This window comes from Winogradskyella jejuensis (genome assembly GCF_900129745.1).
Taxonomy (GTDB): Bacteria; Bacteroidota; Bacteroidia; order Flavobacteriales; family Flavobacteriaceae; genus Winogradskyella; species Winogradskyella jejuensis.
In genome coordinates, this window is record NZ_FQWS01000001.1 from 1 (window position 1) to 115,343 (window position 115,343).

114 protein-coding genes, 4 tRNA genes and 1 pseudogene (1 of these 119 running past the window's edge) are annotated in these 115,343 nt (G+C 33.8%); 71 read left to right on the forward strand and 48 right to left on the reverse strand.

All coding sequences use genetic code 11. The annotated features are described in order from the left end of the window. Nucleotides 1-509 precede the first annotated feature (509 nt). The 4 genes from thrS to rplT all read left to right on the forward strand — a co-directional run bounded on the left by thrS (nt 510) and on the right by rplT (nt 3,736). Entirely contained in the window at nt 510-2,450 is a 1,941-nt protein-coding gene (gene thrS / locus BUB95_RS00005; RefSeq protein WP_073081325.1) for a threonine--tRNA ligase, read from the forward strand. 27 nt (nt 2,451-2,477) lie between these two features. Then, nucleotides 2,478-3,029, forward strand: a complete 552-nt coding sequence (gene infC / locus BUB95_RS00010; protein WP_083573278.1) for a translation initiation factor IF-3 — start codon at nt 2,478-2,480, stop codon at nt 3,027-3,029. Nucleotides 3,030-3,092: 63 nt separating this feature from the next. Next, complete coding sequence (gene rpmI, locus BUB95_RS00015; RefSeq protein ID WP_019388182.1) at nt 3,093-3,290, forward strand: 50S ribosomal protein L35; 198 nt, start codon at nt 3,093-3,095, stop codon at nt 3,288-3,290. Between the two features lie 101 nt (nt 3,291-3,391). Further along, nucleotides 3,392-3,736, forward strand: coding sequence for a 50S ribosomal protein L20 (rplT, locus tag BUB95_RS00020; RefSeq protein ID WP_073081329.1), 345 nt, complete (start codon nt 3,392-3,394; stop codon nt 3,734-3,736). 69 nt (nt 3,737-3,805) lie between these two features. On the opposite strand, the gene BUB95_RS00025 is transcribed toward rplT, so the two are convergent. The 8 genes from BUB95_RS00025 to tgt form a co-directional block, all read right to left on the reverse strand. Beyond that, nucleotides 3,806-4,879, reverse strand: a complete 1,074-nt coding sequence (locus BUB95_RS00025) for an adenylate/guanylate cyclase domain-containing protein (RefSeq protein WP_073081331.1) — start codon at nt 4,877-4,879, stop codon at nt 3,806-3,808. Between the two features lie 10 nt (nt 4,880-4,889). After that, nucleotides 4,890-6,074 (reverse strand): asparagine synthetase B, encoded by a 1,185-nt coding sequence (locus BUB95_RS00030; protein ID WP_073084969.1) that lies wholly within the window; start codon nt 6,072-6,074, stop codon nt 4,890-4,892. Between the two features lie 169 nt (nt 6,075-6,243). Next, nucleotides 6,244-7,284: an AI-2E family transporter gene (locus BUB95_RS00035; RefSeq protein WP_073081333.1), complete on the reverse strand. Its 1,041-nt coding sequence runs from the start codon at nt 7,282-7,284 to the stop codon at nt 6,244-6,246. Between the two features lie 53 nt (nt 7,285-7,337). After that, nucleotides 7,338-8,867 carry a replicative DNA helicase gene (gene dnaB / locus BUB95_RS00040; protein WP_073081335.1) on the reverse strand — a complete coding sequence of 510 codons (1,530 nt, stop codon included), beginning with the start codon at nt 8,865-8,867 and terminating at the stop codon, nt 7,338-7,340. A gap of 257 nt (nt 8,868-9,124) precedes the next feature. After that, nucleotides 9,125-10,078, reverse strand: a complete 954-nt coding sequence (locus BUB95_RS00045; RefSeq protein ID WP_073081338.1) for an acetyl-CoA carboxylase carboxyltransferase subunit alpha — start codon at nt 10,076-10,078, stop codon at nt 9,125-9,127. 69 nt (nt 10,079-10,147) lie between these two features. Continuing rightward, nucleotides 10,148-11,056 (reverse strand): DMT family transporter, encoded by a 909-nt coding sequence (locus BUB95_RS00050; protein WP_073081340.1) that lies wholly within the window; start codon nt 11,054-11,056, stop codon nt 10,148-10,150. Continuing rightward, a complete protein-coding gene (locus BUB95_RS00055; protein ID WP_073081343.1) occupies nt 11,043-12,122 on the reverse strand; it encodes an LptF/LptG family permease in 1,080 nt (359 codons plus the stop codon). Before BUB95_RS00055 ends, BUB95_RS00050 begins: the two co-directional genes overlap by 14 nt. Nucleotides 12,123-12,125: 3 nt before the next feature. Beyond that, nucleotides 12,126-13,256: a tRNA guanosine(34) transglycosylase Tgt gene (gene tgt, locus BUB95_RS00060; RefSeq protein WP_073081346.1), complete on the reverse strand. Its 1,131-nt coding sequence runs from the start codon at nt 13,254-13,256 to the stop codon at nt 12,126-12,128. 169 nt (nt 13,257-13,425) lie between these two features. On the opposite strand from tgt, the gene BUB95_RS00065 reads away from it, so the two are divergent. The 4 genes and pseudogenes from BUB95_RS00065 to BUB95_RS14450 all read left to right on the forward strand — a co-directional run bounded on the left by BUB95_RS00065 (nt 13,426) and on the right by BUB95_RS14450 (nt 16,580). Beyond that, complete coding sequence (locus tag BUB95_RS00065; RefSeq protein ID WP_073081348.1) at nt 13,426-14,271, forward strand: transketolase; 846 nt, start codon at nt 13,426-13,428, stop codon at nt 14,269-14,271. 2 nt (nt 14,272-14,273) lie between these two features. After that, entirely contained in the window at nt 14,274-14,984 is a 711-nt protein-coding gene (locus BUB95_RS00070; RefSeq protein WP_073081351.1) for a hypothetical protein, read from the forward strand. Continuing rightward, the gene (locus BUB95_RS00075; RefSeq protein WP_073081354.1) at nt 14,981-15,934 is read left to right on the forward strand and encodes a transketolase family protein; all 954 of its coding nucleotides are present in this window, start codon (nt 14,981-14,983) and stop codon (nt 15,932-15,934) included. Before BUB95_RS00070 ends, BUB95_RS00075 begins: the two co-directional genes overlap by 4 nt. Before the next feature lie 53 nt (nt 15,935-15,987). After that, nucleotides 15,988-16,580: pseudogene (locus BUB95_RS14450) on the forward strand (porin family protein). Nucleotides 16,581-16,644: 64 nt separating this feature from the next. On the opposite strand, the gene BUB95_RS00085 reads toward BUB95_RS14450, so the two are convergent. After that, complete coding sequence (locus BUB95_RS00085) at nt 16,645-17,682, reverse strand: FKBP-type peptidyl-prolyl cis-trans isomerase (RefSeq protein ID WP_073081356.1); 1,038 nt, start codon at nt 17,680-17,682, stop codon at nt 16,645-16,647. Nucleotides 17,683-17,808: 126 nt separating this feature from the next. Between BUB95_RS00085 and BUB95_RS00090 the strand changes: the two genes are divergently transcribed. Further along, a complete protein-coding gene (locus BUB95_RS00090) occupies nt 17,809-18,180 on the forward strand; it encodes an RNA-binding S4 domain-containing protein (protein WP_073081359.1) in 372 nt (123 codons plus the stop codon). A gap of 61 nt (nt 18,181-18,241) precedes the next feature. Then, nucleotides 18,242-18,745: a phosphoribosyltransferase domain-containing protein gene (locus tag BUB95_RS00095; protein ID WP_073081362.1), complete on the forward strand. Its 504-nt coding sequence runs from the start codon at nt 18,242-18,244 to the stop codon at nt 18,743-18,745. Here BUB95_RS00095 and BUB95_RS00100 read toward each other — a convergent pair. Further along, nucleotides 18,737-19,258: a shikimate kinase gene (locus BUB95_RS00100; RefSeq protein ID WP_073081365.1), complete on the reverse strand. Its 522-nt coding sequence runs from the start codon at nt 19,256-19,258 to the stop codon at nt 18,737-18,739. The genes BUB95_RS00095 and BUB95_RS00100 overlap by 9 nt on opposite strands. Before the next feature lie 130 nt (nt 19,259-19,388). Here BUB95_RS00100 and BUB95_RS00105 point away from each other — a divergent pair. The 6 genes from BUB95_RS00105 (at nt 19,389) to BUB95_RS00130 (ending at nt 23,397) form a co-directional block, all read left to right on the forward strand. Beyond that, a tRNA-Lys gene (locus BUB95_RS00105) sits at nt 19,389-19,461 on the forward strand. A 52-nt stretch (nt 19,462-19,513) separates the two neighbouring features. After that, nucleotides 19,514-19,598: transfer RNA gene (locus BUB95_RS00110), tRNA-Leu, on the forward strand. Nucleotides 19,599-19,707: 109 nt separating this feature from the next. Next, the gene (locus BUB95_RS00115; protein ID WP_073081368.1) at nt 19,708-20,607 is read left to right on the forward strand and encodes a MerR family transcriptional regulator; all 900 of its coding nucleotides are present in this window, start codon (nt 19,708-19,710) and stop codon (nt 20,605-20,607) included. A 3-nt stretch (nt 20,608-20,610) separates the two neighbouring features. Further along, complete coding sequence (locus BUB95_RS00120) at nt 20,611-22,071, forward strand: phytoene desaturase family protein (RefSeq protein WP_073081371.1); 1,461 nt, start codon at nt 20,611-20,613, stop codon at nt 22,069-22,071. A gap of 24 nt (nt 22,072-22,095) precedes the next feature. Further along, nucleotides 22,096-22,935, forward strand: a complete 840-nt coding sequence (locus tag BUB95_RS00125; protein WP_073081373.1) for a phytoene/squalene synthase family protein — start codon at nt 22,096-22,098, stop codon at nt 22,933-22,935. A gap of 15 nt (nt 22,936-22,950) precedes the next feature. After that, nucleotides 22,951-23,397, forward strand: a complete 447-nt coding sequence (locus BUB95_RS00130) for a sterol desaturase family protein (protein ID WP_073081375.1) — start codon at nt 22,951-22,953, stop codon at nt 23,395-23,397. Here BUB95_RS00130 and BUB95_RS00135 read toward each other — a convergent pair. The 5 genes from BUB95_RS00135 to BUB95_RS00155 all read right to left on the reverse strand — a co-directional run bounded on the left by BUB95_RS00135 (nt 23,390) and on the right by BUB95_RS00155 (nt 28,239). Continuing rightward, nucleotides 23,390-23,956, reverse strand: a complete 567-nt coding sequence (locus BUB95_RS00135) for a TlpA family protein disulfide reductase (RefSeq protein ID WP_073081377.1) — start codon at nt 23,954-23,956, stop codon at nt 23,390-23,392. The genes BUB95_RS00130 and BUB95_RS00135 overlap by 8 nt on opposite strands. A 70-nt stretch (nt 23,957-24,026) precedes the next feature. Continuing rightward, on the reverse strand, nt 24,027-24,761 hold the full coding sequence (locus tag BUB95_RS00140) for a hypothetical protein (RefSeq protein WP_143185544.1): 735 nt from the start codon (nt 24,759-24,761) through the stop codon (nt 24,027-24,029). An 80-nt stretch (nt 24,762-24,841) separates the two neighbouring features. Next, entirely contained in the window at nt 24,842-25,513 is a 672-nt protein-coding gene (locus BUB95_RS00145) for a Crp/Fnr family transcriptional regulator (RefSeq protein WP_073081381.1), read from the reverse strand. Nucleotides 25,514-25,620: 107 nt separating this feature from the next. Next, nucleotides 25,621-27,141 (reverse strand): OmpP1/FadL family transporter, encoded by a 1,521-nt coding sequence (locus tag BUB95_RS00150; protein WP_073081383.1) that lies wholly within the window; start codon nt 27,139-27,141, stop codon nt 25,621-25,623. A gap of 33 nt (nt 27,142-27,174) precedes the next feature. Further along, nucleotides 27,175-28,239 (reverse strand): hypothetical protein, encoded by a 1,065-nt coding sequence (locus tag BUB95_RS00155; RefSeq protein WP_073081385.1) that lies wholly within the window; start codon nt 28,237-28,239, stop codon nt 27,175-27,177. Nucleotides 28,240-28,340: 101 nt separating this feature from the next. Between BUB95_RS00155 and proS the strand changes: the two genes are divergently transcribed. From proS to rpsT, 3 genes are all read left to right on the forward strand, one after another. Next, a complete protein-coding gene (gene proS / locus BUB95_RS00160) occupies nt 28,341-29,819 on the forward strand; it encodes a proline--tRNA ligase (protein ID WP_073081387.1) in 1,479 nt (492 codons plus the stop codon). A 143-nt stretch (nt 29,820-29,962) separates the two neighbouring features. Next, a tRNA-Glu gene (locus tag BUB95_RS00165) sits at nt 29,963-30,034 on the forward strand. Between the two features lie 26 nt (nt 30,035-30,060). Next, on the forward strand, nt 30,061-30,312 hold the full coding sequence (gene rpsT, locus BUB95_RS00170; RefSeq protein WP_073081388.1) for a 30S ribosomal protein S20: 252 nt from the start codon (nt 30,061-30,063) through the stop codon (nt 30,310-30,312). Between the two features lie 164 nt (nt 30,313-30,476). Here the strand turns inward: rpsT and BUB95_RS00175 are convergent, their stop codons facing one another. The 6 genes from BUB95_RS00175 to BUB95_RS00200 all read right to left on the reverse strand — a co-directional run bounded on the left by BUB95_RS00175 (nt 30,477) and on the right by BUB95_RS00200 (nt 39,246). Then, nucleotides 30,477-32,744, reverse strand: a complete 2,268-nt coding sequence (locus tag BUB95_RS00175; protein ID WP_073081390.1) for an aconitate hydratase — start codon at nt 32,742-32,744, stop codon at nt 30,477-30,479. Between the two features lie 215 nt (nt 32,745-32,959). Further along, a complete protein-coding gene (locus tag BUB95_RS00180) occupies nt 32,960-34,054 on the reverse strand; it encodes an acyltransferase family protein (protein WP_073081393.1) in 1,095 nt (364 codons plus the stop codon). A gap of 30 nt (nt 34,055-34,084) precedes the next feature. Further along, nucleotides 34,085-35,038 carry an AAA family ATPase gene (locus BUB95_RS00185; RefSeq protein WP_073081395.1) on the reverse strand — a complete coding sequence of 318 codons (954 nt, stop codon included), beginning with the start codon at nt 35,036-35,038 and terminating at the stop codon, nt 34,085-34,087. A gap of 4 nt (nt 35,039-35,042) precedes the next feature. Further along, entirely contained in the window at nt 35,043-36,500 is a 1,458-nt protein-coding gene (locus BUB95_RS00190; RefSeq protein ID WP_083573280.1) for a peptidylprolyl isomerase, read from the reverse strand. After that, the gene (locus tag BUB95_RS00195) at nt 36,448-37,302 is read right to left on the reverse strand and encodes a peptidylprolyl isomerase (RefSeq protein ID WP_073081398.1); all 855 of its coding nucleotides are present in this window, start codon (nt 37,300-37,302) and stop codon (nt 36,448-36,450) included. Before BUB95_RS00195 ends, BUB95_RS00190 begins: the two co-directional genes overlap by 53 nt. Next, the gene (locus BUB95_RS00200) at nt 37,303-39,246 is read right to left on the reverse strand and encodes a peptidylprolyl isomerase (RefSeq protein WP_073081401.1); all 1,944 of its coding nucleotides are present in this window, start codon (nt 39,244-39,246) and stop codon (nt 37,303-37,305) included. A 219-nt stretch (nt 39,247-39,465) separates the two neighbouring features. Between BUB95_RS00200 and BUB95_RS00205 the strand changes: the two genes are divergently transcribed. Both BUB95_RS00205 and BUB95_RS00210 read left to right on the forward strand, forming a co-directional pair. Beyond that, on the forward strand, nt 39,466-40,218 hold the full coding sequence (locus BUB95_RS00205) for a T9SS type A sorting domain-containing protein (RefSeq protein ID WP_073081404.1): 753 nt from the start codon (nt 39,466-39,468) through the stop codon (nt 40,216-40,218). A gap of 69 nt (nt 40,219-40,287) precedes the next feature. Further along, the gene (locus tag BUB95_RS00210; RefSeq protein ID WP_073081407.1) at nt 40,288-40,524 is read left to right on the forward strand and encodes a hypothetical protein; all 237 of its coding nucleotides are present in this window, start codon (nt 40,288-40,290) and stop codon (nt 40,522-40,524) included. On the opposite strand, the gene BUB95_RS00215 is transcribed toward BUB95_RS00210, so the two are convergent. The 3 genes from BUB95_RS00215 to crtD are packed head-to-tail and all read right to left on the reverse strand — an operon-like array spanning nt 40,521 to nt 43,766. Further along, on the reverse strand, nt 40,521-41,654 hold the full coding sequence (locus BUB95_RS00215; RefSeq protein WP_073081410.1) for a lycopene cyclase family protein: 1,134 nt from the start codon (nt 41,652-41,654) through the stop codon (nt 40,521-40,523). The genes BUB95_RS00210 and BUB95_RS00215 overlap by 4 nt on opposite strands. Nucleotide 41,655: 1 nt before the next feature. After that, nucleotides 41,656-42,291, reverse strand: a complete 636-nt coding sequence (locus BUB95_RS00220; protein WP_073081413.1) for a carotenoid biosynthesis protein — start codon at nt 42,289-42,291, stop codon at nt 41,656-41,658. After that, on the reverse strand, nt 42,291-43,766 hold the full coding sequence (crtD, locus tag BUB95_RS00225; protein WP_073081415.1) for a 1-hydroxycarotenoid 3,4-desaturase CrtD: 1,476 nt from the start codon (nt 43,764-43,766) through the stop codon (nt 42,291-42,293). Before crtD ends, BUB95_RS00220 begins: the two co-directional genes overlap by 1 nt. Before the next feature lie 231 nt (nt 43,767-43,997). Between crtD and BUB95_RS00230 the strand changes: the two genes are divergently transcribed. Beyond that, on the forward strand, nt 43,998-44,918 hold the full coding sequence (locus tag BUB95_RS00230) for a hypothetical protein (RefSeq protein WP_073081417.1): 921 nt from the start codon (nt 43,998-44,000) through the stop codon (nt 44,916-44,918). A 222-nt stretch (nt 44,919-45,140) separates the two neighbouring features. On the opposite strand, the gene guaB is transcribed toward BUB95_RS00230, so the two are convergent. Next, nucleotides 45,141-46,610 carry an IMP dehydrogenase gene (guaB, locus tag BUB95_RS00235; protein WP_073081419.1) on the reverse strand — a complete coding sequence of 490 codons (1,470 nt, stop codon included), beginning with the start codon at nt 46,608-46,610 and terminating at the stop codon, nt 45,141-45,143. Nucleotides 46,611-46,921: 311 nt separating this feature from the next. On the opposite strand from guaB, the gene BUB95_RS00240 reads away from it, so the two are divergent. Beyond that, nucleotides 46,922-49,150, forward strand: a complete 2,229-nt coding sequence (locus tag BUB95_RS00240) for a TonB-dependent receptor family protein (RefSeq protein WP_073081422.1) — start codon at nt 46,922-46,924, stop codon at nt 49,148-49,150. 47 nt (nt 49,151-49,197) lie between these two features. Here BUB95_RS00240 and BUB95_RS00245 read toward each other — a convergent pair whose 3' ends face one another. From BUB95_RS00245 to BUB95_RS00255, 3 genes are read right to left on the reverse strand one after another with little or no spacing between them, the layout of a single operon-like run. Beyond that, nucleotides 49,198-50,061: a hydroxymethylglutaryl-CoA lyase gene (locus BUB95_RS00245; RefSeq protein WP_073084974.1), complete on the reverse strand. Its 864-nt coding sequence runs from the start codon at nt 50,059-50,061 to the stop codon at nt 49,198-49,200. A gap of 46 nt (nt 50,062-50,107) precedes the next feature. Next, complete coding sequence (locus tag BUB95_RS00250) at nt 50,108-50,860, reverse strand: hypothetical protein (RefSeq protein WP_073081425.1); 753 nt, start codon at nt 50,858-50,860, stop codon at nt 50,108-50,110. Nucleotides 50,861-50,864: 4 nt separating this feature from the next. Beyond that, complete coding sequence (locus BUB95_RS00255) at nt 50,865-51,482, reverse strand: LysE family translocator (protein WP_073081428.1); 618 nt, start codon at nt 51,480-51,482, stop codon at nt 50,865-50,867. 158 nt (nt 51,483-51,640) lie between these two features. On the opposite strand from BUB95_RS00255, the gene BUB95_RS00260 reads away from it, so the two are divergent. After that, a complete protein-coding gene (locus BUB95_RS00260) occupies nt 51,641-53,389 on the forward strand; it encodes a T9SS type A sorting domain-containing protein (protein ID WP_073081431.1) in 1,749 nt (582 codons plus the stop codon). Between the two features lie 38 nt (nt 53,390-53,427). Here BUB95_RS00260 and BUB95_RS00265 read toward each other — a convergent pair whose 3' ends face one another. Next, entirely contained in the window at nt 53,428-54,462 is a 1,035-nt protein-coding gene (locus tag BUB95_RS00265) for a quinone-dependent dihydroorotate dehydrogenase (protein ID WP_073081434.1), read from the reverse strand. A gap of 112 nt (nt 54,463-54,574) precedes the next feature. On the opposite strand from BUB95_RS00265, the gene pepT reads away from it, so the two are divergent. From pepT to BUB95_RS00295, 6 genes are all read left to right on the forward strand, one after another. Beyond that, complete coding sequence (gene pepT, locus BUB95_RS00270) at nt 54,575-55,819, forward strand: peptidase T (RefSeq protein WP_073081437.1); 1,245 nt, start codon at nt 54,575-54,577, stop codon at nt 55,817-55,819. Between the two features lie 134 nt (nt 55,820-55,953). Further along, nucleotides 55,954-56,715 carry an MBL fold metallo-hydrolase gene (locus BUB95_RS00275; protein WP_073081440.1) on the forward strand — a complete coding sequence of 254 codons (762 nt, stop codon included), beginning with the start codon at nt 55,954-55,956 and terminating at the stop codon, nt 56,713-56,715. Continuing rightward, a complete protein-coding gene (locus tag BUB95_RS00280; RefSeq protein WP_073081443.1) occupies nt 56,712-57,206 on the forward strand; it encodes a GNAT family N-acetyltransferase in 495 nt (164 codons plus the stop codon). The genes BUB95_RS00275 and BUB95_RS00280 overlap by 4 nt, the downstream gene beginning before the upstream one ends. Then, nucleotides 57,203-57,730, forward strand: coding sequence for a DinB family protein (locus BUB95_RS00285; protein WP_073081446.1), 528 nt, complete (start codon nt 57,203-57,205; stop codon nt 57,728-57,730). Before BUB95_RS00280 ends, BUB95_RS00285 begins: the two co-directional genes overlap by 4 nt. Before the next feature lie 164 nt (nt 57,731-57,894). After that, nucleotides 57,895-58,494 (forward strand): YdeI/OmpD-associated family protein, encoded by a 600-nt coding sequence (locus tag BUB95_RS00290; protein ID WP_073081449.1) that lies wholly within the window; start codon nt 57,895-57,897, stop codon nt 58,492-58,494. A gap of 63 nt (nt 58,495-58,557) precedes the next feature. Continuing rightward, the gene (locus tag BUB95_RS00295; RefSeq protein ID WP_073081453.1) at nt 58,558-59,271 is read left to right on the forward strand and encodes a class I SAM-dependent methyltransferase; all 714 of its coding nucleotides are present in this window, start codon (nt 58,558-58,560) and stop codon (nt 59,269-59,271) included. Between the two features lie 55 nt (nt 59,272-59,326). Here BUB95_RS00295 and yajC read toward each other — a convergent pair whose 3' ends face one another. From yajC to BUB95_RS00315, 4 genes are all read right to left on the reverse strand, one after another. Beyond that, complete coding sequence (yajC, locus tag BUB95_RS00300) at nt 59,327-59,620, reverse strand: preprotein translocase subunit YajC (protein ID WP_073081456.1); 294 nt, start codon at nt 59,618-59,620, stop codon at nt 59,327-59,329. A gap of 9 nt (nt 59,621-59,629) precedes the next feature. Then, nucleotides 59,630-60,187 (reverse strand): DUF1573 domain-containing protein, encoded by a 558-nt coding sequence (locus BUB95_RS00305; protein ID WP_073081459.1) that lies wholly within the window; start codon nt 60,185-60,187, stop codon nt 59,630-59,632. A 124-nt stretch (nt 60,188-60,311) separates the two neighbouring features. Beyond that, nucleotides 60,312-61,223 carry a transcription antitermination factor NusB gene (gene nusB / locus BUB95_RS00310; protein WP_073081462.1) on the reverse strand — a complete coding sequence of 304 codons (912 nt, stop codon included), beginning with the start codon at nt 61,221-61,223 and terminating at the stop codon, nt 60,312-60,314. A 124-nt stretch (nt 61,224-61,347) separates the two neighbouring features. Then, nucleotides 61,348-62,451: a Glu/Leu/Phe/Val family dehydrogenase gene (locus BUB95_RS00315; protein WP_073081466.1), complete on the reverse strand. Its 1,104-nt coding sequence runs from the start codon at nt 62,449-62,451 to the stop codon at nt 61,348-61,350. 131 nt (nt 62,452-62,582) lie between these two features. On the opposite strand from BUB95_RS00315, the gene BUB95_RS00320 reads away from it, so the two are divergent. The 3 genes from BUB95_RS00320 to BUB95_RS00330 all read left to right on the forward strand — a co-directional run bounded on the left by BUB95_RS00320 (nt 62,583) and on the right by BUB95_RS00330 (nt 67,390). Beyond that, a complete protein-coding gene (locus BUB95_RS00320) occupies nt 62,583-64,337 on the forward strand; it encodes an ABC transporter ATP-binding protein (protein WP_073081468.1) in 1,755 nt (584 codons plus the stop codon). Between the two features lie 66 nt (nt 64,338-64,403). Next, the gene (locus BUB95_RS00325) at nt 64,404-64,793 is read left to right on the forward strand and encodes a PUR family DNA/RNA-binding protein (RefSeq protein ID WP_073084976.1); all 390 of its coding nucleotides are present in this window, start codon (nt 64,404-64,406) and stop codon (nt 64,791-64,793) included. A gap of 92 nt (nt 64,794-64,885) precedes the next feature. Further along, nucleotides 64,886-67,390, forward strand: coding sequence for a M14 family zinc carboxypeptidase (locus BUB95_RS00330; protein ID WP_073084978.1), 2,505 nt, complete (start codon nt 64,886-64,888; stop codon nt 67,388-67,390). Nucleotides 67,391-67,437: 47 nt separating this feature from the next. On the opposite strand, the gene BUB95_RS00335 is transcribed toward BUB95_RS00330, so the two are convergent. Further along, on the reverse strand, nt 67,438-67,773 hold the full coding sequence (locus BUB95_RS00335; protein WP_073081471.1) for a tRNA-binding protein: 336 nt from the start codon (nt 67,771-67,773) through the stop codon (nt 67,438-67,440). A 20-nt stretch (nt 67,774-67,793) separates the two neighbouring features. On the opposite strand from BUB95_RS00335, the gene BUB95_RS00340 reads away from it, so the two are divergent. Then, nucleotides 67,794-68,351: a thioredoxin family protein gene (locus BUB95_RS00340; protein WP_073081474.1), complete on the forward strand. Its 558-nt coding sequence runs from the start codon at nt 67,794-67,796 to the stop codon at nt 68,349-68,351. Between the two features lie 152 nt (nt 68,352-68,503). Here BUB95_RS00340 and BUB95_RS00345 read toward each other — a convergent pair whose 3' ends face one another. After that, the gene (locus BUB95_RS00345) at nt 68,504-69,229 is read right to left on the reverse strand and encodes an energy transducer TonB (RefSeq protein ID WP_073081476.1); all 726 of its coding nucleotides are present in this window, start codon (nt 69,227-69,229) and stop codon (nt 68,504-68,506) included. Nucleotides 69,230-69,318: 89 nt separating this feature from the next. Beyond that, nucleotides 69,319-71,469: a TonB-dependent receptor gene (locus BUB95_RS00350; RefSeq protein ID WP_073081479.1), complete on the reverse strand. Its 2,151-nt coding sequence runs from the start codon at nt 71,467-71,469 to the stop codon at nt 69,319-69,321. Between the two features lie 220 nt (nt 71,470-71,689). On the opposite strand from BUB95_RS00350, the gene BUB95_RS00355 reads away from it, so the two are divergent. Genes BUB95_RS00355 through BUB95_RS00365 form a run of 3 tightly spaced genes read left to right on the forward strand, consistent with a single transcriptional unit; the run spans nt 71,690 to nt 73,858 of the window. After that, nucleotides 71,690-72,184: an RNA polymerase sigma factor gene (locus tag BUB95_RS00355; RefSeq protein ID WP_073081482.1), complete on the forward strand. Its 495-nt coding sequence runs from the start codon at nt 71,690-71,692 to the stop codon at nt 72,182-72,184. A 4-nt stretch (nt 72,185-72,188) separates the two neighbouring features. Then, nucleotides 72,189-72,830 carry a hypothetical protein gene (locus BUB95_RS00360; RefSeq protein WP_073081500.1) on the forward strand — a complete coding sequence of 214 codons (642 nt, stop codon included), beginning with the start codon at nt 72,189-72,191 and terminating at the stop codon, nt 72,828-72,830. A gap of 11 nt (nt 72,831-72,841) precedes the next feature. After that, a complete protein-coding gene (locus tag BUB95_RS00365) occupies nt 72,842-73,858 on the forward strand; it encodes a hypothetical protein (protein WP_073081503.1) in 1,017 nt (338 codons plus the stop codon). Here BUB95_RS00365 and BUB95_RS00370 read toward each other — a convergent pair. Continuing rightward, a complete protein-coding gene (locus BUB95_RS00370) occupies nt 73,845-74,645 on the reverse strand; it encodes a lysophospholipid acyltransferase family protein (RefSeq protein WP_073081505.1) in 801 nt (266 codons plus the stop codon). The genes BUB95_RS00365 and BUB95_RS00370 overlap by 14 nt on opposite strands. A gap of 49 nt (nt 74,646-74,694) precedes the next feature. Then, nucleotides 74,695-75,336, reverse strand: coding sequence for an NUDIX hydrolase (locus BUB95_RS00375; protein WP_073081508.1), 642 nt, complete (start codon nt 75,334-75,336; stop codon nt 74,695-74,697). Nucleotides 75,337-75,338: 2 nt separating this feature from the next. Between BUB95_RS00375 and BUB95_RS00380 the strand changes: the two genes are divergently transcribed. After that, nucleotides 75,339-76,028, forward strand: a complete 690-nt coding sequence (locus BUB95_RS00380; RefSeq protein ID WP_073081511.1) for a peptidylprolyl isomerase — start codon at nt 75,339-75,341, stop codon at nt 76,026-76,028. Nucleotide 76,029: 1 nt separating this feature from the next. Here BUB95_RS00380 and BUB95_RS00385 read toward each other — a convergent pair whose 3' ends face one another. Together BUB95_RS00385 and BUB95_RS00390 are read right to left on the reverse strand one after the other, a co-directional pair. Further along, nucleotides 76,030-76,641, reverse strand: a complete 612-nt coding sequence (locus BUB95_RS00385) for a trimeric intracellular cation channel family protein (protein WP_073081513.1) — start codon at nt 76,639-76,641, stop codon at nt 76,030-76,032. Between the two features lie 210 nt (nt 76,642-76,851). After that, nucleotides 76,852-77,577 carry an RDD family protein gene (locus BUB95_RS00390; RefSeq protein WP_073081516.1) on the reverse strand — a complete coding sequence of 242 codons (726 nt, stop codon included), beginning with the start codon at nt 77,575-77,577 and terminating at the stop codon, nt 76,852-76,854. A gap of 37 nt (nt 77,578-77,614) precedes the next feature. Here BUB95_RS00390 and BUB95_RS00395 point away from each other — a divergent pair, with 37 nt between their 5' ends. The 8 genes from BUB95_RS00395 to BUB95_RS00430 all read left to right on the forward strand — a co-directional run bounded on the left by BUB95_RS00395 (nt 77,615) and on the right by BUB95_RS00430 (nt 85,411). Continuing rightward, the gene (locus BUB95_RS00395) at nt 77,615-78,598 is read left to right on the forward strand and encodes a stage II sporulation protein M (RefSeq protein ID WP_073081518.1); all 984 of its coding nucleotides are present in this window, start codon (nt 77,615-77,617) and stop codon (nt 78,596-78,598) included. Beyond that, nucleotides 78,595-79,515 (forward strand): stage II sporulation protein M, encoded by a 921-nt coding sequence (locus tag BUB95_RS00400; RefSeq protein ID WP_073081521.1) that lies wholly within the window; start codon nt 78,595-78,597, stop codon nt 79,513-79,515. The genes BUB95_RS00395 and BUB95_RS00400 overlap by 4 nt, the downstream gene beginning before the upstream one ends. Beyond that, the gene (locus BUB95_RS00405; RefSeq protein WP_073081523.1) at nt 79,508-80,224 is read left to right on the forward strand and encodes a hypothetical protein; all 717 of its coding nucleotides are present in this window, start codon (nt 79,508-79,510) and stop codon (nt 80,222-80,224) included. Before BUB95_RS00400 ends, BUB95_RS00405 begins: the two co-directional genes overlap by 8 nt. Beyond that, nucleotides 80,217-81,416, forward strand: coding sequence for a DUF4350 domain-containing protein (locus tag BUB95_RS00410; RefSeq protein ID WP_073081533.1), 1,200 nt, complete (start codon nt 80,217-80,219; stop codon nt 81,414-81,416). The genes BUB95_RS00405 and BUB95_RS00410 overlap by 8 nt, the downstream gene beginning before the upstream one ends. Next, the gene (locus tag BUB95_RS00415; RefSeq protein ID WP_073081535.1) at nt 81,416-82,477 is read left to right on the forward strand and encodes an AAA family ATPase; all 1,062 of its coding nucleotides are present in this window, start codon (nt 81,416-81,418) and stop codon (nt 82,475-82,477) included. The genes BUB95_RS00410 and BUB95_RS00415 overlap by 1 nt, the downstream gene beginning before the upstream one ends. Then, nucleotides 82,477-83,808, forward strand: a complete 1,332-nt coding sequence (locus BUB95_RS00420) for a DUF58 domain-containing protein (RefSeq protein ID WP_073081539.1) — start codon at nt 82,477-82,479, stop codon at nt 83,806-83,808. The genes BUB95_RS00415 and BUB95_RS00420 overlap by 1 nt, the downstream gene beginning before the upstream one ends. Before the next feature lie 124 nt (nt 83,809-83,932). Continuing rightward, entirely contained in the window at nt 83,933-84,346 is a 414-nt protein-coding gene (locus BUB95_RS00425) for a DUF2141 domain-containing protein (RefSeq protein ID WP_073081542.1), read from the forward strand. Between the two features lie 126 nt (nt 84,347-84,472). Further along, entirely contained in the window at nt 84,473-85,411 is a 939-nt protein-coding gene (locus BUB95_RS00430; protein ID WP_073081545.1) for a LysR substrate-binding domain-containing protein, read from the forward strand. A 27-nt stretch (nt 85,412-85,438) separates the two neighbouring features. Here the strand turns inward: BUB95_RS00430 and BUB95_RS14360 are convergent, their stop codons facing one another. The 3 genes from BUB95_RS14360 to BUB95_RS00445 all read right to left on the reverse strand — a co-directional run bounded on the left by BUB95_RS14360 (nt 85,439) and on the right by BUB95_RS00445 (nt 87,101). Further along, the gene (locus BUB95_RS14360) at nt 85,439-85,636 is read right to left on the reverse strand and encodes a hypothetical protein (protein ID WP_073081548.1); all 198 of its coding nucleotides are present in this window, start codon (nt 85,634-85,636) and stop codon (nt 85,439-85,441) included. Between the two features lie 153 nt (nt 85,637-85,789). After that, nucleotides 85,790-86,590 (reverse strand): TIGR00266 family protein, encoded by an 801-nt coding sequence (locus BUB95_RS00440; protein WP_073081551.1) that lies wholly within the window; start codon nt 86,588-86,590, stop codon nt 85,790-85,792. 55 nt (nt 86,591-86,645) lie between these two features. Next, complete coding sequence (locus BUB95_RS00445) at nt 86,646-87,101, reverse strand: DUF4442 domain-containing protein (protein WP_073081554.1); 456 nt, start codon at nt 87,099-87,101, stop codon at nt 86,646-86,648. Between the two features lie 146 nt (nt 87,102-87,247). On the opposite strand from BUB95_RS00445, the gene BUB95_RS00450 reads away from it, so the two are divergent. From BUB95_RS00450 to BUB95_RS00475, 6 genes are all read left to right on the forward strand, one after another. Next, nucleotides 87,248-87,694 (forward strand): DUF4870 domain-containing protein, encoded by a 447-nt coding sequence (locus BUB95_RS00450; protein ID WP_073081557.1) that lies wholly within the window; start codon nt 87,248-87,250, stop codon nt 87,692-87,694. A gap of 20 nt (nt 87,695-87,714) precedes the next feature. Continuing rightward, nucleotides 87,715-88,263, forward strand: coding sequence for a hypothetical protein (locus tag BUB95_RS00455; protein ID WP_073081560.1), 549 nt, complete (start codon nt 87,715-87,717; stop codon nt 88,261-88,263). A gap of 90 nt (nt 88,264-88,353) precedes the next feature. Next, on the forward strand, nt 88,354-88,695 hold the full coding sequence (locus BUB95_RS00460; protein ID WP_073081563.1) for a PadR family transcriptional regulator: 342 nt from the start codon (nt 88,354-88,356) through the stop codon (nt 88,693-88,695). Then, nucleotides 88,692-90,554: a PspC domain-containing protein gene (locus BUB95_RS00465; RefSeq protein WP_073081566.1), complete on the forward strand. Its 1,863-nt coding sequence runs from the start codon at nt 88,692-88,694 to the stop codon at nt 90,552-90,554. The genes BUB95_RS00460 and BUB95_RS00465 overlap by 4 nt, the downstream gene beginning before the upstream one ends. Before the next feature lie 164 nt (nt 90,555-90,718). Next, a complete protein-coding gene (locus BUB95_RS00470) occupies nt 90,719-91,453 on the forward strand; it encodes a head GIN domain-containing protein (RefSeq protein ID WP_073081568.1) in 735 nt (244 codons plus the stop codon). Nucleotides 91,454-91,637: 184 nt separating this feature from the next. Next, a complete protein-coding gene (locus tag BUB95_RS00475; RefSeq protein ID WP_083573281.1) occupies nt 91,638-92,477 on the forward strand; it encodes a GIN domain-containing protein in 840 nt (279 codons plus the stop codon). 48 nt (nt 92,478-92,525) lie between these two features. On the opposite strand, the gene trxB is transcribed toward BUB95_RS00475, so the two are convergent. Next, nucleotides 92,526-93,509, reverse strand: coding sequence for a thioredoxin-disulfide reductase (gene trxB, locus BUB95_RS00480; protein ID WP_073084982.1), 984 nt, complete (start codon nt 93,507-93,509; stop codon nt 92,526-92,528). 163 nt (nt 93,510-93,672) lie between these two features. Here trxB and BUB95_RS00485 point away from each other — a divergent pair, with 163 nt between their 5' ends. Further along, a complete protein-coding gene (locus BUB95_RS00485; protein WP_073081571.1) occupies nt 93,673-94,152 on the forward strand; it encodes a hypothetical protein in 480 nt (159 codons plus the stop codon). An 81-nt stretch (nt 94,153-94,233) separates the two neighbouring features. Beyond that, on the forward strand, nt 94,234-94,383 hold the full coding sequence (locus tag BUB95_RS14295) for a hypothetical protein (protein ID WP_200777193.1): 150 nt from the start codon (nt 94,234-94,236) through the stop codon (nt 94,381-94,383). A 55-nt stretch (nt 94,384-94,438) separates the two neighbouring features. Here the strand turns inward: BUB95_RS14295 and BUB95_RS00490 are convergent. Then, a tRNA-Pro gene (locus tag BUB95_RS00490) sits at nt 94,439-94,513 on the reverse strand. A gap of 253 nt (nt 94,514-94,766) precedes the next feature. On the opposite strand from BUB95_RS00490, the gene BUB95_RS00495 reads away from it, so the two are divergent. The 17 genes from BUB95_RS00495 (at nt 94,767) to BUB95_RS00575 (ending at nt 112,801) form a co-directional block, all read left to right on the forward strand. Further along, nucleotides 94,767-96,956, forward strand: coding sequence for a TonB-dependent receptor domain-containing protein (locus BUB95_RS00495; protein WP_234969221.1), 2,190 nt, complete (start codon nt 94,767-94,769; stop codon nt 96,954-96,956). A gap of 38 nt (nt 96,957-96,994) precedes the next feature. Further along, a complete protein-coding gene (locus BUB95_RS00500; RefSeq protein WP_073081576.1) occupies nt 96,995-98,176 on the forward strand; it encodes a PQQ-dependent sugar dehydrogenase in 1,182 nt (393 codons plus the stop codon). Between the two features lie 10 nt (nt 98,177-98,186). Beyond that, complete coding sequence (locus BUB95_RS00505; RefSeq protein WP_083573282.1) at nt 98,187-98,630, forward strand: c-type cytochrome; 444 nt, start codon at nt 98,187-98,189, stop codon at nt 98,628-98,630. A gap of 44 nt (nt 98,631-98,674) precedes the next feature. After that, a complete protein-coding gene (gene udk / locus BUB95_RS00510; protein ID WP_073081579.1) occupies nt 98,675-99,280 on the forward strand; it encodes a uridine kinase in 606 nt (201 codons plus the stop codon). A gap of 7 nt (nt 99,281-99,287) precedes the next feature. Further along, nucleotides 99,288-99,614, forward strand: a complete 327-nt coding sequence (locus BUB95_RS00515) for an FtsB family cell division protein (RefSeq protein ID WP_073081582.1) — start codon at nt 99,288-99,290, stop codon at nt 99,612-99,614. Next, nucleotides 99,607-100,965 carry a methylmalonyl-CoA mutase subunit beta gene (locus BUB95_RS00520; protein WP_073081586.1) on the forward strand — a complete coding sequence of 453 codons (1,359 nt, stop codon included), beginning with the start codon at nt 99,607-99,609 and terminating at the stop codon, nt 100,963-100,965. The genes BUB95_RS00515 and BUB95_RS00520 overlap by 8 nt, the downstream gene beginning before the upstream one ends. A gap of 3 nt (nt 100,966-100,968) precedes the next feature. Continuing rightward, nucleotides 100,969-101,610, forward strand: coding sequence for a hypothetical protein (locus tag BUB95_RS00525; RefSeq protein ID WP_073081589.1), 642 nt, complete (start codon nt 100,969-100,971; stop codon nt 101,608-101,610). After that, nucleotides 101,610-103,739 (forward strand): methylmalonyl-CoA mutase, encoded by a 2,130-nt coding sequence (gene scpA, locus BUB95_RS00530; RefSeq protein WP_073081591.1) that lies wholly within the window; start codon nt 101,610-101,612, stop codon nt 103,737-103,739. The genes BUB95_RS00525 and scpA overlap by 1 nt, the downstream gene beginning before the upstream one ends. A gap of 124 nt (nt 103,740-103,863) precedes the next feature. Further along, the gene (locus tag BUB95_RS00535; RefSeq protein ID WP_083573283.1) at nt 103,864-106,722 is read left to right on the forward strand and encodes a M16 family metallopeptidase; all 2,859 of its coding nucleotides are present in this window, start codon (nt 103,864-103,866) and stop codon (nt 106,720-106,722) included. A 132-nt stretch (nt 106,723-106,854) separates the two neighbouring features. After that, entirely contained in the window at nt 106,855-107,619 is a 765-nt protein-coding gene (locus tag BUB95_RS00540; protein WP_073081594.1) for a ParA family protein, read from the forward strand. Continuing rightward, nucleotides 107,619-108,521 carry a ParB/RepB/Spo0J family partition protein gene (locus BUB95_RS00545; RefSeq protein ID WP_073081597.1) on the forward strand — a complete coding sequence of 301 codons (903 nt, stop codon included), beginning with the start codon at nt 107,619-107,621 and terminating at the stop codon, nt 108,519-108,521. Before BUB95_RS00540 ends, BUB95_RS00545 begins: the two co-directional genes overlap by 1 nt. Next, on the forward strand, nt 108,511-109,113 hold the full coding sequence (locus BUB95_RS00550) for a DUF5683 domain-containing protein (protein ID WP_073081600.1): 603 nt from the start codon (nt 108,511-108,513) through the stop codon (nt 109,111-109,113). The genes BUB95_RS00545 and BUB95_RS00550 overlap by 11 nt, the downstream gene beginning before the upstream one ends. Nucleotides 109,114-109,122: 9 nt before the next feature. Further along, the gene (gene dapB / locus BUB95_RS00555; protein ID WP_073081603.1) at nt 109,123-109,833 is read left to right on the forward strand and encodes a 4-hydroxy-tetrahydrodipicolinate reductase; all 711 of its coding nucleotides are present in this window, start codon (nt 109,123-109,125) and stop codon (nt 109,831-109,833) included. Between the two features lie 13 nt (nt 109,834-109,846). Further along, a complete protein-coding gene (locus tag BUB95_RS00560) occupies nt 109,847-110,203 on the forward strand; it encodes a four helix bundle protein (protein ID WP_073081605.1) in 357 nt (118 codons plus the stop codon). 34 nt (nt 110,204-110,237) lie between these two features. After that, nucleotides 110,238-111,860, forward strand: coding sequence for a signal peptidase I (gene lepB, locus BUB95_RS00565; RefSeq protein ID WP_073081608.1), 1,623 nt, complete (start codon nt 110,238-110,240; stop codon nt 111,858-111,860). Between the two features lie 6 nt (nt 111,861-111,866). Then, nucleotides 111,867-112,487 carry a WbqC family protein gene (locus BUB95_RS00570; protein WP_143185545.1) on the forward strand — a complete coding sequence of 207 codons (621 nt, stop codon included), beginning with the start codon at nt 111,867-111,869 and terminating at the stop codon, nt 112,485-112,487. Beyond that, entirely contained in the window at nt 112,484-112,801 is a 318-nt protein-coding gene (locus tag BUB95_RS00575) for a DUF6122 family protein (protein ID WP_394333616.1), read from the forward strand. The genes BUB95_RS00570 and BUB95_RS00575 overlap by 4 nt, the downstream gene beginning before the upstream one ends. Here the strand turns inward: BUB95_RS00575 and BUB95_RS00580 are convergent. The 3 genes in view from BUB95_RS00580 to BUB95_RS00590 are tightly spaced (at most 7 nt apart) and all read right to left on the reverse strand, a layout consistent with a single transcriptional unit that may run on beyond the window. Continuing rightward, nucleotides 112,793-113,806, reverse strand: coding sequence for an endonuclease/exonuclease/phosphatase family protein (locus BUB95_RS00580; protein WP_073081613.1), 1,014 nt, complete (start codon nt 113,804-113,806; stop codon nt 112,793-112,795). The two genes, BUB95_RS00575 and BUB95_RS00580, sit on opposite strands and share 9 nt — an antisense overlap. Before the next feature lie 7 nt (nt 113,807-113,813). Continuing rightward, nucleotides 113,814-114,683, reverse strand: coding sequence for a rhomboid family intramembrane serine protease (locus BUB95_RS00585; RefSeq protein ID WP_073081616.1), 870 nt, complete (start codon nt 114,681-114,683; stop codon nt 113,814-113,816). Between the two features lie 2 nt (nt 114,684-114,685). Continuing rightward, nucleotides 114,686-115,343 carry the 3' portion of a rhomboid family intramembrane serine protease gene (locus BUB95_RS00590; RefSeq protein ID WP_073081619.1) on the reverse strand. 95 nt of this gene lie beyond the right edge of the window, so the window shows 658 of its 753 coding nt (coding positions 96-753); its start codon lies beyond the right edge, outside the window; it ends in the stop codon at nt 114,686-114,688.

Genomic DNA, 115,343 nt, shown 5'->3' on the forward strand with positions numbered 1-115,343 from the left:
GACTTTATTTTTTAACCCCAATTCAATACCTTTTTAAGAACTCCACAAAACAACTTTTCGCCGTTTCGAGCGTGCAAATATAAAACCCTTTTTTACTCTCACAATACTTTTTTGAAGTTTATTTTTAAACTATTTTTTTTGACTTCTTAAATAGCTTGTTGTCAGTGATTAAGACTAGTGAAAAAGTTGAAAATAATACTCGAAAATCTAATCCTATTATACCTTATTATATGTACTACTAAAATGAAACTTTGCTTTGTGTTAACTCATTGACCTAAACTTCCGTTTAATAAACTGATTAATGATTAAGCCCGCGTTAGGGATTGTAGTGGATAGCCCACAGTAAGTCTACAAAATACTTTTGGTGGACTTGCGAGGACTTGAAACGGAAAGCCCGACCCCTAAGGGAAACGCTATAAAAAGAATATTACACAGTTATTATCTCCTACACTTTGCTAGTTCCTGATATACCTATATATTTGTCAGTTGTTAAAAACTTATAAAATATAATGATACAAATTACTCTACCTGACGGTTCGGCGCGCACTTTTAATAAAGGTGTAACACCTCATGAAGTGGCTGTAGATATTAGCGAGGGTTTTGCCCGTAATGTTATATCTGCAAAATTCAATAATACAGTTATTGAAACCACCACTCCATTGACCAACGACGGTAGTCTTGTTTTATATACTTGGCGTGATGATGATGGTAAAAAAGCCTTTTGGCATTCTTCTGCTCACGTACTCGCACAAGCTCTAGAAGAACTATATCCTGGTGTGAAACTTTGGGTTGGACCAGCAATTGAAAATGGTTTTTATTACGATGTTGATTTAGGAGAAGGTTCAATTTCTGAAAAAGATTTTAAGCAGATTGAAAATAAGATGCTTGAAATTGCACGTGGCAAACACGATTTTAAGATGCGCTCTGTTTCTAAAGCTGATGCACTAGCCATGTACGAGGGTAAAAATGAGTACAAGGTTGATTTGATAGAAAATCTTGAAGATGGCACCATTAGTTTTTGTGACCACTCGACTTTTACAGACTTATGTCGTGGTGGACATATCCCTAATACAGGGCTCATTAAGGCTGTAAAGATATTAAGCGTTGCTGGAGCGTATTACAAAGGAAATGAAAATGAAAAACAACTGACACGTGTATATGGTATCTCTTTCCCTAAACAAAAGGAACTTACTGAATATTTACATTTATTAGAAGAGGCTAAAAAACGTGACCATAGAAAACTAGGAAAAGAACTCGAGCTTTTCACATTTTCTAGAAAAGTTGGTCAAGGTCTTCCGTTATGGTTACCAAAAGGCGCTGCTTTGAGAGAGCGCCTTGAAAATTTCTTAAAAGCTGCTCAGAAAAAAGCGGGTTACGAAATGGTTGTGACGCCACATATTGGACAAAAAGAACTATACGTTACTTCTGGTCACTATGCTAAATATGGAGAAGATAGCTTTCAGCCTATAAACACTCCTGCAGAAGGTGAAGAGTTTTTATTAAAACCTATGAACTGTCCTCACCATTGCGAGATATATAATACGCGACCTTTTTCTTATAAAGAGTTACCCAAACGCTATGCTGAGTTTGGCACTGTATACAGATACGAGCAAAGTGGAGAATTACATGGTTTAACTCGTGTAAGAGGTTTTACACAAGATGATGCGCATATTTTCTGTACACCAGACCAACTAGATAGAGAGTTTAAAGAAGTTATTGACCTAGTACTTTATGTGTTTGGTTCTTTAGGATTTGAAAACTTTACAGCTCAGGTTTCTATTAGAGACCCAAAAACTCCTGAGAAATATATAGGAAGCCTTGAGAATTGGGAAAAGGCCGAAAATGCTATTATTAATGCAGCAAATGATAAAGGTCTTAATTATGTTGTTGAAGAAGGTGAAGCTGCTTTCTATGGTCCTAAGTTAGATTTTATGGTAAAGGATGCTTTAGGTCGTCAATGGCAACTGGGTACTATTCAAGTAGATTATAACTTGCCTGAACGTTTTGATTTAACTTATAAAGGAAGTGATAATGAGTTGCATAGACCTGTAATGATTCACCGCGCACCTTTTGGTAGCATGGAGCGTTTTGTAGCTATTTTACTAGAGCATACAGGAGGTAATTTTCCGCTTTGGCTAATGCCTGAGCAAGCTATTGTCTTATCTATCAGTGAGAAATATGAAAAATACGCTGAAAAAGTTTTAAATTTGCTAGAAAATGACGAAATTCGCGCCCTCGCAGATAATAGAAACGAGACTGTAGGTAAGAAAATTCGTGAAGCTGAAATGCAAAAGTTTCCGTTTATGATTATCGTAGGCGAGCAAGAAGAGAAAGACAATACAATAACAGTAAGGGCTCACGGAGGTGAAGACCTTGGCACAATAAGTGTAGAAGCTTTTTCAGAAATTGTAAAAAAACAAGTAAACGAAAGTCTTAAGACTTTCAAATAAATAACGTTTAATTAAAATTTATAAGCCATAGCAATACGTAGAAGAAAAAATTTCAGCAGACGTGTAGTCCAAGAGGACAAGCACAGAATTAACGGAAAAATTAGAGCCGAAGAGGTAAGACTTGTAGGTGATAATGTGGAAATAGGTGTATACCCTACACGACAAGCCTTAGCCATAGCAGATGACCAAGGACTAGATTTAGTGGAGATTTCGCCTAACGCCAATCCGCCTGTCTGTAAAGTTATGGACTATAAAAAGTTTCTTTATGAGCAAAAGAAACGTGAGAAGGCTTTAAAGTCTAAAGCCACTAAAGTTGTAGTTAAGGAAATTAGATTTGGACCACAAACTGATGACCACGATTACGAATTTAAAAAGAAACACGCAGAGAAGTTCTTAAAGGATGGTGCAAAGCTTAAAGCTTTTGTATTCTTTAAAGGACGTTCTATTGTATTTAAAGAGCAAGGACAAATATTATTATTAAGACTTGCTCAAGATTTGGAAGAGTTTGGTAAAGTAGAACAAATGCCAAAACTAGAAGGTAAACGTATGATTATGTTTATCGCTCCAAAGAAAAAATAAGTAATGTACCGAAAGAGATTCGGAGTTAAGATAAAGCGAAACGTAATTAAATAATAGGAGAAAATGCCTAAAATGAAGACAAAATCGAGTGCTAAGAAACGTTTCAAACTAACTGGCACTGGTAAGATTAAAAGAAAGCATGCTTTTAAGAGTCATATATTGACAAAAAAATCTAAAAAGCGTAAGCTTGCGTTAACCCATGATACATTAGTACATAAGGCTGACGAAGACAACATTAAAACAATGTTACGTTTAAAGTAATACTGTTTTAATCGGTTAAAATTATTTTATAAACCCTGGAGTTAGGCAAAATTATTTAGCAAGTACCAAATTGGTCGCCTACTACAAAAACAATTAAAGAAATGCCAAGATCAGTAAATTCAGTTGCGAAAAGAGCTAGAAGAAAAAAGGTTCTAAAGCAAGCAAAAGGATACTGGGGAAGACGTAAAAACGTCTGGACAGTAGCAAAAAATGCGGTAGACAAAGCGATGCAATACTCGTACAGAGACCGCAGAAACAAAAAGAGAACATTCCGTGCGTTATGGATTATGCGTATTAATGCAGGTGCAAGACAACATGGAATGAGCTATTCAAAATTCATGGGGAAATTAAAAGCTAATAATATTGAATTGAATCGTAAGGTTCTTGCAGATTTAGCTATGAATCACCCTGAGGCTTTTGAAGCTATAGTAAACAAAGTTAAGTAAGGCTTTTAGCCAAATTAATAACAACATTTCGCTTAGAAAAGCCCGATTCGAAAGAATTGGGCTTTTTGTTTATCGTTGATTAATAGCATAAATTTTCAAACGTTCTTCTTTACCTTTCAACTCCATATCATGAGATAAGAGCTCGTAATGTGTATCTGAAATACTCAACCTCTCTATAACAGATTCTGAGACCAATAATAACTTATTGAATCTATTGCAGAGACTTTGAATTCGCGAAGCCGTATTAATGACATCGCCATGAAAAGCCAAATCTTTTTTTACTGCCCCAACTTCTGCTACCATTAACTTCCCAAAGTGTATTCCAGCTTTAAACTCTGGACTAACCCCATAGGTGTTGGTGTAATAATCTTCTCTTTTTTTAAGCTTTCTCTGAAACGTAAAAAAAAGATTTATACAATTATTCTTTCTGAATCCCTTTTTAATAGGCCATTGTATAACAGCCTCATCGCCTACATATTGATAGACTTCGGCTTCAAACTTGTAAAGCGCAGTGTTTAAATCTAAAAAACAGTCTTGTATAAATCTACTGTACTTATGATGCCCGAGATTTTCAGCAATTTTAGTAGAATCTTTTAAATCTAAGAACATTAATACATGCTCCTCTTCTTTAGGTTTTTTATAACTACCTAATAAGACTTGGATAAAATTACCACTACCTAATCTATCATTTGCAATACGAATCAAAGAAAAAACGATAGATGCAGAAACGAAATATATAACTGTTATCCAAAAAAACGGATCATCTCTCCACCAACCTCTTTCATTTGGTAAATCTCTGTCTATTTGCACTTCTAAAAGAAATGAAATACCACTCAATACTGCTACAACAAGTAAAAAATAAATTATTGACTTAAGAATTATCGTCAAACCGAGCACTAGCCGTCTACTTAATCTATCAAAAATAAATTCAATAAGTGCGTAAAAAAAACTAATAATCAGTCCAACAATTATAGCGTGCACATAGTAGGCACTTATGGGCAGGTATAGAATATCATCTGTAAATAAAGACAACTCTTCTTCAATACCATTGTACCTTATTGCAGTAAATAATACAAAAGCAAGCACCCAGAAAATGGTAGAAATAAGTAAAAGTCGAAAAAAAGATTTTACACTATTAAGCATCTAAGGTTGTTTAGGTCTTCTGCTTCTTCTTTTTTGCCGCTGGGAATAAGACGTTATTGAGTATTAATCTATACCCTGGAGATGTTGGGTGTAAATCTAATTCGGTTTTGGGGTCACCTACTCTGTGTGTATAATCTTCTGGGTCATGACCTCCATAAAAGGTAAAAAACCCTTTTCCTTTAATCCCATGAATATACTTTGCCTCACCATTAGTTTTATTTTCGCCCATAACCAATACATTAGACTTAATTTGATCTCTTGTAAAGGAGGTTGTTTGTCCCATAAAACCTTTTACCAGAGCTGTATGATTTTGAGTTAACATTGTTGGTATTGGGTCCCATTTGGCGGAATATTCCATTAATGAAAAGTAATCCGTAGATTTTGGTATTTTTCTTTTACGGGTCATATCTATTGAGGAAAACTCATAAATGTTAGGATTCCTTTCCAAAATGTAATCCTTGAAAGCAAAAGTTTTACTGAAGTCTATTTTGTTTTGATAACCTGGGTCACTACCATCACCATCAAACATAGGCTCACAAATATCAACACCTTCGGCAGATAATGCTATATCAAAACTATCTGTGGCTGAGCACATAGCAAACATAAAACCGCCACCAGCAACGTAATTTCTAATTTTAAGTGCTACATCTAATTTGGCATCGGAAACCTTACTGTAACCTAACCTTCTGGCTAAAGCTTCGGCTTCTTTTTTCTCTTTAATATACCAAGCTGCAGAACGGTAAGTCCTGTAAAACTTTCCGTATTGCCCTGTGAAATCTTCGTGATGAAGGTGCAACCAATCATATAGTAATAATTCGTCTTTTAAGACTTCTTCATCATAAATCGTTTCATAAGGAATCTCAGCATAAGTCAATACCATGGTTACAGCATCATCCCATGGCTGTTTGCCGTATGGAGTATAGACAGCAATTTTTGGTGCTTTTTCTAGTACAACTGCTTCTTGATTAACGGAAGGACTAGATATGCTCTCTAGAATTTGTTCAGCTTCACCATCTGAAACTACTTCAAAAGAAACACCTCGTATTTGGCATTCTCTTCTTATAATATCTGCATCAGGTAATAAAAAAGAACCACCACGATAATTGAGCAACCATTTTACTTTCAGACTTCGTTCTAGCGTCCAAAAGGTAACGCCGTATGCTTTTAGATGATTTTCTTGAGTTTCTGCATCCATAGGAATTAAGATATATGATGCATGTGATAGATAGCCAAATAAGGCCAATAGAATTAATAAAATGTACTTTTTCAATTTCATAAGATTTCAATTGAAAGATACTTAAAAAAAGTATTGCGTATCATCTCTTTATTATTCTTTTAAGAGATTTAGAGCTATTCAACAAATATTAGAATTTATCGAGCTTGGTTTGCTTTCCTGAAAGTAGACTGGCAAAAACCTTGGTTCCTTGAAACTGTTCTAAAATAATCTTAATAAATACTGTTATTGGTATAGCCATAATTAGACCAGGAATTCCCCATAGAAAACCCCAAAACATTAACATCACTAGAACTGCTATAATATTTATTGAAAAAGATTTTCCCATAAATATAGGTTCTAGTATTGCTCCAAAAACAACCTGTACTAAGGTAATCGATAAAATAAAAAATAATAAAGTGCTCGTTGTATCTAACTCAACAAATGCAAAAATTGAAAGTAGTATTACAGATACGAATGACCCTACCATTTGAACAAAATTGATAGCAAATGCAAATAAGCCCCAAAAGATTGGGAAGCTTACATCAAAGAAAACGCACATGAGACCCGTGAATAAACCTGTTAAAGCACTTACTAAGACCTTGACCTTAATAAACTTTATAAGGTCTTTTTCAATTTTCATAAACGCTTTAATAGAAGTATGTTTTTGCTTTAGAATTGTATTATTTAATAATTTATGTACATTAATAGACTCCGCTAACCAAAGAACTACAAAAAAAGCAGTCATTAAAAGCGTTGTTAAAAAGGTTCTTAAAAACCCAATTGTAGAGCCTAAATTTTCTTTCTGAAAAAATTGAGCGAATACATTTTTATTTGATACAACCTCAATACCAAAACTATCTGACAAATATGCTTTTAGACTTTCTACTTTTGGTTCTGCTTTACTCAAAAATTCTGTATTATTAGCTAAAATTTCTTTACTAGAAAGTTGTATGAGCTCAACGCCAATCTTTAATCCACCAGCTACTAGCAGTAAAACAATGATTATACTAATAAACTTAGGAATGTTCTTTCTTCCCAACCAACGCATTAATGGTAAAAACAATAATGCTATAAACATTGAGAAAATAAGTGGAATAAATATGAAGGATAGCACCTTGAGTAAATAAAACACTATAGGTACTGCGATAATGAGTAATAATATGTTTGTCGTACGTCTTTCGTTAAGCATAGGGCAAAGCTAACTCTAAAATTTTCTAAATTATCTGAAATAAATACTAAAACTTAGAATGGCACACCATCATCTTCAGGAGCATCAAATGCATCACTAGCTGATGGAAAATTGTCTGTCTTAAACGTATCGTCATTAGCAGCAGCATTCAATTTGGACTGAAACTCGAAAGGTGTGTCAAAATCATCAAGATTATCAAACTTACCTAGATGCCCGATAAATTTCAGTCTAATATTTTCTAATCCACCATTTCTATGCTTAGCGACAATGAATTCACCTTGACCCTCAGTTGGAGAACGTTCCTCATCATCCCACTCGTCTATTTTATAATATTCAGGACGATAGATAAACGAAACGATATCAGCATCTTGCTCAATAGCTCCAGATTCACGTAAATCGGATAATAAAGGGCGCTTACTACCACCACGAGTTTCTACCGCACGAGACAACTGCGATAAAGCAATTACAGGAACATTTAATTCTTTTGCTAAAGCTTTAAGGTTACGTGAAATCATGGAGATTTCTTGCTCACGATTCCCTCCTTTTTGGCTTCCGCCACCCGTCATTAATTGCAGATAATCAATAATAATCATCTTAATGCCATATTGAGACGAAAGTCGTCTTGCTTTTGCACGTAAATCGAAAATGGATAGCGATGGTGTGTCATCAATAAATAAAGGTGCTTTTTCTAATGTTTTTACCTTTACATTTAGTTGCTCCCATTCGTGTTTTTCTAACTTACCGGTTCTCAATTTTTCAGAAGACAGACCTGTTTCACTAGAAATTAGACGTGTAATTAATTGTACAGAAGACATTTCTAAAGAGAAAAACGCCACAGGAATATTACTATTTACAGCAATGTTACGGGCCATAGTTAAAGTTAGCGCAGTTTTACCCATACCTGGACGAGCCGCAACAATAATTAAATCTGATGGCTGCCACCCAGAAGTTAACTTATCTAACTTATCGAATCCTGAAGGTATTCCGCTAAGCCCTTCTTTATTAGAAATCTCTTCAATTTTTTTCTTGGCCTGTATTACTAAACTTTGAGCTGTCTCAGTAGACTTTTTTACGTTACCTTGAGTGACCTCATAAAGTTTTGCTTCTGCATTATCTAAAAGGTCAAAAACATCTTTACCCTCATCATAAGCCTCTTCAATAATTTCGTTTGAAATTTTTATAAGACTTCGTTGAATATATTTTTGAAGAATAATACGCGCATGAAACTCAATATGTGCAGACGAAGACACACGTTGCGTTAAAGAAATAAGGTAAAAATCACCTCCTATCATATCTAGCTTCCCGTCCTTACGTAATTGTGTTGAAACTGTTAATAAGTCAACAGGCTCACTATTTTCAAAGAGTTTGAATATAGCTTCAAAAATGTAGCGATGTGCTTCTTTATAAAAAGCATCTGGACTTAAAATATCAATAACCTCATCAACCCCTTTTTTATCAATCATCATGGCACCAAGTACGACCTCCTCCAAGTCTAATGCTTGAGGTGGAATCTTTCCTTTTTCCAAGCTAATTATGGAACTTTTATCGACTTTATAGCCTTGTACTGGATTTGGTTGCTTCATTCTAAAATGACTGATTTAAATGGATTAATCTTGAGTTTTGTAAGCGATTTCTTCATCATTTAAAAGATGAAAACGTTTCACTTTTTCAAGGCTTACGAAAGTAAATAAATCGTTAACAAAACATCAATCTAATCGTTTCCAATCATCAACAGTTGATTAACATTTTAACTGTTGATAACTTGAATTTATTGTTAATAGCGATAAAAAAACTGAAGTGTATCACTTCAGTCTTTCTAATATGCTATGTATTACTGAAATTATGATTTAAACACTCCCATGTTACTGTATTTTTCAATACGTTGATTTACTAATTCTTTTGGTGATAAGTTTTTAAGTTCATCATAAGATTTAATAATCGCATCTTTTACAGCTAAAAAAGTTTTTTCTCTATCCTTATGTGCGCCTCCTAAAGGTTCTTTAACGATTTGGTCTACAAGCTTCATACGCTTCATGTCTTTAGCAGTAAGCTTTAAAGCTTCAGCGGCTTGCTCTTTGTACTCCCAACTTCGCCAAAGGATAGATGAACATGATTCTGGAGATATTACAGAATACCATGTGTTTTCTAACATTAATACTTTATCACCAACTCCAATACCTAATGCTCCGCCAGATGCACCTTCACCTATAATTATAGTAATAATTGGTACTTTAAGTCTGGTCATCTCTAAGATGTTTCGAGCAATCGCTTCTCCTTGACCACGTTCTTCAGCTTCAAAACCAGGGTAAGCTCCAGGCGTATCTATTAAAGTCACTACAGGAATACCAAACTTCTCGGCAGATTTCATTAAGCGTAACGCTTTACGATAACCTTCTGGGTTAGACATTCCAAAATTTCTATACTGTCTCGTTTTTGTGTTATACCCTTTCTGCTGACCAATAAACATATAGGTTTGATCTCCAATTTTACCAAGACCACCAATCATAGCTTTATCGTCTTTTACATTTCTATCTCCGTGCAACTCTAAAAAGCTATCCCCACAAAGTGCTTTAATGTGGTCTAATGTATAAGGTCTGTCTGGATGTCTTGATAATTGAACACGTTGCCATGCAGAAAGATTTTTGTAAATCTCCTTTTTAGTTTCTTGGAGTTTCTTTTCAATTTGTTTACATGTTTCTGTAACATCCACATCACTTTCGTCTCCAATAACCTTACACTTCTGTAACTGGTCTTCTAATTCTTTTATAGGTAATTCAAACTCTAAATATTCCATACAATTTGAAATTCGTTTTTATTTAGTTAGATGACAAAAATATAAATTACTACTTAGCTAATTGCTATTTTAACCCGATAAATTAGGATTACGTTTCTTCTTTGTGCGGTAATTCTTAATTACTGCGTCTAAAACAACGGCGCTTATAACAATGATGGCTCCATAATAGAATTGAGAAGACATCTGCTCTTTTTCTGGAAAAAAGATGAGTGCCAAAATAATACCATACACAGGTTCAAGATTATAACTAAGAATAACAGTAAAAGGGGAAATGTACTTCATAACCTCTACTGCAGCTATAAAGGCATAAGCGGTACATATTGAAGCAAGAATAGCGATGTAAAGCCAGTCTTTATTGGTTAGAGTAAAAAACTCAAGATTGAATCCATCATAGAAAAATAATATTCCAATACTTATACAAACTACGCCACTCAAAAACTCATAAAACGAAATGACACTCGCTTTATGTTTTAAAATTAGTTTACCATTTATTACTGCAAATAAGGTAGAGAATAAGGCAGATGCTAATCCTAATAGAATTCCATTTATATATTTTAATTCGCCTTGAGTAATTAAAAAAACTCCAAAAATTACAATAACACCAAATAGAATTTCGTACCAAAGAATCTTTCTTTTAAATATAATGGGTTCAACAAAAGAGGCGAAAAATGCTCCTGAAGAAAACATTGCTAAAGTTATTGAAACATTGGATTGATTAATAGCTTCGAAAAACGTTATCCAATGTGCAGCTATAATGACTCCAGCTATACTTAATTGTATCGCTAGCCTTTTACTTATTCTTAAGTTTTTCTTTGTCAGTTTTATGTAAGCAAACATTAAAACACCCGCAATAAGCATCCTATACCATACTAAAGGAAAAGAACCAATTGAAATGACTTCGCCTAATATTGCAGTAAATCCAGCTATGAAAACTAAAAAATGTAAATGTAAATAATGCTTGTAGTTAGCGTTTGGCATTGTTTAGAAGATATAGTGCTAAAATACCAAAAACAACATTGGGAAACCACACAGCTACCAAAGGAGAAAAGTCGGATTGCTCGGCAAGTACTCCAAATATCTTATCGAAGAATACATAAACCATAGCTATAGTAATACCTATAGCCAAGTTTACTCCCATTCCTCCTCTTCGTTTTATTGAAGATACAGCAACTGCTATTATTGTGAGTATAAAAACAGAAACAGGCAAACTCCATTTCTTGTATTTTACGACTTCATAACGTCCAATATTTGGAGAACCACGCTTTTTTTCTTTGTCAATAAAATCTATTAGTTCACCGTAAGGTTTGGTTTCTGCAATATAGTTTACCGGTGTTAAATCATCTACATCAAAAGAGAACTCTACATTCTCATTTCGTTTCTCTTCAACTGTTACATTACCAATACTATCATATGTTCTTTTGTAATAATTGACTAATTGGTATATAGAATCTTCTTCTACATATTTTATGTTATTTGCAAATATTTTATACTCAAGCTTATTGTCTTTAAAATGTTCTAGAGTAAAATTTTGACCTCTCTTGCTCTTTGGGTCAAAAGAGCTAACGTAGATAATATCATTATCAGTAATCCGCCTAAAAACATCTTTTGTGTCTTGAATATTTTTCCCTCTTGAAAGGTATTTGTATTTAAATTCATTGAAACCTTGACTGGCTTTTGGAGCTAAAAACATACCGAGGAATAGTGCCATAATAGCAACAATAGTTGCTCCTATTATATAAGGTCTTAAAAATCTTGTAAAAGAAACACCCGAGCTTAAAAAAGCTACTATCTCTGTATTATTGGCCAATTTAGAGGTAAAAAATATTACAGATAAGAATAGAAATAACGGGAAAAGAAGATTTGCAAAGTATATGGTAAAGTTCAGTAAATACAGTGCAAGCTCATCAAAAGGAACATCATTACTTAAAATCTTACCAATTTTTTCAGCTAAATGCACCATGATTGCTATTGGTATAAATAGCAATAACATCATTAAAAAAGTAAACAGATAGCGTTTAAGTATGTACCAGTCTAATATCTTCATATGTTACAAACGCTTATCCATTTGTTTTACCATTTTGTCTTTCCATTCTCTAAAATCTCCAGCAATAATATGTTTTCTTGCCTCTCTTACTAACCATAAATAGAATCCTAAATTATGTATTGTGGCTATTTGTTTTCCTAATAATTCATTTACTGAAAATAAATGTTTTAAGTAAGCTTTACTATATTCGGTATCTACAAACGTAATTCCCATTTCATCAATTGGCGAAAAATCTTCAGCCCATTTCGCATTTTTGATATTAATGGTACCATGTGCTGTAAATAACATACCGTTGCGTGCATTACGCGTAGGCATGACACAATCAAACATATCTACACCTAACGCAATATTTTCTAAAATATTGATTGGCGTCCCTACACCCATTAAATAGCGTGGTTTGTCTTCTGGCAAAATTTCGCAAACCACATCGGTCATGGCGTACATTTCTTCAGCTGGCTCACCGACAGATAAACCGCCTATGGCATTTCCTTCTGCACCTGCATTAGCAATATACTCAGCAGATTGTCTTCTTAAATCTTTATACGTGCTTCCTTGTACAATAGGAAAAAATGTTTGCGCATAATCGTAGGTAAATGGTGTTTTGTCAAGATGATTTATACATCTATCTAGCCAACGATGCGTCATGTGCATAGAGCGCTTTGCATAATTATAATCGCAAGGATATGGCGTACATTCATCAAAAGCCATAATAATATCGGCACCGATAGAACGTTGAATTTCCATAACATTCTCAGGTGTAAACATGTGCGTGCTTCCGTCAATGTGCGATTTAAATTTCACACCTTCTTCCTTTATCTTTCTATTTGCAGAAAGTGAATACACTTGGTATCCACCAGAATCGGTGAGGATATTTCTATCCCAATTCATAAATTTATGTAAACCACCTGCTTGCTCTAAAATTTTGGTCTGTGGTTTCAGGTATAAATGGTAGGTATTACCAAGAATAATATCTGGATTTATATCGTTTTTTAGTTCACGTTGATGCACACCTTTAACGCTAGCAACCGTACCAACAGGCATAAAAATTGGAGTTTCAATTTTTCCGTGGTCAGTTGTTATTTCTCCTGCTCTAGCTTTACTTCCAGCGTCTGTGGCAATCTTTTTAAAATCCATGAAATTATTGTGAATGGGCAAATATAAATAACTCTTAAGCATAAGCTCTTAATTAAAATTAAAATTGTTAGCAAATCCATAAAATCGTTAATAAATGAACCTATTCTAACTTTGTGACAGTTTTCTAATCAACTATTTTTGGGGTACTAAATTCAAGTAAAAACACAACATGCCAAACATTAAAGAATTACAAGATTTAACTACACAAGTACGAAGAGATATTCTTCGTATGGTACACAAAGTAAATTCCGGTCATCCAGGAGGCTCTCTTGGTTGTGCAGAATTTTTTGTGGCGCTCTATCAAGACATTTTAGACCGTAAAGATACTTTTGAAATGGACGGAATTGGAGAAGACCTATTCTTCTTATCTAACGGACATATTTCGCCAGTTTATTATAGTGTTTTGGCACGTTCTGGATATTTTTCGGTGGATGAATTGAATACTTTTAGATTAATCGACTCCAGACTTCAAGGTCACCCAACAACTCACGAAGGTTTGGAAGGTATTCGCATTGCTTCAGGTTCTTTAGGTCAAGGAATGTCTGTTGCTATTGGCGCAGCTGAAGCAAAGAAATTAAATGGCGATTCACATTTAATTTATAGTCTTCATGGTGATGGCGAATTACAAGAAGGGCAAAACTGGGAAGCTATTATGTATGCCTCTGCTAAAAAAGTGGATAATCTAATTTCTACAATAGATTTAAACGGAAAACAAATTGACGGTGCAACTGATGATGTTTTACCAATGGGAAGTATACAAGCTAAATTTGAAGCTTTCGGCTGGATAGTCATTACAATTAAAGAAGGAAATAATATTGAAGCTATTCTAAAAGGAATGGCTGATGCAAAATCTCGTACTGGAAAAGGACAACCGGTTTGTGTACTTTTAGAAACCGAAATGGGTAACGGTGTGGATTTTATGATGCATACTCATGCATGGCATGGCAAAGCACCTAATGATGAACAACTCGAAGTAGCATTAGCTCAAAATGCTGAAACTTTAGGGGATTATTAATTATGAGAAATATATTTATACTTCTGTTATTACTCACGGTATCAATTAGTTTTTCTCAAGAGAAAATCATAGAAATTGATTATACCGTAGATTACGTCGTTCCAAATAAAAAAACACAGTCTATGGACACTATTTCTATAGGCTATAATAAAGAAGGAAAATTTCTTTGGACAAATTCAGATGCGCTAGCAAAAAAATTTACTGAGAATAATTTTATGTCTAAAGTAAATAGTAATAATGGTGCAAGTGTAGACCTAGTTTATGATGCTTTGGACAATAGATTCCTACTTTCTATGCTCATAGGTAACAGTGAATTTTTTGCTAACATGGATATAGAGTCAGTTGTTCCCATAGACGATAAAGATGGCTTTCACGAGAATATCTCTCTAATAACTACACCGATAAGTATCACTGAGTCTCTATTTGGCAAAGAGCTTAGCGTTTATGAGTTTTACCCTAGAGAAGAACCTAATGAAGGTTTAAGAATATTATTTGACGAAAGTCTTCCTTGCAAGAACAATACTTACGTGTCTGGAATAATAAATTTAATGCTAAACATGACTCAAAGTACTGGTAAAATAGATTTTGATTTACCAGAAGGTTTATTTTTAAAAGCTTATGATTTTGATGATAACTTATTGATTGAAGCCATTAATTTAGACACTAATAAAAAAACTTTATTTATCAACTACAATTTTCAAATAAAAGAATGAAAACATACGAAAACACAGGAAATAAAGACACACGTTCAGGATTTGGCGCAGGTTTAACTGAACTTGGAAAAACTAATGAAAATGTAGTTGCTCTATGCGCAGACCTTATTGGTTCTTTAAAAATGGACGAGTTTAAAGCTAACCACCCAGAGCGCTTTTTTCAAGTTGGTATTGCCGAAGCGAATATGATTGGTATTGCTGCTGGTTTAACAATTGGTGGAAAAATTCCGTTTACTGGAACATTTGCCAATTTCTCTACGGGTCGTGTTTATGACCAGATACGTCAAAGTGTAGCTTATTCTGGAAAGAATGTTAAGATTTGTGCATCTCACGCTGGTATCACTCTTGGAGAAGATGGAGCTACACATCAAATTTTAGAAGACATAGGTCTTATGAAAATGTTGCCAGGAATGACAGTGATAAACACCTGTGATTACAATCAAACTAAAGCTGCTACTTTAGCTATTGCTGAACATAACGGACCTGTTTATCTTCGTTTTGGAAGACCAAAAGTGGCGAACTTCACACCTGTAGACCAAAAGTTTGAAATTGGCAAAGCCGTTCAGCTTACTGAAGGTACAGACGTTACTATTATTGCAACTGGTCATTTAGTCTGGGAAGCATTAGAAGCTGCTAAAACGTTACATGCTGAAGGTATTTCCGCCGAAGTCATAAATATTCATACTATTAAACCTTTAGATAATGAGGCTATTTTAAAATCTGTTGCCAAAACTGGATGTGTAGTAACTGCCGAAGAGCACAACTATCTTGGTGGTTTAGGAGAAAGTGTTTCTAGAGTATTGGTTAAAAACAATCCTGCGCCGCAAGAGTTTGTTGCTACGAACGATACTTTTGGAGAATCTGGTACACCTGCACAACTTATGGAAAAGTATGGGTTAAACGCCAAAGCAATTGTAGAAGCGTCAAAAAAGGTGATTAAAAGAAAATAAGTTGAGTTTGGCAGCGTTTTTGTTTAAGTAATCTAAATCAAAAACGAATAATTATGAAGAATTTATTTTTAACTGCATTATGTATTGTAGGATTTTCAACAGCATTATTTGCTCAAAGCGGGAGCGGATTTGGTATTAAAGCTGGATTAAATTATGGTGGGAATGGAGATTATTTTCAATCGGCTCAAGATAATTTCCAAAGCCCTGATCAAAACATTGGTTATCACGTAGGAATTTTTGGGAAATTAGGCAATAAGATTTACTTAAGACCAGAATTGGTTTATACAAAATTAAAAAGTGACTACAATGCTGGTGATTTTGATATGCAAAAGTTAGATTTGCCTTTATTAGTTGCATTAAAGTATTAGGCCCTATAAATGTTTTTGCAGGTCCATCTTTACAGTATGTATTAGATACAGATTCTGGATTTAACAACCTTAGTGTAAATGAACTAGAGAATGACTTTAGTGTTGGTCTTAACTTTGGAATTGGTGTTAACCTTAATAAACTAGGTATAGACCTAAGATATGAAAGAGGCTTTAGTGATAATGAAGCTACTTTTATAGACAACAATAATATTATTTCTTTGGACCGTTTGGACACAAGACCAGAGCAATTAATTCTAAGCTTATCTTATAAGATTTAGTCATATATATTTATAATAAAAAAACCGCTAAAATTCTTTAGCGGTTTTTTTTGTATTGTAATAATTAATTATCCTCACTATAATCAGTTGTAGCATCTTCATCTAAATAATCTGGAATACTATTATTATTTGCATCAACTATTGTCCCTGTAGTAATAGTAATAATTCCCATACTTTCAGTACGTGTTAACTCAAATTCATTGATATTTAATACTGGTTCTTCTTCTCCAAGATTGGTATCAACTATATACTCTCTACGCTCAAGCTCATTAATAGTTAACACTCCATCTCCATCATCGTCTGGGTCTACGTAATTTACTATCGAGTTTTCATCCGTGTCGTGGTCAAAAACACTTAAGTTATTATTTAAGTCTTCGACATATGAGGGTATACCGTCATTATCGTGGTCATTCTCTTGTGTTTGAAATAAAGCAAATTTAAAAATCAAGTTTGAGTATGAAGGTATACCTATAAGTTGTCTAGAAAAGTAGGCCAACCCAGATGGTAAGAACATCACTCCTAGACCATAATCGTCATATGTTACATCAGAACCTGTCATAAAACTAGCAGCCGTATTAAACTCAGGAAAGACACGTTGCCATCCAGTGATAACTCCACCTGCATTTATGCCTCCCCCAACTAAGTTGAAATCGGTAGGACTAACTGCACTATCAAAAACTGAATCATCTGTACCTATTAAGCTACCCTCATATTCTACACGTACCTTATCTGTAAATTTTGGAGATTCTGTACCACCACCTTGATTAATTTTTAAAATATAATAAGTGTACTGAGTATCCTCAAACGTAGTGGTCCGAGTTAGTAAATTATCATCTGTAAATAATAAGGAATAGCCATCATCAGGAGTTCCTTCAAAAATTTTTAAAATAATATCACTAGGCTCAGGGTTAGTCATCATCGCCAACTCTGTCTTATTATAATAATAAGTCTGCAGATAATTCACAATACTATCGTTATCTGCTAACTGTTGTTCTCCTCTATCTCTATCCTCAACAGGGATGAAGTCTGGATCATCTGGCGAACACGCAAAAATAATTATTGTAAAAACGGTTATACTAGCTAGTAATGTTCTTAATTTCATAGGGACTTAAAAATACATGTTTACTTTACTGTAAACAAGGTTCAATATTGCTTAATTTTAGGACGCAAGATACAATAATATAATACTTTTGTACAAATTCATTAACGCAGTTTTTAGTTAAATTATATGCGCATAGATAAATATTTATGGTCTGTTAGATATTATAAGACCAGAAACCAAGCTTCTGTTGCTTGTAAAAAAGGACAAGTAAAGGTAAATGACAGTGTTGTAAAACCAAGTAGAGAGGTATATATTGGAGATGTAATTTTATTAAGAAAAAATCAAATTAATTATAAATTGAGAGTTAATGACATTCCTCCTAGTCGTGTCGGAGCAAAACTTGTTGATATTTATAGAACAGACTTAACACCTAAGTCTGAATTTGAAGCTCAAGAACTCCTTAAATACAGCAAAGATTATTATAGAAAGAAAGGTACTGGAAGACCAACAAAAAAAGATAGACGCTCTATCGAAAATTATAAAGATGAAGAAGAGTAAAATAAAAACTTGTTTAATTAAACAATAAATAACTCTTTTTATATTTGAAAAAACATTGTCAATGTCAGAAGAAAAAAACATAATCCTAAACCATCAAGAAATACAGCACAAAATAAAGCGTATTGCTTATCAAATATATGAGACTAATATTAATGAAAAGAATCTAATCATCGCTGGTGTGGATAAAAATGGTTTTCTTTTGGCAAAAAAGCTAAAATCTAGCCTTGATAAAATATCCGACATTAAAAGTACTTTATGTAATGTTAAGATAGATAAGAGCTCCCCACTAAACTCTATATCAACCTCTCTAAAACCTGAAGAGTATAAAAATAAGTCTATTGTTTTAGTAGATGACGTTCTAAACTCTGGCAGCACTTTAATATATGGTGTAAGACATTTTTTAGATGTACCCCTGAAGCAATTTAAAACTGCCGTACTGGTTAACAGAAATCATAAAAAATTCCCTGTAAAAGCTGATTTTAAAGGCATATCACTCTCCACATCATTAAAAGAACATATTAATGTAAACTTAAGTAAGCAGCCATACGAAGCGTACCTAGACTAAGCTTAGTACTATTTCTTCTACAATTTCCATTTTTGATTTCCCATCAGTAGTAATTGAAAAGTCTGATTGAGAATAAAATGGTGCTCTCTCAAATAAATGCTTACCTAAAAATTCTATAATCTCATCCTCACCTTGTAAGTGACTAATAAGTGGTCGCTTTTCCATCTCTGGTAATAGGCGCTTTTTTAATTCTTGCAAAGATGTTTTGAGATAAAAAGACTTAGTGTTTTTAGAGTCTTTAATTATGTTAAGATTTATCCCATAACATGGTGTGCCACCACCAAGAGATAAAACTGTATTTGAATCACTAGAAATCACTTCCTTTAAATATTCTGTCTCTTTTTTCCTAAAGTAAATTTCACCTTTAGTCTTAAAAATATCTGCAATGGATTTTGACTCCTTTTCAGTAATTAAATCATCTAAATCAATAAAATTATACTCTAAAATGTAAGCAAGTTTTTTTCCAACGGTAGATTTACCTGAGCCCATATAACCCATTAAAACAATAATCATAAGCGCTTATAAATTGATTGTGAAACACCTAGCTGGGTGCGTCACAAAAAAACAAAAAAATATATAAAAAAAGCATTGTTTTATTAATTAAACATTTTATATTTGCACCCTCGTTAGAGAAAAACATTTTGACTTGGTAGCTCAGTTGGTAGAGCATCTCCCTTTTAAGGAGAGGGTCCTGGGTTCGAGCCCCAGCCAAGTCACTTTTAGTTAAGCTTTTTGCTTAACTTTTTTTTTTATATTTATACTTCATTTGCGCACGTGGCGGAATTGGTAGACGCGCTGGCTTGAGGGGCCAGTGACCGTTTAGGTCGTGGAAGTTCGAGTCTTCTCGTGCGCACTTTCTTCAATTATTTTTACTTTTTGTCAAACCCACATATTAAATTTTGTTAAATACAATGGATTTTTAAGTTAAAAAGCTATTTTTGTTTAAACTTTTCTTAATATAAATGAACAATTTAAAAAATAATTTTAGTATTAAGGATTTAGAGAATCTAACTGGTATCAAAGCACATACTATCAGAATTTGGGAAAAAAGATATAACCTACTTTCTCCCAAAAGAACAGATACAAATATTAGATATTATGATTTAGCAAGTTTTCAAAAGCTGCTAAATGTAAGCTACCTTAACAACAATGGTTATAAAATATCAAAAATTGCAACTCTAAAACCAGAAGAAATACCTCAGCGTGTAAGGGAAATAGCACTCGAATCTAATCTAGAAAGTCATGCATTGAATTCTTTCAAGTTAGCCATGCTAAATTTTGATCAATCATTATTTTACAAAACCTACGATTCGCTTTTGAACGATATGTCCTTTGAAGATATTTTTTACGATATTTTCATTCCTTTACTAACGGAATTAGGATTACTTTGGCAGACAAATACCATAACTCCAGCACATGAGCATTTTTTAACTACACTTATACGCCAAAAAATATTAATTAATACAGAATTAATACAAGCAGAAACTAAGCCTGACTCCAAAAGAACTTATGTTCTGTTTCTACCTGATAATGAAATTCATGAACTTGGCCTAATGTTTTTAAATTATCAAATAGTAGCTCATAAAAAGTATAGTATTCTCCTAGGACAAAGTGTACCAATGGATAGTCTTAAAGATATTTTAGATTATTACGATGATATTGTATTTATATCATATTTCACTATAAAACCTCTAAAGGAAGAAATAGACAAATACATAACAGATTTTAATAAGCTATTACTTCAAAAGTCTAATGCAGAATTCTGGATTTTGGGCAAAATGTTAGATAGTATTGATTTAGACACGCTGCCTGAAAAGATAAAACCATTTAAATCTATCCAATCCGTAGTTGAACATCTTTAAAATATGAAAAACATAGCAATTATAGGTTCTGGATTTTCTTCTCTCTCTGCAGCATGTTATTTAACAAAAGAAGGTTATAACGTTTCGGTTTTCGAGAAAAACGATACTGTTGGAGGTCGTGCTCGACAGTTGAAAAAACAAGGTTTCACCTTTGATATTGGTCCTAGTTGGTATTGGATGCCTGATATCTTTGAAAAATTTTTTAACGACTTTGGTAAGTCTACAAAGGACTACTATGAGTTAGACAAGCTTAGCCCAGCTTACAAGATATTTTTCTCTGATGATGAGATAACTATCGGGGATACTATGGATAAAATTTGTGAAGAATTTGAGCGTATTGAAACCGGCAGCTCTAGACCTCTCAGAAAGTTTATATCTAAGGCTCAAGACAACTACGACATCGCAATAAATAAAATAGTATTAAAACCAGGTATATCACCACTAGAACTAGTTACAAAAGACACTGTTACTAGAGTGGACCAGTTTTTTAAAACTATAAGTAGTGAGGTGAGAAAAAAGTTTAAAAATCCGAAACTCATTTCAACATTAGAATTTCCTGTTTTGTTCCTAGGTGCTAAACCCAGCAATACACCTTCATTTTACAGCTTCATGAACTTTGCTGATTTTGGCTTAGGTACTTGGCATCCAAAAGGTGGTATGTATGAAGTTATAAAAGCTATGAAAGATTTAGCAGAAAGTTTAGGAGTAGAAATTAATACAAATGCCACAGTAGAAAAGATAAATGTTAAAAACGGAAAAGCCACAGGTTTAATTGTAAACGGAGAGATTATAGAATCTGATTATGTACTTAGCGGTGCCGACTATAGTCACTCTGAGACTTTATTAGATGACAATTACAGACAATACAGCGAAAAATATTGGGATAAAAAAATCTTCGCGCCTTCTTCCCTACTTTTTTATGTTGGTTTTGACAAAAAATTAAATAACGTAGAGCATCATAATCTATTTTTTGATACAGATTTTGAAACTCATGCAGAAGATATTTATGATAATCCTAAATGGCCAGAAGACCCCTTGTTTTATGTGAATTTTCCGTCAATAACAGACAATAGCATGGCTCCCGAAGGTTGTGAAACTGGTTTTTTTCTTATTCCAATAGCACCAGATTTAGAAGATACAGATGTCTTAAGACAACAATATTTTGACATTATTATTGACAGATTTGAGAAAAAGACCAACCAAGAGGTTAAAAATAATATTATCTTTAAAGAATCCTTCTGTGTAAAAGACTTTAAAAAAGAATACAATTCATACAAAGGAAACGCATATGGTATGGCAAATACGCTATCTCAGACTGCATTTTTAAGACCCAACCTGAAAAGTAAAAAAGTAAAGAATCTCTATTTTACTGGACAGTTAACAGTCCCTGGACCTGGTGTACCACCATCATTAATTTCAGGTAAGCTGGCAGCAGATTTAATAAATAAACATCACACAGACTAGATAGTCCTTAATACCTTAAGTAAAATGAAATCAATTTTTGATACCGTATCAAGACAATGTAGCAAGCTTGTAACAACATCTTACAGCACTTCATTCTCAATGGCCACAAAAATGCTTTCAGACAGCATAAGACAAGATATATACAATATTTACGGGTTCGTACGATTTGCTGACGAAATTGTAGATACTTTCCATGACTATGACAAGGCGTTACTCTTTGAGAAGTTTTCAAAAGATTTAGAAGATGCTCTAGAAATGAAAATTAGTCTTAATCCTATCTTAAATTCTTTTCAGGAAACCTATCATAAGTATAATATTGAAAAACATATGGTTGATGCATTTATGAAGAGTATGCGTCAAGATTTACACAAGCAAAACTACCTCACAGTTGATGAATACAAAGCGTACATCTATGGTTCAGCAGATGTCGTAGGCCTTATGTGCCTCAAAGTATTTGTAAAAGGAGATAATACAAAATACGAAGAACTAAAAGACTCCGCTATGAGTTTAGGTTCTGCTTTTCAGAAAGTTAACTTTTTAAGAGATTTAAAAGCTGATTTTGAAGATTTAAGCAGAACATATTTTCCTAATACAGATTTAAATCATTTAGACGAAGTTTCTAAACAAAAAATAATATCAGATATAGAATCTGATTTCGAGAAAGGATTAGCAGGTATTAAAAAATTACCTCTCGAAGCTCGTTTTGGTGTTTTTATGGCTTACAGATACTACAGTAAACTATTAGATAAACTAAAGAAAACACCTGCTTTAGAAATAAAGTCTACACGGATTAGAGTTCCAGACTATAAAAAGGTAGAACTCTTAACCCGCAGTTACGTAAAATATCAATTAAATTTGCTTTAAATCCTACTACTACAAATGCAAACATTTTTTTGGTTATTAATATTCTTTGCTACGTTTTTTATAATGGAGTTTAATGCTTGGTTTACGCACAAGTACATCATGCATGGTTTTTTATGGAGCCTTCACAAAGACCACCATCACAAAGACCATGATAGTTGGTTTGAGCGAAACGATGCCTTTTTTATATTTTATGCCGTAGTTAGCATGACCTGTTTTTACCTCTGGGGAGAACAAAACATGTGGTATTGCTTACCAATTGGCATAGGTATTATGGCTTATGGCTTAGCTTACTTTATTGTTCACGACATATTTATACACCAGCGCTTTAAATGGTTGCGTAATATTGACAATAAATACGCTCGCGGTGTAAGACGTGCCCATAAGATTCATCATAAGCATCTAGGAAAAGACAAAGGCGAAAACTTTGGAATGCTTATAGTTCCCCGGAAGTATTTTAAATAGGTGCTTTTAAAAGTAGTTCTATTTGTTGCTGAACTTTAGAATTAAACCAATCTACAGCACCAGATTTATCCATCACTATTTCTCCTTTTTTATTAATAATTAGAGTTCTCGGTATTGATTTGGTTGTCAATTGATTAGGTGGGTATGAATCAATTTGATAAACTGGAAACGTATAGTTATTTTTCGCTTTAAATGCTTCAATTTTTTCAATAGGGTCATTGGTTACAAACAAAAACTCCACTTTTCCTTCATATTTATCATATAACTTTTGAAGGCTTGGCATTTCAGCAATACATGGTGGACACCATGTTGCCCAAAAATTTATTAAAATAACTTTGCCCTTAAATTGATTAAGATTAATTGTTTCTCCTTCTTCTGTTATTAGCTGCCAGTTGTAATTATCTATTTTTACTCTTTCATTTTTTTCAATAGCACTTACAGGATTAATCAATGCTATTCCTTTATGAAGTAAAACTTGTATTGGAGTTCTTGTTTGCGGTAATATAAGTAATATGAGTATTACTATAAATATGATATTGCTTTTTTTGATTCTCTTCATTTTATAAAAATACAAAGCGCAGTTTCTTAGACGAAACTACGCTTTATGACTAACTAAATCGTTTTATACCCTAATTTCTATTTACAGTTATAGAATTAGATAGGTGAAACGTTCCTGTTAAGTTGTTTGCATTTGATACCGTAGCGATATTTGTGTCATTTTCGTAACGTAAATACCATATTAAACAAACACCTACTCCAGCACCGTCAAAGTTTACGCCTTCTACAGCAGTTAATGTTGGTGGCGTACCTAGAATCATCCCTGTATCATCTGTAATTACCCATGTAGCATTTGTACCTACACGATTATCCGGATTTTCAAAAGCAATACCACTAACCATATCTGCCATACCATCTACAGTAAAGTTGAAAGGCCCACCAGTAATTGCATCTGCATTTGGTCCACGTTCTACTCTAATAGAATTTGAGAGACTAAAAGAGCCTGTTAAGTCTGCGGCATTAGTCACAGTATCTATATTTGTATCATTTTCGTAACGCAGGTACCAAATTAAGCAAACACCTCGTCCTGCACCATCAAAATTAACACCCTCAAGAGCTTCTAGAGTTGGAGGTGTTCCTAAAATATTTAAATCTAAATCTGTAATAACAAAAGTTCTATTGGTACCTACAGCAGATACGTCTGTAGAAACTCCAGTTACCATATCTGGTTGACCATCAACTGTAAAAGAAAAAGGACCACCACTCAAGGTACCAGCATCTGGAATTATAACCACATCGTCATCGTCATCACACGAAGTAAACATTAAACCTAATGCCAATACTCCTAAAAACATTTTTTTAATCATTGTCTTATTTTTTAAGTTCATATAATTTAATAATGCTAAATTATATGTACCAAACAAGACAAAATGTTAGCTAGCTAACACTAAGCTGATTTTTTTAATATTCTTATTTCTTTTCTGTTGAAATCTATGATATTACCATCCTTTAAATCATTTAGTAATATGTTTAAAGTTGGTCTTGAGATACCTATTAATGAAGCAATATCTTTTTGAGTGTATGGATGCTTTACAACATGGTCTCCTGTTTTTTCACAGTCGTAACCATAATCTTGGCAAAGCTCATCAAGAAATTCTAGTAATCTTGTTTTGGCATCTTTGAACAAAAGTAATTGGAGTCGGCGTTCTAATTTCTTAAACTTAAAACCAATAAACTTGTATATCTTAAAACTAAAAGTTTGATTATCTCTCATCAACTCGTGCATAGTATTCACGCCAACAGGACATATGGAAGTATTATTGTCAATAGATTGAGCAAACTCGTCTCTAATATTTTCGCCTAGAATGGCTTTTTCGCCAAAAAGTTCACCTTTACGTAAAATAGCTTTTACGACTTCTGCCCCATCCTCATTGTAGTAGCCAATTTTTACTTTTCCATTTTCTATGAGATACACCTTGTTAGCTGCATCTTCTTCAAAATATATGTAATCACTTTTTTTGTAGGCATCAAAATCATGAGTATTCTTATATGATTTAAATTTATGCGGGCAAAGCAAACCAAAGAGGTTTACATCTTCAAAAAGCCAAATAGAATTCATTGTAGGTGAAATTGATGATTTTAGATAAAGTCGTAATCTAAAACAAATACTTACAAAAAATCCTCTAACATTTCTGCTAGAGGATTGTATATCATATTAATATCTTTCTAAATACCGAAAGACAACGTTAAAACAACGTCAGTAATTTTTGAATCTATACTCGCCGTTTCATTAAATGTAGGAGCGTCTGAATATAAAAACTCACTCTGTTCGCGTTGACTTTGAGAAAAGGCAACATCTATTGCAAAATCTCCTATTTTATAACCTAAGCCTAATGAATATGTCGTTAAGTCTCCTCCAAATATTTCGTCATTAAAAGGACTTTCTTCAAATCGATAACCACCTCTAAAACTAAATCCTCTATACCTGTATTCTCCACCCAATCTATATGTGTTAGAAACGCCTAAAAGATTAGAAATTTCATTATTCCTAAAGGCAAAAAAAGGGTCGTCTGTAGGTCGGAAAATGGATTCTCCAAAATCTTTTCTTGAATAGTCAAAACTTAATAATCCTTTATCTTCAAAAACATAAGCTAAGCTTCCTGTTACTTTTCCTGGTGTGCGCAGCTTATATTCTGGAAAAATGCTAATAATGTTGGGATTTATTACAATAGGGTCATCGAAACCATCTACTGTTGTTTGTAAAAACTGAGTTGTCTCATCGGTTACTCTAAACCATGTTGGCGAATTATAAGTAAAACCTACTCTAAACTCTTTAGTTAATTTGTATATAGACCCAATCTGGAAAGAAATTCCTGTTCCTGTTGTACGTAGCGTATTGTCAAAAGCTACTCGACTCACTGTAGAGCTTGCGTTAGAATTACTTTCATCAAAAATGGTTACTCTATTGTAATCTAAGAAATGTGCATTAATATTTAAGCCAATATTAAATTTTTCGTCATACTGCGCCGCAAAATTAAACGCCATTTTACCGTTGTAGCCTGAAGAGGCTAAAGAATAACGCTGACTGTAATTACCACCTACTACATTATTATTATACTGTGTATTATTATCTGTATCTATTTCCGGCTCTATTAGAAATGATTCATAACCCAAAAAACCTTGTTGGTGTTCAAAACCAGATACAGAACCAATGTCTATATACGCCTCATTTAGTGATTCACCAGGAAATGCAGAAATTTCGTCTAAAGGAAGACCCTGAGCATAACCTCTAAAATATTCTGCAATAGATGTATCAGGATTTACTCCATTTGCCACCCAATTATCATCAAAATTTCCTGTTCTGTCATAAGCTACACCTAGAGAAAATTTATTCCATTTTGTATTGGGATTATTACTGGCATACACAAATACGCCACCACCTTGAGATAAATTAAAATTATCTTCTGAAGTTGATTGTAGACCACCAAAATAATTAACATCATTATTTATGGTATTCAATCCTAGAGTAAAAGATGCTGTACTACTATTAAAAATAGCAGAACTTGCAGGATTAATACTCACCGCAGACAAATCACCACCAAGAGCTCCAAATGCACCACCCATGGCCTTAAATCGAGCAGTACCATCTATCTCATCTTTGGAAAAACGTAAGGCATCTGTAAAATCTTGTGCATTAACATTAGACATAAGAAAAGATGTTATGACAAGTAATATTGACTTTTTCATAGCGCAATTTAATTTCTAAAAAATTTTTGAGAATTAACCTCTTCTTCCTCCACCTCTTGAGCCTCCGCCTCTAGAACCTCCTGAAGATCTTGAGCTACCTCCTGACCTAACGCTTCCAGATGAACGCGAAGAACCTCTAGAAGATGATCTTGTGGTTGTTCCTCTTGAAGGTCTACTAACATTACCTCTCGAAGGCCGAGTTGTTGTACCACGAGATGGACGTGTCGTTGTTCCTCGTGATGGTCTAGTTACTGTCCCTCTAGATGGACGCGTCGTTGTACCTCTTGAAGGTCTAGTTACTGTTCCACGAGATGGACGTGTTGTGGTACCTCTCGAAGGTCTAGTTGATAAATTTCTACCTACTCTAGTCCTAGAAGAACTGTTTGTATTTCTAATTGAAGATCTTCTAGATAAAGAACTTGTTCCATCTCTTCTAGATAAACTATTTCTACCTGCATAAGCTAAAGACCTATTATTATAATAGCCTCTTCTACCTCTATTAAAGGCTACATTATTTCTATAGAAGCCGTTATTCCAACCCCAACCAAAGTTGTTCCAACCCCAGCCAAAACCTCCATTCCATAACCAAGGGTCATTCCAACCCCAGCCAAAACCAAAGCCTCCCCATCTGTTCCAGCGATTCCAGCCCCAACCCCAGTTGTTCCAACCCCAACCGAAGCCACCATTCCAGAGCCATGGGTCCCAACCCCAGCCCCAATTATTCCAACCGTTGTCATAATAATTAATAACTACTCTATCATTCACTTGTCCCCATCCACCGTAATCTTCAATGATTTCAACTTCTTCACCCTGTGTATTTCCACTAGTATAAGAATCAATATCTGTAAAAACTTCATTGGATTCTTCTTGTGCTAGTTGTGCATCAGTTACCTGTTCTGCAAAATAATTTGCATAATAATCGTTACTTGTTCTGTTTGTTGCTGCTTGTTCAACATCTACTACAACTTCGTCAGAACTATATATACCGTCATTGTCATAACCAACATATTGGTAAGAGCCACATGAAAAAAGCAATAAAATTGCTCCTAATATCATAAAAGGTCCCATTATTTTTTTGTGTGTAGAAGTAAATCGCATATCTCTAATGATTTAATTGTTGAACAATACAAAAATAGTTAGTTTTGCTCTACTATTTTTTCTTTTAACACAAGCACAACATTTGTGCCAAATTACAGATAATGAGCAAAAATCTTACAAAAAGGTCCGAAGATTATTCAAAATGGTATAATGAACTGGTTGTTAAAGCTGATTTAGCTGAAAACTCAGCAGTTAGAGGCTGTATGGTTATTAAACCCTACGGATACGCTATTTGGGAAAAAATGCAAGCTGAACTGGACCGAATGTTTAAAGTAACAGGTCATCAAAATGCTTATTTTCCTCTTTTTGTACCAAAAAGTTTATTTGAAGCAGAAGAAAAAAATGCTGAAGGTTTTGCCAAAGAATGTGCAGTTGTTACCCATTACAGGTTACAAAACGATCCAGACAACGAGGGTAAGCTTAGAGTAGACCCAGAAGCTAAACTAGAAGAAGAGTTGGTAGTAAGACCAACAAGTGAAGCAATTATATGGAACACCTACAAAGGATGGATTCAAAGTTACAGAGATTTACCAATACTAATTAACCAGTGGGCAAATGTTGTAAGATGGGAAATGCGTACACGTCTATTTTTAAGAACTGCAGAATTTTTATGGCAAGAAGGTCATACGGCACACGCTACCGAAGCAGAAGCTATTGCAGAAACTGAGCAAATGAATAGGGTCTATGCAGATTTTGCTGAAAATTTCATGGCTATTCCAGTAATAAAAGGTGTTAAAACAGAAAGCGAACGTTTTGCTGGAGCTATTGACACCCATTGTATTGAAGCTTTAATGCAAGATGGAAAAGCCTTACAAGCAGGAACATCGCACTTTCTGGGTCAGAATTTTGCAAAAGCATTTGATGTAAAGTTTACCAATAAAGAGGGTAAGCAAGATTATGTTTGGGCTACATCTTGGGGTGTATCAACGCGATTAATGGGGGCATTAATAATGACGCATAGTGATGACCAAGGTTTGGTATTACCTCCAAACTTAGCACCTTTTCAAGTTGTTATTGTTCCTATTTTTAAAAATGAAGAACAATTTGAAGCGATTAAACTAGTAGTTTCTAAAGTAAAGTCTTGTTTAGAGGCCAAAAATATTAGTGTGAAGTTTGATGATAGAGATACATATAGACCAGGAGCTAAATTTGCACAGCACGAACTACAAGGTGTCCCGTTACGAATTGCAATTGGACCAAAAGATTTAGAAAACGGAACAGTTGAATTGGCAAGACGCGACACTCTAAGTAAAGAAGTGGTTTCTATTGAAGGTATTGAGGATAAAATATCTAATTTACTAGAGACTATTCAGAATGATTTATACAATAAAGCACTAACTTTTAGAGAAGAGCATATTACAGAAGTTGACTCTTTTGAAGATTTCAAAACCGTTCTCGAGACAAAAACAGGATTTATCTCTGCTCACTGGGACGGTACAGAAGAGACTGAAAACAAAATAAAAGAGCTAACAAAAGCAACAATTAGATGTATCCCTTATGATAGTAAAATAGAGGAAGGACAATGTGTTTATACAGGTAATCCATCTAGACAACGTGTGCTTTTTGCCAAGGCTTATTAATTTTTTTTAAAAAATTTTAGTTAAGTGTTGCAACATTTAAAAATAGTTGTATTTTTGCATCCGCAATGGAAACATTGTTGTTCATTTAAATTTTAAATTGATTAGAAATCGAGTTGAACGATTGCTAATTCAAGTAAATAAATGGCCCGTTCGTCTATCGGCTAGGACGCCAGGTTTTCATCCTGGTAAGAGGGGTTCGATTCCCCTACGGGCTACAATTTTTTAATAATAACAAAGAAACATGGCAAATCATAAGTCAGCATTAAAAAGAATTAGAAGTAACGAAAAGAGACGCGTTCTGAATAGATACCAGCATAAAACGACTCGTAACGCTATAAAGAAGTTACGCGAGTTAACGGACGCTAAAGAAGCTCAGACTATGTTACCTTCTGTAGTGAGTATGATTGACAAACTTGCAAAAAAGAATGTTATACACTCTAACAAAGCGGGTAATTTAAAATCTCAATTGACTAAGCACGTTGCTGCATTATAGTAAGTTATTATACAACAATACTTTTAAAGCCTTTCATTTCTGAAAGGCTTTTTTATTTGAATAAAATTGAAATACATACGAAGATGAAGAGTTTATATTATTTCTCTTCAACAAAAAAGGCTTTGATTTTCATCAAAGCCTTTTTTGTTCTATAATATATATTATTAAGCGTTTTGCTTCTTAATTAAATTAAGTGCAGAGCCTTCTTTATACCACTCAATCTGAGCATCATTATACGTATGATTCAAAGCAATTACGTCTTTACTACCATCGGCATGAACGACTTCAACATTAAGTTGTTTATCTGGAGCAAACTCATTTAAATCTAAAAAGTTGAATGTATCATCTTCTTGAATTAAATCATAATCCGCTTCATTAGCGAATGTTAATCCTAACATCCCTTGCTTTTTAAGGTTGGTTTCGTGAATACGAGCAAAAGACTTTACAATTACAGCTGCAACACCTAAATGACGTGGTTGCATCGCTGCATGCTCTCTTGAAGAACCTTCACCATAATTATGGTCACCCACAACTACAGACCAAACACCAGCTTTTTTGTATTTGCGTTGAGTATCTGGTACTCCACCATACTCACCTGTTAATTGGCTCTTTACAAAGTTAGTCTTCTTATTAAATGCGTTTACAGCACCAATGAGCGTATTGTTAGCAATGTTATCTAAATGCCCTCTAAAACGCAACCATGGTCCAGCCATTGAAATATGGTCAGTTGTACATTTTCCGAAAGCTTTAATTAATAGTTTAGCTCCAGTTATTGTATCTCCAATTGGCGTAAAAGGTGTTAGTAACTGTAAGCGTTCAGATGTTTCGTTAACAGTTACCTCTACTCCACTACCATCTGCAACAGGCTCCAAATAACCGTTATCTTTTACATCGAAACCTTTTGGTGGTAATTCCCATCCTGTTGGCTCATCAAACATAACTTCTTCACCATTTTCATTGATTAACTTATCCGTTAAAGGATTAAAGTCTAAACGACCTGCAACAGCAATTGCAGCTGTTAATTCAGGAGAAGCAACAAAGGCATGTGTGTTTGGATTTCCATCGGCACGCTTTGCAAAGTTTCTATTAAATGAATGCACTATACTATTCTTAGGCGCATTTTTAGGGTCACTATATCTTGCCCATTGTCCAATACATGGGCCACAAGCATTGGTGAATATCTTAGCATCTAAGTTTTCGAAGATTCCTAGGATACCGTCACGCTCAGCTGTGTAACGTACTTGCTCAGAACCAGGATTGATACCTAGTTCCGCTTTCATTTTTAAACCTTTATCAATAGCTTGTTGTGCAATTGACGATGCTCTTGATAAATCCTCGTAAGAAGAGTTTGTACAAGACCCTATTAAACCCCATTCGACTTGTAATGGCCACTCATTGGCAGTAGCCTTTTCAGTCATCTCTTTACCAACATTTGTTGATAAATCCGGAGTAAAAGGCCCGTTTAATAATGGTCCAAGTTCTGAAAGATTGATTTCTATAACTTGGTCAAAATATTGTTCTGGATTTGAATACACTTCTGCGTCCGCCGTTAGATAATCCTTAATCTCATTTGCAGCGTCAGCCACATCTGCTCTATCAGTAGCGCGTAAATAACGCTCCATAGATTCATCGTAACCAAAAGTCGATGTAGTTGCACCTATTTCAGCACCCATGTTACAAATAGTACCTTTTCCTGTACAAGACATGGCCGTTGCTCCAGGGCCAAAATATTCTACAATAGCACCTGTTCCACCTTTTACAGTAAGAATTTCGGCAACTTTTAAAATTACATCTTTTGGTGCTGTCCAACCCGAAAGTTTTCCTGTTAACTTAACCCCAATTAATTTTGGAAATTTAAGCTCCCAAGCCATACCAGCCATTACATCAACAGCATCAGCTCCACCAACACCGATAGCTACCATTCCTAATCCACCTGCATTTACAGTATGAGAATCTGTTCCTATCATCATTCCGCCAGGGAAAGCATAATTTTCTAAAACAACTTGGTGAATTATACCAGCTCCAGGTTTCCAGAAACCAATACCATATTTATTAGATACTGATTCTAAGAAATTAAAAACCTCGCTACTCGTGCTATTTGCATTTTTTAAATCTGCAGCTGCACCATCTTTTGCTTGGATTAAGTGGTCACAGTGTACAGTAGTTGGCACTGCGACTTTAGGCTTTCCTGCTTGCATAAATTGAAGCAATGCCATTTGAGCTGTTGCATCTTGACAAGCTACGCGGTCTGGGGCGAAATCTACATAATCTTTACCACGAGTAAACGCAGTCGTTGGTTTCCCGTCCCACAAATGTGAGTACAATATTTTTTCTGAAAGGGTTAGTGGTTTACCAACAATATCTCTAGCAGCATCTACTCGCTCAGTCATATTGGCATAAACCTTTTTAATCATATCAATGTCAAAAGCCATATAGTATATTTAAAGGTTGATAATTTATTTTTAGCAGCACAAAATTACGAATTTTACTGCGTTTTTAAAAGTATGTAATAGAATTGAATAATCTTTAAATATAATTCATTAAAACCTTGTAATTACATGTATAAAATGAATATATACTAAAATTAAAGCTAATAATTTAATGAGTTAACAATTAATGACTTCTATAATTTCAAACGATTTCGTAATTACCTCGGGACTATTCGGCTTCTAAGTCTTAAAAACGGAATTTCGACACAACGGTACAATACTTCTGAAAGGATAATTGATATAGATAAGTATAGCAATAATGCTAAAATTGAAGGCTCAAAAAAATGCTCAATAGTCAATAGCACCAAAGAATAATTTACTAAATAAATTGAGTACGAACGTTTACTTATATAAGTCACTAGTTTTATTACTCTTCTTCTAGCTTTCAATTCTAAAAAGAACGGAAAGACTAAAGCAATACTTGAACTAATTAGTGGTAAATAACAGAGGGAATAAAACCATTTATAGTCTTGTGGCATCACATTGAACAAAACAATAATTAAATGTAACAGAACAAATAAAAACAGCCCAAATAGAAATAATAATTTTCGCTTTGACTCAAAAAATGAGTATTTTGAAACTAGATAGACCATTATAAATCCATAATAAATGGCATCTAATCGATATAAAACTACCTTTCTGAATTGAGAACTCCATTCTTTATACGTGTCAATTTCAGCATTAAAATAGAATTGAATTTTGAAAAAGAACAAAACTATAATTACAGAAAGTGTGGCATAAAAAAATACTTTAGTTGCTTTAATCCTCTTAAAAAAGAGCAATAAACTATAAATGACGAAAGGTAAAATAAGATAAGCATACTCCTCAATAGACAAACTCCAAGCTTCTGTGAAAAAGTCAGGATGTGGACTCAAGAAATTTTGAAGAAACGGAAAATAAAGCCAAACTTCATCTAATAGACTTTTACCTAAAAATAGTATTAATAATAAATTCAAACTTAGGACTACAAAATAATTAGGTAGTGTTCTTAGCCAACGACGTTTCCAAAAATGAAATAAATCTTTAAATCTTATTTTGTTAGACTTTAAGTGCTTTAACAAAATACCTCCAATAAGATAACCACTAAGTACAAAGAAAATATCTACACCTGTAGCTCCCAATAAACGAATACCATCAGTAATTATAGAATTAAATTCTGGAAGAATAAATGTGCAATGGGATAGCACCACCAATATTATAGCAGATGCTCTAATACAATCTAAACCAAAATTTCTATTGGGGTGATTCCACATAGTACAAATGTAATACTATGCTTTTATAAACTAGAATAAGCTTTTTATTACTGTTTCATCAGTAATTCCTTCGGCTTCTGCTTTGTAATTTCTAATAATTCTATGTCTAAGAATGGACGTAGCTACAGCTTGGATATCTTCTGCATCTGGAGAAAATTTACCTTTGGTCGCAGCGTAGGTTTTTGCTGCCAAGACTAAATTTTGAGATGCTCTCGGTCCTGCACCCCAATCTATATATTCTTTTACCAAATCAGCAGCCGCTTCACTATTTGGCCTGGTTTTACCAACCATAGTTACAGCATATTCTATAACATTATCAGCAACAGGAATACGTCTTATTACATTCTGAAAATCTATGATTTCCTGAGCTGTAAATAATGGATTTACAGTTTTTGTGATATCTGTAGTAGTGGCCTTAACAACCTCAACTTCCTCTTTAAAGGAAGGATATTCTAAATTAATAGCAAACATGAAACGGTCTAGTTGAGCTTCTGGCAAAGGATAAGTTCCTTCTTGTTCAATTGGGTTTTGTGTTGCTAAAACAAAATAAGGTAATGCTAATTTATACTGATGCCCCGCTACAGTAACTGCACGCTCTTGCATGGCTTCAAGTAAAGCTGCTTGGGTTTTTGGAGGCGTTCTGTTAATCTCATCTGCCAAAATAATATTGGCAAATATCGGTCCTTTTACAAACTTAAATCTACGGTCCTCGTCTAGGATTTCACTACCTAATATATCACTAGGCATTAAGTCTGGTGTAAACTGAATACGCTTAAAATCTAAACCTAAGGCCTGGGCTATGGTATTCACCATTAAAGTTTTTGCCAAACCAGGAACACCGATTAATAGAGAATGTCCTCCAGAAAATATTGAGATTAGTATTTGGTCTACTACATCTTCTTGTCCTACGATAACTTTTGCAATTTCTTCTTTAAGTCCTTTGTACTTTTTTACAAAGCTTTCGATAGCTGTTACGTCTGACATATATTTATTTATTTTTTAGCCAATTTCCACTAAACTCACAATCTCTATATTCTCCGTTAATTTTTATGTAAGTAGACTCTATTGTCTCTTTTTGCCATTTACCAATAGCATCAAAATGCTTATCCTGAAGTGCTAATCGCTTAATCTTTAAATAATCTCTAGAGAAATCAGCTTCGTGCTCATTAATGCGATTTGTAACCATCATGATTTTAAACTTAATAGGATTCTCTCTATCACCATCTTGAATAATCTCACTTACTTCTCCATCCTTTAAAGCTTGAACTTGCCCATAAATATCTGGATCCATCTTAGTTAGTTCAAAATTGAAATCTTGAGTGACAGGGTTAATCATTTGTCCACCTTCAAATTTAGTTTCTTTTTCATCGCTAAACTCTCTTGCCGCGTCTGCAAAGGATATGGAACCATCCAAGATTTTTGCTCTTACATCTTCAATTTTTTTCTGAGCTTCCTCTATAGCATCTGGGGTGATTTCTGGACGAATTAATATGTGTCTAACATCATACTCCTGACCTCTAATTTTTTCTAAAAGAATAATATGATAACCGTAAGGCGACTCAAAAGGCTCTGAAATTTCCCCTTCTTGTAATGAAAAAGCGACATCTCTAAATTCTTTTACCATTCTTGGACGCTTTCTATTCAATGTATACAGACCTCCGGTAGATTTAGACCCTGTATCTTCTGTAAAAAACAAAACCTTAGTAGTAAAACTAGCACCATTCTCTTCTACATCCTTTTTAAATCCCTTAAGTCTGTCAATGGCTTTTTGTTTAGATGCCTCTGTAACTTCTGGAATAACTACAATATTTGAGATTTGTAATTCTGTACCAAAGGTTGGTAGACCATCTTCCTTTAAATCGTTGTAGAATTGACGGACTTCTTCTGGTGTAATTTCTACTTCTTTTATGACTTTATCTCTCATTTGAGAAGCAAGCGATTGATTTTTATTTATTTCATAAATTTCTTCGCGAAGGGCATCCTCAGAATCCTTTTTATAAAATTCTAGCATACGGTCCATTGAGCCACCAAACTCTCCTAAAATCCCTTGAATTTGCTGGTCTATTTGAGAGCGTATTTGTAGTTCATTAACAACTATACTGTCTTGTATAGCTTGATGTGCATATAATTTTTCTTCAAGAATACTTCCAAAAAGTTCACATCTAGTAATGTTGCCTAAATCTCCTCCTGCAGCTTTTATTTGAGCTGTTCTTCGGTCAACATCAGAATCTAAAACAATAAAATCTCCTACAACTGCTGCAACGCCGTCTGCTTTAATACGTCCGCTTGTGTCTTTTACTCTTAATACGTCTGCCTTACGTTCTTCATCTTTAATAATCTCTTGTGAAAAACCAAGAGTCATAATTGCAGTAAAAATGACTGATAGTGTAAGTTTATTTATAAATTTCGAATTGTTTTGTTTTAATAGCATCTTTTGTAATTTCATTTTCTATCTCCTTGATGAGCTCTAGCTTACGCTTGTTAACAATGATTTGTTTTACCGTAGGTTTTACGTAATCTAGAGGCGCATAATCGTTGCGCAAAAGTACATCTTTAATTTGAATCAAATATAGGTTTAATGAGTCTTTGAGCTGTATAAAATTAGATTTTTTTAACAGTTGATTTTTATTGGATTGATTTGCAACTGGAATCTTCTCTAAAACCTGTGATGCGCGCACCCAAACAGAATCGTTCAAAGTATATGATTTAAACTGAACAGCAATAGAATCTAAGTAGATTTTATCTTCATTATCAAAGGCTCTAAACTTAGATTTTATATCTTCTAAATTTATTGCATTTTGAGGTAAGCTTAAATAGCGAAACTTCAACAGCTCATCATTCAACTTGAAGGATTCTTTATTGGTTTCGTATACCTTTAAAGCCTCCTCATCTGTAATCGAAGTATCAATGGAACGTTTGACTAAGGCTTCTAAATACGCTTTTGTGTATAAATCTGTTTCGTATTGCTTTATGAGACTATTGTAATTTTCTTGTTGGGTATCTGGCAAATTGAGTTTTGCTTTTTCTAATAAAAGGATACGACTCGCCCAATCATTTATATAACCATTTGCAAGTAATGTACTATCCGATTTTGATGCGCCTTCAGGAATTATTTTCTGAATATCCTCTTTGTAAAGGTAGACGTCATTAACTCTAGCTACTGCGTTTTTATCTGGGTCAGCACTAAACCTATCACAGCTATATAGCGCAACAAAAACAAATACTATCTTAAGAAATTTAGACTTCAATTACTGATTTAATTTAGATTTTAATTGTTTAAGAACCTTAGTATTGACACTTACCTTAAATCTATCTCGTAAAGATTTTAGCCATTGTTTCTCTATTTCATTTTGGTAATCATTTACAACACTACCTCTCGCTTCTTTTAAAGTTTTTGTACTTGCTGGTAAAACACTTATAATGTTGAATACATGAAAATTATCGTTGTGCTCATAAATCTCTGAAACACCTTCTATAAAGACTAAATCTGTAGGAAGTTTAGGGTTGGACTTCTCAAAACTACCAGAAGTAAAAATAACATTCTGTTGATTGTCTTTATTTAATATAGTCTTAATATCTTCTTGAGATTTGCCTTCTTTAATTAGCTTTTGTACAGAAGAAGCCATTTCTTTACTACTGCTTGTTGCTATTGTAGTTTCTATTCTATCTTCCCATTGGTACTTTGATGCGTTAGAATCATAGTAATTTTTCAATCCTGTACTATCTTTAGAAGCTTTGTTCCAAATCTCCTTTTCCATAAGGGCAAATAACAATAGACCATCTTTATATTCTTTAAGTACGTCTGCAAATTCTTGATTTTCGTTAACCAAATTATCTTCTCTAAATTTTAAAACAGACTGCTCATAGAATAAATGCAATTCTTTATCTAAGACTTTTTTTATGGTGGTCTTCTGACGCATATATTGTCTTTGTTTTGTTTTTAGAAATTGAAGAAAATCATCATTAGTGTATACCGAATCATTAACTTTAATAACGGATACATTGCCTTTATAGTCTTTTGGTAAATTAAACTTTCCAGAAAAATAGCCTTCTTCTAATATAGGTCTAAAATAGGCTTTTGTTTCAGGGTTCTTTGTAATGCTGTAACGCTTAGAGAGTTTTTTCACCATAGCACTATTGATTAATTTTGAACGCGCATCCCTCTTAACTTGGGCTTCTAAAGTTGGTTTTATATCTTCAAAAGAATTGATAGGCTCTTTTTTAATGAGCTTAATAATGTGCCAGCCATATTTTGTTTTTAATGGCTGAGTCATATCGCCTTTATTTTCTAAGTTGAACGCGGCGTCCTCAAAAACAGTTGATGATAATTGTCCACTCTTAAAAGGTCTGAGCTTTCCGCCATTACGTGCAGAACTTTTATCATCAGAAAATTGTTTAGCTAATGCATCAAAAGCTTCGCCTTGTTGTAGCTTTTTATAAATGTCATTAATACGTTCTTCGACATTAACTGTACTATCCTTTTGTTTTAAAGCTAACATTATGTGCGCCACTGTTGCTGTGCCGCGAGAAGGTCTCTTCTCATCTACTCGAACAATGTGGTAACCAAAATCAGTTCTAAAAGGCATAGAGACTTCACCTGGCTTGGTATTATAAGCCATAGACTCAAAATCGTAGACCATTTTGAAAGCTGAGAAATAGCCTAAATCTTCTACTAAAACAGTTTTTCCGTTATGGTATTTTCCTTTTGCCACTTCGTAACCCTCATCTTTCAATACTTTTCTATATTCTAGAAGCTTATTATAAGTTATCAATGTGTCTTCTACTTCAGGGTTGTCTAAAATTAAAATATGTGATGCTCTAATATCATACTTCATTCTGTCATAAGCCTCTAAAACCAATTCATCAGTCACCTTATTGTCTGATAAATAATTCTTTGTGAGTTGCTTCTTGTAGTTTTCGAATTCTCTTTTGTAATTCGCATCTTTATCTAGTCCAAGTCGCTGAGCTTCTTTTAATTTTAGCTTATAATCTATAAATAACTCGAGATAATTATCTAACTGTTTTTGTGATTCGTCTTTTACTAAGTCTAAGTTTTTGTTGTAAAGTTTTAAAAACTCTTCTGAAGATACTGATTCTCCTTCAATTGTAAGCAGGTTTTTTTGCTTCTGTGCAGAAGCAAAATTCACAGTAATTAAAACGAGTAAAAACGCAAGCAGTTTAGTTCGCATCATATACATTTTTTATAAAAAAATAAAATTCTTAAAGCCTTTCTAAGCCGAACAAAAATAATATAAAAGTAGTTCTTTACAATAGTAAACACTCAATTACAGTATTTGTTATTCAGAGGCATTAAAAATGAATAATTATTAACACGAAATCGTTTTCGTGAATTGAGTTTTATAAAAAATTGCCTCTAATGCAATATCTTTACTACACTAAAATTATTAATTATGATTAAAAAATTACTTACTTTATTTATCATCTTTTCGAATCTGAGTTTAGCTCAAAATGCTGGTATTTTTCAAACTTACGCAATTTTAGATAGTGGCTCTGGCAATACTTATTATGCTGGTGGATTTAATGCAGATGGTGCTCCAAATGTCTTTAATGGACAAAATTTTGGTGTTTTGACTACCTTAACCTTAAATGGTGGAGAAATAAAAACGTTTAAAAATGGTGGTGGAGATGTAACTGGAGCTGAAATAAATTATAGAGTTTACAGCCAAGGTGATACTCCTGGAGCGTTTACTACTATTAATCTACCTTTCGGTGCTAATCTCCCTAGTCCAGGAGATCAACGTTGGGAAGAAACTTCAGCAAACATTGATTTATTACAAAGTATTAGCACTAATGGAACCTATGTTGTCGAGGTATTTTGGAAAATATCCACCAATATTGGAGATATTTTCGACTCAAACTCTGGAGCAAATTATTCTGCTACCTTTGAAGTGACTACGCTTAGCAATTCCTCCAATGCTGATTTTAACCCTTCTATTAATGCTTACAATAGTTCTTTAAATGTTAATAGTAATCAAGATATCAGTTCTATTGAAATATATGATTTGCTCGGTAAAAAAGTATATGCAAAAACATACGATAACTCTAAGAATGTTTCAATTAATTTAGAGTCAAAAAAGAAAGGCATCTACATCGTAAAGCTTACTTCTAAGGGGCAAACGATAACTAAGAAATTTATTTTGTAATTCTTATCTTTGGAATCTTAAAATACGCAAAGCACCTCTACGGGTGCTTTTTTAATCTTATAAACATTAATGCGAAAATTAAAACTCATCTGGGATTTCCGTGGACCCGCAGGAAATAAAACTGCCGAACATCACTTAATTCATCTAAAAGAATATATAGATATTGAAAAACTTGATATAACCATCACAGGAACTGAAGACATCAACGATATGCACAGTATTGCCTATTTAGTGGTAGATGAAGACAAAATGAAACCCATACGAGATGCCTTAAAACCACATCGAGGTCAAGTTTACGGAAGCTAAAAGAGTCGTTTTAATAAAGCCTTGGTAAATTGAATTGGAGGTACTGCTGTGATAATCTTTAAATCTTGAAGAATTGAAGATTCTTCATCTAAAAATTTAAAAATTGTACTGGTCTTCGCATTTTTGAATAAAGCTGAAAAGAGTTTAAAACCTTTGGCGTTTTCGTTTGCCAAAACATCTAAAAATAGTAAATCGTAAAACCAGAACTTTGTAGTTTTTCCGAACTGAGTCAAATCGTCATTCGATTTTAAAAAATCGATAAGTGCTTTCGTTTTTTTAGTTGTGTTTCTAAACGTATATCCTGTACTAGCTTTGGTCCAACCGCCAGCGGTGCCAATATGCAATACGTTTTTAGTATTGAGTTTTGAAAACTTAAATGAGGTCATTGGTATAGACCCCTTTTCGGTTTCAACAATTTCGTAATTGGCTATGTTTTTCTCCTCTAAATAATCTTTAATAGCATTTTCGTATTCTGAAATCTCTAATAAATCTTTAGAAAACAAGGTGTATTCAAATAATGCTTCTCGCTTACTTGTTGGCAACACGTACATAAATCGTGTGTTCCTCTTTTGTGGCACGGTAAAATCCATAAATGTAGCCGTAGAGTCGTCAAAAACATCTGCTTCAGTTTTCACAAACCAACCCACAAAATGCTGTTGTAAAACAGGATATTTCTTTTGTTGAAAGAATGAAGAATCAACTATACTATTAAACAGTTTTTTTGCTTTGTAAGCGCCTTCTGAAGTAATGACTTCAACCTCAGATTGCTCTAAGAAACCTTCAACCGAGGCTTTCAAAAATGAAATATTTTCAGCTTTATTAATTCTCGACCATAGCGATTTATAAAACGCTTCGCTGCGAATCATTTTATAGGTATATGGAAGAATGGATTTTGTCTCTTCAAAAACTGAACTTCCAAAATAGATATTTTGCCATTCTTTATGTAAGATGTCGTCCCATTCGCCTTTACCTTCTTCCCAATAACACCAGGTGCGGTCGTTGCCTTTATCTGAGTCTTTATCTATAATCAATATCGATTTATCATCAAAAAAACTATCCGTAGCCATGCGGTGAGCTAATAGTAAACCTGATGCTCCAGCACCTAATATGATATAATCGTAGTTTTTCAAATTAGAAAAATAAAAACACAGCAAAAAACACTGCTATTGAGATTAATATGTGCCAAGATATTGTTGTATTGGTTTTTACTTTAAAATATTGATAGCCCATATGTGCAACAAATGCCGTAACCAACCAACCTATATAATTCTGAAGTGGCACTACGCCACCTTCAAATTCCCAAAAATCGAAACGTGGTGCAGAAACCTCTAACAGCATATCTAAACCAGTCATTAAAGCTGCTCCAATAAGGGCAGATAAAATGCGGTTTTTACTTATGTATTTTGCAACATCTGCTGTAGCTGCTGTGAGCAAAGCCCAATTAACACATATCATTAAAGGTACACCAAAAACTTTAAGACCTAAGTTCTCACCATAAGCATAAGTGCCAAAAATCAGTCCGAAATTAACACCTAAAGCCTCTGTGATAAAACCAATAAAAAAGGGAATAGCTAATGCAATAATTACATTAGGTTTTAATTCTTCTATATTAATAATTAAGATGATAAATGTTAATAACAAATTAAGCGGTGTCATGCTTAAAAACCAATCCGAATATTCATCGGAGAGTATTCCAAAAATTCCAGAAACGGTAAATAACCAAACCAGAAAAATTGAAAAATGAAGCTTAAAGGTTTTATCGAACATTAGTTGGTTTTTGCAATTAAATCTGAAACAATTTTACCAGACAATAAACATAGCGGAATGCCACCACCAGGATGTACGCTTCCACCACAAAAATAAAGATTCTTAATGCTAGATTTAAAATTTGGATGTCTTAAAAAAGCCGCGTATTTGTTATTGCTAGACGCACCGTACAACGCACCTTGGTAACTTTGCGTTTTAGACTCAATAGTTCTAGGGTCTAAAATAGCTTCAAATTCTATAAGTTCAGAGATGTCTTCGTTTAACCCTCGGCTTAACTTTTTAATAATGTTTTCTCGAGCCTGACGTATAATTTCATCCCAATCTTGGCCAGTATTACTTGGTACGTTAATCATTGTAAACCAGTTTTCACAGCCATCTGGCGCATCTCCTTTTTCGTCTTTACTCGTAATGTTGATGTAAACTGTTGGGTCACTATGCACCTCTTTTCTGTTAAAAATATAGTCGAACTCCGTTTTATAATCTTCAGAAAAGAAAATATTATGTAAATCTAACTGTGTAAATTCCTTTTTAATTCCCCAATAAAAAATTAATGCTGAGCTACTTCTTGGCTGATTTAATATTTTCTCTGGAGCTTTATGGTCTTTTAAAAGTTTACGATACGTTGGGACGATATCGGAATTTGAAACCACAATATCGCTAAGCACTTTATCGCCGTTAATTTGAATGCCAACAGCAATATTTTTATCTGCTAAAATGCGTTCTACTTTTGTATTAAAATGAAAGTCAACACCTATATCTTTTGCTAATTGAAACAAACTCATTGTGATAGAATGCATACCTCCTTTTGGGAAATACGTCCCAAAATATTGCTCCAAGTGCGGAATCATAGACATAATTCCAGGCGTTTGGTAAGGTGATGAGCCATTATACGTCGCAAAGCGGTTGAAGAATTGCACTAGCCGTTCGTCCTTAAGCATTTTACTATTATAAGCATCTAAAGTGGTATCGATGTCTAAACTGCCTACATTAAATACAGCCTTAAGCGTATCTTTTGAAAAATAGGTACTGAATTTATGAAGCGATTTTTCCAGAAAAAGAGACGCTGTTAAATCATACTTACGCTTACTTTGTTTGAAATACGTTTCTAAATCTTCGGCTTGAATATTGAAAGTGGATTCCGCGTTTTTTGCAAATTCCTTTTCATCTGCAACAGCTGAGAATGTTGTACCATCTTCATAGAAATAATTACAGACTACCTCTTTTTTCTTATACTGAAAATAGTTAGACATGTCTACATTGGCGACTTTAAATAAATCCTCTAAAAACTGTGGCATCGTAAATAAAGAAGGTCCCATATCAAAGCGGTAACCTTTTTCTGAAAATGCGGTAAGCTTTCCTCCAGGATAGCTATTAGCTTCATAAACCGAAACTTCAAGACCTTGAGCCCTTAAGCGAATAGCTGTAGCTAATCCCGCTATTCCTGCGCCTATGATGATAACTGACTGGTTTTTCATTGATTTGTAAAGATACAATGATTGAGCAATCTAATAAGGCTTCAAAAATGCTAAAATGTGTTAATAATCGAAGACACTTAGATTCAAAATAAAATACAACTTAAATTGTTGATTAAAGCCGTTTATTGACTTTGTAATTGTTTTAAACTAACTTCGTTTAACGTGAGATATAAATCATTACAATGATTCATATTATTAAAGTTGTAACCAATTTGAAAAACAACATTAATATTGTCGAAAAGCTACATAAAATATCCTATTGCATTTCACAAACAGTCTGAAAAACTGATTAATATAAGTGATGTTACCGATGCTAATAAAACGGATTTAATCTGTCTTGAATGTAAGGAGAATTTTGTTGCAGTCCGAAAACATCAAACACCACATTTTAAACATAAACCTAACTCTGTATGTAAAGGAAATGTTGAAACATATATTCATTGGGTAACCAAAGAGATTTTTAAAGAAATAAAAGAATTTGAACTTCCCGAAATATTTATAGACAACTTAACGGACAATCAAAGAGAAAAATTAGACTATGAAGTCAATAATCTAATTAAGAAAAAAGTTCCTGAAAATCTTCAGCTTAAATTTAAGAAAGACCTAAAGAAAAATATATCCGAAAGTGGGATTTTTCAAATAGAGCAAATAGAAATTGAAAAAGCATATAAAACATCTTTAGGAAATGTCAGAATTGATATTGTAACAACTATCAATAATCAAGAGTTATTTATTGAACCTTTTTTCACGAGTCAAATTGATGATTTGAAAAAAAGAAAAGTAGCACTTCTTGAAAAGCCAACTTTAGCAATCAACTTATTGTCATTCGTACATAGATTTGACTATAAATATAATCTTGAAAATTTGAAAAATTATGTAATATCTAAAAATAGTAAGTATTGGATATTTAATAGAGAAAAGAAAATTGAGAAATATAGATTAGAGTATTTAAATTATGTTTCAGAAGAAATTAAAAAGCAACAAAATGATTTCAAATTGAACAATTTAAAACTTAAAAAAATAACTGAATTAGAAAATAAGGTACAACAACTTGAAGAAAAGATTAGACCAACACAAGACGAAATATGGAAAGCAAGAGACGAAATCAGAAAAATAAAGAATGATATTGGAATTAGAGATTATGAATATTAAAAAAACTGGTTACAACAACGTGTATAAAACGTGTATAATTAACTGCTTTGTTCTTCTCTACTTGCGAAAATTCCTGCGGAATTTTCTCGGGTTCATAAATGTTTGTTAACTTAGTTGCTAAACCACGCAACGAGCCATACACAAAACAGTTAAACGAAATAAAAAAACAGCACAAAAAGTGCTGTTCGTTTTTAAAGATTTCTGCATTCGCAGAAATTTTTATTACCTCGAATAATTAGGTGCTTCCTTAGTAATCGTTACATCATGTGGATGACTTTCATTAATTCCACTAGCTGTGATTTTCACAAAGCGTCCAGTTTCTTTTAATGTATTTATATCCTTAGCACCACAATATCCCATTCCAGCACGTAAACCGCCGATGAATTGGTGGATGCTTTCAAACAATTCGCCTTTATACGGTACACGACCAACAATACCTTCTGGTACTAATTTCTTAATATCGTCTTCTACATCTTGGAAATAACGGTCTTTACTACCTTGTTTCATGGCTTCTACAGAACCCATACCACGATAAGATTTAAACTTTCGTCCTTCGTAAATTATAGTCTCACCTGGACTTTCTTTTGTTCCTGCTAAAAGAGAACCTAGCATAACCGTATCGGCTCCAGCAGCAATAGCTTTTGGAATATCGCCAGTGTATCTAATTCCGCCATCGGCAATTACGGGAACACCAGAGCCTTTTATTGCAGCAGCAACTTCTAAAACTGCAGAAAATTGTGGAAAACCAACTCCAGCAACTACTCGCGTTGTACAAATAGAACCTGGACCAATACCAACTTTTACAGCATCTGCACCAGCTTCTACTAAATATTTAGCTGCTTGGGCAGTGGCAATATTACCAACAACAACATCTAAATCTGGGAAATTTTTCTTTACCTCTTTTAATACAGTTACAACACCCTGAGTATGGCCATGAGCCGTATCAATAATTACGGCATCAACACCTGCCTTAACTAAAGCCTCTGCTCTATCGACAGCATCACCAGTAACACCGATGGCTGCTGCGACACGTAATCGACCATAAGTATCCTTATTGGCGATTGGTTTTTGGGTAACTTTAGTAATATCTCTAAAAGTTATTAAACCTACCAATTTATCGCCATCAACAATAAGAAGTTTTTCAATTTTATTTTCTTGAAGAATAAGTTCAGCGTCCTTTAACGATGTACCCTCAGGCGCCGTGACCAAATTCTCAGATGTCATGACCTCAACAATTGGCCTTTCGTTTCTGTGCTCAAAACGCAAATCTCTATTGGTGACGATACCTTTTAATTTTCCGTTATCATCTACAATTGGAATTCCGCCAATACTATGCTCTCGCATGGCATTTTTAGCATCAATGACTTTGGCATCCATCGGCAAAGTTACAGGGTCGATAATCATACCACTTTCTGCACGTTTTACCTTTCGTACTTTAGTAGCCTGCTCCTCGATAGTCATGTTTTTATGAAGCACGCCTATACCACCTTCACGCGCCATGGCAATTGCCATTCTGCTTTCGGTTACCGTATCCATCGCCGCAGAAACAATTGGAACATTGATAGTAATATTTCTAGTAAATTTTGATTGAATGTTGACTTCACGAGGAAGAACTTCGGAATAAGCTGGGACTAATAGGACATCGTCATAAGTTAGACCTTCTCCTAAAATTTTGTTGTTGTGTGCTGTCATGTCGCAATTATAAGATAATTGCATGCAAATTTACGCTTTTTATTTTAGTTTAAAATACTAAAGGAACGTTAAGTCTTTTTTGAATTAAAACGTAATTACTAATCGTGATACATCTTATTTAACGGCTTTAATTTTAATGATTTAGATAACAAAAACACTTCAATAACAATAATTAAAATATTGTAAATCAAATATTTATAAATTTTAACAAACTTTATTTTTATTTATTCTAAATAAATTTGGTCAAAGTCTAATTTGATTTTAAATTTGCAAACTGAAAAACAAATATTATTTTTAATCAGTCTAAATAAATGAAATTAAAACTTTCCTTACTACTATTTAGTTTTTGCACAATCTTATTCGCTCAAGAAAACAAAAACAATGAAAAAAGTAAAGATTCAATCCAAAAATTAGATGAAGTTATCATAAATAGTAATGTGATATTTGGTTCTAAGTATGTTGCAAAAAACAGAACAGGTTCAGCTTACTATATTTCGCCTGAAGAATTAAAAAAATATAATTATACAGACATAAATCGTGTGTTACGCTCTGTTCCTGGTGTAACCTTTTATGAAGAAGATGGCTTTGGTTTAAGACCAAATATAAGTCTTCGTGGTACATCACCTCAACGAAGTGCAAAAATATCTATTATGGAAGATGGTGTTTTAATTGCTCCAGCGCCTTACAGTTCGCCATCTGCATACTATTTTCCATCGGTGGCGAGAATGGAAGCCGTAGAAATTTTAAAAGGTAGTAGCCAAGTGCAATATGGGCCTTTTACAACTGGTGGTGCAATAAATATGGTTTCTGCACAAATTCCTGATGAATTTGGTGGTAGAATACTAGCTAATTATGGGGCATTTAATACAAGACAACTCCATGCAAAAGCCGGTGGACAAAAAGGACAGTTTGGTTATGTTGCTGAATTCTTAAATTTTGGTTCTAGCGGGTTTAAAGACTTACCTGACGACAGCCATACAGGTTTTGATATTAATGAATTACTAGCCAAATTGCGCTACAGCAGTAAGGCAGATGCTAAAATTCAGCAATATATTGAAGCAAAATTTCAATATTCTGATGAAGTATCAAACGAAACCTATTTAGGCTTAACAGAAGAAGATTTTGAAACAGCGCCGTTCTCTCGCTATGCATCTTCCCAAGATGACCAAATGGTAGCAGAGCATATGCAGTTTATGTTGACCCACGAGCTCAACCTAACTAAAAATTTCAGAATTACTACAAATGCATATTTAAATAAATTCAAACGTAATTGGTTTAAATTAGACGATGTTGTATTTAATGGTGATAAACAAGGAATTGCTAATGTTGTTGCTAATCCAACTGTATTTCCAGACCATATGGCAATTGTGAGAGGTGACATAAATTCTGGTGCTGATGCTTTATTGCTTAAGGCTAATAATAGAGAATATTATTCTACAGGTGTCCAAACCAAATTAGATTACCATTGGTATGGCGAAAATACGTTCCATGATTTAGAAGTTGGTGCGCGTTATCACTATGACGAAGAAGACCGTTTTCAATGGGAAGATGGTTATAGTATAATTGACGGACAACTCGACCGAACGTCTGAAGGTCCACGAGGAGCACAAGGCAACAGAATTAGCAGTGCTACTGCGTTTGCGGCATACGCTATGTATAAACTAAAATGGAATGACCTTACGCTTACACCTGGTTTACGTTACGAGAATATTTTACTAGAACGTGAAGACTTTGGAAGCTCTGACCCAACACGTGCTGGCGACAACTTATCTACAAGAGAAAACAAGGTTGATATTTTTATTCCAGGTATAGGTTTTAACTATGCTTTTACTGATAATGTTTCAGTTTTTGGTGGCGTACACAAAGGATTTTCCCCTCCAGGAAATTCGACTGGTGAAGAAGCTGAAGAGAGTATTAATTACGAAATAGGTTCGCGATTTACAATAGGTAAACTCCGCGGAGAGTTAGTTGGTTTTTACAACGATTACAGCAACTTATTAGGAAGCGATATCGCGGCGACAGGTGGCACAGGAAATTTAGACCAGTTTAATGCTGGTGAAGTTGAAGTCAGTGGTGTAGAGTTATTGTTAAACTATGAATTACTCCCAAACAACTCAACTTTTAAATTGCCTATTAGCTTTGGTTACACCTTTACTCATACCGAATTTTTAAATGCCTTTGATAGTGCAAACGGTATTTGGGGAGAAGTTGAAGTTGGTGACGAATTACCATACATACCAAAACATCAATTTAACGCTGCTATTTCATTAGAGCACACAAAATATGAATTGAATCTAAGTGGACGCTATAATGGCGAATTTAGATCACTTGCTGGAAATGGCTCAATACCTGATGCTGAGCGTGTAGATTCTAACTTTATTATCGATTTTTCAGCTAAATATCATTTCAACAAAAAGTTAAGCTTAACTTCTAATATTATTAACTTATTAGATGAAACTTACGCCGTATCTAGAGTACCAGCAGGCTTAAGACCGGGACATCCATTCGGTGCTAATTTAGGCTTAGAGTTTAAGTTTTAAAGATTGATGAACAACAGATAAAGCGTTACTGAAAAGTAGCGCTTTTTTTAATGGTACATTTTGAAGATTTTACTAGCTTCATTATAAGCGCTTTCAAAAGCCATAGCACTTAAATCGTGTGCTTTTTGCTGCGTGAAGTAAGACAGCATGCGTTCGGTTGGCATATTACCCGTAAGCTCATCTTTTGCCATTGGACAACCCCCAAAACCTTGGATAGCTCCATCAAAACGACGACAACCCGCTTTATAAGCTGCATCTACTTTTTCATGCCAAGTCGTTGGTGTTGTATGAAGATGCGCCCCAAATTCGATATTCGGGTATTTTGTGATTAAGTTTGAAAATAAATACGAAATATTTTCTGGATTAGAGCTGCCTATCGTATCGCTTAAAGATAATATTTTCACACCCATTTTAGCTAATTTTTCTGTCCACTCTCCTACTATATCTACATTCCAAGGGTCACCGTAAGGATTGCCAAAACCCATAGAAATATAAACGACTACCTCTTTGTTTGAACCTTCTGCTATCTCTAAAATTTCGTCAAGTGTATCTACAGATTGTGCAATGGTTTTATGCGTGTTACGCATCTGGAAATTCTCTGAAATTGAAAACGGAAATCCCAAATAATCAATTTCTTGATGTTGTGATGCATCATTAGCACCACGAACATTGGCAATAATTGCTAATAGTTTACTCTTTGTTTTGCTTAAGTCTAATTGCGCTAAAACCTCTGCCGTGTCTACCATTTGAGGAATCGCTTTTGGCGATACAAAACTTCCAAAATCAATAGTATCAAAACCAACACGTAACAAGGACTGAATGTATTGCACCTTCTTCTCAGTAGGAATCCAATCTTTGATACCTTGCATAGCATCTCGCGGACATTCGATAAGTTTTACGTTCTTGTTCATTGACATCAAATATAAGATTTCGCCTGTCGATTTCATAGTCGTTATTCTACAGATATGAAAAAACGAATTCTCCTAAGAACCCAAACCATATTGCAAATCCTAAGAGACCTCCAACAAAACCAGAAACAATAAACGAGAACCTGTATTTTAAAGGGATGATTTTAAAAATGACCCATAACGAAATAAATACGCCGATAAGTAACATTATACTAGGTATAAGCCATTGATTAAATCCTAAATCTTGAGAAATAGCAAACTCATCACCATAAAACTCTTTTTGACCCAGGAGCAGGAAACCAAATACCGCCTGACAAAAGTTAAATATTTCACGTAGTATAAATAAAGCTAGGAATATTGATAGCCAATCTAATAGCTTAAATTCATAATCATTTTTTCTTCTATATAATAAAATTGAGAGTCCAATAAGCGAAGTCAGAATAGTTTGTAAAGGACCGCCAAGACTGATATATATACCATCGTTGTTATCTTGATTTGGATATTTTTCATCTAATCTTTCGTTTAGAATTTTTATTTTTTCCTTGACATCCTCAGGAAATGATTCATAGTCAAAATTATCATATTGTTCATAAAGATTTTTTAGCTCTAAGTAATTCTTATCTTGCCCGATTCCCTTTTCGTAATATGTCATACTATCATGATATAACTCTGTTTGATATCCATAGTATTTAGCAACCAAAACATGTCCCATTTCATGTAATTGTGTCCCAATAATTGTAAAGGCTATAAAAGCAATAACAATGGTTAATGAGAATTTTGGTAAAAACTCAAGTTTTAACATATCCCTAAACTAAAATAAAAATTGCAATACCAATAAATACTATAATCTGAAGCCACTTAAACACAACTCCAGAGTTTTTATGACTTAACGTATATTCTTTTATAAACCCAGCCATCAAAGCTATTGCCGAAAATATTATAAATGATACTAGAATAAACAATCCGCCAAGAACATAAAATTGAATAACTGTGTTTAAAGTATCACTAAACAAAAAAGCTGGAAAGAACGCTAAGAAAAAAATCGTCACTTTAGGGTTAAGTACATTCATAAAAAAACCTTGTATAAATAATTGCTTCAAGCTCTTCTTTGGTGCATTATCTGTATCAATAGAGATAGTATTACCCGATTTATAAACTTTATAAGCTAAATATAGCAAGTAAATAGCACCAAGAATTTTAATACCAAAAAAAAGATGTTTATTGGCCTTAATGATAGCAGAAATACCAAAAGCCAATAATGTGGTATGGATGATACATCCTGTCATTAAACCAACAACTGTTACTAAAGCGTGATTTCTACTATTAGTCAAACTTTGAACAAGTACATAAATATTATCTGGCCCTGGAGATATGGCTAGAGCAGCTGTTGCAGATATAAATAATAAGAGGGTGTCGTAATTCAAACTTTAAATTTTGGCTAAAATAAGGGAAAACACTTAATCAAAAAGTAATGAATAATTTATATTGTAGTAATAAACTTACATATTTATTTGTTTTGTCGTATTTTTATTGTTTTTAATAGTTAAATAGCTATTTTCGGCACTGTAAAAACTATCAACTAATGTCATTAAACATTTTCCCTAAGCAAATTTTGCTTACAGCAGTTGTTTGCTTATTAAACTTAACAATCTACGGACAAAGTAATGAATGTGGATTTCAATACACACCCGAAGCACAACAGTATTTTAATTCTATAAGACAAAAAATTAAACCGTTAGAGCAAGAATTTATACAGCAGCGCTTATCATCTAACTCAACTGTAATTACAGCAGTACCTATCAAAGCCCACATCATAAGAAGAACTGATGGAACTGGAGGACTTACAGTTACCGAACTCAATGATGCTATCACAGACATGAATGCCATTTATGTTGACGCAGGACTAGAGTTTTTCCTATGCGATGGTGTCAACTTTATTGACAATGATAACTTTTACAGTTACGAAACTGATGATGAAACTCAATTATTTGATAACCACAGTCAGGCCAATATCATGAATATTTATTTTGCTAATTCAGTTACTAGTTCCAGTAATGGCGGTAGCCTTTGTGGCTATGCGCGTTTTCCAGGTCCAGCTATTACAGAAAATATATTAATGGCTAATGGATGCGCTACTAATGGTAGTACACTCTCTCATGAGGTTGGTCATTTTTTTGCTTTATCTCACACACATGGGAATATTAATACGCCAGGTTCAACCAATGAATTAGTTGACGGGTCTAACTGTGACTCAACTGGAGATTTTATTTGTGATACACCTGCAGACCCCCAACTTGGTTATGGTAACGTGAACAGTAGCTGTATTTATACTGGTAGTACTCAAGATGCAAATAATGATTTTTATGCACCAGACCCAGAAAATTTAATGTCTTATTCTAGAAAAGAGTGTCGTACACAATTTTCTACTCAACAATTAGCTAGAATTAACGCTATCTATCAAACATCGAGAAATAATTTATCCTGTCCAAGCTTTAATGCAGACTTTACTGCCGACCAAACCCAAAGTTGCAATGCAAATCTTACTGTAAATTTCACAAATACTAGTACAAGTGCGACGTCTTGGTCGTGGGATGTCGATGGAGATAATATCGAGGATTATAATACCCAGAACGTAACACATACTTATAATGTAGCTGGAGACTACGATGTAGCGCTTACCATTTCGAATGGAGTCAATAGTATAAGTAAGATGAAATCTAACTACATTGATGTAGGTGCGCCAGAAATTAATACAGCTACTATTGAATTGACCCTCACACTTGATGACTGGCCAGATGAAACTACATGGCAATTTTTAGGCGAAAGCGGAGCCGTTCTATACTCCGGTGGACCTTATATTCAAGGTACAGATGATTTCACAACAAAGGTTGAAACGTTTAACATTGACCCGAGTTCTTGTTACTCTTTTGTAATTGCTGATGCATATGGAGATGGCATATGTTGTGCTGAAGGTAATGGATCTTATGAGCTAAGAGCAGATGACAACTCACTAATTGCAAGTGGTGGGTCTTATGGTTTTGGTACTACTGACAATTTTAGAAATAATAACAACTCACTCAACATAGATGTGTTTACAATTTCAACAATCAAACTTTTCCCTAATCCTTCTTCTGGAATTTTAAACATTCAATCTGAATATTTACCAGACTCTTATAGTATAATTAATACCTTGGGGCAAGTTTTAAGAACTTCAAAAGTAGGTGCTACTTCAGAATTTAGTGTAGACATAAGTGAACTTAAAGAAGGTTTATATTTCATTAAACTGACTAAAGGCAATGCTAATCAAATTTTGTCATTCATAAGAAATTAAATCTTATTAAATACATAAAAATAAAAAAGGCGTATTAACTACGCCTTTTTCATTATCTCTTTATTAATATTCTTTATAAGACTTGGTCCTTCATAGATAAAGCCTGTATAGATTTGAATTAAATCTGCACCGGCGTCAAGTTTTTCTAAGGCATCCTCCGCAGAGTGTATACCTCCAACACCAATAATCGGGAACGCTTTTCCGCTTTTTTCTGCTAAATATTTAATAACTCTAGTTGATTTAGTTTTAATCGGCTGACCACTTAAACCTCCATTACCAATTTCTTCAAGGCGCTTTTCTGAAGTTTTTAATCCTTCTCTATCTGTTGAAGTGTTACTTGCTATAACACCATCTAAATTGGTTTCTTGCACTAATTCTATAATCTCATCTAATTGTCCATCGTTAAGGTCTGGAGCGATTTTTAGTAAGATTGGTTTCTGTTTTTCAAAAGTTTTATTCGCTTTTTGAACTGCTTCAATTAACTCCAGTAGATAATCTTTATCATTCAGCTTGGCATGGCTTCCTACATTTGGGCAACTCACATTCAACACAAAATAATCAACATAAGGATGTAGCGCATTAAAACATTCTAAATAGTCTTTGGTATAATCTTCGGGTTTGGTTTGGGTATTTTTACCAATGTTTCCTCCGATAGCTAGCTGGCCCTTATTCTTCTTTAATTGTACGATTGCTGCTTCAAGACCTTCGTTATTAAAGCCCATTCGGTTTATGATGCCTTGGTCTTCTTTTAATCTGAATAGGCGTTGCTTTGGATTACCTTCTTGACCTTTAGGTGTTATCGTTCCTATTTCAATAAAACCAAAACCAAAATTTGCTAACTCATTATATAATACCGCATTTTTATCAAAACCAGCAGCTAAACCTACTGGATTCTTAAATTTCAATCCAAAAAGCTCTCGCTCTAGACGTTTGTCTTCAACCAAATACAAACTTCTAAAGAGTGCTTTAACACCCGGAATTTTAGATAAGTTTCTAATTAATGAAAATGTGAAATAATGAATCCTTTCAGGGTCGAAACGAAACAAAATTGGCCTTATAAGTGTTTTGTACATGCTTTGTGTGTTGCTGGGCAAAAATACGTCAATTTCAAACAAATAAAAAGAAACCAAACTTGCACTTGCACTATCCTTTTTCGTTCTCTATTTTTGAAGAAACCATACAATAATGATAGACAAACAACAACTCATAGAACGCTTTATTAGCTACGTTACCATAGATACAGAATCCGACCCAAAATCTGAAACCACACCAAGCACTGCCAAACAATGGGATTTGGCCAACAAACTAGTAGATGAATTAAAAGATATGGGTATGAGTGATGTCTCTATTGATGACAACGCCTATATTATGGCGACCTTGCCTAGTAACGTAGACCACGAAGTCCCAGTAATTGGATTTATTTCACATTTCGATACGACACCAGATTATACAGGAGCCAATGTAAAGCCTCAAATTGTAGAGAATTACCAAGGGCAAGATTTGGTGTTAAATGCTGAAGAAAATATTATTTTATCGCCAGATTATTTTGAAGACTTACTACTATACAAAGGACAAACCCTAATCACTACAGATGGCACAACGCTTCTTGGCGCAGATGATAAGGCTGGTATCACCGAGATAATGGAAGCCATGAAATACCTGATTATCAATCCACAAATAAAACACGGAACAATTAAAGTTGGCTTTACACCAGATGAAGAAATTGGCCGTGGTGCACATAAATTTGATGTTGAAAAATTCGGTGCCGATTGGGCATACACCATGGATGGTAGCCAAATTGGAGAACTAGAATACGAGAATTTTAATGCCGCTGGCGCAGTAATCAAAGTCAATGGAAAAATTGTGCATCCAGGCTACGCTAAAGGAAAAATGGTAAACAGCATGTATTATGCTAGTGAGTTTATCAATGCTTTACCAAGGCAAGAAACACCAGAACATACCGAAGGTTACGAAGGTTTTTTCCATTTATATTCAGTTAATGGCGAAGTAGAATCCACAACGCTAGAATATATTATTCGTGACCACGACCGCATTAAATTTGAAGCGCGTAAAGCGCTGATGCAAAAAATAGCGGATGACCTCAATGAAAAGTATGGCAAACCTGTTTTTGAAATAGAAATTAAAGACCAATACTACAACATGAAAGAAAAGGTAGAACCTGTAATGCATATTGTAGATATTGCCGAAGAAGCGATGAAAGCGTTAGATATTAAGCCGCTTATAAAACCTATTCGCGGCGGAACAGATGGCTCACAATTAAGTTATATGGGTTTACCCTGCCCTAATATTTTTGCTGGTGGACATAACTTTCACGGACGTTATGAATATGTGCCCGTTGAAAGTATGATTAAAGCTACCGAAGTGATTTGTAAAATTGCGGAGATAACGGCCATAAAATACCAATCCTAAAGCAATTACCGCTTGACTTCCTTATTTTAAAAAACTAACTTCGTTACATGTGCTGAACTTGTTTCAGTAACGACAAGAAACTTCAATTAAAACTGAATTTATCAAAGTCTTACTTGCAAGCTGAAAAAACAAATATGACAAAAATTCACCATCTAAATTGCGTAAAAATAGAATCACCAATGGGCTCTGCAGTTGGTCATTGCCTAGTAATTGTGGAAGATGACAAATTAGTGTTAATTGATGCTGGAATAGGACTATTAGAGTCAAAACAGCCAGAAGAAAGATTAGGAAAAGAATTAATTGAGGCCACTGGATTTGTTTTTGATGAAAAGTTAACTGCTATTAAGCAAATAGAAAAATTAGGGTTAAGCCCCAAAAATGTTTCGGATATTATCTGCTCACATCTTGACCCTGACCATATTGGAGGGTTGGTAGATTTCCCTAAAGCTAAGGTTCATGTTTCAAAAGAAGAGTACGAAAGTTTTAAAAGCGGAAACGAAAGGTATTTACAGCAACAATTATCTCATAAACCGGATTTAGAACTTTATAAAATAAATGATTCCGAATGGTTTGGACTTCCGGCAAGAAAGGTTGTGCTAAGCATACAGACAGAAGTATTCTTTATCCCACTCTTTGGACATACTCTAGGCCATTGTGGAATTGCTATTAAAAGTAATAATAAATGGACTTTTTACGCTGGAGACGCTTACTATTTAAGAGCTGAACTGGAAGATAAAAATCATCCTGTTGACCAATTAGCAACAATAAGAGCCGAGAATAACATTTTAAGATTAGAATCATTAGAAAAAGTAAGAAAAATTATAAAAAAGCATGGTGATGCAATTTCCTATTTTGGGTATCACGATCCAATCGAATTAAATCTTTCTGATAAATGATAACTCTAAGAGATGCAACTATTAATGACCTTTATCTAGTAAAATATTGGGATACCAAGCAACACATTAAAGATTGTGATCCAGATGACGAATGGAATTGGGAAGTAGAATTGAACAGGAATCCAAAATGGAGAGAACAATTAGTAGCTGAGTTAAATGGAGAACCAATAGGTTTTATACAAATCATTGACCCATATTTAGAAGAAACTAAATACTGGGGCAAAGTGGAAAAAAACAAAAGAGCCATTGATATATGGATTGGAGAGGAAAATAATTTAAACAAAGGGTATGGCACTACAATGATGAAACTCGCAATTGAAAAGTGTTTTAAAAACGAGTCAGTAGATGGCATATTAATTGACCCTCTAAAGTCCAACACTAAAGCCCATAGATTTTACGAAAGGCTTGGCTTTACATTTGTTGAAGAGAGAATTTTTGAAAATAGTGCTTGTTATATTTATGAATTACAACAAAATAGATTAAATCAATGAATTTCGAAATAAATAAATCAGTAGAAATCCTAGAAAGAACACCTAAAGTTTTAGAATCATTACTTAAAGGACTTTCTGAAGACTGGCTTTTTAATAATGAGGGCAAAAATACTTGGAGCCCATATGAAGTTTTAGGGCATTTAATATTTGGCGAAAAAACAGACTGGATTATTCGAATTAAAATAATCCTTAGCACATCAGAAAACAAAGATTTTGAGCCTTTTGAGAGGTTCGCCCACTTAAATGAGAATAAACACATCAACGAGTTAATTGATGAATTTAAAATTTTAAGATATAATAATTTGAAGATTCTAAAATCATTTATAATAACCGAAGAAAAATTGTCTCTCACTGGTGTGCATCCTGAATTTGGTAACGTAACTTTAAAACAACTGATTTCAACTTGGGCTGTTCATGATTTGGGGCATATTTCACAAATCACTAGAGTAATGGCAAAACAGTATACTCTTGAAGTTGGACCATGGATAAATTATTTAGGTATTTTGAAGAATAAAGCTAAATAAAAGCCAGCAGGTAACAATGGCTATAAGTAATTGCTTGTTCTTGCCTACTTCTGAAAATACCCGTGGATTTTCTATTCGGTTTTTATTTGATAAATTACGAGCTTAACCACGCAACTAATCTTATACAAAACCGATAGCGACACTTATTTTTTAAACATAACTAAATGAAAAAAGTCTACTCCGTTGAAGAATATATAGAAACTAACAGCCACTTTCAAAAAGAGTTGGAGTTATTACGGAGTATCGTTTTAAGTACTGAGCTTAACGAAGCTGTAAAATGGTCTGCACCTGTTTATGATTTAAATGGCAAAAATATTTTGGGTTTAGGTGCTTTTAAAAACCACTTTTGCATTTGGTTTTTTAATGGTGTGTTCTTAAAAGATGAGCATAATTTGTTAGTCAACGCACAAGAAGGTAAAACCAAAGCCCTACGCCAAATGCGCTTTGAAACGATAGATGATATAAACAAAAACCTCGTTTTAGCCTACGTAAAAGAAGCTATTGAAAATCAACGTGCTGGAAAAGAGATAAAAGTAGTGCGTAAAGGTAAAACAGTAGATATTCCTAAAGAGCTAAAAGCCTGTTTAAATAATGACCAAGATTTACAATTGGCCTTTAGCGCTTTAACTCCAGGTAAGCAACGTGAGTATTGCGAGTATATTAGTTCTGCCAAAAGAGAGGCTACAAAAGTATCTCGATTAGAAAAAATTACACCGATGATACTTAACGGTGTTGGGCTAAATGACAAATACAAAAATTGCTAATTCTTCGTTAAGCCCATAGACATCAACCTTACTATTCCATAATTTTACTGAAAAAGTAAAGTTATGTTTTACAAAGGCTATATTCTACTACTAAGTATTTTATCTACAGTTTCATTATACAGTCAAGATAAAATTTCGGCAGAAACCTACACCTATAAAAAAGGCGATTATAGTGGTATTGGCAAATGGTATATGGGTAGAGAAATTGCTTATGTCATGGGCTATCAAGGCATTGGTTGGTTAGAGCGCCCTGAACGTGAGTATGAAGAAAACACAAGTAAACTCATTAGAAACTTAGATATACAACCAAACGACGTAATAGCTGATATTGGAGCGGGCTCTGGTTATCATGTATTTAAAATGGCACCACTTGCTAAAAATGGGAAAGTATATGCAGTGGATATTCAAAAAGAGATGCTTAATGCCATACAACAAGAAAATAAAACACAAGAGTTAGATAATATCGTACTTATTCAAGGTACTGAAAAGAGCACAAACCTTCCAGAAGATTCTATTGACAAAATATTAATGGTCGATGTATATCATGAGTTTAGCTTTCCTATAGAGATGTTAGCGTCAATGAAAAAGGCGTTAAAACCAAACGGAGAAATATATCTTATCGAATATAGAGCTGAGGACGATAACGTACCGATGAAACGCCTTCATAAAATGAGCGAAAAGCAAGCTATTAAAGAGTTTGAAGCCGCAGGTTTTAAACTTTTAAAAAATATATCTAATCTACCCTGGCAGCATTGTATGATTTTTATAAAGTCTTAATACGACAAAAGCCACTTTTTCAAGTGGCATTTTTATTTTTAATTGCTAACCGTAGTTATTTCTTAACTACGGGAGCATTAAGTTTACTACTCATTTCCATAGAAATTGCAGAACGGTCAAATTTAATTTTTCCAGCTAATGTTTCTATAACACAGCTATTATCTTTATCGTTTAACTCTGCAACTTTTCCATGCATACCACTTTTAGTGATTACTCTATCTCCACGTTTTAGAGCAGAAGCAAAAGCTTTCTCTTTCTTTGCGCGTCTCATCTGTGGTGCAATCATAAAGAAATACACTACAGCAAACATGGCTATAAATGGTAAAAATGAACTTATACCTTCTCCCATTAATTCTAATTAATCGTGGTTATGACCTTCGTGACCTGGTCTTGTACTAGATTTTTTTGGCTGAGCTTGTAAGATACTTGATGTACCTGTAGCAGTTGCCTGAGCTGGAGTCTTAGCATTTGGGTCTTTTTCTACAAAAGCCGTAATCTTAACTTGCTCATTACCTTTAGCTGTATTGGTAGTCATTGTAACTGCTTTAGTTACTTTGTTACCATTACCTTTACCATTAAACTTCACTGTAAACTCGCCTGTCTCTCCTGGTGCTACTTGCTTAGTGTAGTTAGATGGTACTGTACAACCACATGTACTCTTTACATTACTCACAACTAACATAGAGTTACCAATGTTTGTGTACTTAAATGTAGTTTCAACTGGTGTACCGTTTTCGATAGTACCAAAATCGTGAGTTTCTTTGTCAAACTTAATTACAGGTAAATTTCCTGCATTAGCATCACGTTCAGCAGCTAGAGCTACATTCTCAGAATTCACTTTACTTGCTGCATCTTCTTTACATGATGTAAAGGCTATCAGACATAATGCACTTAGTCCTAAAATTACTTTTTTCATCGCTGTATTTTTAAAATTATTTATGAATATTATTTATCTAGCGCCAAATGTAATAATATTTTCAAGGAATAAAAACTTTTAATACACACTTAACACATAAGAAAACATAAGTAAAACGCTAGTTTTACATCAATCCTCTACCCACTTTATTATGAATATTGTTCTCCTTATACTCCTTTACAATTTTATCTAATATCCCATTGATAAACACACTACTCTTTGGTGTGGAATATTCTTTAGCGATTTCTAGATACTCGTTTATAGTCACTTTTACAGGAATTGATGGAAATTTCTGAAACTCGCAGATAGCCATTTGCAACAATACACCATCTAAACTCGCAAGTCGCTCTGCGTCCCAATTGGTTGTCTTTGCTGCAATTTCTTCAGTGAACTTGGTACTGTTTAATAATGTTTTGTATAACAAGTCTTTAGCGAAAGTTTTGTCGTCTTCGTCTTTATACAACTCAGCAATTAAATGTGTTTCTGGTTTGGTGAGTTTTAATTTGGTGAACTTTTTTATAATCGCGGTATTTACAACTGGCAAATCGTCAACCCAAGTAATTTGTTTGTCTTCAAAATAATCGAAAAGCTTATCGTTAGGTGCTATAATTTCAGCATAGACATCAATCATAAAATCTTTGTCTTCTTTTAAGTCTGAAGGTCCTTTAGCCATATATTCTTTATATAAATCGCTTTCAAAGATGGATTTGTAAATGACATCTACATACTCAAAATCTAAATCCCAAAAATTAAGTTTTCGCTTCTCAATAACTTCTTTTAGCATTGTGTTATTGCTGATAAACTCGAGTACAGCATTGTCTGCAAACTTTCGGTTAGGATTAATATCCTCCTGAGTTGCAAGCATTTTTTTTTGAGATAATTCTAACTTGGAATTGGCTTTCTTTTGTAACTCAATCATTAAAGCCATGATGGCATAATAGAGGTCAGACATCTTGTCTATACTGTTGTAAAGAAACTTTTCGTCTTTTTTAAAATCATCACTCTCAGTACCTTTAAAAGCGAATAAAGATTGCATAACTTTAATACGAATGTGTCGTCGATTGAGCATATGTAAAGAACTTATTTTTAAACCATTAAAAAGGTGAAACTAATATTTAGTTTCACCCTGCAAAAATAGTATTTCTAACTATTCTAAAAAATTATTTAGCGTTTTCTCTTCGTCTTGTTTCTATGCGTTCTTTAGCAATATTAAGAGCCGCATTGTGCGTTGTTAACTTGTTAGCTTTCGCTCGGTCTAAAATTTCTAAAGTTGTATTGTAGATGTTCTCTGTTTTACGCATTATTTCAGCACGGTCGTAGTTTTCTAGTTCGGCAAAAACATTGATAATTCCACCAGCATTAATTAAAAAATCTGGCGCATAAACAATACCTTTATCTTGAAGTAATTTTCCATGCTTCACCTCATCGGCTAACTGATTGTTGGCTGCACCTGCAATAATATCTGCTTGTATTTTATGGATGGTATCGTCGTTAATTGTCGCTCCTAAAGCACAAGGCGCGTAAATATCCATATTCTCTGAATAAATATCATGACCACCATAAATCGTAGCACCGTATTTATTTTTTACTTCTTCCAAACGTTCTTGGCTAATGTCTGCAATAGTTACGTTTGCACCTTCGTTGACCAAATGCTCTACTAAAGCTTCGCCAACATTACCAATACCTTGAACAAATACATTCTTATCTTCTAAAATATCAGAACCATATCTAAACTGCGCAGCAGCTTTCATGCCCATAAAAACACCATAAGCTGTAATTGGAGAAGGATTTCCTGCACCTCCTTTGCTTTCAGAAATTCCAGTAACAAAAGGCGTTACTTCTCTTACTGTATCCATATCTTCAGTAGCCATCCCAACATCTTCTGCAGTAATATATCGTCCGCTTAAAGAATGAACAAACTCACCAAAACGTCTCATTAACTCAGGTGTTTTTTGTGTTTTAGCATCGCCTATAATAACGGCTTTACCACCACCAAGATTCAATCCTGTAATAGCAGATTTGAAGGTCATTCCCCTAGACAAACGTAACACGTCATTTAATGCCTCCCATTCACTATTATATTGCCACATTCTTGTACCTCCAAGCGCAGGTCCCAAAACTGTGTTATGTATTCCTATTATTGCTTTTAAACCAGTATCTTTGTCATTGCAAAAAACGATTTGCTCGTGATTATCAAATGATAATTGACCAAAAACTGGGTCAGCTTTTACCAAATCTTTTGCGTCTATAACGTCTGTTGTCATGCTTAATTTTATTTAGTGCTGTTACAGAATATTTAAAAACAGCGTGCAAAAATAAATTTTTATTAAAGCATTAGCAAAATATTAACTGAAAAATAGGATTATAACAATAGCTTTGTACTCTTTTACTTTCAATGAAAGCCTTAAAACATCTTAACAAATACTTCTACAAATATCGATACAGACTTATTGTAGGTATTATCATAACTATAATAGCAAAGATTTTTGCACTCTTTACGCCACGTCTCATCGGTGCTTCTATCAATGTTATTTCAGAGAAATTTAGTGGTACCATATCGCAAGAAGATTTTGAAAGTCAATTAATAACAAATATCATTTATCTCATTGGAGCAGCTATTATTGCTGGCTTATTTACTTTTTTAATGCGACAGACCATAATCAATGTCTCAAGATATATTGAGTTTGATTTGAAAAACGAAGTTTATAAGCATTACCAAGTACTTTCACTTAGTTTCTATAAATCTAACCGTACTGGAGATTTAATGAACCGTATTAGCGAAGATGTTGGTAAAGTACGTATGTACGCTGGGCCAGCAATTATGTATACTATAAATACGGTCACGCTTTTTACAGTCGCATTAACACAAATGATTAGTACAGCACCAAAACTGACCATGTATACCATGTTGCCTTTGCCTATACTTTCTTTCATTATATATAAGCTGAGTCGACTTATTAACCACAGAAGTAAAATAGTTCAAGAGTCTTTATCAGGACTATCTTCATACACGCAGGAACAGTTTAGTGGTATTTCGGTAATTAAATCCTACACCATTGAGCCAAGTGTTAATAATGAATTTGAGATACTTTCTTCAGAAAATAGACAGAAGCAAATAGACTTAGCCAAAGTACAAGCGTTTTTCTTCCCGCTAATGATTTTGTTGATTGGCGTAAGTAACCTACTGGTTATTTTTATTGGCGGAAAGCAATACATCGATGGCGAGATTGAAAGTATTGGAACAATTGCTGAATTTATTATTTATGTGAATATGCTAACGTGGCCGGTTGCAACAGTAGGCTGGGTAACATCTATAGTACAGCAAGCTGAAGCCTCGCAGAAACGTATTAATGAATTTTTAGAGCAAGAGCCAGAAATAAAAAATACAGTTGATGAAGCTACCGCTATTGAAGGTAGAATAGAATTCAATAATGTAAGCTTTACCTATCCAGACACTAATATCACAGCACTTAAGAATGTTAGCTTTCAGCTTGAAGCTGGTGAAAAGCTAGCCATTCTTGGTATGACAGGTGCAGGCAAATCAACAATACTAGATTTAATTGGTCGACTTTACGATACACAAGAAGGTGAAATTAAAGTGGATGATAAGCTTATCACCAATATCAACTTATTCAACTTAAGAGAAAGTATTGGTTACGTACCACAAGATGCCTTCTTATTCTCAGATTCCATTAAAAACAACATCATGTTTGGGAAAGAGGATGCTACTGAAGAAGAAGTCATCGAAGCTGCAAAAAATGCTAGGGTACACAAAAACATTATTGGATTTAAAAATGGTTATAATACCATTCTTGGTGAACGCGGTATTACACTTTCGGGAGGACAAAAGCAACGCGTCTCTATTGCCAGAGCCATAATTAAATCTCCAGATATTTTATTACTCGACGATTGCTTATCCGCTGTTGATACGGAGACCGAAGAAAAAATACTGAAAAACCTCGAACGTATCTCTCATAACAAAACAACGATTATTGTTAGCCATCGTATTTCTTCAGCTAAGAATGCAGATAAGATAATTGTCTTAGACGAAGGGAGAATAATTCAGTCCGGAACTCACCAAACCCTCAAGAAAACAGAGGGTTACTACAGAGATCTCTATCTTAAACAACGCTCTGAAAAAGAAATGTAACTATTTGTTGGTTACTTTACTTTTTTTTTAGATTTTTGGATGGAATTAAAAACTCAAATCCAAATTATGAGCGATTACGAAATGATGGACAAAGAAGAGATATACTCTAAAGTATTACGTGCAGGACGCAGAACTTATTTCTTTGATGTACGAGCTACTAAAGCAGGAGACTACTATTTAACTGTAACAGAAAGTAAGAAGTTTACTAACGATGATGGATCTTTCCATTACAAAAAGCATAAAATTTACTTATACAAAGAAGATTTTATGGAGTTTAGAGAAATTTTAGGTGAAATGACAGATTATATCATTAACGAAAAAGGAACTGAGGTTATCAGTGAACGTCACCAAAAAGATTTTAAAAGAGAAGACAACGACTTTGTTTCACAGGAAGCTAAAACTCCTGAAGACACAGCAACTGAAAACTTTACGGATATCAGTTTTGATGACATTTAGAACACATCTTGTTAAATAATATTAAAAACCGTTACAGCAGTAGCGGTTTTTTTATTTTTATACTTTTAAGAAAACTAACCAACTCACATTTTATGCGTCGTATTTTATTACTCGTTTTAACTGTTTTAACAACAGTTTCATTTTCTCAGAATCAAGTTGACCTATCGTATTATTTACCTCAAGATGTCACTTACAATCCAAATATACCAACTCCAAAAAGTGTTATCGGACACGAAGTTGGCGAGTGGCACATTACACATGATAAGCTTGTACAGTATATGTATGCTTTAGCAGAAGCATCTGACCGTATTTCAATAGAAGATAGAGGAAAAACATTTGAAGACCGACCACTTCTACTGTTGACAATTTCTTCTCCAAAAAACCTAAGTAATATTAAAAATATTCAAAAGGCGCACGTTGATGCTACGCAATCAGATAATGCATTCACAGACAGACCTATTGTTGTTTATCAAGGTTTTTCCATACATGGAAACGAGCCAAGTGGCTCTAATGCTTCATTAGCGGCAGCGTATTATTTAGCAGCAGCTCAAGGACAAAAAATTGATGACTTATTAAAGAATACAGTAATATTGTTTGACCCATCTTTTAATCCTGATGGTTTGCAACGTTTTGCTTATTGGGCAAATACAAATCGTAGCCAGAATCTTAATCCAGACCCTAATGACAGAGAATATAGTGAGGTTTGGCCAGGTGGTCGTACAAATCACTACTGGTTTGACATGAATAGAGATTGGCTACCTGTACAATTACCAGAGTCGAGAGCGCGTATTAAAACATTTCACGATTGGATGCCAAATATCTTGACTGACCATCATGAAATGGGAACAAATTCTAGCTTTTTCTTTCAACCAGGGATTCCGTCGCGTACACATCCATTAACACCACAAATGAATCAGGATTTAACTAAGCAAATTGCAGCATATCATGCAAAAGCTTTCGATAAAATTGGTTCTTTATATTATTCTGAAGAAAGCTTTGATGATTTTTACTACGGCAAAGGCTCAACATTTCCAGATATTAATGGCGGAATTGGTATTTTGTTTGAACAAGCGAGTTCTAGAGGACATATCCAAGAAAGTGATAATGGTTTACTGACATTCCCGTTTACTATTCGCAATCAGTTTACGGCTGCATTATCTACTCTTGAAGCAGCAAATGCTATGAGAAAAGATATTTTGAGCTATCAATCTAATTTCTTTAAAAATTCCCGAAGTGAGGCTAAAAAAGAAGGAAATAAAGCCATTGTTTTTGGTGACGAAAAAGATGCTGCACGAACGTATCACATGGCTGAAATTTTGAATCGTCATAACATTAAATTCCACGAAGTTGATAATGATTTTGAAGCCGATGGCAAGCGCTTTAAAAAAGGTTACAGTTATATTGTTCCTAAAAATCAAAACAACACACGGTTGATTAATGCGATGTTTGAAAAACGAACCACCTTTCAAGACAGTTTGTTTTATGACATTTCGGCTTGGTCATTTCCGTTAGCATTCAATTTAGATTATACAGAAACTACTACTGCAAAGGCTGGTAAAGTTGTTTCAAATTTACAGTTTAAAACTGGTGGTGTTTCCTCTAAAAGTGATTATGGTTATTTGGTAGAATGGCACGAATATTATACTCCAAAATTCTTGTATGCCTTATTAGACAAAGGCATTCGCGCTCGTGTGAGTCAAAAACAATTTAAAGCTAACGGAAAGTCGTATGATTACGGAACCATTATGATACCTGCACAAAATCAAGATAAATCAGCTTCAGAAATTTATACCATATTGAATGACTTAGCAAAGGAAAGTCATTTGTCCGTTGATGCCGTCTCAACTGGACTTAATGACGGTATTGACCTTGGAAGTAACAATTTTAGACCATTAGAGTTACCCAAAATAGCCTTACTAGTTGGTGATGGAATGACCTCGTACGATGCTGGTGAAATATGGCATTTGCTAGATACGCGCTATGATATTCCTGTAACAAAACTAGATACTAAAAATTTCTCTAGAGCAGATATAAGTAGATACAATACCATAATTATGGTTAATGGTTCTGGTTTAAATGAAGGGAACACTAAAAAACTTCAATCTTGGATTACCAGCGGAGGGACACTCATAGGTTACAGACGTGCGCTCAACTATCTCAACAGTAAAAAACTTTTAAAAATCGAATTCAAAAAACCAAAAGTTGTTGCTAAGAATATTTCGAGAGAACAAGCGAGCGATTTTAGAGGCGCTCAAGTGATTGGTGGTGCCATTTTTGAAGCTAAACTTGACCGTTCGCATCCAATAAATTTTGGGTATAAGAATGATAAATTGCCAATGTTTAGAAACACAACGTTGTTTGTAAAACCTGATAAGAACAGTTATAACAATCCTATTCAGTATACCGAAAACCCATTGTTAAGCGGTTATATTTCTAAGCAGAATTTAGATAGTATTTCTAAAACTGTTCCATTGAAATTAGGAAATTATGGTCGTGGAAATATTGTGGCTTTTACAGATAACACCAACTTTAGAGCCTTTTGGTATGGCACAAACCGATTATTGATGAATGCGATTTTCTTTAGAGAAGATTTATGATTAGTAAAAAGTGTAAAGTTCGAGTTCTTTTTACTTCACACTTAAAACTAATTTACTGTAGAGCCATTCTTCACCTGCGTTTCAGGCGACAATAAAAAAACATCATTTTCCTTAACTGCTCCCATAACTAAGCATTCACTCATAAACTTAGCAATTTGCTTTTTAGGGAAGTTGACCACTGCAACTATTTGTCTATCTAATAAATCTTCTTTAGTATAAAGTGTTGTGATTTGTGCTGATGATTTTTTGATACCTAGCTCTCCAAAATCTATAGTTAACTTATATGCAGGGTTTCTAGCTTCAGGAAAATCATTCACGTCAATAATTGTACCTACACGTAAATCTATCTTTGTAAAATCCTCGAATGTTATTATCTTATCCATAAACTAAAACTACAAAAATTATGGCACTAACGCCCTCAAATATGTTACCGTTGGGTACAAAAGCTCCCGACTTTAAATTAATTGATACTGTAGACGATAATCTAAAATCATTAAACGAACTTAAAGGTACTAAAGGCACCTTAGTCATGTTTATTTGTAATCATTGTCCTTTTGTTATCCATGTAAATAAGGCACTTGTGAGCCTTGCAAAAGACTATAAATCTAAAGGTATAAACTTAATTGCTATTTCTAGTAATGACGTAGAAAATTATCCTCAAGATGGTCCGCAGCAAATGAAACAACACGCCAATAAAAACGGTTATATTTTTCCCTACTTATACGACCAAACTCAAGATGTTGCAAAAGCTTATGATGCAGCTTGCACACCAGATTTCTTTTTATTTAATAAAGATTTGAAACTTGTCTATACTGGTCAATTAGATGATTCTAGACCAGGAAATAATGTTCCAGTAACGGGGAAAGATTTACGCTCAGCTATAGATGCTCTTATAAATGGAGAATCTATAAACCCAAATCAGAAACCAAGTATGGGCTGTAATATTAAATGGAAAAGTTAGTTACTTTCTTAATCCATTAAAAAAGTCTTGATAGTCTTAAACGCTCTCCTTTTGGGAGTCAGGTCGTAACCTGTTTATGGAAGTAAAATACAACCTTTTAGTTTAAGATTACCAAGACTTTTGTAGTAACCAACCTTTAATTTATTTCTTATCTAATTACCTCTTAGCTGAAAGTTAATAGGAATGCTATAAGGAACACCTACATTTCTATCTCTTTGCTTACCAGGTATCATTTTTGGTAATAAGCCTATAATACGTTCTGCTTCAGTCTCTAATAATTTATCTGGACCTCTACTTTTTATTTTTGCAATATGTCCATTTTTATCTATTAAGAAAAATACGTAAACTTTACCTGTTATTCCTAAGTCTTCAGCAACTTGAGGATACTTAAAATTCTCCTGTAAATGCTCAGTAATTTTTCTCTGGAAACAAGCTCTTAATTGATCATTATTCCCTTTACAACCAGGAAAAGTTGGTACACGCTCAATAACCGCAAAAGGTACTTCTATATCTTCCTCAACCTCCTCAACTTCAACGTCCTCAACCGCTATTACAGGCTCAATAATATCATCTTGTCCTATCTCTGTACTTTCTAATACCGTCTCTTCAATCTCAGCTACATCTTCTACAACTTGTATTGCCTCGGAAACAATATTTTTAGGAGGTGGCGGCGGTGGTGTGATTTCTATATTTGTAATAGGTATATCTTCTTCCAACTGCTCGCTAAGCATTAAAATATCTGACTCTGTTAATGTCTTGTCATAGGTTTTGTACTCAAACCCAAAATAAGTTAACAGTAACATAATGTTAAGACCAACAGCAAAAAACAAGCTGCTATTTCTTCCTACATCGGCTCTGGGATTCTTTTTTACTTCCATGATTTCTAAATTTTATACTTTAAAGCTACTGAGTATAATTCAGAAAAAGTATGACAAATGTCATGCGGAAGAAAACGAGCTCTTATTACCTATAAATTATCCAATTGATTATCTGTCCCTTTTTCGCTAATTGTCCAGAAGAAACCGACAAAGAAAAATTGGTCGGCAGCTGGTGTTAAAGCCCTTCTACTAAAATTACCATTGGCATTTTGTGTATTGGCATACTGATATCCATTGATGTTATTAAAGCCAAAAACATTATTAACAGAAAAATATAGAATCTTTTGTTGACTTATAAGATAGGCCCAATTAATGCTAATATTATTAAAACTCTTTGTGCGCTCTCCTAAAAACTGATTAGTATTTGGGTCTGTATACGGACGACCCGATGCATGAACATAATCGAGTCCTATTTGGCTTTTTAAGCTCTCAACCCAATATTTACCAACTATTGAAAAGTTATGTTTACTGGCAAAGTTAGGTTGTGCAGCTGTTGGGAAATTACGGTCGTTGCGTTGTGTATCTAAAAGTGAATAACTCACCCAATAATCTAGATTTTTGATGCTTGTATTGTCTCTCCAAAATATATCTAATCCCTGAGCGTAACCATCACCGTTAGAATTGAAGTTACTATCAAAGCTTTCAAACTCTGTGTCAAACTTTACTAAGTTATCATAATCTTTTCTGTATAATTCTGCTCTAAAGATTCGCCCTTTATTGACATATTGGTAATTAAAAATGTAATGCGATGTCATTTGAGACTCTAAATCTTGAGTAAACTTTAATGAGGCTGCACTCGGATTCTGATAGAAATTACCATATGCTAAAGATACTTGTGAGTTTTCTGAGACTTTGTATGCTAATGCAGCACGAGGTGCCACATTTAGGCTTTCAAAAATTGAACTATAATCCCCACGTACGCCAACCTTTAAGGCCAAATCTTTAGAAAATACCAAATCAGCTTCGGCAAATCCTGCAGTGATATTATTTTTAAAACCATAAGAATCAGAAATAGATGTATTTGAAAAATCCTCATTAAAATCTGTTAAGAACTGTTCAACTCCAAAGTTGAGCTTAAACCTGCTGTTAAAACGTTTCTTCAACTTTAGCTTGGCATGAAAAGAGTTTTCGATATTATTAATGTCGTTTATTTCCACTCCTATTTTATTATTCGCATGCGTATAACTCAAACCTGTTACAACACTCCAATTATTATCTAGTATACCTTTATAAGAGGTATTTGTGTAGAAGTTTTTGTTATTGAGCTTAAACTGTAGACCATCAGCTTCATTAATATCTTCTTGAGTTAGTTCAAAATTAGTTGTGTCAAAAGCAGCATAGAATTTAAGTGTTCCGTTTTCAAACTTACGTCTGAATACAGCTTCGCCTTGTGCAGCTTCAAAAGGTTTTTCCCAATCATTTCTATCTTGATAAACTGCTAAATACGGTGCTAGATTTATATAGTTAGCATTTACGCTAAGTGATGATTTTTCCCATTTCTGAGTGTTTCCTAAAGACGCTCCAACAGACATAATACCAATATCTGTCTTTTCTTGGTCTGGCTCGTCTATTGTGTTTAGTAATAAAACACTTGATAGCGCTTGTCCATATTCTGCTGAATATCCTCCAGTAGAAAAAGTAATACCATCGAATAAGAAAGGTGAATAACGGCCTCGCGTAGGCAAGTTATTTGTCGTTGGCGTGTAAGGCGTAAACACACGAATACCATCTATAAAAATCTGAGTTTCGTCTGCATTTCCACCACGCACAAATAAGCGTCCATCTTCAGCATTATTAGACGTTCCTGGTAAAGTTTGTAATGCCCCTACAAAATCGCCAAGAGCACTTGCTGTTGTCACTACGTCTAGAGGCTTTAAAACTGAAACTTTACTATTGTCATTGGCTTCAAAAGTTCCGGCAGATAACACTACGGTATCTAAAGCATTAACATCTTCACGAAGTTTAATCTCTAATTTGTTTAATAAAGACACATCTAAGGTTAGTGACTTTGTTTCATAAGATAAAAATGAAACTACTAAAATTTGTGTACCAGTTTCTACCGTAGAGAATAAAAACTTCCCTTCTTCATCTGTTGTCGCGCCATCATATGTACCATCGAGATATACATTTGCTCCAACAATACTGTTTCCTTTGGAGTCGATAACTTTTCCTGATATGCTTGTTTGTGCTTGGCTGATAAGACTAAAACACAGAATTAAAATAAGATTGATGATTCTCATAATGGTTAATTTACTGTTCGTGATTTAATTGATAAGACAAACTTCCCTCCTTTTTAAAGATTAAAGAATTAATAATTACCGAACTGTAATAATCTTATGACGAATTGCATTTTTGAATTCTCAATTGAAATAGAATTTATTTTAAATTTTCAGTCTAAAAGTGTAACATAACTATATCTTTGAATACTTACAGAGTAACTAAATCAACCACCAAAAACTATTGAACAAAGAACTTGAACATAGCTTTGTAGAGCAGCTTCAAAAACACCAGAATATTGTGCATAAAGTTTGTAGGCTTTATACCAATAATCAGGATGCGCACAACGACCTATTTCAGGAAATAACGATTCAGTTATGGCGCGCCTATCCAAAGTTTAGAGGCGATAGTAAGTTTAGTACTTGGATGTATCGTGTAGGGCTTAATACCGCCATTACATTATACAGAAAGACTAAACGTCGTATACAAACTGATGATTTTGATGCCTACCAATTTAAAATCAAAGCAGAAGAATACGATAGCACAGAAGAAGAACAATTAAAGCTGTTGTACAAGGCTGTACACCAGTTAAACGACATAGAAAAAGCGCTGGTCTTTTTGTATCTTGAAGATAAAGATTACAGAGAAATTAGTGAAACCCTGGGTATAACTGAGGTTAATGCACGAGTAAAAATGAATCGTGTAAAGAAGAAATTAAAAGCAATATTAAATCCGTAAGACTATGGATGAATTAGAATTATTAAAAAAAGATTGGCAGCGCGATGCGGTAGAGTATCCAGAGCTATCTTATGATGAGATTTATAAAATGTCTCATTCAAAATCGTCGAGTATTGTAAAATGGATATTTTACATAGGACTTATTGAGTTTGCCTTTTGGTTTGTAATATCACTAGGTTTAAAAGCATTTGGATATGGTGAAGAAATTAAAAAACTAGAGTCGAGTACGATATTTGTTATACTAGCTGTAATTAGCTATGCAGTTCTATTATACTTTCTGTATAAATTCTATATGAATTACAGAAATATATCTACTACCGATAGTGCACGACGCTTAATGAAGAATATTTTAAAAACTAGAAAAACGGTTAAGGCTTACGTTATTTTTAATTTAGTCTTTTTGGTTATTGCTACTTTTTATGGTGTTTACTTTTCCCTCCAGAACGATGAAGCTTCTAAATCAATGGTAGATGCGGCAGCAGCAAATGGAGAAATGTTTAAGTTCTATGCTGGTATTATACTTGTAACGTTACTATTACTAGTTATAACTATAGGTTTTTTACTCTTATTCTATTGGTTGATTTATGGTTTATTACTAAAGCAACTCAACCAAAATTATAGAGAGTTAAAGAAGCTAGAAATCTAATATAATCGAGTATGACATTGCTAAGAAAAATTTCAAGCCCAAGTTTTGTTTTACTTTCTTTTATATCTCTATATGTCCTAGGAAGCTCAAATATATTTTCAGCGCATCCAAGTCAGTTTTCAAACCTAATTACAGCTGACGTTTTACTTACTATACCGTTTGTTTATTTAATCCTTATCAGGAAAACAGATATCCCAAAATTTACCGTAGTACCTGTTACCATTATTGGTGTTGTTTTGGCTTCTTACATTATTCCCACAGAACATCAAACCGTATTAAGATTATTCAAGACATGGGTGTTACCCATAATAGAATTGGGAATAATTTCTTTTGTCTTATTTAAAGTCGTAAAAACAATTAAGTACTTTCATTCTATAAAAACTACTAAGACAGATTTTTTCGACTTATTGAAAAAAACTAGTTCAGAAACGTTTTCAAAACCTATTTCTATTTTTCTAGCAACCGAGATAGCCGTTATTTATTATGGCTTTATTTACTGGAAGAAAAGAGCATTAAAACCGAACGAGTTTACTTATCATAAAACCAGTGGTAGTGTAGGCTTATTTATTGCTTTTATTCTAATTATTGCAGCAGAAACCATTGGCTTACATGCTATTTTATTAGAATCTAAACCTACAATAGCTTGGATTTTAACTATACTAAGTATCTACTCACTAATACAAGCACTTGGTTTTGTAAAATCCATATTAAAGCGACCTATATCCATAGAAAACGATAAACTTTATCTGCGCTATGGTATAATGAAAGAAAGCATTGTAGATATTAAAAACATAGACAAAGTAGAAATTACGTCGAAGGATTTGGAAGAAAAATCTGAAACAAAAAAATTATCACTACTAGGTAATTTAGAAAGTCACAATCTAATTTTGCATTTTAATGAAGAACAAACTATGACTAGTTTATATGGAATGACAAAAAACTACAAAAGTTTAGCTATAAGTATTGACCAAAAGGAGTGTTTTAAGTCTGAAATTGAAAAAGTACAACAAATGCTTACCAATCTCTAAGCTCTTTATTTAGTCGTTCTTTTTCTTCGAGTTCTTCTTGAGGAATTACTTTTAAAAACGAAGGATGTTGCTCTATAGCGTACTCTATTTTTTCAACAATTTCTGCTATAGATTCATTGTCGTAATCAATTTCTAGAGGCTTTTTGACTTCAAAAGATTGGTAAATATTTTTCTTTTTAATTCGCAACCCTTTCTTATCAAAAGAGCGTCTAAAACCATCAATAACTATAGGTACAACAATAGGTTTGTATTGTTTTATAATATGAGCTGTACCTTTTCTAATAGGCTTAAAAGGTGTTGTTGTGCCTTGCGGGAAAGTTACAACCCAACCATCGTCAAGAGCCTTTTTAATAGCACTAATATCGCTCATTTTTACCTGACGATTAACATCTTTACCTTGAGAGCGCCATGTACGCTCTATACTAATAGAACCTGTGTAAGCAAAAATCTTTGGGATTAGACCAGACTTCATAGTTTCTTTTGCTGCAACATAATACATGTTGAGCTTTGGATTCCATAAATAACCCACATTCTTTATGTTATCTAAACGTCCGCTAAGGCTTGCATTAAAGACATGAAACATAGCAATAACATCAGCAAAATAGGTCTGATGATTAGATATAAAAAGCACGTTAGTATCTGGTAAGTTTTTAATGATTTCAGAACCTTCTATCTGAAGTTCGTTAAAGCCCCTAAAACGGCGATGCGTTAACAAACCTAAAATTCTGATTAACCATTTTTTTACCCAAAGTACATGTCCAAAAGGATTGGTTTTAAATAAACCCATAGTATCAATCTCTCGTTAATCGGATAGCAAAAGTAATAAAATAAGCTGCTTAGAGCACCTGTTTTAATAATACTTTAATTTCACTCAACATCATAGCTGTTGCTCCCCAAACTATATGATTATTTAATTGAAATGCAGGTACCTCAACCTCAACATTGTAACTTGTTGGTACTTTTGTATTTATAACATTTACATCATTTAACAAATCATTGATTTGTACTTCAATAAGTGCCTCAACTTCTTCGTCCTGCTTTGTAAAAGACAACGTATTTTTAGATATACCAAAAAATGGATGAACCATAAAGTTACTTGGCGGAATGTATAATGGAGATAATGTTTTAAGAACTTCAATCTGTTGTGTAGGTACACCAATTTCCTCTTCGGTCTCACGTAAAGCAGTTTCCATAAGATTCTTGTCAATTTCTTCAACCTTACCACCAGGAAATCCTACTTGAGCAGAATGCACACCTTTATAAGACTTTCTTAGAATCAATACTAAGTTTGTATAATCTTTTGCATTTGGATAAAACAAGGCCATAACACCAGCTTTAGAGGCTGTTTTGCGTTTCTCTTTATATTTTTCTGCTAACTCCAATCGGTAAGGTGGTGAAAGCTTTCGATGCGCCTCTTCTCCTAAAAGTGGAAGATGTTTTATATTTACAACTGATTCTAAAAACGTATTAAAGTTCATCTATGAGAATTCTACTGTTTGTAATGATTTGTCTTTTATTTAATTGTGAAGATAAAGAAACTTCAAAACAAAATACCAAACCAAAACAAGATAAGATTGAGACCAAAACTGAAGTCTCTAAAAAACCAGAACGCCAGTATCCAAAACTTACAGATAAGAATGCTTTACAATTCTTATCTGAATACGGAGAGGAACATAACGAGAATAAAGTACGTATTGTAACCGACTTTGGTAATATTGATATTTTACTCTATGACAAGACTAAATATCATCGTGCTAATTTTATCTTTTTGGCTGAGCAAAACTATTTCAATTACACTCAATTCTATCGAGTGGTTCCAAATTTTATAATTCAAGGTGGTAGTAGCGACGGCATGGACATTGCTAAACGTCGTAAAAAAATTGGACGTTATTTATTGCCCCCAGATACTAAAAAAGGGTATACTCATAAGCGCGGTGCTATTTCTATGCCTAGTAGCGAGATAGAAAACGCTTATAAATTAGCGTCGCCATATCAATTTTTCATAGTAAACCGTAAAGGCGGCGCACCATTTTTAGATGAAGGATATACTGTTTTTGGTGAAGTCATTGATGGCATGGATGTCGTTGACGAAATTAATGCTGTAGAAACTGATGAAGGCGAATGGCCTATAAAAAGCGTATATATTAAAACTGTTGAGATTATAGAATAAGCTAAACTTCATGTTTATAAAGACTTGGCAATTTTAACTTAAATATAACGGCCAATAAACGAATAGTAATCACTACTGCTCCCGCGATTAAAAAAAGATAGTTTCTATTTTCTAGAAATTCTAACATTAAAAAGTAAGATAATCCACCAACAATACAAGCTGTTGCATAAACTTCTTTTCTAAAAATTACAGGAATTTCATTACAAAGAATATCTCGTATCACACCTCCAAAACATGCGGACATTGTCCCCAAAATGATACATATTATTGGATGTAATTCTGCATTAAGGCCTTTTTCTATACCAATAACAGTGTAAAGTCCAATGCCAATAGTATCAAACAAAAATAAAGAGCGCCTTAAGTGTTTTAAATAATTTCTAAATAAAACAGCGAAAAGTGCGGCAAGTGATATCACCGATATAAAGGTCATATCCTTCATCCAAAAAACTGGTGTTGCTCCGATAAGTACATCTCGTAATGTGCCTCCACCAACTGCAGTAACAAATGCAATGATAAATACGCCAAAAGCATCCATCTTTTTGTTCATTGCTACGAGCACACCGGAAATGGCAAAAGCAATTGTTCCTAAAATATCTATGGTTTGGATGAACACTATAGTTTGATTTTTAATTTATAATTCATCTCTCTTTTTTATAAGAAGAAATACTTACAGTCACTCTTCAACTTCGCTCAGCATATGCAATCCGCATCCTTTTCGGTTAAGTAAAATAGTTCTCTGCTACATTTCGTACTTTTTTAGATGCCGAAATAAATTCGGCATAAGCGATTCGCACAATCCCGACATTCGGAATTGGCTATCTGCTTACATATTTTGAGTGTAATAGTTGTAGTCTTTTAAAACTGTATCAATAAACTGTAAATCGTATAATTCCGACTTAATATTTAAAACATCACAGATTTTGTTTCTAAGCATGTGGAGCGTTTTGTAATCGTTATTCTTTTGAGAGATTAGAAATGCCTCTTTGACGATACGCACGTCTTTATCTGTAAGTTGAGTAACGTTGCTAAAAACTGGAGTATAATCATCTGTAATATCTTCTAAAATGGTACTTGTAATTTTGTGCTTTTTCTTCACACTAATCACAACAGTTCCTGAAGCAGAGTCGCCTACCCGTTGTTTTTTTTCAGATAATAAAATACTCAACACGCCAATAGAAGAGAAAAACAACCAAATATCAACTATTCGTAACATCCACCTAACTAGCAAATTATACCATTGTGTTGGGGCACCATCTAAACGTACCACCTTAATTTTCATAATCATCTTCCCAATAGTACGACCACCAAATGCGATATGGCATATCAAAGAATAGAAGAATGCGGGCAAATAAAAAAGTCCTAAAAAGCCTCTTCTTGTCCAACCATCTGCATCAAATATCTGAGAGAGGTTAACTAAGTTTTCCATGATGGTCATATATGTAAGTAAAATAACACCATCTATTAGAAAAGCCACCATGCGTTCTCCAAGACCAATTAGCTTATAATCTAAGTTTACATTTTGTGCAGTGTTAATTGCTAATTTGCTCATTGAAATGTATATTCGTTTTTAAATTTAAAAAGAGTTTATGCGCGAAGCATCTTTCGTTAAGCAAAATAAGGAAAAATGGATTGTATTTGAAAAAGCATTAAATAATAATGTAAAAATAAATCCTGATGATTTAGCTTCATATTATATTCAATTGACCAACGATTTAGCCTATGCGCAAACGTATTATCCTGAAAGTAAGACCTTACTTTACTTAAACTCTTTGGCCTCACAGGCTCATCAAAAAATTTATATCACAAAAAAAGAATCAAAAAACAAAATTGTTTCGTTTTGGAGAGATGAGTTTCCGTTATTTTTTCGTCAGTATCACAAAACTTTATTACATACATTTTTAATTTTCATGGCTGCCGTTATTATTGGTGCTGTGTCTACACTTAATGACGATTCTTTTGTAAGACTTATTCTAGGAGATGGTTATGTAAATATGACAATTGAAAATATTGAAAAGGGAGAACCTATGGCTGTCTATAAAAGCGGAAGTAATATTGGTTCGTTTTTAGGAATAACCATTAACAATATTCGTGTAGCAATAATCGCTTTTGCTTTTGGTGTATTTTTTAGCGTAGGGACAATTTATGTTTTGTTTAGTAATGGCATAATGCTAGGGGCATTTATTACATTTTTCTACAACTATGGTATCCTAGAAAAAACCTCAACAGTATGGTTGCATGGTACTATAGAGATTTCTGTGATTGTAATTGCTGGATGTGCAGGTTTAGTTATGGGAAATAGCTTTTTATTTCCAAAAACATATTCAAGACGAGTAGCTTTTATGAAAGGTGCAAAAGATGGATTAAAAATTGTGGTGAGTACAATACCGTTTTTTATAATAGCAGGTTTTATTGAAGGTTTTATAACAAGATATGGTGAGCAGATGCCTTGGTTTTTAGCATACGGTATTATCTTTTTATCTCTGTTTGTTATCGTTTATTATTATATCATATATCCCATTCTACTTAACAAAGCGGTTAATAGAAGTGTCCCTAAATTACAACTTGCGTGAAACAAACCTATATAGAATTTAGAAATCGTAGCGGTTTTGGAGATATTATTAATAACTACTTTTTGTTCTTAAAATATAACTTTAAGGATTACAGCTCTCTGTATTTGAGATACAATGCCATAAGCATTATATTAACAATAATTAGTTCTTACTTATTAGTTACGGGTTTTATGGGGCTTGCAAGTAAAGATTTTAGATTTGGAATGGGAAGTAACGTTGAAACAGAAAGTTACTTTTTTGCAGGGGCTATTATCTTATTCTTAGTAATATTTGTAACCTCACTTATTAACTACAGCTTCTCGAGTTCTTATGTGGCGCAGTATGTTGCTACTAATGGCAATGTGGAATCTAAATCTATCTGGAAACAAATTATTAAGAATATAGGTGATATTATTATACTTATAATTGTAGGTGGACTCATGTATTTTATCTATTTAGTTATATCCCTAATGATATCTTTTATACCTTTTCTAGGATTCATTGCACAATACGCAATGAGCTTTACCCTTTCTGCTATTTTTGGACTTACGTTTATGTCCATGTTCTCTAAGAATAAAGGATTCAGTAGTGCCATATCTGAAGGATTTAATTTTACTTTTAATAACTTCCTGAAAGTCATTGGTTATGGATTGGTTATAGGCATCCTTAATCTTATGATTACTGCTTTAATTTTGGCTATTCCTGGTTTTATAATTGGTATTTATGCTTACTTTTCTATTGAAAGTAATGTAGACTTAGTTGGCAATACCTTTTCTACTTTAGTATTTACATTGGGTTTTATAATGTTCATCTTATCCTTTGTTTACACTCAAGCGCTTACTCAAGTTGCATTTGGTGTATTGTACTTTAATTTATTTGAACTAAAGCATAATACTTTTTTACAAGAAAAGATTAATCAAATTGGTCTTAATGAATAGTAAAAAGACTAAATATACTATAGCCTTGGGGCTATTAACGTCTTTTCTTGCAAAAGCTCAAGAAGTCGTACAAGATTCTTCTAAGATTGATATCATCTCTTTTAAAGAAGGATTAGCAGAACGTTACTCAGGTGATGAATTTAATTATAATATCAATGATACTGGAGGAGTTAATCTTATCCAACGTGTTCTCCGTAAGTTTTTTGGATGGTTAAGTGATTTATTTGGCTTCGATGTAAGTTTTGTAAACTACAAAACACTAGAGTATATCATTTATGGACTTTTGGGTTGCGGCGCTTTATATCTGTTGATTAAGTTTTTATTAGAAAACCCTGTAAGCTCTGTATTTAAAACTGAAACCAAGACTATTGATGGATTTAATTATATAGAAGAGAATATCGAAACTATTGATTTCGACTCTCTAATCACAGATGCTCTAAAGGATAACAATTACAGATTAGCAACGCGTTTTCTTTATCTTAAATCTCTTAAAACTTTGAGTACAAAAGGAATTATAGAATGGCACTATGATAAAACCAATAATGATTATTTACAAGAGATAAAGGATAATCAAGTTAAATCATTATTCAAGAGAGCTTCATATATATATGACTACGTTTGGTATGGAGAATTTCCAATAGATGAAGCCAACTATAATAAGAATAAAGCTGATTTTCATCAACTCGCTAAAGTAAAATCAAATGGATAAACGCTCAAAAATTGTATTATATGTTATTGCAGCAGTTATCCTGATGTTGATGATTGCCGAAATAGCCAAACCAAAACCACTTAATTGGAGTGATTCTTATTCGGCCGCAGACAAAATCCCTTTAGGTTGCTACGTACTTTACAACGAACTTGAAACATTTAGTGATGGTGAGGTACTAGAAAACACAGAGTCTATTTACTTATATCTTAATAATAAAACCGAAAGCGAAGAGAAGCAATCTCTCTTTATGATTAACAGCTATGTAAATTTAACGGAGCAAGACACAGACGCACTTTTAGAGTTTGTAGATGATGGAAATATTGTATTATTAAGTAGTAAAGGGTTATACGGGAAATTAGCTGACACACTTAATCTAACTATTAGATTAGACTATTCTGGCTTATACAAAGAGCCGGCAAATAATCAATTTACCAGTCCAAATCAGAAAGAAAATAACACACTTTTTAAAGATGTTATTGAAAATGCTTTTATCACTTCTGTGGACACCTTGAATACTACCATATTAGGAACTGTGAAGGGTGAAGACAAAGATGAAACACACCCAAATTTTATAAAAACAGCTTTTGGTAAAAATAATGGTGCGTTTTATATACACACCAATCCATACGCTTTTACCAATTATCATATCTTGAATGGTAGTGAAAATTACACGAGTACCGTACTCTCCTATTTACCAAAGCAACAAATAATTTGGGACAACTATTATAAAAGCGGGAGAAAAGTTATCACTAGTCCTTTACGCTATATCTTAACAAATCCAGCCTTAAAATGGGCATTTTATATCAGTATGTTTAGCCTCATATTATTTATAATATTCAAAGGAAAACGTACACAACGTATTATTCCTGTCATTAATAAGCTAGAAAACTCTACAGTAGAGTTTACTCAAACCATTGGTGAACTGTATTATCAACATGGTGATTACTCTAACATAATCGCTAAGAAAATTCAATATTTCTTAGAATTTATAAGAACCAAATACTTCTTAAATACAAATAATCTTAATACAAGCTTTATAGAAAAGCTAGCTATTAAATCATCCAACACAAAAGAAGATGCTAAAGCCATTGTAGATTATTTATTATATCTAAAATCAAAGAATACACATACCGAGACTGAACTCATTGAGCTGAATAAAAAAATTGAAAAATTCACAAAAAATAATTTCTAATGGAAGAACAAAACATATCACCAGACCCAGAAAATACACAGTCGCCTCAAGAAGAAAATACGAGCCAAGATATAGAACAAACTCAAGAGTCTAATACTTTTGAAAGTCGTATTGATTTAAAACCACTTCAAGACAGTGTTGAGCAAATAAAAAACGAAATTGCAAAGATTATAGTTGGACAAAACGAAATGATCGAATTACTTATCATTTCTATACTCACAAATGGTCATGCTTTAATCGAAGGTGTTCCAGGAGTTGCAAAAACAGTAACCGCTAAGTTACTTGCCAAAACTATGGACGTAGATTTTAGTCGTATTCAATTTACTCCGGACTTAATGCCTAGCGACATATTAGGAACATCTGTCTTTAATGTAAAAACAAATGATTTTGAATATAAAAAGGGACCTATTTTCTCAAATATTGTACTCATTGACGAGATTAATAGAGCACCAGCAAAAACACAAGCAGCGCTTTTTGAAGTTATGGCAGAACGCCAAATAACTATGGATGGAACTCAGTACAACATGACTGCGCCATTCTTGGTTTTTGCAACCCAAAATCCAATAGAGCAAGAAGGAACATACCGCTTACCTGAAGCACAATTAGACCGTTTTCTATTCAAAATAAATGTGGACTACCCTACATTAGAAAACGAAGTTCAGATTTTAACGGACAACCACAACAGACAAGACAAAATGGATTTTGAGAATATAACCTCTGTTCTTTCTGCTGAAAACATTACAAAGTATCAAGAGCTCATCAAACAGGTTATTGTAGAGGATAATTTACTCAATTACATTGCATCAATTGTACACAATACAAGAACAAATGCCAACTTATATTTAGGAGCATCACCAAGAGCTTCAATTGCTATACTAAATGCATCTAAAGCTAACGCAGCAATTAATGGTCGTGATTTTGTAACCCCAGACGATATTAAACGCTGTACAAAAGCTGTTTTACAGCACAGATTAGTTCTAACCCCAGAACGTGAAATGGAAGCCTTTACCGTTGATAAAGTAGTAGACCAGATTCTAGAAACAATAGAGATTCCTAGATAGTGAAGCGCTTATTAAGACATACATATTTAACCTCTCGCTTTTTTACTATAGCTGGTATCTTGGTTGGGCTCTATATACTTGCCTATCTTTTTCCTGGTCTATTTAGTATTGTAAAAATGCTATTCTATGTTAGTTTAGGGTTATTGGTAATAGACCTAATTCTATTGTACAAGCAAAAGGGACTTCATGCTACTCGTGTTTTACCAGAAAAATTAAGTAATGGAGATGATAATCCTATAGAAATCTCATTAAGCAATAGTTATAATTATTTAACAGAACTCTTACTTATCGATGAGCTGCCGTTTCAATATCAAAAAAGAGATTTTGAAATTGAAACCGTCTTGAAACCTCAAGAAAAAAAGAAAATTACCTACACTTTAAGACCTCTCGAGCGAGGTGAGTACTATTTTGGTAATCTTAATATCTATGTTAACTCACCAATAAAATTAGCAACCCGAAGATTTCAATTTGGTAAGGATGCTATGGTACCTAATTATCCTTCGTTTCTTCAATTGCGTAAGTATATGCTTTTGGCTTTTTCCAATAAGTTGTTCGAATATGGTCTAAAGAAGATAAGACGAATAGGCCATACTATGGAATTTGAGCAAATCAAAGACTATGTTATGGGTGACGACATCAGAAACATTAATTGGAAAGCTACAGCTAAAAGAAACCAATTAATGGTAAATCAATTTCAGGATGAGCGCTCACAACCCATTTATAGTGTTATTGACAAAGGTCGTGCTATGATGATGCCATTTGATGGTTTAAGTTTGCTTGACTATGCCATTAATTCCACTTTAGTCATTAGTAATGTGGCATTAAAGAAACAAGATAAAGCTGGTATGTTTACCTTCTCTAGAAAAGTTGAGAATAGAGTTATTGCCGAGCGAAGACCTTCTCAAATGAATAACATCTTAGAGACCTTATATAATGTTAAGACAGACTTTTCAGAATCTGATTTTGCAAGGTTATATGTAGATGTAAAACGAAACATAACACATAGAAGTCTTCTATTGCTCTATACAAATTTTGAAACTTTAGATGCTTTACATCGTCAATTACCTTACTTACAGGCTATTGCAAAAAATCATTTATTAGTGGTTATCTTTTTTGAAAATACAGAGTTACATCAGCTCACAAAAGATAAAGCCGAGAATACTTATGAGATATTTCAAAAAACAATAGCTGAGAAGTTTATCTACGAGAAAAAACTCATCGTTAACGAACTTCATAAGTATGGTATTCAAACCATTCTAACAGCTCCAGAGCAGCTTACCGTAAATACCATCAACAAATATTTAGAGATTAAGGCAAGAGGTTTACTCTAAATTTCTATTCTATTACAACTCATCATCTTAAAATTACATTTCGGTAAGTTAGATTATTTACAAATTAGGTTTTATTGGATATTTGAATCATCAAAAACGAACAAACCATTAAAACAATAATATCATGAAGAATTTAATTTTAACCATCGCTTTAATTTTTACATCTCTAATCGGGTTTTCACAAGGAGGAATAACCATTACCGTAACCATAGACAATGTATCTAATAATGAAGGTACCGTTGGAATGGCTTTAAATACAGCAGATACTTTTATGAAAGCTGCGCCTGTAATGGCTAAATCCTCAAAAATTGAAGACAATAAAGTCGTTATAACTTTTGAAAACGTACAACCAGGAGAGTATGCCATATTAGCTAACCATGATGCAAATAGCAATGGTAAAATGGACTTTAGAGAAAACGGCATGCCTCTTGAAGCTTATGGCGCATCTAATAATGTTATGAACTTTGGACCTCCACAATTCTCGGATGCTAAATTCAATGTAGCGGATAAAGATTTAGAATTAAATATTAGATTCTAAAGACAAATTACTCATCAATCATCATAAAAAAAGACCGCAAATTGCGGTCTTTTTGATTTAAATTATGATACAATTGATATCAAAAGGAATAGTTTTTAGTAATTTTGTATTCTAATTCAATTGAAAATGACAATCACTCAACTAAAATATGCGCTTGCTATAGCAGAACACAAAAATTTCACTAAAGCTGCTGAAAGCTGTTTTGTAACTCAGCCTACTTTAAGTACGCAAATACAAAAATTAGAAGACGAGCTTGATGTTATTATTTTCGATAGAGGCAAAAAACCTATAGAACTTACTGATGTAGGTCGTAAAATTGTGTTTCAGGCACGAAATATTGTTAATGAAGCTGAAAGAATTCAAGATATTGTAGATCAGCAAAAAGGATTCATAGGAGGCGAATTTAGATTAGGTATTATCCCTACAGTAATGCCTACACTGCTTCCGATGTTTCTCAAAAACTTCATCAAAAAATATCCAAAAGTAAAACTCAAAATAGAGGAGTTAACCACTGAAGAGGTTTTAGCACGTATTAACGAAGGACATTTAGATGCAGCCATTGCTGCAACTCCGTTAGAAAACGACAATATAAAAGAACGTGTCCTTTATTACGAACCTTTTGTAGCATATATACCAGACAACCACAGATTAAGAGACAAAAAGACAATTGAAGTATCAGATTTGGATATCGAGGACATGCTATTACTTGAAGATGGACATTGCTTTAGAGATGGTGTCATTAATCTTTGCAAAACGTTTAAAGACCAAGTAGATGATAGTTTTCAATTAGAAAGTGGAAGTATCGAAACCTTGATAAAACTCTCAAATGAAGGCTTAGGAATGACTCTCTTACCTTACTTACATACACTAGATTTTAGAGAGAAGTTAAGTCATAACCTTAGACATTTTAAAGAACCCTCTCCAGCCAGAGAAGTAAGTATTATTTATCACAAAAGTGAATTAAAAATGCAGATTATAGATGCCATGCATAATGTAATCTCTGGAATTATTAGAGGCGCTATAGCTTTTCAGAATGTAGAAATTATTAGCCCATTACCAAAATAAAAAAAGCGACTCGTAAGTCGCTTTTTCTTATGCTTTTAAATAAACCAAACACTGGTTTAATTCTGGGTTTTGATGTATTAAACTTTGAATAAATATTCTCAGTTCTTCAAGTTCGTAGGGTAACAAGCGTTTCACGGCTTTTTGAACTTCTTTACAAAATAGTGTTGCATCAAAGCTCACTTTACTAAGTACGGTCTTAGTGTACTCGAACATTGCTCTCGCCATAGGTTCAAAGGGGATTTAGTTAAACGAAAGTATAATTGCTCAATAAGCTATAATTTTAAATTCTTTTAAATTTAGAAAAAAAATGATTTGCTTTAATTTTTATGATTGAAAATTTAACAGCTTCTTATGTTAAAAATTCTCGATTAACGAAAATTAAAACCGATTATCTCCATCTAATAGGTCTCCTAAACCACCGAGAATACTACCCTCGCCTCGACCTTTTCCTCCAGATTTAGGAGCAGATGCGATAACACGATCTGCTAGTCTACTAAATGGTAAAGATTGAACATAAACTATTCCTGGACCTTCGAGCTTAGCGAAAAATAAACCTTCACCTCCAAATACAGAGTTTTTAATTCCTCCGACAAATTCGATATCGTAATTTACGCCTTGAGTAAATCCAACGATACAACCGGTGTCCACTTTTATAATCTCTCCAGCTTCAAGTGTACGCTCTGCCATTGTACCACCAGCATGGACAAAGGCCATACCATCTCCTTCGAGCTTCTGCATAATAAAACCTTCTCCTCCAAATAGACCACGACCCAATTTTTTAGAAAACTCAATGCCCACACTTACGCCCTTAGCTGCGCACAAAAAAGCATCTTTCTGACAAATAAATTTACCGCCAAATTCCGTTAAGTCTATTGGAATAATTTTACCTGGATAAGGCGAAGCAAAAGACACATTTCGTTTACCTACTAAGTCATTATAAAATGCCGTCATAAATAAACTCTCTCCAGTTAATATGCGTTTACCTGCTCCCCATATTTTTCCGAATATACCTTTATCTTTTTCTGAGCCATCACCAAAAATGGTATCCATTTTAATCCCTTCATCCATCATCATAAAACTTCCTGATTCTGCTATAACACCTTCATTTGGGTCAAGCTCAATCTCTACATATTGCATTTCTTCGCCGTAAATACGGTAGTCTATTTCGTGTGCTGTCATAATTATTTTTTTAATTGCTGTAATTATATGTTGGCTTCAAAACAAATTTGTTACACTAATTTTTAACTTTTAGAGTCCATTCAAAATTAAAATCAGACACCTCTATACCATCTGCATTAACGCCTTTTGCGTTAAGCCAAACCGTTTGGCCTTCTTTTGTAGCAATCGCATTTTTAATGGCCTCATCTATTTTATGCCCTTCTACGCATTCAAAAGTAATTCTACCTGTTGCCTTTTTTGTGAAAGAAGCATTGTTATTTGCCACTAGCATTGATACTCTTTCACCGCTTTCTCTAATCTTTTTCATTACTAAAGCACCTGTTGTGAGCTCGGCAGCCATACCTTGAACAGCCCAAAACATAGAATTAAACGGATTTTGATTTATCCAACGGTGTTTAACACTAACTGTACACTTTGTATCATCTAAATAGGTTGTACGTACTCCTGTAAAATAAGCTGCAGGCAGCTTAAACATAAGATATTTATTGAGTTTTGATGGTGTGATTTTCATTGATTATAATATTATTCTGCACTAAAATAAGTCAAATATTTAGGCTTAACTAATGTTAATAAAATGTTAATTTTTAGTACTATGCGTAACATAATACCTTCTTTTAGACATATATTTGTATAAGAAACTATTATATACTTTTTAAAATGACAACCGAGCACCATAAAAACATAGCTACTTTTATACATTTATCCACCTTTTCTAGGTTTTTAATTCCGTTTGGAAACTTTTTAGGTCCTATAATACTATGGATTGCAAATAAAGATAAATCCGAATTTGTAGATAAGCACGGTAAGCAGGCTATAAATTTTCAGATAAGCATTTTACTGTATGCTTTAATTATTGGAACGATTAGTATTCCGTTTTTCATTTTTAAAGTTTTTAACGGCATCGATTTTATAGATTTTAATGGTTTCTATGATTTTCATATTAATATAGGTAGACCTTCTCCTCTGTTATACATTACAGGTGGCATAGGTGTATTAGCCTTTCTAGGATTTTTAATTGAGTTAGCACTTATAGTAAGAGCTAGCCTTTCAGCTAGAGATGGAAAGGACTATCACTATCCATTAACCATCAATTTTTTAAAATAGTATAAGTCGAAAATTCAACAATGAATTCAACCAAAAACATACTTAATTTAGGTTATTTTTCAATCTGCCTTGTCGCTGTGCTTATAACATTTTTGCTACACGAAAGTGTGCATTATTTAGCTGGTATGGTACTTGGCTATGATATGGAAATGACGCTAAACTCAGTAAATCTTGCTGACGGACAAACCTACAGTAAAGTGTGGCACAACCATTTGGTTAGTATTTCTGGACCAATTTTTACGATTATTCAAGCCATTATTTTTTATAACATCATTTTAAAAACGAAAAATCTAAACTGGTATCCATTTTTATTTGTGGCTTTTATTATGCGTTTAATGGCATCGGTTATTAGTTTTATTGGTGTTGCTAATGACGAAGCTCGTGTAAGCGAATGGTTGGGAATCGGTAAAATGACGCTTCCTATTATTGTCACCTTATTCTTATTCTGGCTTTGTTTCAAAGCCTCTCAAAAGGTGACTATCAGTTGGAAAGTAAACTTGGTAACATTTGTTAATACAAGTTTTGGCATTACGGTAATCGTATATTTAAATCAATATTTTTTCAAATAAAATCATCAAATCAATCAATACTCCTACGCTGAAGCTTCGGAGTACAAATCAAAAAATGAACAGTTTATTAAAATTTAATCGCATTAAAGTATGAAGATAGAAAACACAAAAGCACAAATGCGTAAGGGTGTTTTAGAATACTGCATCTTGTCCATCTTAAAAGATGAAGACGCCTATGTTGCAGAAATTTTAGGCACACTTAAAGATGCAAAAATGCTTGTTGTAGAAGGAACCATTTATCCGCTATTAACAAGACTAAAAAATGCAGGACTTCTTAATTATCGTTGGGAAGAATCTACCTCAGGACCACCACGTAAATATTATGGTCTCACAGAAACAGGAAAATTATTCCTTAAAGAATTAAACACCACTTGGAGTGAACTACAAAATGCAGTAAACCTAGTAACAAGCACAAAAACAACAAAGAAATGAATAAAACAGTCAATATAAATTTAGCAGGGATATTCTTCCATATAGACGAAGACGCATATCTTAAGTTATCGCGCTATATTGAGGCTATAAAACGTTCATTTACAGACTCTCAAGGTCGTTCGGAAATTATAGCAGATATAGAAGCTCGTATCGCAGAACTTTTTAGTGAGCGCATACAAAACGATAAACAAGTTGTAGGTATTAAGCTTGTTGACGAGGTCATTACCATCATGGGGCAACCAGAAGATTATTTGGTAGATGACGAAATTTTTGAAGACGAACCAACCTACTCTAAGCAAAGACAAACCAAAAGCGGACCAACCAAAAAATTATACAGAGATACAGACAACTCCTATATTGGAGGCGTATCTGCAGGGTTAAGCCATTACTTAGGCATAGATATGTTATGGGTACGATTGCTGTGGGTGATTTTTGCCTTAGTATCTGGAGGTACCTTTGTATTAATCTACGTTATCTTTTGGGCATTAGTGCCTGAAGCATCAACAACAGCTGAGAAACTTACCATGACTGGCGAGCCAGTAAATATCAGTAACATCGAAAAAAAAATTAAAGACGGAATTGATATTGTTTCAGAAAAAGTAAAAAATGTCGATTTTAAAAAACATGGTGACAATATAAAAGAAGGCTTTGAGAATGTAGCTGACAATATATCAGAAACAGTAAAAAGTGTAGATTTTGAAAAACAAGGTGACCGACTAAAAAACAAATCTCGAAACTTTTTTGAAACCATAGGCGATATCGTAATGTTCTTCCTTAAGATATTTGCAAAGTTCTTCGGAGTTATAATGATAATTACGGGGATAAGTGCTCTACTAGCATTACTCATAGGCTTCTTCACCGTTGGTGTGACAGACGTTGTACATTTCCCAGGAATGGATTTTATTGATGCAGCAAATGCAGCAAATATTCCTATTTGGCTAATGTCCCTCTTACTGTTTTTAGCCATTGGTATACCATTCTTCTTCTTGTTTTACTTAGGCTTAAAAATCTTAGTAAACAATTTAAAATCAATAGGAAATCCAGCAAAATTTACTTTGTTAGGTTTATGGATAATAGCAATCTTAGGACTTATTGTAACGGGAGTTAGACAAGCTACTGAGTATGCATATGATGCAGAGGTAGTATCAAAAAAAGAATTAAGTATTACAGCTAATGACACTTTAAGAATAAGTATGTCTGACTTTAAGAACTACAATAACAGGTATTATAGTCGTCGTAACGGATACAGAATCATAGAAGATGAAAATGGTAAAAATCTTGTCTCTTCAGACATTAAGCTTATCGTTTATTCTACTTCAGATTCTGTTGCAAAAGTGGTTGTTGTAAAAGAAGCCCGAGGAAGTAATTACAACATAGCCAAAGAGCGTGCAGAAAATATAGATTATGAATACAAGTTTCTAGACAACGAATTACGATTAAGCAAATATCACAGTACAGCTTTCGATAATAAATATAGTGAACAAGAAGTAAGGGTTTTAATCTATGTTCCAGAGGGTACAACACTTTATATTGACAAAAATACAGGTAGATACCAAAGAAGATACTATAACAATTACAATAGCATCATAGCTAATGCAAAAAATGGACACTACTTAAAAGTGATTAAAAATGATGTAGAATGTTTAGACTGTGATGAAGACGGAGTAGAAGTTGACACTGAAGATGATAACAAGACCACTTTAAAAATCAACTCAGAGGAAGGGATTCTTGTCAAATCTGGTGATAGTATAAAACTAAAAATAGATTCAGATGGCATTAAAGCCAATGGCTCTGATGTACAGGTAAGAATTGATGACGAAACTGGAGTAGAAATAAAAACTAAAAACAACGATAATTAACAATTCAACCCAATCAATCAACCAGTCTGGACGACTAGGCCGACAGTTCAGGTATTTAGAATTTTACTTACCAACCCATTTTTAAATATTTGAACTGTTTTAATAATCAATCATCAATGCTCCTTCGCTAAAGCTTCGGAGCACAAATCAAAAAACAAACAATTATGAGCACATTAGCAAGAATTATCGCAGCAAGTATCGTGGCGCTTTTTATGACGTCATGCAATTTTGACATTAATCTCGGTCCTGGAGTTTCAGGAGACGGTAATGTAGTTACTAAAGAGCGTAATATTTCAAGCGACTTTGACAAAATAAAAGTTAGCAGAGGTATCGAAGTCTATATTACACAAGGTAATTCTACATCTCTAGAAGTAGAAGCTGATGAAAATTTACACGATGTTATTACTACAGAAGTTGATGAAGACAATGGTCTATTGAGAATATCTTCAAACGAAAACATAAAATCATCTAGTTCTAAAAAAGTGATTCTTAGTGTAAAAGACATATCATCAATAAGTACAACGAGTGGTTCATATGTAAATTCGGAGAACGCTTTCGATGTAGATAAATTAACCATTTCTTCAACTAGCGGTAGCCATGTAGATTTTGATATCACATCCAATAGCTTAAAAATTAATTCTACTAGTGGCGCTGGTGTTAAAATCAGTGGACAAACAAGAGAATTAAATGTTTCTGCAACTAGTGGAAGTTATATCAAAGCAGGTGACTTAAAAGCCGAAAACACAAGAGTATCTGCAACTAGCGGTGCAAATATTAGCGTTAATACTTCTAAAGAACTAACTGCAAATGCAACTAGTGGAGGCAGTATTAAATACTCAGGAAATCCAGAAAAGGTAACTAAAAGTGATGGCGTTTCTGGGAGTATAAGAGCAAACTAATCAATCAAAATAAGAATACAACCAATCTTTACCGATGCTTATTTTTCGGTATAAAAAAGAACCATCTTAAACTACTTATTTAGTTTGGGATGGTTTTTGTATATATTTGTTTAGAACATATAAACATCTGCATCACTTAAAAAAGCGTATAATAATTGAAGATGTTTATTTGAAATTGAATTTTATGAAACTAAACAAATTACTATATGTTGTGTTTTTCCTATTTGGTATTATTCATTTAGGACATGCGCAATCCAAAGAAAAAATTAAAGGAAATCGAGATGTAACGATAAAGCAAACCTATCTAGATAACTTTAATACGCTTATAATTAAAGATGATTTTGAAGTTCAAATCGCTTATAACAGTAAGGCTTCCGTTGAGATTGAGGCTGATGACAACTTGCATAGCGTCATAAATGCCGAAGTTAATTCTGGTGTTCTTTCAATTAGTACTTCTAAGCGTATTACCTCTAAAAAGAAGCTTATCATTACTGTAAACTATAGTGATGGTTTAGAAAATATTCAACTCTATGATTCCGCTGAGTTACGTTCCTTAACATCCATGGAACTTGATAATTTAGAGCTTAAAATTCAGAACAACTCTAGAGCATACCTAAATGTAAAGTCAAATTTATTTAATTTCTCTGCTACAGATAGGACTAAGAGTAGGTTAAACATTACTTCAGACAGTACTGCTTTTGTCATGAGTGATAATAGTAAAGTTGATGCCTTAGTTAATGGAAAAGCCTCTTCTTTTGATTTGTATCAGAATACTGATGCTACAATTGAAGGTGATGTTGAAAACACAACACTTCGTTTGGATAATAATGCCAATTTTATCGGTAAGAATTATAGCGTAAAAAATGCCGATGTTCTCATAGAGGCAAGTAGCGACCTTTCGCTAAACGTGATAACAAGCTTATTGCTTAAAGCCTCTGGGAATAGTGAAACTTATATCTATGGCGAACCCAAAATAGAGCTAGAACTCTTCACGGATACAGCCAAACTACAGAAAAAGAAATAAAAAAAGCCGAAGTTAAACTTCGGCTTTTTTCTGTGCAAAATTTAAATCTTAATTATAAGTTGGTGTACTCACCTCAAACGTAGCGTCCTTAGCAGCTAAGTAACGCTCTGCGTCTAAAGCTGCCATACAACCTGTACCTGCAGCAGTAATAGCTTGTCTGTAAACATGGTCTGCAGCATCTCCACTCACAAATACACCTTCAACATTAGTCTTGCTTGTTCCTGGTTGTGCATTTATAATATAACCCGTCTCATCTAAATCTAGATAATCCTTAAAAATATCCGTATTTGGTTTATGCCCAATAGCTACAAAGAAGCCAGTGGCAGGAATTTCGTGAATATCTCCAGTTACATTGTTTCTCACTTTTACACCAGTAACCACTTGCCCATCACCTAATACCTCTTCAGTTTCAGTGTTATATAAAATTTCGATGTTCTCCGTATTCTTGACACGCTCAGCCATGATTTTAGAAGCTCTAAACTCATCTCTACGTACAAGCATAGTCACTTTTTTACATAGCTTAGAAAGGTAATGTGCCTCTTCGCAAGCTGAATCTCCAGCACCTACGATTACAGTTTCTTGATTTCTATAGAAAAACCCATCACAAACTGCACAAGCAGAAACTCCTCCACCCAACTGTAAATATTTTTGCTCAGATGGCAATCCTAAATATTTTGCCGAAGCTCCTGTAGAAATAATTATGGTGTCTGCATGTATTTCTTTTTCTCCATTAACCCACACTTTGTGTATAGGTCCAGAAAAATCAACTTTAGTTATCCATCCGTGACGTACATCCGTTCCAAAACGCTCAGCTTGTTTTTGTAGTTGTATCATCATTTCTGGCCCTGTAATTCCGTCTGGATATCCAGGAAAATTCTCAACATCATTAGTTGTGGTTAGCTGACCACCAGGTTGCTCACCTTGATATAAAACTGGTGCCATATTTGCTCTTGCCGCATAAATCGCCGCGGTGTAACCAGCAGGTCCAGAGCCAATAATCAGGCATTTTACTCTTTCAATTGTATCTGACATAATTTGTTTCATTTTATCAAAAACAAAAGTAGTTTTTTTACCCAGAACCTTACTTAGAAGTTATTAACAGTAGTAATGGTTTTATTCATAATTTAAATAGCTGCAATTCGCATTATTTTTTTTTGTAACTTATTGACAATTAACTTCTTCAAATCAACCAATTATGAGAACATCTATTTACACACTCCTACTCCTACTCCTTTTTACATCGTGTAAAAATGAAAATGTTGAAAATAGTAAATCAGTAAATGAATCCAAACCATCAGAGCAATCAACAGAAACACCACTTGAAGGCAACTGGGAAATGATTGGCTTTTATAATTATAAGGATAATAAAGTCATTGATTCTTTTAGAACAAATGAAGGCTACAGACAAGTAAAAATGTTTAACAAAAACAAAGTCATGTGGAGCAAATTGGTGCCTACAGACTCCATTGAATGGTTTGGTTATGGTAGTTATACAGCTACCGATTCTACTCTAACTGAGCAGATGCAATATGGCTCAAGCGTTATGAATCAGATTATTGCTGAACAGAAAGAATTTAACTACAAATTAGTTGTTACCAAAAACACTTTTAGCCAGATAAGAACAGATGATGAAGGCAATGCTGTATATTCAGAAAATTACAGACGAATAAATTAGAACTCCCTATTTTATATAGGAAAATTTGGATTTTTGAAATATTTTTCTTACTTTATAGATGAATCAAAAAAATAATTAAACATGAAATTTATAAAAGATAAAGAAGAGAGAAGAAGAGATTATATCTTTCAAAAAGACCGTTTAACTAAAAATACTGCAAAATTTGTTGCTGTGACCTTAATAGTATTAGTATGCGCAGTTGCAGTATCAGGAATATATTTTGAGATTTAATATATTAACTCTTGAAAAAAGCAAAAGCCAGAATTTAAAATTCTGGCTTTTTTTGTCGGGGTGGCAGGATTCGAACCTGCGACCTCCGCGTCCCAAACGCGGCGCGATAACCGGGCTACGCTACACCCCGAATATTGGTTATCATTTTCGGACTGCAAATATATACAAATTACAAGGTTTACCAAACAACTTTTTAATTCTATTTAACCTTAACAAATAATTTAGAGGACACCATTATTTATATCAGTTAATTTGTAGATAGAATTACTAATCAAAACCACCAAACTATCAGAAGTAAAATTTCAATTACTGGCTTATTTTTCTTTTTTATTACTTCACTTACGGCTCAAATAAAAGGAAAAGTCATTGACCTTAGTTTTGGTGTGTCTATTCCAAATGTTTCCATTACCTCAGAAACTCAAAAAACTATATATACAGACGAATTAGGCTTTTTTGAAATTGAAAATCTTGGTCTTTACTTGTTTAAGCGATTGGGTTACGAAACTCAAATTGTAACTATAAATTCAAAAGAGTTTATAGTCGTCCAGTTAAAATTAAAACCTTCAGAATTAAACGAAGTCATCATCGATGCTAGCCACATTCCAAAACCATTAAAAACAGCTACAGTAACTTCTACTATTATCTCAGAACGTGATATAGAATTGGGTAACGACCTAAACATTTCGCAAGCTATTAATAGAGCTCCAGGAATTTTTATGCAAAGTGGCGCACTAAATACAAACCGATTGACCATTAGAGGTATTGGTTCTCGCAATTTATTTGGTACATCAAAAATTAGAGCTTATTTCAAGGACATTCCATTAACTAATGGCAGTGGCGAAACCAACATCGAAGATTTTGAACTCAATGCTATTTCGCAGATTAAAATTACCAAAGGCGCTACTTCGAGTGTTTATGGTGCGGGATTAGGTGGCACTATTCAACTCAACCCTACAAACGCGTATCTCAATGCTTCATCTGTAAATACGGAGCTAACCATTGGCTCGTTTGACTTATACAAATCGACCATCAATTTTAATCACGGCACTTCAAAAAACGGTTTTAGAGGTATTTACAGCAATACATCTTCAGACGGTTATCGTGATAATAACAACTACAATAGACAGACAATCACATTAACTTCAAATCATTTTATAAATGAAAAAAACGAGCTGACTTTTCTCGGGAGTCATTTGGATTTAAAAGCTTTTATTCCTAGCTCAATAAACCAAGATGCTTTTAAATCTAATCCTAGTGCTGCGGCATTTACCTGGAGACAAGCTCAAGGTTTTGAGGATTCGCAACGTGGGATTATTGGTCTAACATGGAATCACACCTTTAGTCCTAAAATCAAGCAAATAACTAGCATATTTAGCTCTTTTAGGAATGGTTACGAGCCTAGACCATTTAATATATTAGATGAAAATACTTTTGCTTACGGCATAAGAAGTCGTCTACTCGGAAATACTCAACTTTTTGGCAAACCACTTACCTATACTTTTGGAGGGGAATTTTTTAAGGACAACTACAAATCGAAAACATTTCAGAATTTATATGATGATTTCTCTTCAGGTACAGGAAGCGTTCAAGGCAATGAACTATCCAATTTTGAAGAAGACCGACAATACTACAACTTGTTTTTTGAAGTTAATTACCAACTATCCGAAAAAGCCACTCTGGTCGCTGGATTAAACTACAATCAAACTCAATACGATTTAGAAGATAATTTTCCAATAAGTATAAATAATCCTGACCAATCTGGTACTTTTAAATTTGATGGTATTTTTTCACCAAAACTCGGATTATCGTATCTAATTTCAAACAACGTGAGTGTATATTCAAATGTAAGTCAAGGCTTCTCTCCTATTTCTTTAAACGAAACTCTACTTCCAGACGGACAAATAAACAATGATTTGGAGCCAGAAACAGGCTGGAATTACGAAATTGGTACAAGAGGTCAAATCTTTAAAAACAAAATACAATTCAACTTAGCAATTTATAGATTAGATGTAAGAAACCTTTTGGTTGCTAGACGAACAGCTGAAGACGAATTTGTTGGTGTTAATGCAGGACAAACCTTACATGATGGTATTGAATTTAGCCTCAATTCAAATATAGTTAATATAAAAAATCTAAAGCTGAATTCATTCTTTAACTACAGCCTTAATAATTACAAGTTTGAAGACTTCGTAGATGGTGATAACGATTTTTCAGGAAATGATTTAACTGGTGTTCCTTCAAATATTCTTAATGCTGGATTAGATGTTTCAACCAAGATTGGATTTTATGGAAATATTAATTTTCAGCATGTTGGTGAACAACCTATTACAGACAATAATAGTTTATACAGTGATAGTTACAATTTAACCAACATCAAAATTGGATACAAAAACGTATTTTCAGAAAAAATAAGTCTAAATATTTTCTACGGCTTAGATAATATTTTTGACGAAAAATATGCCTCGCAAATTTTAATCAATGCTAGAGGTTTTGGTGGTAGCGAACCCAGATATTTCTATCCTGGAAACCCAGTGAATTATTATGCGGGCATTAATTTTAACTACACATTCTAAACAAAAAACAATACCTTTATAAAGTAAAACCAGACACAATGAAATCACTTAAATTTTTATTAGTTCTAGCCTTAGTTTTTGCTTCATGCAAAGATAAAGAAGCGAAGAATACAGAAACACCTGAAATTGCTCAAGCAGAACAACAAATTGAAGTAGGTACAGAATCTTCTATTGAAGCTCAGGCCGCTACAAATGTCAATTACAAAGCTGAAACTGTTGTGCCAGATTTAAGCATTCCATGGGGATTTGTATTTCTTCCTGATGGCGCCATTTTGGTTACCGAGAAAACAGGTGAATTAATTCATTTTAAAGATGGAAAAAAGACACAAATCGAAGGTTTACCAGAAGTATACGTCCGTGGTCAAGGTGGATTACTAGATATAGAATTACATCCAGATTATTCATCTAATGGATGGATATACATGACGCATGCCTCAAAAGACGGTGAAGGCGATGGTGGTAACACGGCACTAATTAGAGCTAAACTTGAAGGTAACAAATTAACAAATGTTGAACGTCTATACAAAGCTGGCCCAAATTCTAGAAGAGGTCAACATTTTGGCTCACGTATTGAGTTTGATAATGACGGTTATTTATATTTCTCAGTTGGTGACCGTGGAAATAGAGATGAAAATCCACAAGACATTACTCGCGATTGCGGAAAAATCTATAGACTTAATGATGATGGCAGCATACCCAAAGACAATCCATTTGTAGATAAAAAAAATGCAAAAACGGCTATTTTTAGTTACGGACATCGCAATCCTCAAGGTATGGCAAAGCATCCAACAACAGGAAAAATATGGGTGAACGAGCACGGTCCAAAAGGTGGAGACGAAATTAATATTGTTCAAAAAGGAAAAAACTTTGGGTGGCCCGTAATTAGTTATGGTGTTAATTATAGCGGTACACGATTTACAGACATTACAGCGAAAGAAGGCATGGAACAACCATTATTTTATTGGGTACCTTCGATTGCACCTAGTGGAATGGCTTTTGTAACTTCAGATAAATACCCAGATTGGAATGGTAACGTTTTGGTAGGCTCTTTAAAATTTGAATATTTAGAGCGTCTTGTTTTAGAAAATAATAAAGTAGTAAAGCGTGAAAAATTATTAGAAGGTATGGGCCGTGTAAGAGATGTTCACGAAGGTCCAGATGGCTTTATCTACGTCGCTATTGAAAATAGAGGTATTGTAAAAATAGTCCCAAATTCATAAAAGAATAAGAATGAAATCAGCCAAAATATTTGTAATAAGCATACTTCTATCTTCATTAACATTAAGTTGTAAAAATGACTCATCTAAAAATGTGTCATATGGAAAATCTAACGATAAAAGCAGCCTAGAACAAAGTATAGACCGTGGTAAATTGGTTTATGATGACTTATGCATAACCTGCCATATGGCTAATGGCGAAGGCGTACCAAATGTATTTCCGCCTTTGGCTAATTCAGATTACCTGAAAAACAACCAAATTCAAAGTATAAAAGGTATAAAATATGGCCAAAAAGGTGAGATTGTAGTTAACGGAAAAACTTATAATGGGGTCATGGCGGCAATGGGTCTAGAAGATGATGAAGTTGCAGATGTAATGAACTACATAAACAACAGTTGGGGTAATAATTTTGGCAAAGAAGTCACTGTAGAAGAAGTGACAAAAGTCACTAAATAATGAGTTAGATTAATTAACTTTGTGGTGTAAAAAACTCAAGGTTAATGCTAATTATTGGAATTGCTGGCGGAACTGGTTGCGGAAAAACAACCGTTGTAAATAAACTTATCGAACAACTTCCTGAAGGCGAAGTTGTTGTTATATCTCAAGATTCCTATTATCAAGATACATCGCACCTCAGTTACGATGAGCGTGTAAAAATTAATTTTGATCATCCACGGTCAATTGATTTTGATTTACTCGTACAACATCTCAATCAGTTAAAAGAAGGCAAGTCTATAGAGCAGCCCGTATATTCTTTTGTAAAACATAACCGAACTGGAGACACGGTTTTAACCAAACCTCGCAAAGTTGTTATTGTAGAAGGTATTTTGATTTTAACCAATCCAGAGATTAGAGATTTGTTTGATATAAAAATATTTGTCCATGCAGATAGTGATGAACGTCTGATTAGACGACTTAAGCGTGATATTACAGAACGTGGTAGAGACATAGATGAGGTGTTAAACAGATATCAAACAACGCTTAAGCCAATGCATCAGCAGTTTATTGAGCCGATGAAAGAATATGCAGATATTATTATACCAAACAATAAATACAACACCGTGGCTGTTGATATAGTAAAGACAATCATTAGCGACAGACTGTAAGTTTATCATGGCAAAATTCAATAAGAAATATTTAAAACCGTTTAAGAACTTTTTTGTTCTTACAACCATTGGATTTGCCATCTGGATGATTTTTTTCGATACGCATTCTTGGCTCTTACATCGTGACTTAAACAAAGACATTGAAGCGCTCGAGAATGAAAAAGAATACTATCGTAACGAGATGAAAAAAGACAAAAAAGCTATAGAAGCCTTAAGTACCGAAGAAGGTGTTGAAAAAGTGGCTAGAGAGACTTACTACATGAAAAAGCCCAACGAAGAAATATATATTATAGAATACGAAGATAGTATCCCTAAAAACAAAGAAGATGAGTAAAACCTTATTCAACAATTTTGAAGAAGTGTCATCAAAAGCCTGGAAACAGAAAATTCAAGTTGACCTCAAGGGCGCCGATTATAATGATACTTTAATTTGGAAAACAAGTGATGGTATAGATGTTAAACCCTTTTACCATGCAGATGAATTTGATAATTTACCAGAGCCTTCAAATTCTAAAGCAACAGAATGGAAAGTAGCACAAGCTATTGATGTTAATGATACTAACAATGCTAACAAGACAGCAAAAGAAGCCATTGAAAAAGGTGCAGAATACATCATCTTTAATATCAAATCTTCAAATGTTATAATTACAGACCTAGTCTCGGGTATTGATGTACCCATTCATATTAATTCTGATAGTTTTTCAAACACTTATTTTGATGCTATTCCTAGCTTAAGTAAACCTGAAATTACCTTGTATAATGATATTATTGGGCATCTAGGCAAAACAGGAAATTGGTTTTCTAACTTAAAAGAAGACCATAGTATTTTTGAAAAAAGTGTTGAAAACTCAAATCAGATTTACGTAGATATAAGTCACTATCAAAATGCGGGAGCTAACAATGTACAGCAACTAGCTTACGCCTTAGCACATATTAATGAGTATTTAAATCATTTAGATTCTAAATTATCCGAAGACAAAAAAGAAACATTAAGCGTCACTTTTAATGTTGCTATTGGTAGCAATTATTTTTTTGAAATTGCCAAACTTCGTGCATTAAGAGTATTATGGTCTACTCTTGCAGATACTTATAATATCAAACTAGATTGCAAAATTATAGCCACGCCAAGCAAGCGCAATAAAACCATATACGATTATAATGTAAATATGTTACGTACTACAACAGAGTGTATGAGCGCTGTTTTAGGTGGTGCAAATATGGTTTGTAATTTGCCTTATAATCAATTGTTCCAAAACCCAACTGAGTTTGGTGAGCGTATATCTAGAAATCAATTATTGATTCTAAAAAAAGAAAGCTATTTCGATGCTGTTAACAATCCTTCTGATGGAGCATATTATATCGAAAAACTAACGGAACAATTAGCAGAAAAAGCACTGGTTTTATTTAAAAATATAGAAGCTAGCGGTGGTTTTTTAGCACAGTTAAAAGAAGGAACAATTCAAAGAAAGATAAAAGAAAGTGCTTCTCAAGAGCAAGATGCTTTTGATAAAGGAGAGCTAACGCTTTTAGGGACAAACAAACATCCAAATTCGGGAGATAAGATGTCTAATAGTTTAGAAAAAACGCCTTTTGTAAAAGTTGAAAAGCGAAAAACACTTATCGAACCCATTATAGAGAAAAGACTATCTGAGTCTCTTGAAATTGAAAGACTAAAAGAAGAATAAAATATGATATTAAAAAAAGCGATAGTACCAATAATTTTATGTCTAGTTGTTGTATTACAATCTTGTAAAGGTGATATAAAGGTTGATTCTATCTTCGAAAATGAAGCGCCAAAAAATAATATTATTGGTAAAAAACACTTTTTAGAAGAAGATGGTATACAACTACAACTTCCCGAAGAATTTGAGCGTTATTCAGCTGCAAAATATGAGCGCCTTTTAGACTCTTTAGTAAGTAAAAAAGAATTTGAGCTAGAAAGAGAAAGGTTAAGAAATATGCGAAATTTAGAAGGCAATAATTACATCTATTTCGCCCCTGATATCAACATTACCTACATGATAAACACCATACCTTACGCTCCAATACGTAAACAAGATGCTCAAAAATTATTGGGCATCATAAGACAAAATCAAAATATCGCTTCAAAGAATTCAAATGTAGAGTATACAAAAATAACAGCTAAATATAGGTCATTAACTGGTGCACAAATTTTTAAAGCTATATTCAAGGTAGATGAAAAAAAGGGTGACAGATTCTTTTATCAACAAGCCTATTTTATTAGTTCTAATCAGAAATCGGTACTTATCAATATTTCAAGTCCCGTAGACGTAGATTTTGACCCATACATAGAAAAAATGATTTTCTAATGGCAAGAAAAGACATTCAACATATAAGCTTAAAGCAGAAACCTTTGGCAAAAAGCAAGTCCAAAGAAGACCAAAAAGTTTTCAACACTGCTGAAGGAATTCCTGTAAAATCTCAGTATTCAAAAGAAGATATTGAAGATTTAGAACACCTTAACTTTGTTGCAGGTATTGCGCCTAACCTCCGTGGACCCTATTCTACAATGTATGTTCGTAGACCTTGGACTATCCGTCAATATGCTGGATTTTCAACAGCGGAAGAAAGTAATGCCTTTTACAGACGTAATTTGGCTGCCGGACAAAAAGGACTTTCAGTTGCTTTCGATTTGGCCACGCATCGAGGTTATGATAGTGACCATGAGCGTGTTGTTGGCGATGTTGGAAAAGCGGGAGTAGCCATAGATTCGGTTGAAGACATGAAAGTCTTATTCGACCAAATTCCATTAGATAAAATGTCGGTATCCATGACCATGAATGGTGCTGTATTACCAATTATGGCATTTTATATTGTTGCTGCGGAAGAACAAGGCGTAAAACCAGAGCAGTTGGCAGGTACTATTCAAAATGATATTCTAAAAGAATTCATGGTGCGTAATACTTACATTTATCCGCCAACACCTTCAATGAAAATCATCTCGGATATTTTTGAATATACAAGTAAAAACATGCCACGTTTTAATAGTATTAGTATTTCAGGATACCATATGCAAGAAGCTGGCGCGACTTGTGATATTGAATTGGCTTACACACTTGCCGATGGATTAGAATATATTAGAAAAGGTCTTGAAGCAGGAATGGATATAGACACCTTCGCTCCTCGCCTGTCATTCTTCTGGGCTATTGGAATGAATCATTTTATGGAAATAGCAAAAATGCGTGCGGCTCGTATGCTTTGGGCTAAATTGGTAAAACAATTCAATCCAAAAAACCCAAAATCATTAGCGCTTAGAACACACTGCCAAACATCAGGTTGGAGTTTAACAGAGCAAGACCCATTTAACAATGTGGCTAGAACTTGTATCGAGGCCTCTGCAGCCGCCTTTGGTGGTACGCAAAGTTTACATACCAACGCACTAGATGAAGCTATTGCATTACCAACAGATTTCTCAGCCCGTATTGCTAGAAACACACAGATTTACCTTCAAGAAGAAACATATATTACCAAAACGGTTGACCCTTGGGCTGGTAGCTATTATGTTGAAAAATTGACCAGTGACATTGCTGAACGTGCTTGGCAACATATTCAAGAAGTTGAGGATTTAGGCGGAATGACAAAAGCTATTGAAGCTGGTATTCCTAAACTAAGAATTGAAGAAGCTGCTGCTCGTAAACAAGCGCGTATAGATTCTGGTCAAGATATTATAGTTGGTGTAAACGAATACCGTTTAGACGAAGAAGACCCACTACACATTTTAGAAGTAGACAATCAGACCGTGAGATTACAACAAATTGAACGTTTGAACCAAATTAAAGCAGATAGAAATTCTGATGAGGTATCTACTGCCCTATCAAAATTGACTGCTTCGGCAAAATCAGGTGAAGAAAATTTACTAGCTTTAGCTGTTGATGCTGCCCGGAAAAGAGCGACTCTAGGCGAAATTAGCGATGCCCTTGAAGCCGAATTTGGACGATACAAAGCACAAATAAAATCATTCTCAGGCGTGTATAGTAAAGAAATAAAAGACGATAACAGCTTTAAAAAAGCACGAGAGCTAGCTGATCAATTTGCAGAACAGGATGGTCGTCGTCCGCGTATTATGATTGCAAAAATGGGACAAGATGGTCATGACCGCGGTGCTAAAGTGGTAGCAACAGGTTATGCTGATGTTGGTTTTGATGTGGATATTGGTCCATTGTTCCAAACACCAAAAGAAGCTGCAAAACAAGCTGTAGAAAATGATGTGCATATTCTTGGCGTATCTTCTCTAGCCGCAGGACACAAGACTTTAGTTCCACAAGTTATTGAAGAGCTTAAAGCTTACGGACGAGATGATATTATGGTTATTGTTGGCGGTGTGATACCAAAACAAGATTACCAATACTTGTTTGATGCCGGAGCAGTTGCCGTTTTTGGACCAGGAACAAAAATAAGTGACGCTGCTATTCAAATTTTAGAGATACTGATTGATTAGTTTTTATTTCTTTTTTTAATTTTTAAACTAAAAATTTAGTTAAAATACTTTCATATATTTCGTTGTGAGATTTTTATGACTAAATTGTAGTCATCTATTCATACATAAATCTAACACATCAATTATGAAAACATCTTTCTATAGATTGATTCGCTTTGCTTTTTGCAGCTTTTTAGCGTTTTCAATTTCAGCAAATGCTCAAGTAACTACTTCTCCAGAAAATCAAAAAACAGGAACCATTCCTTCTGATAATTTACCAATTACACCAGATGTTAAAATTGGTAAATTACCAAATGGTCTCACCTATTACATTCAGAATAACGGGAAACCCGAAGATAAAGTAGAACTCCGTTTAGCCATAAAAGCGGGCTCTATTTTAGAAACCGAAGACCAAGTAGGTTTAGCCCATTTTATGGAGCATATGAACTTTAACGGAACTAAAAATTTCAAGAAAAATGAACTTGTAGATTACTTGCAAGGCATAGGTGTTGAGTTTGGAGCTGATTTAAATGCTTACACCAGTTTTGATGAAACCGTATACATTTTGCCTATTCCAAGTGATGACCCAGAGAAACTAGACAAAGGTTTTCAAATTCTTAATGACTGGGCAGGAAATGCTTTACTAACTGAAAAAGATATAGACGAAGAGCGAGGTGTAGTTATAGAAGAATATCGTACGCGTCTTGGTGCAGCTACTCGAATGCAAAAAAACTATTTAGATAAAATTGCATACAAGTCTCGCTACGCAGAACGTTTACCTATTGGAACAAAAGAAAATCTAGAAACTTTTGATTATGAAAGTGTAAGAAATTTTCAAAAAGATTGGTATAGACCAAACTTAATGGCTGTTATTGCTGTTGGTGATTTAGATGTTGAAACACTTGAGAAAAAAATCATTGAGAATTTTAGCGATTTAAAAAATCCTGAAAATCCTAAACCTCGTCAAGAGTATGGCTCAGAAAACCATGAAGGAACATTAGTAGCTATTGAATGGGACGAAGAAGCTACTTCGAGTCAAGTACAAATTTATTACAAAGACAAAGGACAACCTCAAAAAACACTTACTGTAAAAGATTATAGAGATAATGTGGTTGAAGGTTTATTTGATCAAATGATTAATAATCGTTTAGCTGAGTTTAGTAATAAACCTAATCCGCCTTTCATTTTTGGGTTCTCATATAAAGGACAAATTATAGGAAATAAAGAAGCTTATCAGTCTTTCGCTCAAACAAACGAAACTGGTCAAATGGCAGCATTAAAAACGCTCTTAGAAGAAAACGAACGTGTAAAACGTTATGGCTTTAAAGCTTCGGAATTTGAACGTGCTAAGAAAGATTATTTAGTTAGATTAGAACGCGCATACAAAAACAGAGACAAATTAGAATCTAATAGAATTGTTGGGCGCTATGTACAACACTTCTTAAAAGAAAATCCTGTCCCAGGGGAAGAATGGAGTTATAACTTTGCTCAAAAAGAGTTGCCAAATATTAAGTTGAGTGAAGTCAATGCGTTAATCAAAGATTTTTTACATGATGACAACCGATTGGTTGTACTCACTGGTCCAAAAAAAGATGGTCTTAAAAAAGTAACCGAAGAAGAAGTTATTGCTCTTCTTGACGAAGTGAAAACATCTGACATAAAGGATTATGAAGACGAAGCTGTAAGAAGCGAAATGATGTCAGAAAAACCAGAAAAAGGAAGTATTGTAGACACTAAAGTGAACAACGCAGGACAATTAAATGAAACCACAACGCTCACTTTGAGCAACGGAGCAAGAATAACCTATAAGAAAACCGATTTTAAAAATGACGAAGTCTTATTTGATGCTTTTAGTTATGGAGGTTCATCTCTATACAGTGATGAAGATTTCTTGCAAGTAGTGTATGCTAATGGCGGTTTGGCTGAAGCAAGCTTAGATGGTTTATCTAAAAATGATATGACCAAAATGATGTCTGGAAAAATTGCTAGAGTTAGACCTTCAATAGGTGCTTTTTCAGAAAACTTAAGAGGTTCTGCATCACCAAAGGATTTGGAAACAATGTTTCAAATGATTCATTTGTATTTCACCAAACTTGACAAAGATGATGAAGCTTTTGCCTCATATGTTAGTAAGCAAAAGGCCTTTTTATCAAACATAGCATCTAACCCAAATATTTCATTTTCTATAGAAGTCGGTAAATTTCTAAACGAAGGTAACCCAAGATTTAGTGGTTTGCCATCACCTGAAGATTTGGATAAAGCAAACTATGCCTTAGCTTACGAAAAATATAAAGAGCGCTTTGCAAATGCAGGAGACTTTAATTTCTACTTTGTTGGTAATGTAGATGAAGCTAAAATTAAAGATTTAGCGGAAACATATATTGCATCTCTTCCTGATAACGGCAAAAGGGAAACTTATAATGTTCCTACTTTTAGACCAAAATATGGAGCTAACGAACTTGTTGTTAGAAAAGGTACAGAACCAAAGAGTCAAGTACGCCTAAGTTGGTCTGGTGAAACTCAATACGATGTAGATGAAGCAAGAGCGTTTAATGCTCTAGCGGAAGCATTAAGTATTAAGCTTATTGAGAAACTCAGAGAGGAAGAAGGTGGTGTTTATGGTGCCGGAGCTAGAGGGTCTATTTCCAAAATCCCTTATGGGAGCTATAACTTCAGTATTTCATTTCCTTGCGCACCCGAAAATGTTGATAAACTGATTGATGCTTCAATTGCTGAAGTACAAAAGCTAATTGATAATGGCCCAACAGATGAGGATTTAGATAAAGTTAAAAAAGCAAAGTTACTATCTAGAAAAGACCAGTTAGAGCAAAATCGTTTTTGGCTTAATGTCATCAGAAGTGCTGACTATAATAAATCAGATATCAATAATGTGCTTAAGTATGAAGAAAACATAAATGCTTTAACTAAAAAAGATTTGCAAAATGTTGCGCAAAAATATTTGACAAAAGGTTATTTAAGAGCAGTATTACTTCCTGAAGAATAGTATTATTTTAAAAAATCTCACCATTAAAGAGCAACAAAATTGTTGCTCTTTTTTATTGGAACTGTTAACAACTTCCGTTTTCAAAACCCATAAATAATCGTATTTTTAGCCCTTATTTAACCAAATCAATTAATGGGTAAAATCATAGCCATAGCAAACCAAAAAGGAGGCGTTGGTAAAACAACAACATCAGTAAACTTAGCCGCTTCACTAGGAGTTTTAGAAAAAAAAGTCTTACTTATAGACGTGGACCCACAAGCCAATGCAACATCTGGCTTAGGCATAGATGTAGATGCCGTGGAAGTTGGCTCCTACCAAGTGTTGGAGCATACAAAATCGGCAAAGGAGGCTATTGTATCCTCTAATGCGCCAAACGTAGATGTTATTCCTGCACATATCGACTTAGTTGCAATAGAAATTGAACTCGTCGATAAGGAAGAGCGCGAGTACATGCTAAAAAAAGCACTACAGGACATTAAAATCGATTACGATTACGTAATCATGGATTGTGCGCCTTCGCTAGGTTTATTAACTCTAAATGCACTAACAGCAGCAGATTCGGTTATTATTCCTATTCAATGTGAATATTTTGCATTAGAAGGTCTTGGTAAACTTTTAAATACCGTAAAAAGTGTTCAGAAAATCCATAATGAAAATTTAGACATCGAAGGCATGTTATTAACCATGTTCGACTCGAGATTACGTTTATCTAACCAAGTAGTTGAAGAAGTGCAAAAGCATTTTAGTGATATGGTTTTTGATACCATCATTCAAAGAAATGTGCGTTTAAGTGAAGCACCAAGTTATGGTGAAAGCATCATCAACTATGATGTAAGCAGTCGTGGTGCGGCTAATTATCTTAACTTAGCAAAAGAAATTATTAAAAAGAATTTATAATGGCGAAGGCAACCAAAAAACAAGCTTTAGGGAGAGGTCTTTCTGCACTGCTCAAAGACCCAGAGAATGATATAAATTCTGCATCGGACAAAAACGCAGACAAAGTTGTTGGAAATATTGTTGAATTAGATGTTGAGGATATTGAACTTAATCCTTTCCAGCCTCGAACCAACTTTAATGAAGAAACACTTCGCGAATTGGCGTCTTCTATCAGAGAATTGGGAGTTATTCAGCCTATAACAGTCCGTAAACTAGCATTTAACAAATACCAGTTAATCTCTGGAGAACGTCGCTTTAGAGCCTCAATACTTATTGGAAACGCAACTATTCCGGCATACATTCGTATTGCTAATGACCAAGAGTCTTTGGAGATGGCTTTGGTTGAAAATATCCAACGTCACGATTTAGACCCAATAGAGATTGCCTTATCATACCAACGCTTAATTGATGAAATTAAATTAACGCAAGAGCAAATGAGTGAACGTGTAGGTAAAAAACGCTCAACTATTGCTAACTATTTGCGTTTATTAAAACTTGACCCTATTATTCAAACAGGTATGCGAGATGGTTTTATTACTATGGGACATGGTCGCGCCATGATAAATATAGAGAGTCAAGTTGACCAACTAGAGGTTTACGAGAAAATCATCAGTAACAAGCTTTCTGTAAGGGCTACTGAAGCTTTAGTAAAAAGCCTAAATAATCCTAAAGCGCCAACTAGTATATCCGAAACTATTGAAATCCCTAAGCCTATTAAAAAAGGCATTGCGGCATTCTCGGAATACTTTGGACACAAAATAGACGTTAAGGTAGCTAAGAATGGTAGTGGAAAGATTTCTATCCCTTTTCATTCTGAAGAAGATTTCAATCGTATTATAAAATTGATCAAAAGTGCTAAATAAGCAAAGTTTTCTTTTACTCTTTTGCCTTTTATTAACTGTATCTGGGTTTTCTCAAGTACAAAAAGACAGTACAGTTAATACAACTGTTGATGAGCTGAATATAGACAAAGCTTTATTGTCTAAACGAGAAATTGACCCACTACGCCCATCAAAAGCTGCATTTTATTCCGCGATATTACCAGGACTAGGACAAGCCTACAATAAAAAGTATTGGAAAATCCCTATCGTTCTTGGTGGTATTACTGGGGGTATATTAGTATATGATTTCAACAACAAACAGTACAACCGCTACAGAGATGCTTTTAAAAGACGCCTAGCTGGGTTTACAGATGATGAGTTTTTTGGAACTGGCGCAACGCCATTTATATCTGATGACGCACTAATACGAGCACAACGGCAATTTCGTCGTAATAGAGATATTGCTATGTTGATTACAGTTGGTATTTATGTTTTAAATATTATTGATGCCAATGTAGATGCGCATTTGCTGCAGTTTAACGTTGATGAAAATCTAGCGATGCGACCACATTTTCAGTATAATCCTATGGAGAATTCTTCAGATTTAGGAGTCACCGTCAATTTCAAATTTTAGAATAAGCATATGAGAATAGCGCTACTTGGTTACGGTAAAATGGGAAAGATTATTGAGCGCGTTGCTTTAGAGCGCGGCCATTCTATAAGCATTAAAGCGGATAGCAAAACAACAACACTAGATTTTTCTAAAACTGACGTAGCTATAGATTTCAGCCTACCTTCTACTGCAGTTTCAAATATTACATCATCCATTAACGCCAATGTTCCTGTAATTTCGGGAACAACGGGTTGGTTAGATAAATACGATGATATTGTTGAGCATTGTAACAGAAAGAATGGTGCTTTTTTATACGCATCAAATTTTAGTTTGGGGGTTAATATCTTTTTTGAAGTCAATCGTGTTTTAGCTTCACTAATAGCAAATTATCCTGATTATAAATTAAATATTGAAGAAATTCATCATACCCAAAAACTAGACGCACCAAGCGGAACAGCCATTTCTCTTGCGGAAGACATCATAAAAAATTCAAATTATAAAAATTGGACATTAGATGAAGATGAAGATGATTCTGATGCTATTAAAATTGAAGCCAAACGTATTGTAGATGTTCCAGGAACACATATTATCAATTACAATTCTGAAGTAGATGCAATAGAAATAAAACATACAGCGCATAATCGGGAAGGTTTTGCATTAGGTGCCGTTATTGCAGCTGAATGGATTGCTAATAAAAAAGGAGTCTTTAATATGAAAGACGTCCTTAAAATAAATGAATAATGAAGATTGATAAATGACTAATGATTTAAAGTATAGAACTAAAATATTTGCACATAATGCTATAAAGCTGGCTTCTAAACTGCCCAATGATTATTTATCAATTCATATCAAGAAACAACTAATAAGATGTTCAACTTCAGTTGCTGCAAATTATAGAGCTACTTGTTTAGCACAGTCTAAGAAAAGTTTTGTATCAAAAATCAGCATAGTTATCGAAGAAGTTGATGAAAGTCTTTTCTGGATAGAGTTTATTAAGGATGAAAAATTATTGTCGCCAGATTTGTGTAAATCTATGTTAAAAGAAGCGGATGAATTGACAAGAATTTTTATTTCGTCAAGAAAAACCGCAAATTTGAACCTTAACAATTAATCAATTGTCATTAGACAATTAACATTACAAGAATATGAACTGGACAGAGTGGTTAATCTTTTTTCTAATAATACAAGTTATTCATGGTTTAGGAACTTGGAAACTTTACGTTAAAGCAGGAAGACAAGCTTGGGAAGCATTTATTCCACTATACAATGCCGTAATCTTAATGAAAATAATTACGCGCCCTTGGTGGTGGGTTATCCTTATATTTTTGCCAATCGTGAATCTTATTATGATTCCTGCAGTTTGGGTTGAAACGGCGAGAGGTTTTGGTAAAGACACTAAATTAGATGCATTAATTTGTATACTTACACTTGGGTTTTACCTTTATTATCTTAACTATATAGAAGATGTTAGTTTTGTTGAAAACAGACGATTAAAACCTAAAACTTCTGCTGGTGAGTGGATAACTTCTATCCTATTTGCTATTGTTGCTGCAACCATTGTACACACTTACTTTTTTCAACCATTTGTAATTCCTTCTTCATCTCTTGAAAAATCACTTTTAGTTGGGGACTTTTTGGTCGTAAGTAAAATACATTATGGAGCCAGAGCTCCAATGACAACAGTAGGAACTCCAATGGTGCATGACACGATTCCGGTTGCAGGCATCAAATCTTACTTATACAATGATAACTACGAGAAGCGAAATACTGCTTGGCAAAATAAGCTTCAACTACCCTATTTTAGATTTCCTGGATTTCAAAGCATAAAAAATAACGATTATGTTGTTTTTGGTCAGCCCGCAGACACGCTTAGGAATATGGATATTTTTACACCTGACCGTAATTACTATAAGCCTATTGACAAGAAGACAAATCTTGTTAAACGTTGCGTTGCTATTCCTGGCGACACATTAGAAATCAGAGAAGGGTATGTTTATATCAATGGTAAGAAAAATGAGTTACCAGATAGAGCGCAACTACAATTCTCATATGATGTTAAGTTAAAAAACCCTCTAGCATCCCAAGCCGATGTTAATCGTATTCTTAAGGTTTTAGAGAGAGCAGATATTGATGACCCGTTTTATCAAATCTCTAACGGTACTTACCGTATTTCAGCAGCTTCAGATAAAGCTATTGCTGCATTTAAAAATCACCCTGAAGTCGCATCAGTGAAAAAGAATATCCAAGAAAAAGGTGTATATGGGGATGTATTTCCACGTGACCCTTATTATTCTTGGAATGTTGACTTCTTTGGTCCATTATACATTCCAAAAGCAGGGACAACAACAGAGCTAACACCTCAAAATCTACCGCTTTACGATAGATTAATACAAGAATACGAAGGCCATAATGTATATGTTAGAGGTAACGAGGTTGTATTAGACGGTAAAGTTGTTAACTCCTATACTTTTGAAAAAGACTACTATTGGATGATGGGAGACAACAGACATAACTCTGTTGATGCACGTGCTTGGGGTTATGTGCCTTTTGACCACGTTATTGGTAAACCTGTATTTATATGGATGAGTATTGATGGAATTAATAATGGTCTTAAAAATTGGAGTTTCCGTTGGGATAGAATTTTTACCACAGTTAATGGCGAAGGCGAACGTGTTTCTTATTTAATTCCGTTTCTAGTTGTCGTGTTTGGCTTAACTTTCTTTAACCGTTGGAGAAAGAAAAAGAAGTTAAAGTCTGAAGGCAAGTAATTAGAAATCGCTATGCTTTTGCACCCCACATACTTCCCAAACATTTCACATTTTGTTGCAATGTTAAAAGATAATGCTATTACTTTTGAAGTATGTGATAATTACCAAAAGCAGACTTTTAGAAACCGTTGTGATATCTATAGTGCTAATGGAAAACTATCTTTAACCATACCGGTATCTTATACTCAAAAGAAAAGACAGCAGTACAAAGATGTTGAAGTTTCCACAACTGAAAATTGGCAGCTTCAACATATCAAGTCTTTAGACTCAGCCTATCGGATGTCCCCATTTTATGAGTTTTATATTGATGATTTGGTGCCTTTATTTCAAAGGAAATTTAAGTATCTTTTAGACGTAAATTTAAAGTGTTTTGAGTTACTATCAGAATGTCTTGAAGTTTCATTAGACTACAAGTTAACCGAAGATTTTATCTTGCCAAATACAACCGAAGATGATTTTAGGTATTTAGCAAATAGTAAAAAACTACCCGACTTAAACTTCGATACCTACACACAAGTCTTTTCAGAAAAGCACGGGTATTTGAGTAATCTTAGCATATTAGATTTACTATTCAACGAAGGTCCAAACTCGGTAAACTATCTTGAAAATCAAATTCGTCATCTATGATTTTTCAATCTATTGCACATTATGGGATTCACTTTATCGGACCGCTAGTTGTCGCTTTATTATTTTTTAGAAAAAAATGGAAAATCGCTTTTGGTATCATGCTATTAGGCATGCTAATTGACTTAGACCATCTATTAGCTAACCCAATTTTTGACTCTAACCGTTGTAGCATTAATTTTCATATACTACATAGCTATTATGCTATTGGTATTTATGTAATCCTATCGCTTTTAAAAGCGACTAGGCTCATTGGTATAGGTTTGCTTATACATATTTTAGCAGATGTTGTAGATTGTAGTTTTATGCTACTTTAAAACTGCTTTGATAGGATAATGGTCAGAGAGTTTAACGTCGTAGTTTTTAAAACCATTGACGGTAAAAGCATCATCCACTAAGATAAAATCAATACGCAAGGGAATGATATTAAAATCGAATGTTTTTCCAAATCCATTACCGGCTACTTTAAAAGCGTCTTGAAAATCACCTTTAATTTTGTCGTAGATATAAGAATAAGCCGTATTATTAAAATCGCCTGTAATTATGGTTTTATAAGGACATTTATCTCTATGTTTTAAGACCAATTCAGCTTGAGTTTGTTGCATTTTAAACACCTCTCCTATTCTTTTGGTCAACTGCTCTGACCCTTCTTTTTGCAACTCACTGACTTTTGTACTCACCTTTGAAGATTGCAAATGCAAATTATAAATTCTTACCGTGTCTTTCTGCTTGACGACATCTACAAAAATGGCATTATTAGAAGTATTCGGAAATGCTATACTGCCTGAGTTAACTATCGGGAATTTTGAAAAAATAGCTTGCCCACTTTTTACTTTGTCACCAAAAACGTATTCAAATTTTTCATAGCCTTCTAGGGTGAAATTCTCGCTCTTTCGGTATTCTTGGAAGCTGATGATAGAAGGACTTTCAGATTTTACAAACTTCAGAATATCTGCTTCAACCGTTTTACTTGGCAACCAATTAAAGACGTTAAACAAACGCACGTTATAATTCATTACTGAAAAATTAGAAGTGTCTTCAACGGTTTTAGACCCTGTAAATTTATATATTGATGTGATGTAGTTAAAACCAATAACCAAAACTACGAGCGATATCATTAATTGTTTTTTGGCATTAAGCAACCAGTATAGAAAAAACAAAATATTGAGAACTATAAGAATAGGAACAGCTAAACTCAATACAGACAATAACGAAAAACTCTTTGGCGGAATGTAAGGCAATATGTAAGACACCAATAATAGAAAAGCCACCAACGAATTGACAAAAAATATGAGCTTATCTATAAATTTGAGTTTTTTCATTAAGGATTTATTTCCCTTGCCTAAATAAAAATTCTTTTTCTTCAGCAGTTAAACTTTCGTAACCGCTTTTACTTATTTTATCAAGAATACTATCTATTTTCTTTTGCTTATTTAACGTATCAGATTCCGTCTTGGTCTTTTGTCTAGGTTTTGATGTCTTCTTTTTTCGATGTACAGTTTTTAAATTAGACTTTGGTTTAAATAAACTTACAAACCTATCCATAAGTCGCTCAAAGCCTTTACCGATATCAGAACCATCCAATAATTTTTTAGCATAATAATAACCTAAAAGATAACCCCCAATATGCGAAACGTAACCACCAGAATTTAAGCCTAATAACATTCTAAAAACATCTAAACCAACAAAAATGAGTGCTACATACTTCCACTTAATGTTAAACAAGTTGAATGGTCTTATTTCTGACTCAGGCATATAAGTCGCAACAAAAACAAGGAGCGCTGCTACTCCAGCTGAGGCGCCTCGCAAAATACCACCAGCACCAAAAAAGTCCGTGGGCCATAAATTGGCAATTGCCATAAATAGTAAACCTCCTACTATAATTCCTAGAAAGTAAACGTTGAGGACTAACTTAATTCTAAAAAGATTGATTGCTACACGAGACAAATAAAATAGCATCAACATATTGAATACCAAATGCCACAAACCGGTGTGTACAAAACCATAGGTAATTATAGACCAAGGTTGCCAAATAAAATCATCAAAGTTTGCTGGTAATACAAGATAAGCGAGAATATTACCTAACTTAAAAACACCCAATAACAGTAATGCTATGAAAACAAGTCCATTGATAACGATTATCTTCCCAAACGTATTGAGATTATTATATTTATATTTTAAGTCTTGAAACGTGCTCATAGTTAATTCCAACGGTATTTATCCATACTATTCTTTTTCCAATACCACATGATTAAGAATCCAATAACTGCTCCTCCAACATGTGCCATGTAAGCTGTATTACTTGGACTAAAGAAAGACTGACCTGTTACAGCAGAAATGACATCCAGTATAATTATACCAGGAATAAAATATTTGGCTTTAATAGGAACTGGGAAGAAAATAAGCATCAACTCAGCATTAGGATTCATCATACCAAAGGCTGCTAAAATTCCCATAATGCAACCTGAGGCTCCAACCATTGAAGCTGCCATACTTGGCGCTATGCTTCGTATTTGTACTACTTGCTCTTGTGTAAGGCTAGGTAAAATTCGATTAGTTTCAAACATTTGCTGAATAGCTTCTGGTGTAACTCCTGAAGCTATCAAATTGTTATAATCCGGTAAGAAATTGAAATAATAATATCCTAACTGAAATAATACTGCACCTAATCCTGCAGAAAAATATATAAACAAAAATCGTTTTGTTCCTATTTGGCGTTCCACAGGTGTTCCAAACATCCAAAGGGCAAACATGTTAAATAATATATGTGTAGCATTACCATGCATAAACATATGCGTAACAATCTGCCATGGCTCAAAAGCTGGATTTTTAGGAAAGTAAAGTGCAAACCAATCGTAA

Bases quoted from the DNA above. Each gene is read 5' to 3' on its own strand.
- BUB95_RS00485 (WP_073081571.1), top strand. From the start codon at position 93,673: ATGAGAACATCTATTTACACACTCCTACTCCTACTCCTTTTTACATCG.
- BUB95_RS00390 (WP_073081516.1), bottom strand. From the start codon at position 77,577: ATGAGCAAATTAGCAATTAACACTGCACAAAATGTAAACTTAGATTAT.
- BUB95_RS00100 (WP_073081365.1), bottom strand. From the start codon at position 19,258: ATGATTATTGTTTTAATGGGTTATATGGGCTCAGGTAAATCTACCGTT.
- BUB95_RS00440 (WP_073081551.1), bottom strand. From the start codon at position 86,590: ATGACAGCACACGAAATAGACTACCGTATTTACGGCGAAGAAATGCAA.
- BUB95_RS00460 (WP_073081563.1), top strand. From the start codon at position 88,354: ATGAAGATAGAAAACACAAAAGCACAAATGCGTAAGGGTGTTTTAGAA.
- BUB95_RS00320 (WP_073081468.1), top strand. From the start codon at position 62,583: ATGAAAGCCTTAAAACATCTTAACAAATACTTCTACAAATATCGATAC.
- BUB95_RS00090 (WP_073081359.1), top strand. From the start codon at position 17,809: ATGCGCATAGATAAATATTTATGGTCTGTTAGATATTATAAGACCAGA.
- proS (WP_073081387.1), top strand. From the start codon at position 28,341: ATGAGCAAAAATCTTACAAAAAGGTCCGAAGATTATTCAAAATGGTAT.
- BUB95_RS00470 (WP_073081568.1), top strand. From the start codon at position 90,719: ATGAGCACATTAGCAAGAATTATCGCAGCAAGTATCGTGGCGCTTTTT.
- BUB95_RS00065 (WP_073081348.1), top strand. From the start codon at position 13,426: ATGCCAAACATTAAAGAATTACAAGATTTAACTACACAAGTACGAAGA.
- BUB95_RS00280 (WP_073081443.1), top strand. From the start codon at position 56,712: ATGATAACTCTAAGAGATGCAACTATTAATGACCTTTATCTAGTAAAA.
- BUB95_RS00360 (WP_073081500.1), top strand. From the start codon at position 72,189: ATGGATGAATTAGAATTATTAAAAAAAGATTGGCAGCGCGATGCGGTA.
- BUB95_RS00035 (WP_073081333.1), bottom strand. From the start codon at position 7,284: ATGCTTAACGAAAGACGTACGACAAACATATTATTACTCATTATCGCA.
- BUB95_RS00150 (WP_073081383.1), bottom strand. From the start codon at position 27,141: ATGAAAAAGTCAATATTACTTGTCATAACATCTTTTCTTATGTCTAAT.
- lepB (WP_073081608.1), top strand. From the start codon at position 110,238: ATGAACTGGACAGAGTGGTTAATCTTTTTTCTAATAATACAAGTTATT.
- BUB95_RS00260 (WP_073081431.1), top strand. From the start codon at position 51,641: ATGTCATTAAACATTTTCCCTAAGCAAATTTTGCTTACAGCAGTTGTT.
- BUB95_RS00475 (WP_083573281.1), top strand. From the start codon at position 91,638: ATGAAACTAAACAAATTACTATATGTTGTGTTTTTCCTATTTGGTATT.
- dapB (WP_073081603.1), top strand. From the start codon at position 109,123: ATGAGAATAGCGCTACTTGGTTACGGTAAAATGGGAAAGATTATTGAG.
- BUB95_RS00545 (WP_073081597.1), top strand. From the start codon at position 107,619: ATGGCGAAGGCAACCAAAAAACAAGCTTTAGGGAGAGGTCTTTCTGCA.
- BUB95_RS00245 (WP_073084974.1), bottom strand. From the start codon at position 50,061: ATGAACAAGAACGTAAAACTTATCGAATGTCCGCGAGATGCTATGCAA.
- BUB95_RS00455 (WP_073081560.1), top strand. From the start codon at position 87,715: ATGAATTCAACCAAAAACATACTTAATTTAGGTTATTTTTCAATCTGC.
- BUB95_RS00500 (WP_073081576.1), top strand. From the start codon at position 96,995: ATGAAATCACTTAAATTTTTATTAGTTCTAGCCTTAGTTTTTGCTTCA.
- BUB95_RS00075 (WP_073081354.1), top strand. From the start codon at position 14,981: ATGAAAACATACGAAAACACAGGAAATAAAGACACACGTTCAGGATTT.
- rpmI (WP_019388182.1), top strand. From the start codon at position 3,093: ATGCCTAAAATGAAGACAAAATCGAGTGCTAAGAAACGTTTCAAACTA.
- BUB95_RS00145 (WP_073081381.1), bottom strand. From the start codon at position 25,513: ATGAATTCTATTTGGCTTTTTGAAGATGTAAACCTCTTTGGTTTGCTT.
- BUB95_RS00370 (WP_073081505.1), bottom strand. From the start codon at position 74,645: ATGGGTTTATTTAAAACCAATCCTTTTGGACATGTACTTTGGGTAAAA.
- BUB95_RS00175 (WP_073081390.1), bottom strand. From the start codon at position 32,744: ATGGCTTTTGACATTGATATGATTAAAAAGGTTTATGCCAATATGACT.
- BUB95_RS00130 (WP_073081375.1), top strand. From the start codon at position 22,951: ATGCAAACATTTTTTTGGTTATTAATATTCTTTGCTACGTTTTTTATA.
- tgt (WP_073081346.1), bottom strand. From the start codon at position 13,256: ATGGATTTTAAAAAGATTGCCACAGACGCTGGAAGTAAAGCTAGAGCA.
- BUB95_RS00210 (WP_073081407.1), top strand. From the start codon at position 40,288: ATGCGAAAATTAAAACTCATCTGGGATTTCCGTGGACCCGCAGGAAAT.
- BUB95_RS00290 (WP_073081449.1), top strand. From the start codon at position 57,895: ATGAAAAAAGTCTACTCCGTTGAAGAATATATAGAAACTAACAGCCAC.
- BUB95_RS00190 (WP_083573280.1), bottom strand. From the start codon at position 36,500: ATGAAATTACAAAAGATGCTATTAAAACAAAACAATTCGAAATTTATA.
- scpA (WP_073081591.1), top strand. From the start codon at position 101,610: ATGGCAAGAAAAGACATTCAACATATAAGCTTAAAGCAGAAACCTTTG.
- BUB95_RS00125 (WP_073081373.1), top strand. From the start codon at position 22,096: ATGAAATCAATTTTTGATACCGTATCAAGACAATGTAGCAAGCTTGTA.
- BUB95_RS00465 (WP_073081566.1), top strand. From the start codon at position 88,692: ATGAATAAAACAGTCAATATAAATTTAGCAGGGATATTCTTCCATATA.
- BUB95_RS00445 (WP_073081554.1), bottom strand. From the start codon at position 87,101: ATGAAAATCACACCATCAAAACTCAATAAATATCTTATGTTTAAGCTG.
- BUB95_RS14360 (WP_073081548.1), bottom strand. From the start codon at position 85,636: ATGGCGAGAGCAATGTTCGAGTACACTAAGACCGTACTTAGTAAAGTG.
- BUB95_RS00505 (WP_083573282.1), top strand. From the start codon at position 98,187: ATGAAATCAGCCAAAATATTTGTAATAAGCATACTTCTATCTTCATTA.
- BUB95_RS00140 (WP_143185544.1), bottom strand. From the start codon at position 24,761: ATGATTAAAAAAATGTTTTTAGGAGTATTGGCATTAGGTTTAATGTTT.
- trxB (WP_073084982.1), bottom strand. From the start codon at position 93,509: ATGTCAGATACAATTGAAAGAGTAAAATGCCTGATTATTGGCTCTGGA.
- BUB95_RS00325 (WP_073084976.1), top strand. From the start codon at position 64,404: ATGAGCGATTACGAAATGATGGACAAAGAAGAGATATACTCTAAAGTA.
- BUB95_RS00575 (WP_394333616.1), top strand. From the start codon at position 112,484: ATGATTTTTCAATCTATTGCACATTATGGGATTCACTTTATCGGACCG.
- BUB95_RS00275 (WP_073081440.1), top strand. From the start codon at position 55,954: ATGACAAAAATTCACCATCTAAATTGCGTAAAAATAGAATCACCAATG.
- BUB95_RS00410 (WP_073081533.1), top strand. From the start codon at position 80,217: ATGGATAAACGCTCAAAAATTGTATTATATGTTATTGCAGCAGTTATC.
- rpsT (WP_073081388.1), top strand. From the start codon at position 30,061: ATGGCAAATCATAAGTCAGCATTAAAAAGAATTAGAAGTAACGAAAAG.
- BUB95_RS00155 (WP_073081385.1), bottom strand. From the start codon at position 28,239: ATGCGATTTACTTCTACACACAAAAAAATAATGGGACCTTTTATGATA.
- BUB95_RS00535 (WP_083573283.1), top strand. From the start codon at position 103,864: ATGAAAACATCTTTCTATAGATTGATTCGCTTTGCTTTTTGCAGCTTT.
- BUB95_RS00330 (WP_073084978.1), top strand. From the start codon at position 64,886: ATGCGTCGTATTTTATTACTCGTTTTAACTGTTTTAACAACAGTTTCA.
- BUB95_RS00525 (WP_073081589.1), top strand. From the start codon at position 100,969: ATGATATTAAAAAAAGCGATAGTACCAATAATTTTATGTCTAGTTGTT.
- BUB95_RS00585 (WP_073081616.1), bottom strand. From the start codon at position 114,683: ATGAGCACGTTTCAAGACTTAAAATATAAATATAATAATCTCAATACG.
- BUB95_RS00520 (WP_073081586.1), top strand. From the start codon at position 99,607: ATGAGTAAAACCTTATTCAACAATTTTGAAGAAGTGTCATCAAAAGCC.
- BUB95_RS00030 (WP_073084969.1), bottom strand. From the start codon at position 6,074: ATGGATGCAGAAACTCAAGAAAATCATCTAAAAGCATACGGCGTTACC.
- BUB95_RS00115 (WP_073081368.1), top strand. From the start codon at position 19,708: ATGAACAATTTAAAAAATAATTTTAGTATTAAGGATTTAGAGAATCTA.
- BUB95_RS00220 (WP_073081413.1), bottom strand. From the start codon at position 42,291: ATGTTCGATAAAACCTTTAAGCTTCATTTTTCAATTTTTCTGGTTTGG.
- BUB95_RS00375 (WP_073081508.1), bottom strand. From the start codon at position 75,336: ATGAACTTTAATACGTTTTTAGAATCAGTTGTAAATATAAAACATCTT.
- BUB95_RS00185 (WP_073081395.1), bottom strand. From the start codon at position 35,038: ATGTCAGACGTAACAGCTATCGAAAGCTTTGTAAAAAAGTACAAAGGA.
- BUB95_RS00285 (WP_073081446.1), top strand. From the start codon at position 57,203: ATGAATTTCGAAATAAATAAATCAGTAGAAATCCTAGAAAGAACACCT.
- BUB95_RS00540 (WP_073081594.1), top strand. From the start codon at position 106,855: ATGGGTAAAATCATAGCCATAGCAAACCAAAAAGGAGGCGTTGGTAAA.
- BUB95_RS00250 (WP_073081425.1), bottom strand. From the start codon at position 50,860: ATGTTAAAACTTGAGTTTTTACCAAAATTCTCATTAACCATTGTTATT.
- BUB95_RS00180 (WP_073081393.1), bottom strand. From the start codon at position 34,054: ATGTGGAATCACCCCAATAGAAATTTTGGTTTAGATTGTATTAGAGCA.
- BUB95_RS00045 (WP_073081338.1), bottom strand. From the start codon at position 10,078: ATGGAATATTTAGAGTTTGAATTACCTATAAAAGAATTAGAAGACCAG.
- yajC (WP_073081456.1), bottom strand. From the start codon at position 59,620: ATGGGAGAAGGTATAAGTTCATTTTTACCATTTATAGCCATGTTTGCT.
- BUB95_RS00450 (WP_073081557.1), top strand. From the start codon at position 87,248: ATGACAACCGAGCACCATAAAAACATAGCTACTTTTATACATTTATCC.
- BUB95_RS00340 (WP_073081474.1), top strand. From the start codon at position 67,794: ATGGCACTAACGCCCTCAAATATGTTACCGTTGGGTACAAAAGCTCCC.
- BUB95_RS00265 (WP_073081434.1), bottom strand. From the start codon at position 54,462: ATGTACAAAACACTTATAAGGCCAATTTTGTTTCGTTTCGACCCTGAA.
- BUB95_RS00050 (WP_073081340.1), bottom strand. From the start codon at position 11,056: ATGCCAAACGCTAACTACAAGCATTATTTACATTTACATTTTTTAGTT.
- BUB95_RS00085 (WP_073081356.1), bottom strand. From the start codon at position 17,682: ATGAAATTAAGAACATTACTAGCTAGTATAACCGTTTTTACAATAATT.
- crtD (WP_073081415.1), bottom strand. From the start codon at position 43,766: ATGAAAAACCAGTCAGTTATCATCATAGGCGCAGGAATAGCGGGATTA.
- BUB95_RS00415 (WP_073081535.1), top strand. From the start codon at position 81,416: ATGGAAGAACAAAACATATCACCAGACCCAGAAAATACACAGTCGCCT.
- BUB95_RS00135 (WP_073081377.1), bottom strand. From the start codon at position 23,956: ATGAAGAGAATCAAAAAAAGCAATATCATATTTATAGTAATACTCATA.
- BUB95_RS00515 (WP_073081582.1), top strand. From the start codon at position 99,288: ATGGCAAAATTCAATAAGAAATATTTAAAACCGTTTAAGAACTTTTTT.
- BUB95_RS00295 (WP_073081453.1), top strand. From the start codon at position 58,558: ATGTTTTACAAAGGCTATATTCTACTACTAAGTATTTTATCTACAGTT.
- BUB95_RS00305 (WP_073081459.1), bottom strand. From the start codon at position 60,187: ATGAAAAAAGTAATTTTAGGACTAAGTGCATTATGTCTGATAGCCTTT.
- BUB95_RS00095 (WP_073081362.1), top strand. From the start codon at position 18,242: ATGTCAGAAGAAAAAAACATAATCCTAAACCATCAAGAAATACAGCAC.
- BUB95_RS00055 (WP_073081343.1), bottom strand. From the start codon at position 12,122: ATGAAGATATTAGACTGGTACATACTTAAACGCTATCTGTTTACTTTT.
- pepT (WP_073081437.1), top strand. From the start codon at position 54,575: ATGATAGACAAACAACAACTCATAGAACGCTTTATTAGCTACGTTACC.
- BUB95_RS00120 (WP_073081371.1), top strand. From the start codon at position 20,611: ATGAAAAACATAGCAATTATAGGTTCTGGATTTTCTTCTCTCTCTGCA.
- thrS (WP_073081325.1), top strand. From the start codon at position 510: ATGATACAAATTACTCTACCTGACGGTTCGGCGCGCACTTTTAATAAA.
- BUB95_RS00350 (WP_073081479.1), bottom strand. From the start codon at position 71,469: ATGAGAATCATCAATCTTATTTTAATTCTGTGTTTTAGTCTTATCAGC.
- BUB95_RS00240 (WP_073081422.1), top strand. From the start codon at position 46,922: ATGAAATTAAAACTTTCCTTACTACTATTTAGTTTTTGCACAATCTTA.
- nusB (WP_073081462.1), bottom strand. From the start codon at position 61,223: ATGCAATCTTTATTCGCTTTTAAAGGTACTGAGAGTGATGATTTTAAA.
- BUB95_RS14295 (WP_200777193.1), top strand. From the start codon at position 94,234: ATGAAATTTATAAAAGATAAAGAAGAGAGAAGAAGAGATTATATCTTT.
- BUB95_RS00315 (WP_073081466.1), bottom strand. From the start codon at position 62,451: ATGACAACAGACGTTATAGACGCAAAAGATTTGGTAAAAGCTGACCCA.
- BUB95_RS00380 (WP_073081511.1), top strand. From the start codon at position 75,339: ATGAGAATTCTACTGTTTGTAATGATTTGTCTTTTATTTAATTGTGAA.
- BUB95_RS00070 (WP_073081351.1), top strand. From the start codon at position 14,274: ATGAGAAATATATTTATACTTCTGTTATTACTCACGGTATCAATTAGT.
- BUB95_RS00200 (WP_073081401.1), bottom strand. From the start codon at position 39,246: ATGATGCGAACTAAACTGCTTGCGTTTTTACTCGTTTTAATTACTGTG.
- rplT (WP_073081329.1), top strand. From the start codon at position 3,392: ATGCCAAGATCAGTAAATTCAGTTGCGAAAAGAGCTAGAAGAAAAAAG.
- guaB (WP_073081419.1), bottom strand. From the start codon at position 46,610: ATGACAGCACACAACAACAAAATTTTAGGAGAAGGTCTAACTTATGAC.
- BUB95_RS00560 (WP_073081605.1), top strand. From the start codon at position 109,847: ATGACTAATGATTTAAAGTATAGAACTAAAATATTTGCACATAATGCT.
- BUB95_RS00395 (WP_073081518.1), top strand. From the start codon at position 77,615: ATGCGCGAAGCATCTTTCGTTAAGCAAAATAAGGAAAAATGGATTGTA.
- BUB95_RS00430 (WP_073081545.1), top strand. From the start codon at position 84,473: ATGACAATCACTCAACTAAAATATGCGCTTGCTATAGCAGAACACAAA.
- BUB95_RS00025 (WP_073081331.1), bottom strand. From the start codon at position 4,879: ATGCTTAATAGTGTAAAATCTTTTTTTCGACTTTTACTTATTTCTACC.
- udk (WP_073081579.1), top strand. From the start codon at position 98,675: ATGCTAATTATTGGAATTGCTGGCGGAACTGGTTGCGGAAAAACAACC.
- BUB95_RS00405 (WP_073081523.1), top strand. From the start codon at position 79,508: ATGAATAGTAAAAAGACTAAATATACTATAGCCTTGGGGCTATTAACG.
- BUB95_RS00425 (WP_073081542.1), top strand. From the start codon at position 83,933: ATGAAGAATTTAATTTTAACCATCGCTTTAATTTTTACATCTCTAATC.
- BUB95_RS00365 (WP_073081503.1), top strand. From the start codon at position 72,842: ATGACATTGCTAAGAAAAATTTCAAGCCCAAGTTTTGTTTTACTTTCT.
- dnaB (WP_073081335.1), bottom strand. From the start codon at position 8,867: ATGAAGCAACCAAATCCAGTACAAGGCTATAAAGTCGATAAAAGTTCC.
- BUB95_RS00345 (WP_073081476.1), bottom strand. From the start codon at position 69,229: ATGGAAGTAAAAAAGAATCCCAGAGCCGATGTAGGAAGAAATAGCAGC.
- BUB95_RS00580 (WP_073081613.1), bottom strand. From the start codon at position 113,806: ATGAAAAAACTCAAATTTATAGATAAGCTCATATTTTTTGTCAATTCG.
- BUB95_RS00335 (WP_073081471.1), bottom strand. From the start codon at position 67,773: ATGGATAAGATAATAACATTCGAGGATTTTACAAAGATAGATTTACGT.
- BUB95_RS00205 (WP_073081404.1), top strand. From the start codon at position 39,466: ATGATTAAAAAATTACTTACTTTATTTATCATCTTTTCGAATCTGAGT.